At 41.7% G+C, this 108,236-nt stretch carries 93 protein-coding genes and 3 pseudogenes; 91 read left to right on the top strand and 5 right to left on the bottom strand.

The window, feature by feature from the left end; genetic code table 11:
* Nucleotides 1-44 precede the first annotated feature (44 nt).
* From PGQ38_RS07715 to PGQ38_RS07685, 7 genes are all read left to right on the top strand, one after another.
* Complete coding sequence (locus tag PGQ38_RS07715; RefSeq protein ID WP_204454107.1) at nt 45-569, top strand: flavodoxin family protein; 525 nt, start codon at nt 45-47, stop codon at nt 567-569.
* Nucleotides 570-838: 269 nt separating this feature from the next.
* Entirely contained in the window at nt 839-973 is a 135-nt protein-coding gene (locus tag PGQ38_RS07710) for a hypothetical protein (protein WP_270431191.1), read from the top strand.
* A 47-nt stretch (nt 974-1,020) separates the two neighbouring features.
* Entirely contained in the window at nt 1,021-1,272 is a 252-nt protein-coding gene (locus PGQ38_RS07705; protein ID WP_204454108.1) for a 4Fe-4S binding protein, read from the top strand.
* A 380-nt stretch (nt 1,273-1,652) separates the two neighbouring features.
* The gene (locus PGQ38_RS07700; RefSeq protein WP_204454109.1) at nt 1,653-1,946 is read left to right on the top strand and encodes a type II toxin-antitoxin system RelB/DinJ family antitoxin; all 294 of its coding nucleotides are present in this window, start codon (nt 1,653-1,655) and stop codon (nt 1,944-1,946) included.
* On the top strand, nt 1,936-2,250 hold the full coding sequence (locus tag PGQ38_RS07695) for a type II toxin-antitoxin system RelE/ParE family toxin (protein ID WP_195379372.1): 315 nt from the start codon (nt 1,936-1,938) through the stop codon (nt 2,248-2,250). Before PGQ38_RS07700 ends, PGQ38_RS07695 begins: the two co-directional genes overlap by 11 nt.
* A gap of 859 nt (nt 2,251-3,109) precedes the next feature.
* Nucleotides 3,110-3,325, top strand: a complete 216-nt coding sequence (locus tag PGQ38_RS07690) for a hypothetical protein (protein WP_118577954.1) — start codon at nt 3,110-3,112, stop codon at nt 3,323-3,325.
* A gap of 21 nt (nt 3,326-3,346) precedes the next feature.
* Entirely contained in the window at nt 3,347-3,763 is a 417-nt protein-coding gene (locus PGQ38_RS07685) for a hypothetical protein (protein ID WP_118568242.1), read from the top strand.
* 52 nt (nt 3,764-3,815) lie between these two features.
* On the opposite strand, the gene PGQ38_RS07680 is transcribed toward PGQ38_RS07685, so the two are convergent.
* Nucleotides 3,816-4,331 (bottom strand): helix-turn-helix domain-containing protein, encoded by a 516-nt coding sequence (locus PGQ38_RS07680; RefSeq protein WP_204454110.1) that lies wholly within the window; start codon nt 4,329-4,331, stop codon nt 3,816-3,818.
* Nucleotides 4,332-4,711: 380 nt separating this feature from the next.
* Between PGQ38_RS07680 and PGQ38_RS07675 the strand changes: the two genes are divergently transcribed.
* The 42 genes and pseudogenes from PGQ38_RS07675 (at nt 4,712) to PGQ38_RS07480 (ending at nt 45,404) form a co-directional block, all read left to right on the top strand.
* Nucleotides 4,712-4,963 carry a hypothetical protein gene (locus tag PGQ38_RS07675; protein ID WP_204454111.1) on the top strand — a complete coding sequence of 84 codons (252 nt, stop codon included), beginning with the start codon at nt 4,712-4,714 and terminating at the stop codon, nt 4,961-4,963.
* 293 nt (nt 4,964-5,256) lie between these two features.
* Nucleotides 5,257-5,472 (top strand): hypothetical protein, encoded by a 216-nt coding sequence (locus PGQ38_RS07670; protein WP_118577842.1) that lies wholly within the window; start codon nt 5,257-5,259, stop codon nt 5,470-5,472.
* Between the two features lie 20 nt (nt 5,473-5,492).
* Nucleotides 5,493-5,903, top strand: a complete 411-nt coding sequence (locus PGQ38_RS07665; RefSeq protein ID WP_117990283.1) for a peptide deformylase — start codon at nt 5,493-5,495, stop codon at nt 5,901-5,903.
* A 67-nt stretch (nt 5,904-5,970) separates the two neighbouring features.
* The gene (locus tag PGQ38_RS07660; protein ID WP_118577843.1) at nt 5,971-6,312 is read left to right on the top strand and encodes an arsenate reductase family protein; all 342 of its coding nucleotides are present in this window, start codon (nt 5,971-5,973) and stop codon (nt 6,310-6,312) included.
* A gap of 262 nt (nt 6,313-6,574) precedes the next feature.
* Nucleotides 6,575-6,679, top strand: a complete 105-nt coding sequence (locus PGQ38_RS19815; protein ID WP_334292562.1) for an SDR family oxidoreductase — start codon at nt 6,575-6,577, stop codon at nt 6,677-6,679.
* 169 nt (nt 6,680-6,848) lie between these two features.
* On the top strand, nt 6,849-8,102 hold the full coding sequence (locus PGQ38_RS07650; protein WP_195699311.1) for an ATP-binding protein: 1,254 nt from the start codon (nt 6,849-6,851) through the stop codon (nt 8,100-8,102).
* A 135-nt stretch (nt 8,103-8,237) separates the two neighbouring features.
* Nucleotides 8,238-8,507, top strand: a complete 270-nt coding sequence (locus PGQ38_RS07645) for an ArsR/SmtB family transcription factor (protein ID WP_204454112.1) — start codon at nt 8,238-8,240, stop codon at nt 8,505-8,507.
* Nucleotides 8,508-8,572: 65 nt separating this feature from the next.
* On the top strand, nt 8,573-9,442 hold the full coding sequence (locus PGQ38_RS07640) for an AraC family transcriptional regulator (RefSeq protein ID WP_204454113.1): 870 nt from the start codon (nt 8,573-8,575) through the stop codon (nt 9,440-9,442).
* An 89-nt stretch (nt 9,443-9,531) separates the two neighbouring features.
* A complete protein-coding gene (locus tag PGQ38_RS07635) occupies nt 9,532-11,307 on the top strand; it encodes a Y-family DNA polymerase (protein WP_204454115.1) in 1,776 nt (591 codons plus the stop codon).
* A gap of 15 nt (nt 11,308-11,322) precedes the next feature.
* Entirely contained in the window at nt 11,323-11,736 is a 414-nt protein-coding gene (locus PGQ38_RS07630; protein ID WP_204454116.1) for a hypothetical protein, read from the top strand.
* Nucleotides 11,737-11,828: 92 nt separating this feature from the next.
* Nucleotides 11,829-11,933, top strand: a pseudogene (locus PGQ38_RS20535) (ATP-binding protein); the annotation flags it as partial.
* 15 nt (nt 11,934-11,948) lie between these two features.
* Nucleotides 11,949-12,092 carry a GNAT family protein gene (locus PGQ38_RS07625; RefSeq protein WP_187565373.1) on the top strand — a complete coding sequence of 48 codons (144 nt, stop codon included), beginning with the start codon at nt 11,949-11,951 and terminating at the stop codon, nt 12,090-12,092.
* Nucleotides 12,025-12,315, top strand: a complete 291-nt coding sequence (locus tag PGQ38_RS07620) for an SDR family oxidoreductase (protein WP_330674438.1) — start codon at nt 12,025-12,027, stop codon at nt 12,313-12,315. Before PGQ38_RS07625 ends, PGQ38_RS07620 begins: the two co-directional genes overlap by 68 nt.
* A gap of 404 nt (nt 12,316-12,719) precedes the next feature.
* Nucleotides 12,720-12,932: pseudogene (locus PGQ38_RS07615) on the top strand (recombinase family protein); the annotation flags it as partial.
* A complete protein-coding gene (locus tag PGQ38_RS20530; protein WP_347088823.1) occupies nt 12,909-13,040 on the top strand; it encodes a helix-turn-helix domain-containing protein in 132 nt (43 codons plus the stop codon). The pseudogene PGQ38_RS07615 and the gene PGQ38_RS20530, both read left to right, overlap by 24 nt.
* Nucleotides 13,041-13,265: 225 nt before the next feature.
* Nucleotides 13,266-13,973 carry a FadR/GntR family transcriptional regulator gene (locus PGQ38_RS07610; RefSeq protein ID WP_118577956.1) on the top strand — a complete coding sequence of 236 codons (708 nt, stop codon included), beginning with the start codon at nt 13,266-13,268 and terminating at the stop codon, nt 13,971-13,973.
* A 134-nt stretch (nt 13,974-14,107) separates the two neighbouring features.
* Nucleotides 14,108-15,238, top strand: a complete 1,131-nt coding sequence (locus PGQ38_RS07605; RefSeq protein WP_118577848.1) for an Ldh family oxidoreductase — start codon at nt 14,108-14,110, stop codon at nt 15,236-15,238.
* Nucleotides 15,239-15,328: 90 nt separating this feature from the next.
* Nucleotides 15,329-16,504, top strand: a complete 1,176-nt coding sequence (locus tag PGQ38_RS07600; RefSeq protein WP_118577849.1) for an NAD(P)-dependent malic enzyme — start codon at nt 15,329-15,331, stop codon at nt 16,502-16,504.
* Nucleotides 16,505-16,800: 296 nt separating this feature from the next.
* A complete protein-coding gene (locus PGQ38_RS07595) occupies nt 16,801-17,733 on the top strand; it encodes an AEC family transporter (protein ID WP_270431182.1) in 933 nt (310 codons plus the stop codon).
* 704 nt (nt 17,734-18,437) lie between these two features.
* Nucleotides 18,438-19,514 (top strand): M42 family metallopeptidase, encoded by a 1,077-nt coding sequence (locus PGQ38_RS07590; RefSeq protein WP_148463113.1) that lies wholly within the window; start codon nt 18,438-18,440, stop codon nt 19,512-19,514.
* Nucleotides 19,515-19,876: 362 nt separating this feature from the next.
* A complete protein-coding gene (locus PGQ38_RS07585; RefSeq protein WP_187565370.1) occupies nt 19,877-20,050 on the top strand; it encodes a hypothetical protein in 174 nt (57 codons plus the stop codon).
* A 36-nt stretch (nt 20,051-20,086) separates the two neighbouring features.
* Nucleotides 20,087-22,147, top strand: a complete 2,061-nt coding sequence (locus tag PGQ38_RS07580) for a sensor histidine kinase (RefSeq protein ID WP_270431179.1) — start codon at nt 20,087-20,089, stop codon at nt 22,145-22,147.
* A 300-nt stretch (nt 22,148-22,447) separates the two neighbouring features.
* Entirely contained in the window at nt 22,448-23,770 is a 1,323-nt protein-coding gene (locus PGQ38_RS07575) for an MATE family efflux transporter (protein ID WP_226854195.1), read from the top strand.
* Nucleotides 23,771-23,886: 116 nt separating this feature from the next.
* The gene (locus tag PGQ38_RS07570; protein ID WP_195699296.1) at nt 23,887-24,573 is read left to right on the top strand and encodes an MBL fold metallo-hydrolase; all 687 of its coding nucleotides are present in this window, start codon (nt 23,887-23,889) and stop codon (nt 24,571-24,573) included.
* Nucleotides 24,570-24,926 (top strand): VOC family protein, encoded by a 357-nt coding sequence (locus tag PGQ38_RS07565; protein WP_226854193.1) that lies wholly within the window; start codon nt 24,570-24,572, stop codon nt 24,924-24,926. Before PGQ38_RS07570 ends, PGQ38_RS07565 begins: the two co-directional genes overlap by 4 nt.
* A gap of 55 nt (nt 24,927-24,981) precedes the next feature.
* A complete protein-coding gene (locus PGQ38_RS07560; protein WP_270431174.1) occupies nt 24,982-25,440 on the top strand; it encodes an Lrp/AsnC family transcriptional regulator in 459 nt (152 codons plus the stop codon).
* A 582-nt stretch (nt 25,441-26,022) separates the two neighbouring features.
* Nucleotides 26,023-27,012, top strand: coding sequence for a LacI family DNA-binding transcriptional regulator (locus PGQ38_RS07555; RefSeq protein ID WP_118577957.1), 990 nt, complete (start codon nt 26,023-26,025; stop codon nt 27,010-27,012).
* 256 nt (nt 27,013-27,268) lie between these two features.
* Nucleotides 27,269-28,519, top strand: coding sequence for an ABC transporter substrate-binding protein (locus tag PGQ38_RS07550; protein ID WP_118577859.1), 1,251 nt, complete (start codon nt 27,269-27,271; stop codon nt 28,517-28,519).
* Nucleotides 28,520-28,593: 74 nt separating this feature from the next.
* On the top strand, nt 28,594-29,499 hold the full coding sequence (locus tag PGQ38_RS07545; RefSeq protein ID WP_270431171.1) for a carbohydrate ABC transporter permease: 906 nt from the start codon (nt 28,594-28,596) through the stop codon (nt 29,497-29,499).
* Nucleotides 29,492-30,376 carry a carbohydrate ABC transporter permease gene (locus tag PGQ38_RS07540; RefSeq protein ID WP_118577862.1) on the top strand — a complete coding sequence of 295 codons (885 nt, stop codon included), beginning with the start codon at nt 29,492-29,494 and terminating at the stop codon, nt 30,374-30,376. Before PGQ38_RS07545 ends, PGQ38_RS07540 begins: the two co-directional genes overlap by 8 nt.
* 27 nt (nt 30,377-30,403) lie before the next feature.
* Nucleotides 30,404-32,875 (top strand): GH116 family glycosyl hydrolase, encoded by a 2,472-nt coding sequence (locus PGQ38_RS07535; protein ID WP_118577863.1) that lies wholly within the window; start codon nt 30,404-30,406, stop codon nt 32,873-32,875.
* Nucleotides 32,876-32,877: 2 nt separating this feature from the next.
* Nucleotides 32,878-34,347: a glycoside hydrolase family 32 protein gene (locus PGQ38_RS07530; RefSeq protein WP_118577864.1), complete on the top strand. Its 1,470-nt coding sequence runs from the start codon at nt 32,878-32,880 to the stop codon at nt 34,345-34,347.
* Nucleotides 34,348-34,415: 68 nt separating this feature from the next.
* Nucleotides 34,416-35,039, top strand: coding sequence for a sugar O-acetyltransferase (locus tag PGQ38_RS07525; RefSeq protein ID WP_118577865.1), 624 nt, complete (start codon nt 34,416-34,418; stop codon nt 35,037-35,039).
* Between the two features lie 116 nt (nt 35,040-35,155).
* The gene (locus tag PGQ38_RS07520; protein WP_270413167.1) at nt 35,156-35,566 is read left to right on the top strand and encodes an MATE family efflux transporter; all 411 of its coding nucleotides are present in this window, start codon (nt 35,156-35,158) and stop codon (nt 35,564-35,566) included.
* Between the two features lie 754 nt (nt 35,567-36,320).
* Nucleotides 36,321-36,656 carry a response regulator gene (locus tag PGQ38_RS07515; RefSeq protein ID WP_270413169.1) on the top strand — a complete coding sequence of 112 codons (336 nt, stop codon included), beginning with the start codon at nt 36,321-36,323 and terminating at the stop codon, nt 36,654-36,656.
* Nucleotides 36,657-37,162: 506 nt separating this feature from the next.
* Nucleotides 37,163-38,473: an ABC transporter substrate-binding protein gene (locus PGQ38_RS07510; RefSeq protein ID WP_118577868.1), complete on the top strand. Its 1,311-nt coding sequence runs from the start codon at nt 37,163-37,165 to the stop codon at nt 38,471-38,473.
* 64 nt (nt 38,474-38,537) lie between these two features.
* Complete coding sequence (locus PGQ38_RS07505; RefSeq protein WP_118577869.1) at nt 38,538-39,434, top strand: carbohydrate ABC transporter permease; 897 nt, start codon at nt 38,538-38,540, stop codon at nt 39,432-39,434.
* 3 nt (nt 39,435-39,437) lie between these two features.
* Nucleotides 39,438-40,232, top strand: a complete 795-nt coding sequence (locus PGQ38_RS07500; protein ID WP_118577870.1) for a carbohydrate ABC transporter permease — start codon at nt 39,438-39,440, stop codon at nt 40,230-40,232.
* Nucleotides 40,233-40,252: 20 nt separating this feature from the next.
* Nucleotides 40,253-42,136: a sensor histidine kinase gene (locus PGQ38_RS07495; RefSeq protein ID WP_118577871.1), complete on the top strand. Its 1,884-nt coding sequence runs from the start codon at nt 40,253-40,255 to the stop codon at nt 42,134-42,136.
* Nucleotides 42,129-42,854, top strand: coding sequence for a response regulator transcription factor (locus PGQ38_RS07490; RefSeq protein ID WP_195408853.1), 726 nt, complete (start codon nt 42,129-42,131; stop codon nt 42,852-42,854). The genes PGQ38_RS07495 and PGQ38_RS07490 overlap by 8 nt, the downstream gene beginning before the upstream one ends.
* Nucleotides 42,855-42,874: 20 nt before the next feature.
* Nucleotides 42,875-44,464, top strand: coding sequence for an ADP-ribosylglycohydrolase family protein (locus tag PGQ38_RS07485; RefSeq protein ID WP_270431168.1), 1,590 nt, complete (start codon nt 42,875-42,877; stop codon nt 44,462-44,464).
* On the top strand, nt 44,448-45,404 hold the full coding sequence (locus PGQ38_RS07480; RefSeq protein ID WP_270431166.1) for a BadF/BadG/BcrA/BcrD ATPase family protein: 957 nt from the start codon (nt 44,448-44,450) through the stop codon (nt 45,402-45,404). Before PGQ38_RS07485 ends, PGQ38_RS07480 begins: the two co-directional genes overlap by 17 nt.
* 132 nt (nt 45,405-45,536) lie before the next feature.
* Here the strand turns inward: PGQ38_RS07480 and PGQ38_RS07475 are convergent, their stop codons facing one another.
* The gene (locus tag PGQ38_RS07475) at nt 45,537-46,595 is read right to left on the bottom strand and encodes a LacI family DNA-binding transcriptional regulator (protein ID WP_270431163.1); all 1,059 of its coding nucleotides are present in this window, start codon (nt 46,593-46,595) and stop codon (nt 45,537-45,539) included.
* A gap of 245 nt (nt 46,596-46,840) precedes the next feature.
* Here PGQ38_RS07475 and PGQ38_RS07470 point away from each other — a divergent pair, with 245 nt between their 5' ends.
* The 6 genes and pseudogenes from PGQ38_RS07470 to PGQ38_RS20525 all read left to right on the top strand — a co-directional run.
* Nucleotides 46,841-48,106, top strand: a complete 1,266-nt coding sequence (locus tag PGQ38_RS07470; RefSeq protein WP_270431160.1) for an ABC transporter substrate-binding protein — start codon at nt 46,841-46,843, stop codon at nt 48,104-48,106.
* Between the two features lie 204 nt (nt 48,107-48,310).
* On the top strand, nt 48,311-49,204 hold the full coding sequence (locus PGQ38_RS07465; protein ID WP_270431159.1) for a carbohydrate ABC transporter permease: 894 nt from the start codon (nt 48,311-48,313) through the stop codon (nt 49,202-49,204).
* Complete coding sequence (locus PGQ38_RS07460) at nt 49,201-50,037, top strand: carbohydrate ABC transporter permease (protein ID WP_270431157.1); 837 nt, start codon at nt 49,201-49,203, stop codon at nt 50,035-50,037. Before PGQ38_RS07465 ends, PGQ38_RS07460 begins: the two co-directional genes overlap by 4 nt.
* Nucleotides 50,038-50,054: 17 nt before the next feature.
* Nucleotides 50,055-51,512 carry a glycoside hydrolase family protein gene (locus PGQ38_RS07455; protein ID WP_270431155.1) on the top strand — a complete coding sequence of 486 codons (1,458 nt, stop codon included), beginning with the start codon at nt 50,055-50,057 and terminating at the stop codon, nt 51,510-51,512.
* A 24-nt stretch (nt 51,513-51,536) separates the two neighbouring features.
* A complete protein-coding gene (locus tag PGQ38_RS07450; RefSeq protein ID WP_270431152.1) occupies nt 51,537-52,637 on the top strand; it encodes a glycoside hydrolase family 172 protein in 1,101 nt (366 codons plus the stop codon).
* A gap of 103 nt (nt 52,638-52,740) precedes the next feature.
* A pseudogene (locus PGQ38_RS20525) lies at nt 52,741-52,803 on the top strand (DUF6783 domain-containing protein); the annotation flags it as partial.
* A 138-nt stretch (nt 52,804-52,941) separates the two neighbouring features.
* On the opposite strand, the gene PGQ38_RS07445 reads toward PGQ38_RS20525, so the two are convergent.
* Complete coding sequence (locus tag PGQ38_RS07445) at nt 52,942-54,666, bottom strand: bifunctional diguanylate cyclase/phosphohydrolase (RefSeq protein ID WP_270431149.1); 1,725 nt, start codon at nt 54,664-54,666, stop codon at nt 52,942-52,944.
* A gap of 39 nt (nt 54,667-54,705) precedes the next feature.
* Entirely contained in the window at nt 54,706-55,773 is a 1,068-nt protein-coding gene (locus tag PGQ38_RS07440) for a phosphohydrolase (RefSeq protein WP_270431147.1), read from the bottom strand.
* A gap of 261 nt (nt 55,774-56,034) precedes the next feature.
* On the opposite strand from PGQ38_RS07440, the gene PGQ38_RS07435 reads away from it, so the two are divergent.
* From PGQ38_RS07435 to PGQ38_RS20520, 8 genes are all read left to right on the top strand, one after another.
* A complete protein-coding gene (locus PGQ38_RS07435) occupies nt 56,035-56,550 on the top strand; it encodes a cysteine hydrolase family protein (protein WP_148461342.1) in 516 nt (171 codons plus the stop codon).
* Nucleotides 56,551-56,827: 277 nt separating this feature from the next.
* The gene (locus PGQ38_RS07430; RefSeq protein ID WP_148461343.1) at nt 56,828-57,514 is read left to right on the top strand and encodes a response regulator transcription factor; all 687 of its coding nucleotides are present in this window, start codon (nt 56,828-56,830) and stop codon (nt 57,512-57,514) included.
* The gene (locus PGQ38_RS07425) at nt 57,504-58,790 is read left to right on the top strand and encodes a sensor histidine kinase (RefSeq protein WP_270412899.1); all 1,287 of its coding nucleotides are present in this window, start codon (nt 57,504-57,506) and stop codon (nt 58,788-58,790) included. Before PGQ38_RS07430 ends, PGQ38_RS07425 begins: the two co-directional genes overlap by 11 nt.
* Entirely contained in the window at nt 58,787-60,862 is a 2,076-nt protein-coding gene (locus PGQ38_RS07420; protein ID WP_270431144.1) for an aryl-sulfate sulfotransferase, read from the top strand. Before PGQ38_RS07425 ends, PGQ38_RS07420 begins: the two co-directional genes overlap by 4 nt.
* Before the next feature lie 251 nt (nt 60,863-61,113).
* Nucleotides 61,114-61,902 (top strand): DUF4352 domain-containing protein, encoded by a 789-nt coding sequence (locus PGQ38_RS07415; protein ID WP_204454136.1) that lies wholly within the window; start codon nt 61,114-61,116, stop codon nt 61,900-61,902.
* A 110-nt stretch (nt 61,903-62,012) separates the two neighbouring features.
* Complete coding sequence (locus tag PGQ38_RS07410) at nt 62,013-64,091, top strand: aryl-sulfate sulfotransferase (RefSeq protein WP_270412904.1); 2,079 nt, start codon at nt 62,013-62,015, stop codon at nt 64,089-64,091.
* Nucleotides 64,092-64,196: 105 nt separating this feature from the next.
* Nucleotides 64,197-66,272: an aryl-sulfate sulfotransferase gene (locus tag PGQ38_RS07405; protein ID WP_270412906.1), complete on the top strand. Its 2,076-nt coding sequence runs from the start codon at nt 64,197-64,199 to the stop codon at nt 66,270-66,272.
* 64 nt (nt 66,273-66,336) lie between these two features.
* Nucleotides 66,337-66,414: a DUF6783 domain-containing protein gene (locus tag PGQ38_RS20520; protein WP_416386664.1), complete on the top strand. Its 78-nt coding sequence runs from the start codon at nt 66,337-66,339 to the stop codon at nt 66,412-66,414.
* Between the two features lie 44 nt (nt 66,415-66,458).
* Here PGQ38_RS20520 and PGQ38_RS07400 read toward each other — a convergent pair whose 3' ends face one another.
* Nucleotides 66,459-67,364, bottom strand: a complete 906-nt coding sequence (locus PGQ38_RS07400; RefSeq protein ID WP_270412908.1) for an AraC family transcriptional regulator — start codon at nt 67,362-67,364, stop codon at nt 66,459-66,461.
* Nucleotides 67,365-67,718: 354 nt separating this feature from the next.
* Here PGQ38_RS07400 and PGQ38_RS07395 point away from each other — a divergent pair, with 354 nt between their 5' ends.
* The 28 genes from PGQ38_RS07395 to tnpA all read left to right on the top strand — a co-directional run bounded on the left by PGQ38_RS07395 (nt 67,719) and on the right by tnpA (nt 108,104).
* Nucleotides 67,719-68,642, top strand: coding sequence for a dihydrodipicolinate synthase family protein (locus tag PGQ38_RS07395; protein ID WP_118577896.1), 924 nt, complete (start codon nt 67,719-67,721; stop codon nt 68,640-68,642).
* A 139-nt stretch (nt 68,643-68,781) separates the two neighbouring features.
* Nucleotides 68,782-69,831, top strand: coding sequence for a sialic acid TRAP transporter substrate-binding protein SiaP (locus PGQ38_RS07390; RefSeq protein WP_204454140.1), 1,050 nt, complete (start codon nt 68,782-68,784; stop codon nt 69,829-69,831).
* A 234-nt stretch (nt 69,832-70,065) separates the two neighbouring features.
* Nucleotides 70,066-70,560: a TRAP transporter small permease gene (locus PGQ38_RS07385; protein ID WP_204454142.1), complete on the top strand. Its 495-nt coding sequence runs from the start codon at nt 70,066-70,068 to the stop codon at nt 70,558-70,560.
* The gene (locus PGQ38_RS07380) at nt 70,557-71,843 is read left to right on the top strand and encodes a TRAP transporter large permease (protein WP_148461351.1); all 1,287 of its coding nucleotides are present in this window, start codon (nt 70,557-70,559) and stop codon (nt 71,841-71,843) included. Before PGQ38_RS07385 ends, PGQ38_RS07380 begins: the two co-directional genes overlap by 4 nt.
* 357 nt (nt 71,844-72,200) lie before the next feature.
* On the top strand, nt 72,201-75,806 hold the full coding sequence (locus tag PGQ38_RS07375) for a glycosyl hydrolase (RefSeq protein ID WP_270431142.1): 3,606 nt from the start codon (nt 72,201-72,203) through the stop codon (nt 75,804-75,806).
* Between the two features lie 21 nt (nt 75,807-75,827).
* The gene (locus tag PGQ38_RS07370; RefSeq protein ID WP_204454144.1) at nt 75,828-76,286 is read left to right on the top strand and encodes a NanQ anomerase/TabA/YiaL family protein; all 459 of its coding nucleotides are present in this window, start codon (nt 75,828-75,830) and stop codon (nt 76,284-76,286) included.
* Between the two features lie 74 nt (nt 76,287-76,360).
* On the top strand, nt 76,361-76,447 hold the full coding sequence (locus PGQ38_RS20515) for a DUF6783 domain-containing protein (protein ID WP_368356822.1): 87 nt from the start codon (nt 76,361-76,363) through the stop codon (nt 76,445-76,447).
* Entirely contained in the window at nt 76,444-76,995 is a 552-nt protein-coding gene (locus tag PGQ38_RS07365; RefSeq protein ID WP_204454145.1) for an ECF-type riboflavin transporter substrate-binding protein, read from the top strand. Before PGQ38_RS20515 ends, PGQ38_RS07365 begins: the two co-directional genes overlap by 4 nt.
* 290 nt (nt 76,996-77,285) lie before the next feature.
* A complete protein-coding gene (locus PGQ38_RS07360) occupies nt 77,286-79,010 on the top strand; it encodes an ABC transporter ATP-binding protein (RefSeq protein WP_204454147.1) in 1,725 nt (574 codons plus the stop codon).
* Complete coding sequence (locus tag PGQ38_RS07355; RefSeq protein ID WP_173718008.1) at nt 79,000-79,830, top strand: energy-coupling factor transporter transmembrane component T family protein; 831 nt, start codon at nt 79,000-79,002, stop codon at nt 79,828-79,830. Before PGQ38_RS07360 ends, PGQ38_RS07355 begins: the two co-directional genes overlap by 11 nt.
* Before the next feature lie 325 nt (nt 79,831-80,155).
* Nucleotides 80,156-80,380 (top strand): hypothetical protein, encoded by a 225-nt coding sequence (locus tag PGQ38_RS07350; RefSeq protein WP_148461356.1) that lies wholly within the window; start codon nt 80,156-80,158, stop codon nt 80,378-80,380.
* A 293-nt stretch (nt 80,381-80,673) separates the two neighbouring features.
* Complete coding sequence (locus tag PGQ38_RS07345) at nt 80,674-81,897, top strand: M28 family metallopeptidase (RefSeq protein WP_173716770.1); 1,224 nt, start codon at nt 80,674-80,676, stop codon at nt 81,895-81,897.
* Between the two features lie 12 nt (nt 81,898-81,909).
* Complete coding sequence (locus PGQ38_RS07340) at nt 81,910-82,446, top strand: hypothetical protein (RefSeq protein WP_118577906.1); 537 nt, start codon at nt 81,910-81,912, stop codon at nt 82,444-82,446.
* 104 nt (nt 82,447-82,550) lie between these two features.
* Nucleotides 82,551-83,291, top strand: coding sequence for a LytR/AlgR family response regulator transcription factor (locus PGQ38_RS07335; RefSeq protein ID WP_187565354.1), 741 nt, complete (start codon nt 82,551-82,553; stop codon nt 83,289-83,291).
* A 201-nt stretch (nt 83,292-83,492) separates the two neighbouring features.
* Nucleotides 83,493-83,714 (top strand): hypothetical protein, encoded by a 222-nt coding sequence (locus tag PGQ38_RS07330; RefSeq protein ID WP_187565353.1) that lies wholly within the window; start codon nt 83,493-83,495, stop codon nt 83,712-83,714.
* A 445-nt stretch (nt 83,715-84,159) separates the two neighbouring features.
* Complete coding sequence (gene cysK, locus PGQ38_RS07325) at nt 84,160-85,089, top strand: cysteine synthase A (protein WP_187565352.1); 930 nt, start codon at nt 84,160-84,162, stop codon at nt 85,087-85,089.
* A gap of 479 nt (nt 85,090-85,568) precedes the next feature.
* The gene (locus tag PGQ38_RS07320) at nt 85,569-88,109 is read left to right on the top strand and encodes a leucine-rich repeat protein (protein ID WP_204454149.1); all 2,541 of its coding nucleotides are present in this window, start codon (nt 85,569-85,571) and stop codon (nt 88,107-88,109) included.
* A 105-nt stretch (nt 88,110-88,214) separates the two neighbouring features.
* Nucleotides 88,215-91,103 (top strand): tetratricopeptide repeat protein, encoded by a 2,889-nt coding sequence (locus tag PGQ38_RS07315; protein ID WP_204454150.1) that lies wholly within the window; start codon nt 88,215-88,217, stop codon nt 91,101-91,103.
* A 286-nt stretch (nt 91,104-91,389) separates the two neighbouring features.
* Complete coding sequence (larE, locus tag PGQ38_RS07310; protein ID WP_195408836.1) at nt 91,390-92,214, top strand: ATP-dependent sacrificial sulfur transferase LarE; 825 nt, start codon at nt 91,390-91,392, stop codon at nt 92,212-92,214.
* Nucleotides 92,215-92,460: 246 nt separating this feature from the next.
* Nucleotides 92,461-94,356, top strand: coding sequence for a leucine-rich repeat domain-containing protein (locus PGQ38_RS07305; protein ID WP_204454152.1), 1,896 nt, complete (start codon nt 92,461-92,463; stop codon nt 94,354-94,356).
* 320 nt (nt 94,357-94,676) lie between these two features.
* Nucleotides 94,677-96,134 carry an ABC transporter substrate-binding protein gene (locus PGQ38_RS07300; RefSeq protein WP_204454154.1) on the top strand — a complete coding sequence of 486 codons (1,458 nt, stop codon included), beginning with the start codon at nt 94,677-94,679 and terminating at the stop codon, nt 96,132-96,134.
* Between the two features lie 58 nt (nt 96,135-96,192).
* Entirely contained in the window at nt 96,193-100,086 is a 3,894-nt protein-coding gene (locus PGQ38_RS07295; protein WP_195699273.1) for an ATP-binding protein, read from the top strand.
* A gap of 117 nt (nt 100,087-100,203) precedes the next feature.
* Nucleotides 100,204-102,639 carry a glycoside hydrolase family 3 C-terminal domain-containing protein gene (locus PGQ38_RS07290; RefSeq protein ID WP_204454156.1) on the top strand — a complete coding sequence of 812 codons (2,436 nt, stop codon included), beginning with the start codon at nt 100,204-100,206 and terminating at the stop codon, nt 102,637-102,639.
* Between the two features lie 13 nt (nt 102,640-102,652).
* Complete coding sequence (locus tag PGQ38_RS07285) at nt 102,653-103,156, top strand: GtrA family protein (RefSeq protein WP_204454157.1); 504 nt, start codon at nt 102,653-102,655, stop codon at nt 103,154-103,156.
* 249 nt (nt 103,157-103,405) lie between these two features.
* Nucleotides 103,406-104,800 carry a S1C family serine protease gene (locus tag PGQ38_RS07280; RefSeq protein ID WP_270431139.1) on the top strand — a complete coding sequence of 465 codons (1,395 nt, stop codon included), beginning with the start codon at nt 103,406-103,408 and terminating at the stop codon, nt 104,798-104,800.
* Nucleotides 104,801-105,218: 418 nt separating this feature from the next.
* On the top strand, nt 105,219-105,413 hold the full coding sequence (locus PGQ38_RS07275; RefSeq protein WP_270431137.1) for a hypothetical protein: 195 nt from the start codon (nt 105,219-105,221) through the stop codon (nt 105,411-105,413).
* A 706-nt stretch (nt 105,414-106,119) separates the two neighbouring features.
* Nucleotides 106,120-107,652 carry a group II intron reverse transcriptase/maturase gene (gene ltrA / locus PGQ38_RS07270; RefSeq protein WP_204454160.1) on the top strand — a complete coding sequence of 511 codons (1,533 nt, stop codon included), beginning with the start codon at nt 106,120-106,122 and terminating at the stop codon, nt 107,650-107,652.
* Nucleotides 107,653-107,717: 65 nt separating this feature from the next.
* Entirely contained in the window at nt 107,718-108,104 is a 387-nt protein-coding gene (gene tnpA / locus PGQ38_RS07265; protein ID WP_204454177.1) for an IS200/IS605 family transposase, read from the top strand.
* The last annotated feature ends 132 nt before the right edge of the window (nt 108,105-108,236 follow it).

Here is a 108,236-nt window from a genome sequence, read left to right as displayed (position 1 = left end):
ATCGCGCAGCGATTTTGTTCAATCGGAAGTTGGAGGATACACGCATGAAAATTGTAATCATTAATGGAAGTGCCAGAAAAGGAAACACGCTGACAGCAATCAATGCATTTATAAAAGGAGCATCAGAAAAGAATGAAATTGAAATCATTGAACCTGACAAACTCAACATTGCACCATGCAAGGGATGTGGTGTCTGTCAATGCTCTAAGGGATGCATCGATAAGGATGATACAAATCCTATAATTGATAAAATTGCTGCTGCAGATATGATTCTTTTTGCTACACCAGTTTATTGGTGGGGAATGTCAGCACAATTGAAACTTATCATTGATAAGTGCTACTGCCGTGGATTGCAGTTAAAAAATAAAAAAGTTGGCACGATTGTTGTAGGCGGTTCTCCCGTAGACAGTATCCAGTATGAGCTGATTGATAAGCAGTTTGACTGTATGGCAAAATATCTTTCATGGGATATGCTTTTCAAAAAATCATATTACGCAACAGCCAGAGATGAACTTGAAAAAAACAAGGACTCCATGAACGAACTTGAGGGGATTGGAAAAAATTTATAAAGCACGTTCCAAATTCTAATTGTTTTGTAAGAGGGAATATCAGAGAGGCAATGTAAAAGCCACTGGCGGAAGTGCAGATGGCGATGGCAAAGTATTCCCTGAAGGATATCGCCGATTATATCGATAAAAAGATACATTTTTAGGAATGTGTTTATTATACGCATGCCTGTAACTAAAAACTTATGGGAATTATAGAGAATAAAGGACGATTAAAAATGTTAGATAAAATGGAGGTATACTATTTCAGTCCCACGGGAGGAACGAAAAAAGTGAGTAGTATTTTTGCGGATGCGATGGAAAAAGAAGTAATCTGGCATGATCTGGGAAGTAAGGAACCTATGATGGAGAAGATGAGAAAGAAATCCATAAATTTGCAGAAACTGTCAAGAATAGCACTGCTGTAGAGAATGTTCAGGTTCCAGGAAATCGCCCATACAAACCAGAGATGAATATGCCGGTTGCATCAATTTCCCTACCATCCTGTACGAAGTGTGGAAAATGCGTAACTGTCTGTCCGACAAACGCTATTTCAGTTGCAGATGGAGCAGTGATTACGGATATAGAGAAATGTATTCTTTGCATGGCATGCACCCATATCTGTACGGAACAGGCGAGAATTCGTCCGCTTCCATTACAGCAGAAAACGGAACAGATGCTTGGTGCCTTAAAGGGTGTCAGAAACAAAAATGAAGTGTTCTTATAAGGAGAAGTAGCATACCTAAAGACAGCAGTATATGTTATCTGCGTATGAATGATAAGATCATTGCGGTTATTGGTTATAAGGAAACTTCTAGTTTGTTTAATTGGATAAATCGGAATTGTGCGCCCAGACAAGCTCTCCGGCAATCAGGACACAGACAGGTGGTTATCCTGGCATCCCAATCATTGGACGTCAGGAACTGAATGAGTACAGAAAGAAAAAGTTGTGCCGATTGTATTTTTATTGTACCTACCTCAATTGTAATCTAAGATTCCATATCTACTATCTTAGATAAGTGCAAAGAAATAAGTGAAATATCAATACAATTGTATTGAATTAGTAATGAAATAGCATTATAATGAAGAAAAAAGGAGGTATCTAAAATGGCAAGTACAATTCAGATCAGGGTAGACGATGATTTGAAAAATAAATCAGATCAGCTTTTTAAAGATCTTGGAACTGACACGACATCAGCAATAAGGATGTTTTTAACGCAGGCGGTTGCATATAATGGATTTCCATTTGAAATAAAACGAACTGTGCATAATCCTTATACATCTATGAAAGAAGAAGAGATGCTTCAAAGACTGGAACAATCCAGAGAATCTTCAAAAAGGGGAAATTACCGAAATGCAGATGATGTGATTTCAGATATAAGAGGAAAATATGGATTATAAAATAGTTGTAACAGCTGAAGCACAAGAAGACTTGAATCAGTTTATACAGTATCTGCTTTTCGCTAAGAAAAATAAGCAAGCAGCGAAAAATGTGCTTGATGATTTTGAGTATACTATTAAAAAGTTAAAGTATGTAGCGAGTAGTTTGAAAGTATGCGACAATCCACGTTTACAGAGTCTGGGATATCGTCGAATAAATTTTCAACAGCACAGATATTTTATGTTATATAGAATAGAAAATGATGTTGTATATGTGGATGATATTTTCCATGAGTTACAAGATTATGAAAACAAAATGATATAAATGGAATATTGGCAATAAAAAGATCATTTACCGTAAAACCGTAGATGGTCTTTTTTTATAACAAAAGAAAAATCAATAGTATTTGTAAGGCGTCAGTGGAGTCATTTCACTGGCGTTTTTATTTTTTTTATCTATTTTCATTTCTCCCTAAACTTTCCCAAACTTTTTTGTATTTAGAAGTTGAGAAGGCTACAGATCAAAAATTTGAATCAAAAAGCCGGATCAGCACTTTGAAAATTAAATGAGCTTGCCAGTCCGCCGGAGTCCTGCCAGATAGGATTCCGGATAAGTCCAAGGACAATCGGTCCGAGGATGAACAGAAATAGAGGTTTGCATTGCTGATAAGCAGTTCATCTGAATAAAGAAAATAAAATGATCACAATCAATAAAGCAATTAATAACGCCGATACAGGATTTTTATAATCCTATACCGGCGTTTTGATGGTTACAAGAGAATGTATTTTACGCTTATTTTCCAAATGTATTGCTGGATTTTTCAGTTCATCATTTTCCAATATGACTTTAATCAATTCATCTTCAGGAACAATTCATGCAGAGGAATATAAAGACAGAATTCTCAAATTTCGAGAAATATAAAGATGCAATTCCTCATGGTGGATGTGTATTATGAAAAAGAAATTTGTTATAGTGACAATATCAACAAAAAAGCAGAATATAAATGGGGTGATCAGATGGAAGTGGCACAGAGAATTCGATTAATCCGGATAATAGAAAAGATGGAGAAAAATTCGGCATTCAGTAATAAGCTTGGTATAAAGAACGCATCTGAATATTCAGCAGAAAAAGAACAGAAAAAATGAAAGACACATATCAAAATGAGTTTCAGAAGGAGAAAAAAATGTTATCGTTATTATTTACAATTTGTATAATTTGGTTTGTCGGAAAATTTTTTGTTTTTGGGTTAAGAGCATCCTGGGGAATTATGAAACTACTTTGCACAGTTATTTTCTTCCCGGTGATATTGATTGGCATGGTTGTAGGTGGACTGATGTACATTGCTTTTCCATTATTGATTGTCGGTGGCATTATAGCTTTGGTGACGTCACATTCATAATGGATCAGGAGGAGAAAACGAATGGGATATGATATTGAAAAAGAAAAGAGAGAAGCAATTGAAGCTGGGCGCAGAGCTTTGAACAGTCTTCAGGCAGCAAAAGAAAATTTAAACAGTGCAAAGAACTGGGGCCTGGTAGATATGTTTGGCGGCGGCTTTTTCACTACGATGTTAAAACATTCTAAAATGGATCAGGCCAAACGGAATATGGAACAGGCAAAGTATGATCTTCGTAATTTCAGTAGAGAATTAAATGATGTAAATATGGTATGTAATTTGAATATCGATACTGGAGATTTTCTTTCTTTTGCGGATTATTTTTTTGATGGATTTGTTGTGGACTGGGTGGTCCAGGATCGAATCAATAATGCAAAAAGACAGGTAGAAGAAGCAATTCGAAGAACAGAAAGTATCGTCAATCAATTACAGCGTATGTAAAGGAAAAGGCAATGAGTCAGAAATGGTTCATTGCCTTTTTGGGCGTTATGGGTTATTTTAATTTATCTTTTTCGGCATTTAAGAGATCGAGATTAAGCCCCTGTTCTCCGGCTGTCTTATCTACCCAAAGATTCAAAGAGTCTATGGCTAAAGAAATTTCATCAAGTTTTTTACTGATATAAGCAAAATCTTTCATTTCATCATCGCTGATCTTACCGTCACGGGCAATCTGGATCAGACGACCGGTAAGAGGATTGATTTCATTCAGACTGGCAATTGTCTCCAAAATGATATTTGACAGATCGGTCACTTCTACTTCTGGAACATAACGATGGCCGATTTCGCATTTGTGAGAGCAATAATAATTGCAAAGATCTGGTCTTTTATAGGCATCTGCCATCTGGAGGATATCATAAGGCGTAGGTTCTTGTGTTTCATATTCAAATTTTTCAATTTTTGAATCAGATACAGCATCCATTTTTTCACTGGCCTCTGCTCTTGTAAGTCCTGCCGCTTCTCGGTAAAGCTGGTAAATTGTTTTGTTTTCCCTGGTGGATTGTTTACCCATGAGAATTTCCTCCCCGTATATCGCCAAACATGCAGAGCATCTATGTTCCAGGATGCATGCTGAGCGTGTATTTCTTATATGAATTTTATTATACATAAATTATGAACTAACAACAAGTAATAGACTTTGTAAAATTATCATTTTAGGGTTTATATCAAAGAATGCTCAAGGAAGTTTAGCCGGTTGGTTGTCGGGATTTTTGTACAGCCATTTATTGTAAGATGATAACATCAAAAAAGAAGAAAAATCCAAGGAGGACTGGCAAATGAAAGGTTATGACACAAGCAACGGATATATGGGATATGTAGAAGGCAAATACATTTTATTTGCCAGTGAGCAAGAGTATTTCGAGTTTATGGAAGATTAAGGGAGGAAAAATTATGTTTGGATTTGATAAGATGTTTGATTTTAACAGAGACGGGAAATTGGATAGTTGGGAACGTGCTGCACAGTTTCAGTTCATGGACGAAATGATGAAGGATGATGAAAAAAGTATCTTTGATGACGACGATGAGATCGCTACTTTTGCGGATGCAGGGCTGGATTATGATGAATTGGAATTTATGGATCCGGATGAAAGAAGAGAAGTTTTGGAAGATGCAGGACTGGATCCGGATGAGTTTGATTTTTGAAACTGAATGATATAGTTTAGAATAGCTGAGGCTGATTAGAGTCTCGGCTATTTGCTTTGGCTGATGGGAAGAAACAAGGAAAGCAACAAAATACGGAAAGTTATTTATGACAATTTATTACATGTAAGGTATAATAATGAACAAGAGGTTTAAATTGTACCTCTTGTCTATTTTATATGGATTTTATAACGATGGCAATGTAAGGATGGCTGTAACGGAAGATGAAGTGGTGGAAAGTCGGAAAAGGTATGTAGAATACTGATTCTTAATATTATCTCAAGAGGAATTAAAGTATGATGTATACAGTAAAACGAATCGATGAAGACCTGGATTTTGGTTGTGAAGAACGACTGGATGATGCACCAGTCATGGCACTAGTGACTCTTGTGGATTCTTCTGGAAAAGAAGTGACAGTAAAAGCAGAGGATGCCAAGCTCTATGAGCGTAATATCAATGAAGGAGACAAAGTTTGTCTCGATGTAAATAATAAATTGGAAAAAGCAGAATGAAAGCTACAGGGAGAAAGTAAATGGTAAAGCAAATTGTAAGAGACGTTTTCTTTTTAGGCCAACCATCCGAACCGGCCACGAAAGCAGATATCCAAGTTGGAAAAGACCTGCAGGATACGCTGCAGGCGAACCGGGAGCGTTGTGTGGGTATGGCGGCAAACATGATTGGTGTAAAGAAGAATATCATCATTGTAAATATGGGCTTCATAGATGTTGTGATGTTCAATCCGGTGATCGTTTCAAAACGTGACATGTATGAGACAGAAGAAGGCTGTTTATCCTTAGATGGTGTTCGTAAGACGACCCGGTACCAGGAAATAGAAGTAGAGTATTATGATTTCAACTGGAAAAAACAGCGGCAGAAGCTGTCCGGATGGACGGCTCAGATCTGCCAGCATGAAATTGATCATTTGTCTGGAAAGATAATATAACTGAATGCGGACCTGGAATGTCCGCTTTACAAAATGATACATATGGCGATGGACAAGGAGGATTAATTTGAATATACAGATTTTTGGAACAAAGAAGTGTAATGATACAAAGAAAGCAGAACGTTTCTTTAAAGAACGTGGGATTAAGTTTCAGTTTATTGATATGAAAGAAAAGGGCATGAGTAAGGGCGAATTTAATTCGGTTGCCCAGGCAAATGGTGGACTGGAAAATATGATCAACTGGGAGGGCAAGGATAAGGATCTGCTTGCGCTCATTAAGTACATTGCAGAGGAAGATAAACTTGAGAAGGTACTGGAAAACCCGCAGGTGATTAGAACACCGGTGGTTCGTAATGGAAAACAATCCACTCTTGGATATCAGCCGGATATCTGGAAAGCGTGGAAGTAAGAAATCGGAGGATAGGCAGCTAATGGAAGAATGTAGATTTCATATTGGTGATGTAGTCCAGCATTTTAAACGGGAAAATGTAAATTTGGAAACAGCAGAGTATTTGTATCGGTTACGGCACCATTTTATCTGGCAAAACTATTTCAGCCATATTTCTCTGAAGGAGCTGCCATTGTTAATATTTCATCTTCCCGTGACCGTATGAGTCAGCCGCAAACAGAAAGTTACACTGCAGCAGCCGGTTCATCGTGTCGGAAATCCTATGGATATTGCCAATATGGTATTGTTCCTTTGCTCTGAAAAAGCAGGCTTTATCACAGGTGAAAACATTTGTATTGACGGTGGTATGACAAAACAAATGATTTAGTAGTCGATTTTGACACTGCAATCAAAAAAATGAAAAGATATTTATCTTATATTACATAAAAATGTGCGGATACACATAAGATGGGAATAGATATTGAAGCTCAGATTGTTCTATGATAGAATATTATTACTAAAAAGTGTGCAAAAGCACGGAATTGAGGTATATAATGATAGAAATTAAAAGAGATGCTTATCTACAGCAGTTGACCATGCGAAAAGATAATGGAATGATAAAGGTGATTACCGGTATTCGTAGATGCGGCAAATCTTTTTTGCTGTTTAATATTTTCAAGAGATATTTACAGGAGAATGGTGTTGCTGCCGATCATATTATTGAGATTGCCTTGGATGGTATTGAGAATGAGGAATTAAGAGATCCCAAGGTGTGCTTTAAGTACATCAAAGATGCCATGAAGGATGATGATAAGTATTATCTTCTTCTGGATGAAGTACAGTTCATGCCACGATTTGAGGAAGTGCTGAATAGCCTGCTCCGCATGAGCAACATTGATGTGTATGTCACCGGAAGCAATTCTAAGTTCTTGTCCAGCGACATTGTGACCGAGTTTCGTGGCAGAGGTGATGAGATCAGAATCTATCCCCTCTCTTTTGCAGAGTTTTATTCTGTCTATAAAGGTGATTACGACGATGCATGGGATGACTACATGACCTATGGCGGATTGCCGCAGGTCGTAGGTTTACAGAGCGAACGACAGAAGGCAGATTACCTGAAAAATATCTTTGCAAATGTTTATCTGAAGGACGTAATTGAAAGAAACAAGATCCAAAATGTGGATGAAATTGGCATTCTGGTTGATGTGCTTGCATCTGCAATCGGTGCACCGACCAACCCTTCAAAGATTGCTAATACCTTTGCCAGTGAGCGTCAGATGAGTTATACAAACAAAACGATTTCCAATCATATCGACTATTTGGCAGATGCGTTTTTGATTTCTAAAGCAAGCCGATACGATATTAAGGGCAGAAAGTATATCGGTGCAAATATGAAATACTACTTTACCGATCTGGGTCTGAGAAATGCCCGTTTGAATTTCAGGCAACAGGAGCCTACTCATATCATGGAGAACATTGTTTATAACGAGCTACTGATTCGTGGCTACAATGTTGATGTGGGTGTTGTGCAGATCTTTGATAAAGATAAAGAGGGCAAGCGTGTACGTAAGCAGCTGGAAGTTGATTTTGTAGTTAACCAAGGCAATCAGAGATACTACATCCAGGTTGCTTATGACATGACTTCAGAAGAAAAGCAGACTCAGGAGTTCAATTCTCTGCGTAATATCCCGGACTCTTTCAAGAAGGTTGTTATTGTAAATGGCAGCAAAAAGCCTTGGAGAAATGATGAGGGATTTGTCATCATGGGAATGAAGTATTTCCTTTTGGACGCAGATAGTTTAGAGTTTTGACATTGGATATAGATAAATTAAATCGGAAGTCATGGAGATAGTTTTATTATGATTTTGTGCTTTTCAGGACATTGACAAGCATCTATGCGTATGGTAATTTGATGTATAGATGATTATCTATGTGAGGCGGCGAAAATGGAAGCAAAGGATATGATACTAATATGTAAAGCATTATCAGATACAAATAGACTGGAGATTGTTCAGATGCTGTCAGACGGAGAAAAATGCGGATGTAAGATTCTGGATAAATTCAATATCACGCAGCCTACTTTATCACATCACATGAAAATATTGGTTGACTGTGGGATTGTAAATGACCGTAAGGAAGGCAAGTGGCATTATTATTCTCTGAACAAAAAAGTAATAAGAGCGGCAAGTTCATTTGTTGAAGCTTTGGGAAGGTAGGAAATGAAAGAAGAATGCAAAAGGCAGAATACCGTTATTATGAAATTTCTTAGGATCTTCCTGTTATGGCATTAAGTGGTAAAAAATGGGAAATTATTTATGGGACAGATAATATGCACTTTCATAATTGTTTGGAGATAGGATATTGCCATTATGGAAATGGAACCATATGTGTCGCAGAAAAAGAATTGCTATATCATGCCGGTACGATAACATTTATTCCAAAAAACACACCACATCGGACATGTCCTACACCGGAGGAGCGTGGAAAAAAACAAAAATGGGAATATTTATTTGTGGATGTGGAAGAAATTTTAAAAAGAGGTTTTGTAAATGTTCCAGAAAAATATATTTATGTTGAACAGAATCTATCGAAGAAAATAAGTGTTTTGGAGAATGCTGGAAGTACGAAGGCTGCGGCACTTATGCAGATGATAATAGAAGAAATACAGCTGAGACAAGCAAATTATAGATATACTGTTTCAACGCTTGCGTTTAATCTTGTGCTGTTTTTTGATCGTTTAGATAATGAAAACATAAAGTTTCAGAATAATTCCCGGGAAACTTCAGATTATACACGTAAAATTATAAGTTATATAGAATTACATTATATGGAGGACATCGGGGGAAAGGATTTTGCAAGGGCATGTAATCTGAGTGAGACACATATGCGGAGGATCTTTATAGAGTCTGCTAATATTACACCATCAGAATATCTAAATCTGGTTCGGATTAAGAAGGCCTGTGAAATGCTCGCAAAAGAAAAATGTTCCATAGAAAAAGTGTCTAATTCTGTAGGATACCCGGTGATATCTACATTTATGCGTAATTTTAAGAAAATAACGGGAATTTCACCAAATGCATGGCGGAGAAAAGCGTTGGAGAATCCGGAAAATGTGGCAGCCTACCAAGTATCAGTGTTTAAGGGGTGGTAAAATATATAGGGTGCCACCAGGAACAGTAAAAAAACAGTTGCCAAAAGGACAAACAGTCACAATCCCTGTATTTTCAGCTAGGTTTTACCATGTATGAGGAAGAAGAAAACCGCTGGCGGTGTTCCTTCCGATCTGATGGAAAATGGATTAATGTAAATGAACTTTTGCAGGCATTTTGCGGAGGTGGACATGCTGCGGCAGCAGGCGTGCGTAAGCGTACAAATGACGTAGATAAATTCAGGCAGGAAATACTTGAGCGGATTGTTATGATGAGAAAGATTTCCGGTCAGAATAAAGAATTAGAAACGAAACACAGGAGAACCAGGAGGTGTAGAATGATGGAAAAGGAAAGAACCTATATCGCAATCGATCTTAAGTCATTCTATGCGTCTGTGGAATGTAAAGAACGAAATAGGGATCCTTTGACGACCAATCTTGTGGTTGCGGATAAAAGCAGAACAGAAAAAACCATCTGTCTTGCGGTATCTCCAGCTTTAAAGTATTATGGGATCCCCGGAAGGGCTCGTTTATTTGAGGTTGTTCAAAAAGTAAAAGAAGCCAACAGTGCCCGCAGGTGGAAAGCACCGAACAGGACATTTACAGGTTCTTCTGATGACAGTGCAGAATTAAATAGTAATCCTGCACTGGAGATTGATTATATTGTTGCGCCTCCCCGGATGGCTCTCTATCTGGAATACAGCACCAGAATTTACAGTATTTATCTGAAATATATTGCGCCGGAAGATATTTTCCCGTATTCGATTGACGAAGTATTTATTGATGTAACGGATTATCTGCATACTTATAATATGACACCAAGAGAACTTGCAATGGCCATGATACAGGATGTGCTGAAAACGACAGGTATAACGGCAACTGCAGGAATCGGAACGAATATGTATTTGTGCAAGATTGCGATGGATATTGTGGCGAAGCATATTAAAGCAGATAAAGATGGTGTACGAATTGCGGAATTGGATGAAATGTCATACCGAAGGAAACTCTGGAGTCACAGACCACTTACGGATTTCTGGAGAGTAGGGAAGGGATATGCAAAGAAGCTGGAAGAATATGGGCTTTATACAATGGGCGATATTGCCAGGTGTTCCATTGGTAAAGAGAATGAATTATACAACGAAGATCTGTTATATAAGCTGTTTGGCGTTAATGCAGAGCTGCTGATCGACCATGCCTGGGGGTATGAACCCTGTACCATGGAAATGGTTAAGGCCTACAAACCGGAAATGAACAGTGTTTGCGCCGGACAAGTACTTCATTGTCCTTATGATTTTGAAAAAGCAAAACTGGTCGTAAAAGAGATGACGGATCAGATGGTTTTGGATTTGGTGGATAAGAAGCTTGTAACGGACCAGATCGTGTTGACAGTTGGTTATGATATTGAGAATCTGAACAATGCCGACAGGAGAAAGCAGTATCATGGAGAGGTTACGATCGACCGTTATGGAAGAAAAATCCCGAAGCACGCACATGGAACGACTAATCTGAAACGGCAGACTTCCTCAACCAAGATGATAACTGATGCAGTAATAGAGCTATATGACAGGATCGTTGACAGAAACCTGCTTGTCAGAAGAATCAATATCACAGCAAACAGGCTTGTGGATGAAAGTTCTGTAAAGAAAGAAGAAGCGTATGAGCAGCTGGATCTTTTTACGGATTATGAGGCGCAAAGAAAAAAGCAGGAAGAGGAAGAAGCTGTGCTGGGTCGCGAAAAACGTATGCAGGAAGCAATGCTCAGTATCAAAAAGAAATTTGGAAAAAACGCTTTACTGAAGGGGATGAATCTTCAGGAAGGTGCAACCGCCAGGGACAGAAATGAACAGATTGGCGGTCATAAGGCGTAAAGGAGTTGAAAGAGGATGAAAAATAATTTTTATGACGATATCATCAATTTACCGCATCCGGTCTCTAAGAATCATCCGCAAATGCCACTTCAGGATCGAGCAGCGCAATTTGCTCCTTTTGCAGCTTTGACCGGACATGATGCTGCGATAAAGGAAACGGCAAGATTAACCGATGAACGATTGGAACTGAGTGAGGAAGCGATTGCTCAATTGAACGAAAAAATTAATATAATCAGAAATAATATCGGTATAGAACAGAAGGTATCGATAACTTATTTTATTCCCGATGCAAAAAAAGCCGGCGGATCCTATGTTACGTACTCTGGTATTGTAAAAAAGGTAGACGAATATGAGCATACCTTAATCATGACGGATCAAACGGTCATTCCAATCGAACAGATAAGTGATATTAAATGTGAAGAGTGGTAAATTTGAGAAAAGATACAAAGAAGTTAGAATGTTTTTAAGGAAAAGCTGGAGGTGATGTGCCATGGCTTCATTTGATCAGAAGCTCCGTACGTTATCCGAAAATGATGATTGCCCGAACTAAACATCCAAAATATAGCTATGAAGGAGTCGAGATTCACGATATAACTGATTGGTTGTTACGGAGAAATCAAAGCTGATGGAGGATAATCGTTATGATCAGAAAGATGCAGAACCCAGATATTAATAGAGTTGCTGACATATGGTTAAAGACAAATTTAAAAGCACATGATTTTATTCCTGAGCAATATTGGACAAGTACGAGTCAATTCAATCTCTCCGGGATGGATAGATACTGACTTTATCGAATATACAGGAGCAGATGCAGTGCAGCAGCCGGTTCATCGTGTCGGAAATCCTATGGATACTGCCAATATGGTACTGTTTCTTTGCTCTGAAAAAGCAGGCTTTATCACAGGTGAAAATATCTGTATTGACGGTGGCATGACAAAACAAATGATTTACCATGGTGATTGTGGTTGGATGCTTGATATGTCGCTTGATATGAAGAGTAAAAAATAGAATAGGAAGGAAAATGTACGAAAAGGAATACTGATGATTTTGTGAGGATCCCTTTTTTTAACGGCGACCACTTATGATCCTGGAATGTATATTCTGGTACTTTCAGTAATCTGTACTTTCCTAGAGCTTTGAAAACGAAATCTAATATTTTCAAAACTTCAATAAATAAACACAATTATCAATACAATACTCTTCATAAAAAATAAAATAGGATATTTTAATGGGAGATGAGCAGAATGATGGACAACTAGGGCTTTCTGTGAACTTTGTTCACAACAATACCTCGCGGAACGTTACCAGTGAACAGTAGCTATTAAGAACAGAGGCTTCATGACAGGATGTTAAAATTATGGTATTTTATAAGATATTAGAGTAGAATATTATTGAAAGTTGATGCCTTGAGTAAATATTATTCTGATGAGCAACTTAACCAGGTAATAAATGTAAAACCTAAAAACCGCATTACAATTGGATATTGTCGCATTTCCAATCATAAACAAAAAGATGATCTGGAACGGCAGATTGATAATGTTAGAATATATCTTCAGGCAAAAGGACAGCCATTTGAGATAATAAGTGATATCGGTTCCGGGATTAATTACAAGGAAAACAAGCTTCAGTATGCTGGTGCATCAAGATTTGCTTATAACTGGGTTTTGGCCAGCGAAAAAGAGAACTATGAAAAAGGTGGCAGATTCATTTCAGATCCAGAACTCAGAAAGTAAAGAAATTAGAAAAACAGAAACGCAGATTACAGCGTAGTCTCTCTCGTTCTTACGAGAAAAATAAGAAAGGGGTAAGTTACTGTAAAACAAATAATGTAATCAAAAAGGAAAAACTTTTATTAAAACGAAATAACAGATTAACAAACATCCGTAAAAATTATTTGAAGAAGGAATGAAACATAGAGGTTTATGACTTTTTATAAGTTTTCAGTAACGGAATGGATTATGTTTAGAGAAATTGGGGATGAGCGGGCTTTCGATGGGATTTTAAATCAGATTATAGAGAACATTCAGAATGGCAGTCTTAAAGCGGGAGCTGCCCTTCCGGCGGAGCGGACAATGGCGGAGACCATGGGAGTGTCCAGACCGGCAGTCAGAGAAGTTTTGAGAGCACTGGAACTGCTGGGAATAGTCAAGCCGGTGCCGGGAGGCGGGAATTATATTACGGAGGATCTGGATACCTGGCTGATCGGCCCCTTATCCATACTTTTTAAATTAAATAATGGATATCTGCGCCAGAATCAGCAGTTTCGTGCGGCACTGGAAAGAGAATCAGCAATTCTTGCAGCGAGGAAGTGCACACCGCTGAACGCAGCAGAATTATGGATGATTCTTGCACGGCTGGACGCCGCAGAAGATGAAAAGATACGGGGTAAACTGGATCGCGAACTTCACCAGAAGATTGCAAAGATCGCAGATAACCCGATGATTTACAGTGTCCTTGCGGCAGCGGATCAGCTTACGGAGAATATTGTTTCCGGGACGAGAGACTACATTATGAAAAAGAATAATTCTGCCAGAGAGGTTGATGACCAGCATCATCGGCTTGTTGAGGCAATCATCAACGGAGATGCAGAACAGGCGGAACGATGTATGTCCGAACATATGGATACGATTGAACGTTATATGGAAGAAATGCAAAAAAAATCCTAAGAAATTTTGGGCATTTTTACAGAGTTAATTGATATGACCTCTATTGTGTTTTGGTAATACCAGTGATATAATTAAAATGCAAATTGGTAATACCAATAAATAAAACTGGCAATACCAGAAAGAGGTGCGAAACAATGGGATATGTGAAATGGTCATATGAGACACTGAATCATTTTTGCGGAGACGTATTCAAGGCGTTTGGATTTACAGAGGAAGAAAGCAATCAGATCAAGGATGTGCTTCTTACGGCTGACCTTTATGGAATAGAAAGTCATGGTATGCAGAGAATGGTGCGTTATCATAAGGGAATCGAAAAGGGAACCATCCATCCGCAGGCAAAGCCTGAAGTTGTATTTGAAACACCGATATCTGCAGTGATTGATGGTCATAATGGAATGGGACAGCTTATTTCCGTTTACGCAATGAAAAAAGCCATCGAAAAAGCCAAAAAAACCGGAGTTGGAATCGTAACCGTCCGTGAGTCCAATCATTTTGGTATTGCCGGATATTATGCAAAGATGGCGTGCGATGAAGGACTTCTGGGAATGGCTTGCACTAATTCAGAGGCTATTATGGTTCCTACGTTTGGCAAAAAAGCCATGCTTGGATCAAACCCAATCGCAGTAGCTATGCCGGCAGACCCGTATCCGTTTTTCTTTGACTGTTCTACTACAGTAGTTACAAGAGGAAAACTAGAAATGTACAACAAAATGGAGAAACCGCTTCCTAATGGATGGGCGTTGGACAAAGATGGTCATGCAAGCACAGACGCACCGGATGTCCTTGCCAATATTGTTGCAAAGAAGGGCGGCGGAATCATGCCCCTTGGTGGAAATGAAGAGGTTACAGGAAGCCACAAGGGATATGGATATGGTATGTTATGTGAACTGTTCAGTTCCATTCTTTCCATGGGTGTTACTTCGGATCATTGCTGCACATTCCCGGATAAAACTGGAATCTGTCATGGATTCATGGCAATCGATCCGGCTGCATTTGGTGATCCTCAGGCAATCCGCAGACATTTTTCAGAATACCTGGAAGCTTTGAGAGAAAGTCCGAAGGCAGAAGGCAAAGAACGCATTTATACACATGGTGAAAAAGAAGTTTTGGCAGAAAAAGAAAGAAGAGAACATGGATTACCTGTAAACGATAATACGATGGTCGAACTTGCTAATCTGTGTGGATATCTCAAACTTGACTTTGATAAATATTTTGACGGATATGAGCTTCCAAAAGATAGCAAATTCTTTACAGGAAATTATTAATAGATTAGAAGGCAACTGTTTACAGTAACAATAGAGGCAGCCGAATCATACGGTTTCACATAATTTAAGATACCAGGGAGGACAATAGAAATGGATTATGCAAAAGAATCTTTAAGACTGCATGGAGAATGGAAAGGTAAGATTGAAGTTGTAACAAGAGTACCTGTAGAAAATAAGGATGATCTGTCACTTGCTTATACACCTGGAGTTGCACAGCCTTGTCTGGAAATCCAGAAGGATGTAAACAAATCTTACGAACTCACAAGAAGATGGAACATGTGTCTGGTAGTTACAGACGGTTCTGCTGTTCTTGGACTTGGAAACATTGGACCAGAAGCCGGAATGCCGGTTATGGAAGGTAAATGTGTCCTTTTCAAGGCATTTGGTGATGTAGATGCATTTCCACTCTGCATTAAAAGCAACGATGTGGACGAAATTGTAAATACAATCTATATGATCTCCGGTTCCTTTGGTGGAGTAAACCTGGAAGATATTTCCGCACCGAGATGTTTCGAAATTGAAAAGAAACTGAAAGAAAAATGTGATATTCCGATCTTCCATGATGACCAGCATGGTACTGCGATCATCACACTGGCAGGTCTTACCAATGCACTTAAAGTTGTTGGCAAGAAGAAAGAGGATGTCCATGTTGTAATGAACGGAGCAGGAGCAGCAGCAATCTCTATCGCTCGTCTGCTTCTCACAGCCGGATTTAAGAACATCACACTCTGTGACAGAAAGGGTGCGATCTATGAGGGACGTCCGGAAGGAATGAATCCAGTCAAAGATGAAATGAGCAAGGTGACCAATCTGGATAAGAAAGCAGGTTCTCTGGCAGATATGCTGGTCGGCGCAGATGTATTTATCGGTGTTTCCGCACCTGGTGCCGTTACAACAGAGATGGTTAAGACCATGAATAAGGATGCAATTGTTTTTGCATGTGCAAACCCGACTCCGGAGATTTTCCCGGATGACGCAAAGGCTGGCGGAGCAAAAGTTGTTTCCACAGGAAGAAGTGATTTCCCGAACCAGATCAACAACGTACTTGCTTTTCCAGGAATCTTTCGTGGCGCATTTGATGTGAGAGCAAAAGAGATCAATGATGAAATGAAGCTGGCAGCGTCTGAAGCACTTGCAAATCTGATCGCAGATGAGGAACTTTCTCCGGAATATATCATTCCGAAGGCATTCGATAAGAGAGTAGGACCGGCGGTAGCCAAAGCAGTTGCGGAGGCAGCAAAGAGAACCGGCGTAGCCCGTATTTAAAAAATACAATTTAATAAGATAGACAATTTTCCCCGGCATAACTTATTATAGGGATAGCAAGGACGTGTGACAACAATAGATTTTACTTCAAGGAAACGTCCGCAGTATGCCGGGGATTTTCTTATAATTTTTTACGAATGAGTAGAGATTTATAGCTGGAAATAAGAAACCAACTATGGAAGGGAGAACTGTGGTATAAACAGCTTCCGTCACAGACAGCGTAGGAGACCTGCAAGTAGCTGGACAAAGCATGCTATAATTAAAAATAACAGACATCAGAAAAGAAGGGACAAAATATGCAAATCAGTTTATTACTAATGGAAGAGATTGCAAAGCTTTTTGCAATCATGCTTATGGGATATGCGGTTGTAAAAGCCGGCCTTATGAAGTCATCAGAGAGTAAAAGCATATCTGTAGTCATGGTTTATCTGGTTATTCCATGCGTAATTATCGACGCATTTCAGGTGGACTATACGCCAGATGTAAAAAAAGGACTGCTCCTGGCATGTGCGGCAGCAGTTCTGGTACATGTTTTATTTCTGATACTTACCACAATATTAAAACAAGTATTACAGCTGGATACGATTGAGCGTGCAACTGTTATTTATTCAAATGCCGGGATACTGGTAATTCCGCTGGTACAGGATTTGCTTGGAAAGGAGTATGTTATTTACTCCAGTGCTTATATTACGGTACAGCTGGTTTTGATCTGGACACATTGCAAAAATATGATTTGCGAAGAAGATAGATTAGAGTGGAAAAAAGTATTTCTGAACGTAAATATTATTTCAATCATAGTAGGAGTGATATTGTTTATCTGCAGAATCCAGATGCTTTCGGGAGTGCAGGATGTCATGGATATGATGAATAATATGATTGGTCCGATTGGTATGCTGCTTGCCGGAATGGTTATTGCGGACGTACCTCTTAAGATTGTATTTACTAAAAAAAGAAACTATCTTTCAACAGTATTGCGATTGATTGTTTATCCAATATTTGTACTGATTCTAATGAAACTGATTCATACATTTGCAGGAATAAATGATTCCAAACAGATTCTCCTGACTGTATATATTGCATCCATAACACCTGCTTGTGCAACTGTGACATCCATGGCGCAACTATATGATAAAGATGCGGCATATGCGAGCTCATTGTATGTACTTACGACACTGCTGTCAATTGTGACCATGCCAGTGATGGTGGGAATGTATGAGATGTTTGTGTGAGAGAATAGAAAGATTGAAGAAATGACACTGACTTCGGTTGGTGTCTTTTATTTTCATGGTCCAGTCATGTCCAGACTGATCGAATACTTTGTGAAGATCACGTTCCAGATGTTAAAGGCATTCTACATTGCAGAATACAAATCCATCATGATAATTGATAGAGGAGAAAAAAGATATGGATCCGAGTATGCATGTTCATGCTGCCATTTCTGATTGTATATTTGGGGATAAAAGATGGACTGAGCCTAAAAAGCACATTATTTTATTTCCGAACAATATTGGACAAGTAATTATGAATTAGTGAAAGAAATGATGTCACAAGCGGAAATCCAATAAATGTCGTGTCAAGTCTATAGTATCTGACACAATAGGTTATAAAAAATCTGTAATAATGAGATAATTACAATCAATAACGCCGATACGGGATTATAATAAATCCTACTTGGCGTTATTGATTTTTGCATAGCATTCTTTGCTCTATAAGAAGTTCACGAAATTTACCACATCGAGTTGGATTTGTTGACAATCATATTGGTCTGGAATATACTTGGTTTATCAAGCGAGGCTCGAAAAAATCTTTATTGTCAGAAAAAAGTCAATCCAAAAGGGGAACTGGAGATTATTGACAGTTAAATATAACATATAAAATCATATAAGTAGATGTTGAGCTCAAGAAGCTAAAACTTTCATAAAGAGGTGTCAGAATGGATAAAAAAACAACGTTGGAAATGATTGCAGCAATTTCAAATGCAAACGGTACATCAGGCTTCGAAGATGAAGTGGTTGCTGCAATTCGTCCTTATGCAGAAGGACTCGGAGAAATTACAGAAGATCGCATGCGCAACCTATATATCCGCCGTAAAGAAAATAACGGCAAACGTCCGGTTGTTCAGCTTGATGCACATAGTGATGAGGTTGGCTTTATGGTGCAGGCTATCTGCCCGAACGGAACTCTCCGTATCATTCAGATCGGAGGTTGGGTGAACCACAATATTCCCGCTCATAAAGTCCTGGTTCGCAACCGATTCGGAGAATATATTCCAGGTATTACTGCCAGTAAGCCTCCGCATTTCATGACAGAGCAGGAGCGTAAAGCACCTCTGGATATGAAAGATATCACGGTAGATGTTGGCGCTGTTTCTAAAGAAGAGGCGGTTGAAAAGTTCGGCATTCGTATCGGTGAACCGGTAGTGCCAGATGTGACATTTACATATTCAGAAACCACAGATCTGATGGTGGGCAAGAGCTTTGACTGTCGTTTGGGATGTGCGGCAATTCTTAAGACCATGCATACTCTGGCTGGTCAGGATTTGAATGTGGATATTGTTGGCGCTTGTGCAGCACAGGAAGAAGTTGGTGTACGTGGTGCCACTGTGACAGCACAGGTAATTAAGCCGGATATCGCAATTGTTTTTGAAGGCTGCCCGGCAGATGATACGTGCGTTGAGCAGTATATGGTTCAGACTGCTATTAAGCGTGGCCCGATGCTTCGTCACATTGATTCACGCATGATTACCAATCCACGTTACCAGAGATATGCGCTTGATCTGGCAGAAAAGCTTGGCATCCCGGTTCAGGATGCAGTTCGCAGTGCTGGTTCAACCAATGGTGCAGTTATACATCTGACTGAAAAAGCAGTTCCGGTCATTGTTATTGGTGTTCCGGTTCGCTATGCGCACACACATTACGGGATTTCAGCTTATGCTGATTTTGATAATGCGGTTAAGTTGGCATGCGAAATTCTTAAAAGACTTGACGAAGAGCAGATTATGAGTTTTTAAAAAAATATAATGATGTGCTGAAAGCGACAGGTATAACGGCAACTGCCGGAAAAGGATATGCAAAGAAGCGCATCACAGCTATTTGAACTTTTATGTGACAAACGTAACTGTCTGTGATATTATGAAAGTGATATAAGCGGAAATGACTTTTGCAGAAACGAAAGTATCTTCAAATTTTATTTAAAAATATACTTATTCTAAATAAGAAAGAAGTCATATAGATACGGAACGGTATGAGTACAAAGAACATTACCAGTGAACAGTAATGTAGGAGAACAGTTCGAACATATGTATCGGCTGTTCTCCTTTTGTTTTCAGGCATTAATGGGGGAATATTTTCTATATAAGTGTTGGGGGATTTTATGGAAAAGTTTAAGGCAAATGATAATAAGAATGAAGAACATGAGATTAACTACAGACAATTTAACAAAAAGCTGGAACTTCTGAATCAGATTCTGTCTTTGATATCAGACATCAATCAGGCATCGGATGAGAAAGTGATAGATACCATTCGATTTTATTGCACAGCCCGCTGAAAAACAGTTGGAAGAAAACATAATGAGGAAAATTCAATGAAAATAAATGGTACAGCTGCTAAACATATTAAGAAATATTGCTATATTGTTGGCCTTCTCTCTTTCCTGCTTGCATTTTTTGTGTGTAGCCAGATGATCCGATATCAGGAAAAAGAAAAAAAAGCAGTGGGAACTTATATGGCAGAAAGCACGATAAGGAGAGTCAAGGAAAAGCTGGACAATTATATAACGATTTCTGATCTTCTGGGAAATTATATCATTGATGGATCGGATATGGATGAAAACACTTTTTCAGAACTGGCAGAAAAGATTCCCAATGAGGATGGTGTGGTAAAGGCGTTTGAGCTGGCACCGGAAGGGATCATAACCGAAATCTATCCTATGCAGGGAAATTCAGAGGCTCTTGGACTGGATGTACTGGGGGAACATGAACGGAAAAAGGATGCAGCTCTGGCTAAGGAAACCGGGGAGTATACACTTGGTGGCCCCTATCAGTTAAAGCAGGGAGGAACCGGAGCATTACTTTTTAAACCGGTTTATCGAAACGATGATTCCGGAGAGAGTAGTTTCTGGGGATTTGTACTCCAGGTAGTTGACTGGGATCGTTTCATGAGTGACATAAATCTGCAATCCTTAAGTGAGGCGGATTTCAGCTATAAGATCTGGTCTTATGACAGAAGCAGTGGAGATAAGGTTATTTTTGCCCAGAGTCAGGAGGATATGCCGGAAGACAGCCTGACGATAGAATGTGAGATCCCGAATAACACATGGTATTTTGATATTGTGCCTTCGAATGGGTGGATCCCGGTTTCATACTGGCTCCTCGCTATTGCCGCTTCTTATATATTTTCATTATTGGTCGCTACAATTTATTATCAGATATCCAGCAAAAAGCACAGAGAAAAACAATATGCTGCTGATCTTAAAAAAGCGGCGGAGCTGGCGAAAAGTGCAAATGAAGCAAAAACGCGATTTCTGTTTAATATGAGCCATGATATACGGACGCCGATGAATGCGATTATAGGTTTTTCCGGATTACTGGAAAAGAATCTTCAGAACGAGGAAAAAGCAAAGGAATATCTGGGAAAAATCTGTTCTTCCGGAAATTTGCTGATGACGATTATTAACCAGATCCTGGAGATAGCCCGTATTGAAAGCGGTACTATAGCGCTGCAGTTGAAAGATGAGGATATAAACGCAGTGTTTCATACGGTAAACACAGTATTTGAGGAAGATATAAGGAAGAAGAACCTGCAGTATTCGGCAGATTTGGATGTATATCATACGTTTATCTTTTGTGACAGAGTGAAGCTTCAGGAGATAATGCTGAATATTATCAGCAATGCAATAAAGTATACATCCGATGGGCATGCGGTCCATGTAAAGATATATGAGAAAGATTCAGAGAATCCCCGGAAAGCCCGGTTTATTTTTACTTGTGAAGATACAGGCATTGGCATGAGTGAGGAATATCTTCCACATATCTTTGAAGAATTTTCCAGAGAACATACAACTACAGAGAACAAGGTCGCTGGTACAGGACTGGGCCTTCCTATTGTAAAATCCATGATTGAGCTGATGGGCGGAAGCATCCAGGTAGAAAGCACGCAAGGTGTCGGGACAAAATTCACGGTAGATATTTCTTTTGATATGGCATCAGAAGCGGATGTATATAGGGATCAGATATCTGAACAGCCAGATGTATTAGAAAAGCTGGAAGGAAAACGTATTCTTCTTGCAGAGGATAATGATCTGAATGCAGAGATCGCGATAGAACTGCTTGCAGAACAAAAGATCATTACAGACCGTGCGGAAGATGGAGCAGAGTGTCTGGATAAGCTGGAGAAAGCAGATTCCGGATATTATGATATGATTCTTATGGACATTCAGATGCCGGTGATGGATGGATATGATGCTGCAGCCAGGATACGCAGAATGAAAGATGAGAAGAAAGCCTCCATCCCCATTATTGCAATGACAGCAAACGCCTTCGCAGAGGACAGACAGAAGGCGATATCCATGGGAATGAATGATCATGTGGCAAAACCAATTGATATGAATGTACTTTTACCGGTGATAGCAAAATATATAAGGTGAAATATCGGTGTTACTGTTCACTGGTAACGTTCCGCGAGGTGTTTTTTGTGAACAAGGTTCACAGAAAACCCGAGAATCTCAGCGCGAAATCATGGGAATGCATGATTTCTGTGCATCGCGAAGTGAGTTACTGGTCACGGAGTGACCAGTAACTCAGAGTAAACGGCGACTTGACTTATTAGTTGCAACCACATATAATTGCTTCGGAACGTAACTTAAAACTTACATTTCGAATAAACAAATAAATTCTTATGAAGGGAAGAATAAATGAAATTATGAAACCTGTGGAGGCATATGATAATGTCAAAAGATGAATATTTAATCACAGATGCGCCGCTTAAAGCGCTGACGGTTTTTGCAGTGCCGATGATTCTCGGCAGCTTTTTTCAGCAAATATACAATATGGCTGACTCCATTATCGTCGGTCAGTTTGTGGGTTCCTCTGCACTTGCAGCTGTCGGTGCCTGTGCAGCGCTGACCAATGTTTTCATTTGTGTGGCACTGGGTGCCGGTGTGGGTGCCGGTGTGCTCGTGAGCCGTTATTTCGGTGCCAGGGAGTATGGAAAAATGAAAACCATCGTGTCAACGTCTTTGCTTAGCTTTTTAATTCTAAGCATAGTCCTTGGTATTTTTGGCTTTTGCTTTTCCCATTGGATGATGAGCACGTTACAAACCCCTGCCGATATACTGGACGATGCAGTGCTGTATTTGCGGGTCTATTTCGTGGGTTTTCCTTTTTTGTTTATGTACAACATTCTTTCAACGATGTTTACTTCCATAGGCGAATCAAAAATTCCACTGGGACTCCTGATATTTTCGTCAGTCTTAAATATTTTTATGGATCTCTGGATGGTGGCTGGTCTTGATCTCGGCGTGTTCGGTGCGGCGCTTGCAACTTTGATTGCACAAGGCATTTCCGCCGTGTTTTCGCTTTTGATTTTCTTTCACCGGATGCGGCGATATAAAAGTCCCTTTGACTGGTTTGACAGGCAGGAGTTATATTCCATGTTTCAAATTGCTGTACCTTCGGTTCTTCAGCAGTCTACAGTGTCTATTGGTATGATGATCGTGCAGGCAGTTGTAAATCCCTTCGGCACACAGGCACTTGCGGGATATGCGGCGACGATGCGTGTCGAGAATGTTTTTTCCCTGATTTTTGTATCTATCGGCAATGCAGTTTCGCCATATGTTTCACAGAATCTCGGCGCAAACAAACCCCAGCGTATCCAAAAAGGCTACCAGGCTGCATTGGTGCTGGATGTGTGCTTTGCAGCACTTGCTTTCATCGTTATTGAAACGCTGCATACGCAAATTTCCTCGCTGTTTCTTGGTAAGGACGGAACCGCTCTGGCATATCAGGTATCCGGGGATTATATGAGATGGCTTGGTTATTTCTTCATTTTTATGGGAATCAAAATGGCAACCGATGGAGTCCTTCGTGGTCTGGGAATCATGCGCCCGTTCCTCATTGCAAATATGGTGAATTTGGCGATTCGCCTGTCTGTTGCTTTGATTTTTGCACCGCGTTTTGGCATTGAATTCGTCTGGCTTGCTGTACCAGCAGGTTGGTTTGCGAACTTTTTAATATCCTATGTGGCGCTCAGAAGATCATCAAGTCTATAGTATCTGGCTGTATTTTGCAGAAAGCTTTTTTTAAACATGCTATAAGAAAATGTTTTTCATTTGACGTGTTGCTTCAGAAATAGCTGAAAGAGAACGCGGGAAATGAAGGAGGTATCATGAAAGTTACTTACATTAACCACAGTGGGTTTTTAATTGAGACCAGAGACTGCTACTATATTTTTGATTATTATAAGGGTGAACTATCGAACCTTGACAAGGAAAAAGAAGTAATCGTTTTTTGCAGTCATTTCCACCAGGATCATTTTAACCCACAAATCTTTGGGATTCTTGAAGATATGGGGATGACTTATCAGGCAGTCCTGGCGAATGATATACGAAAAAGGAATCATTTATCGGATCTGAAGATCACATATGTTTATCATGATCAGACTTATAATCTGGATAATGGCACTGAAGTTGATACTTTGCTGTCTAACGATAGTGGTGTCGCATTCATTGTCAAAACAAAGGAAGGCACCATTTATCATGCCGGCGACTTAAACGACTGGTACTGGGATGGTGAGCTGAAAGCTGACAACCAGAGGCTTACTTCTGCATATCGTGCAGAGATCAGGAAAATTAAGGGTATGCATTTTGATGCTGCATTTGTTCCCTTAGATCCGAGGCAGGGAGATCACTATGCCGACGGGATCCTGTATTTCCTTAAAAATGTAGATTGCAATGTCATTTTTCCAATGCATTACTGGAATGATGCCAGTGTAATTAAGCGGTTCATTACTGAATATCCGCAATATAAGTCACGCATTAAAAACACAGAATGTACAAAAGGAGAAGAAGTATGAAATTTAAGATGATTCACGAAAACTATAATGTGTCAGACCTGGACCGATCTATTAAATTTTACAATGAGGCCCTTGATCTGCACGAGGTAAGAAGAAAGACTACCGATAATTTTATCATCGTGTATCTGAGCAACGATGTAAGTGATTTTGAGCTGGAACTTACCTGGCTTAAGGATCATCCACAGCCATATAATCTGGGTGAATGCGAATTCCACCTGGCATTCCAAGCGGAGGATTACGAGGCTGCGCACAAGAAGCACAAAGAGATGGGCTGCATTTGCTTCGAAAATGAAGCAATGGGAATTTATTTCATCGTAGATCCAGATGGTTACTGGCTTGAGATTGTGCCGTAAAGCTGGTTGGGAAATCGAATAAAGCTGACGTATATTATTTTGCAGGAGGGCACTTATGTACCTGGATAATTTAGATGAACTGGATCAGAAGATTATCCAGTTACTTATAGAAAATGCACGTATCTCCTACTCAGATATCGGTGAAGAAACCGGCATTTCCAGAGTGGCAGTAAAAGCCCGGATTCAGGCTATGGAGAAAAAGGGGATAATTGAAGAATATACAACAATAATAAATCCGCAAAAAATCAGTGGGGCTGTATCCAGTTATTTTGAAATTGAAATAAAACCAGGGCATTTGGCACAGGTGACGGATATTTTATACAAAGACGATACAGTCACACAGATTTACCGTGTCACAGGAAGAGACAAATTGCATGTACATGCTGTTGCTTCATCAAGTGATGAAATGGAGCACTTCCTGCACAACGTCATTGATACACTGCCCGGCATTATCAGCTGTAGCTGCAATACGATCTTATCACGGATTAAAGATATTAAAGGGTTACGGCTGTAGAGGTCAAAATTGAGGTGACGCATTAAGGCTTATTTTGAGAAGAAAGACTGGTATAAGAAACATTACCAGGAGTATCTGGAACTGGCGGAAGCGGTTAATAAATTAAGTTGAAAATAAAAATTGCTATAAAATTTTGAAAAAACCTCAGAAAATGCAGGTTGGTATTCAGGAAAGGTGAGTACTGCCTGTATTTTTTGTTCCTTTAAGAGTGATATCGTCGGTAGATGGTCTGCCCATTTAAAAACAAGAATAGTGTGAAAGAATGATCGTATTATTGTTTTAATGTTTAATCAGAAAATTAATTAAGAAATGTCTGATGTGGAGAGCGTGAAGTTGCGTATTTTATTCGAAGATTGTGAAGGAATAGTTTGGAAATTAGTAATTACAAAAGAAACAAATTGTACAAAATGGCATATAAAGAACGCTTGACAAATAAGTGTTTGTGAAAAATGTATAAAAAGAATTGTAAAATAGAATATCAAATGATATACTATTGACACAATAAAAAACAGGATTGGGATGGAACGTTACAATGAGGCTGCGAAGAAACCCTGTTACAATATGTATGAAGGAGGCGATTATTTGGCTAGTATAAAAGAAGTAGCACAGAAGGCTGGAGTTGGTGTTGGTACGGTATCGAGGGTTTTAAATTCTACAGGGTATGTATCGGATGAGACACGAATTAAAGTAGAGACCGCAATGAAAGAATTAAATTATATTCCAAATGAACTTGCAAGAAATTTGTTAAGTAAGAAAAGTGGAATTGTCGCAATTATTATTCCCAAAATATCACATCCGTTTTTTGCAGAGGTAGTTTTATATGCTGAAGCAGAACTAATGAAAAAGGGATATAAGACAATGATCTGTAGTACCTACAGTGAGCAGAACTACGAAAAAGAATACATTAATATGTTGAACAGACATATTGTGGATGGGATCATAGCAGGAAGCCATATGCTGGATTTTGAGGAATATCAAGGTGTGCAGGGACCCATTGTTGCGTTGGATCGTTTTTTGGGTGAAAATATTCCTGTTGTTTCAACAAATCATAAAATTGGCGGAAAATTGGCGGCAGAGGAATTGGTTAGAAATAATTGTCGTTGTGTGTTACAGATTCAAGGCGCTCGAGTAGTTGATTCTCCGTCACATGAAAGGCATTATGAGTTTGAGCGATACATGAAAAAACGTGGTGTGACTGTTTATTCCCATGAAATGGACTGGAATGATTTTGATTATGGACAGTATGATGTAATGGCAGATATGCTTATGGATAAGTATCCGGATATTGATGGGATTTTTGCAGTGGATATGGTAGCAATTGCATGTATAAGACAGCTATTAAAACGCAAGAAAAAAGTTCCAAGAGATGTAAAGGTAGTAGCTTATGATGGAACTTATGTAGCGAAAGTTGGAGTTATGAACCTGACTGTTGTACAGCAGCCTATTGAGGAGCTGGCAAAACGTGCAGTTAATATTTTGCTTAATATGATACAGGGGAAAAAGTATCATAATAAAAAAGTGTTTTATGAGCCTACGTTACTTCTGGGAGATACGACAGATGATAAAGAATAAAACGTGGAAGAAAGTGTTACAATTTATCCTAATTGAATTTGTGCAAAATAAATAAAAAACATAAAAATGGAACGGATTCCATATAAAACTATTGACAAAAATAAGAGCAGAGTATATACTCGTAACCATAAAGGATGAGCGCACATCTAGGTAACTCGTATCAAATAATGTATTGGAGCTAAGGATTTCTGAAAGGAAATTCTTTTTAAAACACAAATGTGGAAACCTTTCCACGTTAAGGTATGGAGGTTTTAGAATGAGAAAAATGATGAAAAAAGCGATTGCATTAAGTCTTATAGCAACAATGTCTATGTCCGCAGCTACTATTGTTCATGCAGAAGATGAAGTGACTCTTAGAGTATTAAACTGGGGAAATACTGATGAGGAAAAGATTGCAAATGATGCCATTGCTCGTTTTAATGAGGAAAATCCAAATGTAAAGGTGGAACAGACTTGTGTACCGGTTGAGTCATGGTCAGACTTTATTCAGAAATGGATTACCATGTGTACTTCAGGAGAAGCTCCGGATGTAATCAGCCTTGGTCTGGAAGCTGTTAATATGGCTGTAAGTAATGATTTACTGGTACCACTTGATGACATTATTACAGATGATGAAGAACTTACGGCTAAGAAAGATCAGTATGCACCATCTTTACTTGAAGGTTTTACTGTAAATGATTCTCTGTATGGTCTCCCGAACGGAACTCAGACAATGGTAGTTTATTATAATAAGCATATGTTTGATGATGCTGGTTTAGAGTATCCACAGGATGGATGGACATGGGATCAGTTCAGAGAAACTGCTGAGAAGCTTACCAAGGATGGTGTTTACGGATTTTGTTTCCCATGCACTTATTTCCAGCTTACACCGTGGTGGTCAACTAACAATGCAGCATTAGTTGGTGAGGATGGCGAGACACCTACTGTTAACAGTGAAGGTATTGTGGAAGCAGTAGATTTCTTAAATGGTATGTATAAAGATGGTATTTGTCCAGAACCAATCAGCTCAGACGGATACTCCATGTTTGCAAATAATCAGGTTGCTATGGTTGGTGCTGGTCGTTGGGTATTAAATACCTGGCAGGATGCAGGATTAACAAATGATGATTTTGATTGCGTTCAGTGGCCGGTAAAAGAGAAAGACGGTTCTGTATATGGAGGATCTGCATGGTGCATTGGTTCCACAACAGAGCATCAGGATCTTGCAATTGAGCTGTTAAAAGAAATGGTATCTGATGAAACATTAACAGCTGTTGCAGCAGGTGGCCAGCAGGTACCGCCAACAGAAGCATTGGCAACATCTACAGATATTATGGGAACATGCCCTGATAATATTATGGGAATCTGGAAAGCAGTTACAATTGCAGATCCAATTGCGGCTCCAAGTTATTTCGGAGATCTTGAGCAGACTTTCTTACGTGAGTTGGAGGAGGTGTTCTCTGGAGCGAAAGAACCTCAGGCAGCAATGGATGAAGCGCAGGCTCAGATTGAGAGCGCAATTCAGTAAAAGATATGGCCAGGAGGGATTTATCCTCCTGGCATACTGTAAGACCGTTTTATCCGTAAAGGAGGAAAAAATCGGTGAATAAGAAGAAAAACAGACATAAATGGGATAAAAAAGAGTTAAAAGCAGCGTATCTTTTTACACTTCCATCATTTATTGGCTTTATGTGCTTTGTACTCATTCCAATTATATGGGTAATTGTAATTTCGTTTCACAAATACAACGTGTTTACAGGTGCCAGTACTTTTGTAGGGATGGAAAATTATAAAAAAATATTTACAGATTTCAGATCTTTAACTGCTCTGAAAAATACTTTATGGTACACCATATGTTGTTCATTGGGAAATACAGCAATAGGACTTATTTTGGCTGTGCTGGTTGATAATATTCTGCCAAAAAAAATAACGGTATTTTTTAGATCTATTTATTTCTTTCCATCATTAGTGGCACTAACGTTTGTGGCAATTATCTGGCAAGCCTTTTTTCAGACGGACGCAGGGGTTATCAACTATTATCTGGGACAACTTGGAATCGCTAAAATTGGATGGTTGAATGATCAGGCTTATTCTAAACTGTCTGTTTTGATTCTGGATACCTGGAAAAACTCTGGCATGTCAATGCTTTTGATATTAGCAGGACTACAGAATGTAGACCAGGGACTTTTGGAGGCTGCCAGCATTGATGGCGCGAATGTAGTACAGCGCTTTTTTAAGATAATTATTCCAGTAGCATCACCACAGATATTTTTTGTTCTTGTTATGAATGTAACAGGCGCACTGAGAATATATGAATCTATTTATGTATTGACGAACGGAGGACCGGGAGATTCATCAAGAAGCTTGGTTATGTTGATTGCTGAAAAGGGATTTACATCGTTTGATTATGGAACAGCGTCGGCACTATCAATTATGCTTCTGATTCTTATTGGTATTGTAACGGTATTTCAATTTGTAGGAAGCAGGTGGTGGGTGCATTATGAATAAGAAAATACATTTATTTGGGAAAACAATAAAAGTAAGCCATATCCTGCTGACTATTATCATGTTTGGTATAGCATTTTTGATGATTGCACCATTTCTTTGGGTGCTTTCAGCATCATTCAGAACATATAGTGAAGCAATTTCATTACCACCTAAATGGCTGCCTCCATTTTTTACAGAAATGAGATTAGGATATTTTAAAAAATTATTTTCAAATACTATTCCGTTTTTTGTATTTATGAAGAACAGCTTAAAAATAAGTGTGATTATTACACTTGGCATGAGTCTGCATGGTGCTATTGCAGGATATGCATATGCAAAGTTTGATTTTCCAGGAAAAAATATTATGTTTGCATTGCTGATGGTTGCAATGATGGTTCCAGTTCAGGTTACGATTGTAGCACTGTACAAGATCATGACGATGCTAGGAGTGATTAACACATCCTGGGCAGTTACGCTTCCATCAATTTTCGGTGCAAGTTGTCCCGGTCTGGCAGGTGCATTTGGAGTCTTTATGATGAGACAGTTCTTTATGGGAGTTCCTAAAGAATTGAATGAAGCAGCTGCAATTGATGGCGCAGGACCAATCAGAACATTTATTTCAATTATGCTGCCAATGGCGAAATCAACATTGGCATCGTTAGCAATTATTGTGTTTACATATTCTTGGAACGATTATTTTACAACATTTATTATGATCAATGATACGGAGAAACTTACACTTCCAGTCGGAATTTTGTCAATAAAACAGCCGTTCTCAACAGGAGACAATGTAGTATTTGCAGCAGTAGTTCTTGCTATTCTGCCAGTTCTTATTGTATTTCTGATTGGACAGAAATGGATTGTCAAGAGTATGACCCATGTAGGAGTGAAAGGATAATAAATAATATAACAGGAGGCTAATGACATGAACAAAGATTTATTACATTCCAAGGTTGAGCTGTTTGAAACAGGCGGAGAGATTTCTTATCAGGGAGATGCAAACGTGGCAAAATTCCTTCTTGGTGGAATCGGAACAGGAAACATTGCAGTAGGTGCAAGAGGACAGTTATTAGATTGGGAAATTTTTAACTGGCCTGGAAAGGGACAGTTTGTACCATTCTCTTTCTTTGCAATTCGTACAAAGGAAGAGGGAGAAGAACCTGTAAGCAGAATTCTTGAATCAAAAATCAAACCCCCATTTTATAAATCCCATGGATTTCTGAATGGCGAGTTAGCAGGAATTCCAAGATTTGAAAAATCCAAAATGGTTGGAAAGCAGCCATTTGTTTATGTAGATTTGGAAGACAGTAAAGTTCCGGTAAAGGTTCGTATGGAAGCGTATACACCTTTTATTCCGCTGGATGCAGACAATTCTGGTATTCCAACAGCAATTATAAAATATAAAGTGTCTAACCCGACAAACAAACCTATTGATGTGTCTGTTGTTGGTACAATGGCGAATGTAGTTGGCTTTGATGGATATGATGTTTTCAATAATGTTAAACTGGTAGATCAGGTTGAAAATGAATATCGTGAAGAAGCTGGATTAAAAGGCTGGTATTATAAAGCAAAAAATCTTACAGAGAAAGATATGAAATTTGGTTCCATGTCAATTGCAACTACAAATGAAAGTGGAATCAGCAGAAAGAAATGGCTTCATGGTCAGTGGACAGATAACGCACAGGATTTCTGGGATGATTTTGTTGAAGATGGAAAATTAACAGAAGAAGAGGAAATTGAAGCAAAAGGATGTGACCTTCTTGCTCATTATGACTTCAGTTTCTTAAATCTGAAGGAGAGAATCAGTTCTATCTGTTGTTCTGAAACAATCAAGCCAAACGAGGAAAAAGAATTTGAATTTTTAATTTCCTGGTATTTCCCGAATCGTCCTAAGGGCTGGATTGAGTATGATGCTGATTTAGAGCGCTACAGAAATGGTGGTTATGACATTATCCGTAACTATTATGCTACTTTATTTAAGGATGCATGGGATGTAAGTAAATATGTAGTAGACAAGAAAGACTATCTTGAAGGAAAATCAAAAGATTTTGAGAATGCATTATTTAACACATCACTTCCTGCATATGTTATTGATGCAGTTGCCTCAAATATTATGTCAATGAAGAGCCATTGCTGCTTCCGTATTGAAAATGGCAATTTCCTTGGATGGGAAGGTATTCGCGATTACGTTGGATGCGGACAGGGAAATGTTAACCATGTATGGAACTATGCAACTGCTGTTGCAAATCTGTTCCCAGAACTTGAAATTACAATGCGTAATGTAGAGTTTAACGTAGAACTGGATGATGATGGATGCATGCCTTTCCGTGCAAGAAAATGTCTGGGAGAAAGCAGATGGGATATGATTCCAGCCTGCGATGGAGAATTTGGTTCTATTCTCAGAATTTACAGAGAGTGGAAATACACTGGTGATGATGAATTCCTTAAAGGCATCTGGGACAATATGATGAAAGCGCTGGAATTCTCTATTAAAGAGTGGGACACAGATGGAGACGGTGTTCTGGATGGAAAAATGCATGTCACATATGACATTGAGTTCTATGGTCCAAATACAATGACAAACACCATTTATCTGGGTGCCATCAAGGGTGTTGTAGAAATGGCAGAACATCTTGGTAAACAGGATATTGCAGATAAATATCGTGCTTTGTATGAAAAGGCTTCTGTATTAGTTGACGAGAAGTTGTTTAACGGTGAATATTATATTCAGGAACTTGAAGACGTAGACGCATATCGCTATCAGTATGGTATTGGTTGTCTTACAGATCAGCTCCTTGGTCAGTTCATGGCTCAGGCAGCAGGACTTGGCTATGTGCTTCCAAAGGCTCATGTAAAGAAGGCTTTGCAGTCTATTTATAAATATAATTTCAAGGAATGCATGGATGATGTTCCTAATGTACAGAGAACATATGCGTTGAATGACGAGGCAGGACTGGTTCTCTGCTCATGGCCGAAAGGTGGAAGACCGAGATTCCCATTTGCATATTGCGATGAGGTATGGACTGGAGTTGAATATCAGGTTGCTGTAACTATGATTAAAGAAGGTATGATTGAAGAGGCTTTTACAATTATCAAGGCTATCAGAGATCGTTATGACGGTTATAAGAGATGCCCATGGAGTGAGACAGAAGCAGGTCATCATTATATCAGACCAATGTCCAGTTATTCCCTGATTCCAACACTGGCAGGCTATAGCTGTGATATGGTAAATAAGACAATGTCATTTGCACCTGTAATTAATGAAAAGGATTATACAACATTCTGGATCAATGGAAAAGGCTGGGGAACTTATCATCAGACAATTGACGATAAGGGAGAAGTCAAGAAAGAAGTAACCGTATTATATGGAAATATTGATGATGTAAAGGTAGAATAATTATGGAGCAGGCTCTTGAAAGAGCCCTTAAAAGATCAGAAACTGAAGGGAAATGGCGGCAAAGATATCATTTTACGCCGCCGGTTTCCTGGATGAATGATCCCAATGGGCTAGTATATTATAAAGGACTTTATCATCTTTTTTACCAGTATAATCCTAAGAGCTGCAAATGGGATTCGATGCATTGGGGACATGCTGTCAGTGAGGATATGATTCACTGGAAGGATATGCCGGTTGCATTAAAGCCGGATCAAGAGTATGACTGCCATCCAGAAGGTGGCTGCTTCTCTGGAAGCGCTGTAGAGAAAGATGGTGTCTTATTCCTTTTTTACACGGCAACAACGCAAATTGACGGAGTTGTACATCAGACACAGTGCATTGCAACGTCGAAGGACGGCATGACTTTTGAAAAATACCCAAATAATCCAGTGATCAAAGAACCACCGCAGGGATTTTCCAATGATTTTCGTGATCCGAAGGTGTTTAAACACAATGGAAAATGGTATATGGTTGTTGGTGGCTGCATAGGAAGCGCTACTTTTGATGGAGATGGCCGTATTTGCCTGTATGAATCGGATGATCTTTATAATTGGAAGTACAAGGGAAATGTGCTGGAGTCCAATGGTAAACTGGGAACTATGATGGAATGTCCGGATATGTTTGAACTGAATGGAAAATGGGTAGTTACATGTTCCCCTATGAATCATCCTGATTATAATAAATCTCTTTATTGTGTAGGAACAATGGATTTTGAAAATTGTATTTACACAATTGAAAAAATGGGTAATATGGATGTGGGATTTGATTATTATGCTCCACAGTCATTTACAGACAAAGAAGGAAACAGAGTGTTGATTGCATGGCAGAATGGATGGCTGTGGATGCCCTGGTGTATAGACTGGGGTCCAACCAGTCTGGAAAATTGGAGAGGCTGTCTGAGTGTACCGCGTAAAGTACAATTGGATAGTGAAAACAACTTGTGTATGTATCCGGTAAAGGAAGTTGAATCTCTGATTTCGCAGACTGTTACCTATACAGACATGGAAATTGGTGAAAAAGCAATCAAGTTATATGATGATCCAAACAGAAGTAATCGTATAATTTTGAAATTAGATATTACTAAGATTGAATCAAGAAATCTGGAGATTTGTGTCCTTGGAAAAGAATCCAGTTATACGGCAATTCAGATTGATTTTCTGTCTAAGATTATTACTCTGGATAAGAGCTACGGAGACCACTATGAAGGTGGCAGAATGAACTGTCCATTTGAGCTGCATGATAATTATCTGGAACTTTGCATTTTGGTTGATCACAGCAGTGTTGAGGTGTATGTAAATCATGGAGAAAAGTGCATTACAACAAACGTGTATCCGGAAGAAAACCAAACAGAGTGCTGGATCCGCACACCGTATAAAAAAGCAGTAGTGGATTATGTGCAGATAGATTTTCTTACTTCATCATGGGAAGTGTAAGAAGTCTGTAAAGTTATAAGGTACTGGCTGCTTGTTTCATTCGAATAAAATATGTGGGGAATCAAAAAATGGACAACGTTTACAGAAGAGATCATGAAATGCCGTACATTGCCGATGACGCAGTTACATCACAGCAGAAAGAAACCAAAAAAGCCATCAGGGAGTATAATGAGACAATGCCTTTTGAATTGGAAAAAGGTATGGAATGTCTGGAACGTGCAGGAATCAAACATAAGGAAAATGTATATTTTGAGCCGCCGTTTTACTGCGAATACGGAAACCATATTGAAGTTGGGGAGAATTTTTATGCCAATACTCACTGTGTAATGCTGGATGTGGGAAAAATTACTATCGGAAACAACGTATTGTTTGGACCAAATGTAGGTATTTACACAGCTGGACATCCTATTCATCCGGAGAGTCGGAATTCAGCATTTGAGTATGGAATTTCTATCGCCATCGGGGATAATGTGTGGATTGGCGGAAGCTGCTGTGTCCTTCCAGGAGTAAAGATTGGAAACAACGTTGTGATTGGTGCGGGAAGCGTGGTTACAAAGGATATTCCAGACAACGTATGTGCCGCTGGAAATCCTTGCCGCGTGATTCGTGAGATTACTGATGCGGACAGGCCATATTATTTTAAAGACTGTAAATTCGATGAGGAAGCATGGACAAAAATAAATGAGAAATAAAAGAGCTCCGGTATTTACCAGAAAGCTTATAAGTCTGGTAATGCCCATAGCATTCCAACAGTTTATGCTAGCCCTTGTCAGTGCGTCTGATGCTTGGCGTAATTTCTTAGGATTCACTGTCAGCGGTATCTCTGGCAGGACAGGTTACTTTTATTCACAGCCTGCTTCTAGAAGCTATGACTATTGGTCTTTCTCTTATAGCTGTCCAGTACTGGGACAAGGGAGATATTCTGGCAGTAGAGAGGATATTCGCCTTTGTGACGAAAGTTACAACTGTGATATCACTAATCTTTACCTTATCTGCACTGCTGCTTTCGGGAATGCTGATGAGAATTTTTACAAATGACCTGGTCTTGATCTGGAGAGGTTCCCTGTATCTTAGGGTGATTGCTGCATTTGTACTGAAACTTCCGGTGCTTGCAGTTTACTTTATCATCAGTCTGGATGAAATTGTAAAGATCCCGGTTGTGTACCTAAATTATAAGAAATATAGATGGGGGAAAGATCTGACAGTCAAAAGTGAATAAATGTATAAACAGCAGAGCGGTATATTCTGAGATTACAGGTAATATACAGCTCTGTTGTTTTATATGAAAATAAATTTCCAGGAGCGTCCTGTATACTTTAAAGAGTAAAAGGAATTGACCAAAAAGAATACCTCAAGTAAATTTAGATTATTACTGACCGGGCAGTTAGTAAAAATCTAAAGTACAAGAGGTATCTTAAATGAATGTTAAAGCAAATAAGACAAAAAAGCAAGCAAATGTAGAAAATCAGGCAGTGAAACTCATTATATAAGGGCAATCGACATCCGAGGAAGGGAATTAAGCAGAAAAGCATTTGAATTCAGTGACATGGCAGAGGGCTTTGAAGCAGCTAAAGCATGAATGCTGGAGCTTGCAGTACAGAATAGAAAAAGCCAGATTGTCCTGGGGCTTGAAACGACTGGCCACTACTGGTTTACACTGGCTACATGGCTGATCACAGCTGGAATCTTCCTACCCTACCATGGTTTTTTCAATATTATTTACAGAAAAAGTCGTTGGCTTTAGAAGCTGGCGGCTTTTTTGCGTAAATAGTGCAAAACCTTTCCTCTTTCTTGTTCTGAAAATAAATTCATGCTATGATAAAAATTAAAAAAGGGCTGAACATAGACAAAAAGGTTCCTTTCTCCAAATTTTGCATAACCGTAATGGAAAGTAGGAGACGTTCAAACGGACCTGTGAAGGTTGTTTTTTTGCGGGAAAATAAGGAGAATATAGAGTATGTATATTGCAATTGATGGAAGTGGAACGAAGACAGAATATTAGCTTCTGGATCGCAACAGAACTATTAGCGGAAGAAGGATGTATTGTTGAGACTGCAAATGATGGAGTTGCATGTGTTGATATGATTGAAAAGGCAGACGCTGATTATTACAAGATGATTCTTATGGATATTCAGATGCCGGTTATGAATGGTCTGGATGTAGCAGCTATCCGAAATCTGGATCGAAAAGACGCAGAGTTTGTTCCGATCATTGCCATGTCTGCAAATGCTTTTGCAGAAGATATTATCAACTGTAAGCTGGCAGGAATGAATATGCATCTGTCGAAGCTCCTGGATGAAACAAAATGATCACTGCGCTGAAGTAGTGTTTGGCAGATAACAAAATCATAAAACTGCGGGATGATTTATAGAATAAAAGGAAAGCCGTCCAGGTTTTTGTGAACATATACACAAAGCCTGGACGGCTTTTTTTTACAGTGAACACAGATTGAACGCAGATAAGCATTCCTCCGCTTCAAGTGCGCGGAGTACTAAGTGGCGAGTGAGGGGAAATCATTCTTCAATGATATCTCTGAAGGAGGTAGCCAGTACACGGGGGGAGTGCATTTTCTTTTGCTTTCTCAAGAGAAATATTCAGAAATTCCTGTAAATTCATAAAATGATTTGTGCTCTTTGCGGGATCATACCATGTGTATGCTTTGCAGAGGTTCCTCAATGGATCTGGTCAAAATATATAGGAAACTAATTTTTTGACACATTTTCATAATAAAAATGACTATCGAAACAACGGTGGAAATGATAAATTATAGTCAAATAAAACAACCGTGATTCTTAAATGAAAGGAGAATTAAAACATGAAAAAGAAAATGGTATGCATCTTAATGGCAGGCGTTATGGCCTCACTTGTACCGGCACAGATGGTCTTCGCAGAGGGCGACAGCGGAGAGAAAACAGTTGTAAAATTCCAGACCTGGAACCCTGGAGATGAGGAATATACACATGCAATGCTGGAGAAATTCGAAGAGGAGCATCCGGACATTCAGATTGATTATACTTTTATGCCGTATACAGATCATGTAGAGAAGCTGAAAGTTGATCTTTCAGCAGGAGATGCAGCAGATGTTTATGGAGTTCAGACCGGAGCAATGTATAAAGAATTCCGTGACTTTGAAGAAGATCTCACTCCATATCTGGTAAAAGAATATGGTGATGACTGGGCTTCCAATTATAACGAATACGCAATGTCTCTCCTTAAAGGCGATGACGGCGAGTATTATGCAGTTCCTCTGGGACTTAGCTATGCAGGATATGTATGGGCAAACATGAAATACTTTGATAAATATGGCCTGGAGCTTCCAACTAATTATGATGAACTGAAAGAGGTTTGCAAGACATTCCGTGACAATGGAGAATATCCTCTGGTGATCGGGGCGAAAGATTCCTGGATCAACATTGATACCTGGATGAATATTGCGGCCGATATTAATACTGAGAAGCTGTATTCCGCAATTGAAGGCGAGACTCCATTTACAGATGAAGATCTTGTTCAGTCCTTCCAGATCTGGCAGAACTGTTTCACAGACGGTGTTTTCCAGGATGGAGCACTTGGAGTTGGAATGTACACAGATTCCACAGATATGTATCAGAAAGAGGGATCTGTTCCAATGATCCTGAATGGTTCCTGGTCACTTGGTGCTTATATGGACAGTGATGAGCAGAGCCAGGAGGTTTACAATGGCGAGGGCGCGAACCATAAAATTTTCCTGATGGACTGGAATAACGATGGCAAGATCGCTCCGGTTGAAGAAGCTGTTGACGTATCCCTTGCAATTAATAATCAGTCCAAGGTAAAAGATGCAGCATGGACATTTGTTGACTGGATGATTCATGAAGGCGCAGATACTCTTGTAAACGGACAGTTACAGTACATGCCGGCACGTAACGACATGGAGCTTAATGTAGAAGGTCTGAACGAGAATGGTACTGAAAATCTTGAATACTGTGTAGAGCAGGGTAAAAATAATGTAGGCGGATACAGAGAAATGGCTTATGCAGAGCTGAAAGAGACAATCAGCAATGAGCTTACAGAACTTGCTCTGGGAGATGTTACACCAGAAGAGGCAGCAGACACGATTGAAGCAGCTTCCCAGGCACAGGAAAGGTAAATTTTATTAAGTATAATAAGGCTGCCCTCACTTTGGGCAGCCTTTTATAAAAAGGAGGAAAATTATGGCTTCAGCTAGAAGAAGGAAGGATTGCTTTACCAGCTTCCTGTTCGTACTTCCCCTTTTGACACTGTTCCTTGTGTTTTTCGCTTATCCCATAATTTATAATATTGTGATCAGTTTTTATGACTGGAACGGAATCAGTGTGGAAAAAGTTTTCGTAGGTTTCGCAAACTACAAAAAACTCTGGGCAGATTCCGTAATGCAGAAAACATTTCGAAACTTTGTCATTATTGCAATATCTACTACAGTTATTCAGTCAGCACTTGGACTTATGCTGGCATCCTTTTTTATCAGAAAAATAAAACTTTCCGGATTATATAAGATTCTTTTTTATCTACCTGCAATCTGTACCTCCACAATTGTTGGTACTGTTTTTTCGAAAATTTTCGAAACAAACCGTGGTTACCTGAATGTGATCCTGCGGGCACTTCATCTGGATTTCCTTTGTCAGCAGTGGCTTGCAACGCCAAAAACTGCACTTGCCTGTCTTTTGTTTGTAAATATCTGGCAGTGGACCGGTTACAGCATGCTGATGTACTACACAAATATGCTGAATATTCCCCAGGATCTTTATGAGTCAGCAACCATCGACGGAGCAGGAAGCTTTAAACAGTTTATCTACATAACCTTTCCGCTTCTTCGCGGTACTCATATTACCCTGATCATTCTGGATATTCTGGGTGCTCTGAAGTTTTTCGATCTTTCTTATGTATTGACAGATGGCGGTCCGGCTCATGCTACTGAGACCTTTTCCACATATATATACACGAAATCCTTTAGCACCTTTCAGCAGGGACAGGCATCTACCATTGTTGTATATATGTTCCTGATCGCCATGGTGCTGACGGTTATTCAGCTGAAGATTTATTACAAAAAAGACAAGAAGGAGATGAGCTAGCTGATGAAAAATTCATTACCATATAAAATCATCACTCAGGTTATCTGTGTGGTTCTGCTGGTCATCCTGGTCTTTCCACTGTATCTGATGCTGGAAAAATCACTGGCTGTAAGTGGCTTTGGAAACTACGCAAAGGTGTTTGAATATTTCAACTTGATTCCAAATGTTATTACCAGTATCATTGTGGTAGGAGGAACGCTTATTGTTGTCTCAATTGTAGTTTCCATGGCAGCATACGCATTTTCCAAACTGGAATTTCCACATAAGCAGGCTGTTTATTATCTGATTCTTACAGGTATGATGATTCCTACATCTGCATTAATCTTTCCGCTTTATCAGATCGTAAGGGGACTTCATCTGAACAATACCGGATGGTCATTGGTATTTCCATATGCCACAGCAAGTGCCTGCTTTAATCTTATGGTTCTGACCAACTACTACAATGCATTGCCGGATGAACTGATCGATGCAGCGAAAATCGATGGTGCAAATAAGTGGACTACATTTATACAGATCATGCTTCCAATTGCAAAACCAGGTCTTGTTTTTGTACTGATCCAGACCTTTTTATCTGCATGGAATGAACTTCAGATGGCGATCATTTTCATTAATGATACTTCGAAACAGCCGCTTTCTGTTGTGCCGCTTCGGTTTGCACAGACAACTTCCAGTTCCGGCTTTACTATTAATAACCTGTTTGCAGCGTGTATTATCTGTCTTTTGCCGATTGCGGTTTTCTATATCTTTGCATCCCGGCAGCTGATGGCAGGACTTACTGCAGGAGCTGTGAAGGGTTAAGCTAAAGGACGGCCTGTTTTATGAAAAAAAATTCTTCGCACAAAACGCTTAGTATTGTGAAACGTATCAGCATTACGAATATTGGAATCTTTATCATTGCCTGTATCTTAAGTATTGTGGCAACTTTAAAGCTGAATGTGGAGTACCATATTGACCGGGATGCACAGATGATGAAGGTCTATATTTCCAATACCCTAAGTTCGATTGATAATACTCTGAAAGATATGGGAAGGGTTTCGCTGATCGCGTTTTCCGATCAGATGGTGCAGGATATTCTGAAAGGTACTGATTATTCTTTTGATGAGAAAATGGAGAACGAAGAGTATCTTACAAAACTCTATTCTTCTATGATTTCAATCAGGGATGATGTGCGGGGAATTTATATTTTTAATAATGAGGATATGGTGTTTTACAGTGATACCTGGAATCCATTTTTGGGATTTGACTGGAATGTAGAATCTTTTTTTCAGGATGTAAAGATAAATTCTGACCTTTCTACAAATATTTCGGGATGCCATATGTATGTGGGTACGCTGCCTGAGGGATTTAAGTACACACAGACTTATACAAAGAACATTTTCCAGGAGAATAATATTTATCTGGTCCGTCCCATCCGCAGTTTTTCCCCCTTTGAGGTAATCGGTTATATTGCACTGCGAACCCCTATCCTTACTTTGCAGAAAATATGCAGCAATTATCTGGAGGATAATATTTCCTATATTGTTGCTGACGAAAATAACAATATTGCATGCAGTTCCAATGAGAGGATCATCAGCCAAAATCTGAAGGATGTCTATCCAGAGCTACTGGATCATATGAATGGCGCAAAAGGATCTTTTAGTCTGACATTAAATCAGGAAAAATATCTCTGTGCGTATCAGCGTTCCGATTACAGCAACATGCTTCTGATCACTCTGAAAACATATGAATCCATTTATGATGAATTAAATATTCTGGTGATAACCTGTATTATAATCACTGCGATAAGTGCACTTGTTGTATTGTTCTGTGTATATGGTTTTACCAGGAAAAATCTGAAAAGACTTACGGATTTTTCCCTTGATATCCAGAATTTCCAGCCAGGAGATCTTACCAGGCAGTATGATGTGGGGTATATGGATGAGGTTGGCGTATTGAAGGATTCCTTTAACAAAATGATCCGCCGTCTCAATGATCTGGTTATTTCGGAATATCAGGCAAGGGATCAGCTTCAGAAGGCTGAAATTTCCGAACAGAAAATGGCTATGCTGTATCTGAAACAGCAGATCAATCCTCATTTTCTTTACAACACGCTGGATATGATCCGGTTGAAGGCGGCGATCAATAAGGATACGGAAGTATCACAGATGCTGATGAAGCTGGTCAGTTTTTACCGCTTGAGCACCAAGGTGCATGATTCTATGGTGACGGTCAGAAAAGAAGTGGATATGCTGGATGCGTATATGAGTCTGATGTGTTATCGGTACCCTGAGATCAGGTATCACTCGGATATTATGCCGGAAGCAATGGATATGGAAATTCCCAATTTTATTTTGCAGCCATTGCTGGAAAACAGTCTGATGCATGGTTTGAAGGACAGACGGTATCAGGGCTCGGTTACGCTGAGAATCTGTGTAAATGAACAGGATAACAGCGAATTGGATATCTGGCTTTCTGATGATGGAATTGGAATTCCGGATGACAAAATGGAAGAATTAAATGCGTATAATGCAAAAGACAGTGAAGCTCTTTACCGGGTGCAGACCCAAAGTCAGGGAGACCGCACACATCTGGGCGTGATCAATGTGATCAGCAGACTGAAGCTTTATTATCAGGAAAATGCAGAGGTCATTTATACGCGAAATAAAACCGGAGGAACTACTGTAAAAATAAAAATTAAGACAGCGAGTGAAAGACATGAATAATTGCAGAGTACTTTTAGCGGATGACGAGGCTGCTATTCTGGAAGGCTATAAATTGCTTTTTGATTGGGAAAAATATCAGTGTGAGATTGCAGGGACGGCTATGGATGGTCAGGAGGCTGTGGAGAAAGCGCGTGAACTGAAGCCGGATATTGTGATCATGGATATCAATCTTCCAAAGCTGAACGGTCTGGAGGCAATTCGCGCTATTCAGGATACGGCTCCGGGGGATCATCCGATTTATATGATCGTGGTTACCGGATATGATGAGTTTTCCTATTGTCAGGAGGCTTTAAGGCTCCGTGTCTCGGACTTTCTTCTGAAACCTATTGATTTCGATGCTTTTGGAGAAGTGATAGAGGGTGTTGTGAAAAAGGTAATGGAGAATCCTAACCGTCAGGTGGTTCTGTCAGATACCCTGAAAAAGATTGTGGACTATGTAAATGAAAATCTTTCTGATGAAGATATGCGGCTTACATTGCTTGCAGAAAATATGAATATGAATCCGAATTACATCAGCCAGTTGTTTAAAAAAGAGCTGGGATGTGGATATCATGCCTACCTGAACCAGGTTCGTGTGGAAAAGGCGAAAAAATATCTGAGACAGACCAACGAACCGATTACTGTTGTAGCAGAATTAGTGGGGTTCAGTGATTATCGTATTTTTACGAAAATATTTAAGGGGATTGTGGGAGTTACTCCCTCGCAGTTCCGAAAATAAAATATATGGGAGGTAAGATTATGGTTTTAAAATTAAACGAGTTCCGTGACAAACTGGCTGGATGCTGGGCAGGAAAAAATGTAGGCGGTGTTCTTGGTGCACCTTTTGAGTGTAAGAGAATGGTTCCTGATGTGGATTTCTATATCCAGGATCTTTCCATGGGACCACCTGCAAATGATGATCTGGATCTTCAGATCGTATGGCTGGCAGCTGTGGAGCGCTATGGAAGAAACGTGAATGCCTCCATTCTTGGCGATTACTGGCTTTCCTATGTGATCCCAAACTGGGTTGAGTACGGAACCGGAAAAGCAAATCTGAAAGCCGGAATTGTTCCGCCTATGTGTGGTGATGTGGACAATACTTATAAGAACAGTAATGGCTGCTGGATCCGTTCTGAACTTTGGGCGTGTCTGGCACCGGGACATCCGGAAATTGCAACCAGATATGCATTTGAGGATGCAATTGTCGATCATGCAAACGAGGGAATGTATGGTGAAATTTTCACAGCTGCGCTTCAGAGTGCTGCGTTTGCAGAAAGTGACCGTGAGAAACTGATTGATATCGGACTTTCCTATATTCCGGAGGACTGCGCTGTTGCAAGAGCAATCCGTAAAACCGTAGAATGCTATCATAATGGCATTGATTATCTGGAAGCAAGAAAAATTGTACACAATACTGCGCCGGGAACCTTTGGTATCCAGGAATACAAGCTGAGTGAGATTCCAAAGGAAAACAATGAGGGAATGGAGATTGGAGAGCCTGGCTTTGATGCACCAGAAAACGTTGCCTTTGTAGTACTTGGTCTTCTCTACGGAGAAGGTGATTTCGGAAAGAGTCTTATTATCGCCAATAACTGTGGTGAAGATACAGACTGTACCTGCGCAACTCTTGGCGCGCTTCTGGGTATTATTTATGGTGCTTCCGGACTTCCGGAGAAATGGACAAAACCACTTGATGACAAAATTGTAACCATGTGTATTGATAAAACAAGTCATGGAATCTGGGTTCCAGATACGGCGACAGAATTGGCAGAGCGTATTCTTCGTGTAGTTCCGGGCTTCCTGGGACAGGATCTCTGCGATGCTTTTGCAGAGGGCGGAATGACTATTGAATGCCTGGAAAAAGAGGCTCTGTTCTGCAATAAGACAACAGATTATCTGCCATTGATCAATGGAAACGGAAAATCAGAGGAATTGCCGATCCGTGATTTGTGCGCTCTTTCTTCCTATGTGGCAAGATATCAGTTCCCGGCATTCAGTGTTATGGTGGATTATGAGGATTCTGTTTTCTTTACACCAGGCGAGAACAGAAAGTTTAAGATTAAGGTTGTAAATTCTAATACCATGAGAGAGCAGCAGTGGGTAAAAATCAAGCTGTATCTTCCAGAAGGAGTTATTGCTGTGGGTGCATCTACAGCAGAGCTGCCATTGAATAACCTGTATCTTTCCTGTGCAGAAAAAGAATTTGAAATCAATACAGAGGGCTTTAGTGACAGCCGGCTGGAGCTGATCGTGGATGTTTCCCTTACAGGAAGACATTCAAACGGACCTGTGAAGGTTGTTTTTTTGCGGGAAAATAAGGAGAATATAGAGTATGTATATTGCAATTGACGGAGGTGGAACGAAGACGGAATATCTGCTTCTGGATAAGCATTTCCAGGTAGTGGATCACTACCTGGGCGGTTGTCTGAACCATGATCTTCTGGGAAATGGGTGGGCAGATGTTTCGTTGGCTTTAAAAGCTTCCATAGATGTTTTGCTGGAGCGTAATGGTCTGACTGTTTCGGATATTGAGGCAGCAGCGGCTGGTATTTCCGGGCTGGATACTGCCAGGGATCAGCAGCAGGCTGATGCGTGTTTCTCTTTAGCTGGCATTTCCCGTTTTCTTGCAATTAATGATGGCTATCTCCCCATTGCAGCCGAGAACCCGGCTGCGTGGGGAGTTTCTCTTAATTGCGGAACGGGAATGTGCTGTGCGGCAATTGATCCTTCAGGTAACCGGATCAAACTGGCCGGAATGGATGAATGGTCAGGGGACGCAGGGGGCGGAAACTGGATTGTGATGCAAATGTATCGCAAGGTTTACGAAAACCTGATTTTAAAGGATGTTAGTACACCGTTTGTAATGGAATATATGAAAGTGATGAATCTTGGCAGTAAGGTCGATTTTATAAATTCATGGTCAGATTTGAAAGACGGGGAGAATACAGAATGTAAGGTTCTGCATCGTAAGATCATCCGGCTTTTTTTTGAACTTCTCGAGCGCTCTAATCCAGAGGTGCAGGCTCTTGCAGATCAGATGATAAAGTGCGCGGCCTACACCATCGATGCTGCAGTTCGGGAGCTTCATTTTTCCGGTGAGAAAATTCCGGTATATCTTTCAGGCTCTATTTTGACCAAGGCTGCTTCCGCGGGGTATCTGTCGATGTTGAAGGAAGCTCTTTCCTGTATTGGCCAGGGGAAACTGGAGGTGCATATGTGCACGAAAAGACCTGTGGAGGGGGCAGTGCAGTTATTGAAGGGGCGTAATAGTGGGGGAGTAAGGCGCTGAATAACTGCGTTTGCGTAATCCTCCTGTGTAATATGTTGTTATCTGAATGTTTTTGGGAAGCCAATAGCGGACATACACTACTCAGGAAGATTACGCAAATTTGATGGGGCATTGTTTTTTGCATAAAGGATTTTACCGCTCAAAATTCCCTGTAGTTCGATTTTTCTTTATTTTCGAATTCATAGTAATGATCATGTTTGGAAGCTGTGGATTTTTGATTTTGTGACTAAGAATTTCAGCTGCCATTATTCCCATTTCTTCGCTGGGCGCAATAATTGTGGTAAGCTCAGGATATAAAGATGAAATTGTGGGAGTTCCGTCATAACCACAAACCATAACCTCATCAGGAACTTTAATATTCAAGCGTTCCAGACAGGTTAATGCCTTCATTGCCAGTATATCATTTGCACACACCAGAAGGCTGGGAACCTCAAGTGTTTTAAACTTGTTTTGAATCCACATATCGTTTTGAAAATTTTTTATATTTGAAATTATTGAATGCTCTTTATAAGAATTCAGAAAACCATACGTCTGAGCAACATTTAAAAAACCTTTAAAACGGTCATAAAAGCTAAGACAATAGTCAGGATCGCCCAAAAAACCGATAGATTTTGGTTTACAATCTTCAATTACAGACGAGTAAAGTTTTACAGAAGCTGTATAGTTGTCTGCTACAAGAATGTCCGCAGGCAGATCTCCTTGAGTAAATGTACTGTAAATATCAGAAAAAAGTATGGGTTTATCGAGGGTACATAAAAATTCACAATAGTTACGATCAAATATTTCCAGAGCAAGTATGGCATCGGTGTTTTGAATATGAAAACTTGCGGGCAGTGTCTGTCTGGAAAGCTCATAGTCCGTTATTAGATGAAGTGAAAGTGAGTATCCAATTTTTCCTAATGCTTGTTCAAGAGACATCATGAAGTAGGAGGCCATATGAAAACTGTCAGGAATCATGTGGAGGAATAAAGCAATACTTTTGTTAATGCTAACAACAGATTCAGAAGCTGGGCTTTCGGGTAAAGTATCAGACTGAAATGTTTTATAATTTAGTAATTTAGCACGGTTAAGAACAATTTCTTTTGTTTTGGGTGAAACATCTGCGGAATCATTAAGCGCTCTTGATACAGTAACTCTTGAAAAACCTAATGAGTCAGCAATATCCTGTATTGTTGTTTTTTTCGTATTCATGTTATATCTCCTAAATTCCCTCTGTATTTTATAAACTTAGTATAACCTATAATGTTAAAAATGTAAACATAAAATGAGAAAAAGTTAAAAATGTATTATTCTATTACGTACTTTTTGCTATAAAAACATATATAAATTATATATAATTTACGAATATGAAAAAAATGGTAAAAAATGATTGAACATAAATGATAAAAATGTTAATATCAATGTATCAAAAACGTGAATCTAAAGGAGGATACAACATGAAGAAAAAATTTTTATCATTTTTGGTAGCAGGTTGCCTGGTCGGAACAACGGCAATGCCGGGAGCTGTTATGGCAGAAACAGAAGATCTTTCAGGTACTAAGATTACATTTTTAAATACCAAAACAGAAATCCAGGATTACCTGGAAGATATGGGAAAAGCATTTGAGGATGAAACTGGTATTGAGATTGAGTTTTATACTAATACAGAAGAAAATCATATTACTGAGAAGTATGCTGCTGGTGAGCCATATACAATTATGATGATGGACTATCCGGATGTGGCAGATTATCAGGAATATCTCTATGATCTTAGCAATGAAAAATGGGTAGCAGATGGTGGTGAAAAGTATGGTCTTACATTAGACGATAAAGTGTATGGATTTCCATTTGTAATTGAAGCGATGGGATTAATCTATAATGCAGATGCTATTGAAAATATAACAGGTGAAAAATTTGACTGGAAAAATTATAGTGATCTCGAGTCCTTTAAGGGCTTGCTGGACAAGCTGGTTGAAGGTGGAATGGAGAGCCCGATTGCATTGAACCAGGATGACTGGTCTCTTGCAAGTCATGTATTTGGTCAGGCTTATTGTGCTAGAGAGGATGGCAGTGAAGCAGCATCGCTGGCATTTGTAGATAGCTTGAAAAATGGAGAGGCAGATCTTGCAAACGATGAAGATTTTAATGCAATAATGGATCTTATAGACGTATATATGGAGTATAACATTAATAAAGATGATCCGCTTTCTGCTACATATGATATGAATGATGAGTATTTAAAAGATGGAACAGTTGCGTTCTGGCCAAATGGAAGCTGGGCAACTGATGTAAGCGAGATTACAGATAATGTTGGAATCATGCCATATCCCATGGATACAAAGAACGATGTTAATTCCCACAATCTGGTTAGTGGCGCAACAAAAATGCTGACTGTTGATGCAGCATACTCCACGGAGGAAGAGCAGAAAGCAGCTCTTAAATTCCTTGATTGGCTTGTTTATAGTGATTATGGACAGAACTTCCTTGTAAATACCTGCTCTTTGATTTCTGCATTTTCGAACAATACACAGGAACCAGAAGCTGCACTTAGTGCATCTGTATCAGAATTTGTGAAAAATGGACAGTCTGTTTATTGGTATCAGGCAATGCCAAGCGATCATAATACAGAAGTTGGAGCTATTTTACAGAAGTATATTTCAGGTGCGATTGACCGTGCAGAACTTATATCTGAGGTAACTGAGTATTGGAAAAAATGTAAATAATTTTATATCAGATAAAATCAGTGTATCACTGAAGGGGGTCTGAAGAAAGTGTTCAAATGGGGGATTGTGTTTATCTGATATAGTACTGGAGATTATAACAGATTTATGCAGTACCCCTAAAGTAATGTAAGCAAATTGTATTGCGGTAGAATATATCGGCAGTTTTAATATTAAGTTTGGATGAATAACAGCAGGGAGAAAAGCATGAGTATATCCAAGAAAAATAAAGAAAAAGCAAAAAATTTAGGTACTTTCTTTTTGTTTGCAGGTCCGTCACTTTTCTTTTTTTGTATGGCCATTTTAGTCCCTTTAATGTTTGGAATTTATTTAACATTTACAGATTGGAATGGAATTTCTAAAGAAAAAAATATTATTGGGTTACAGAATTATGTAACGGCATTTCAAGATGGAAGCTTCTGGCAGTCACTTTTGTTGACAATGATTTTTACGATGATTTCAGTATTATTGGTTAATTATGTTGCATTTTTGTTAGCAAGACTTGTGACCAGCGGGGTGCGTTTTCAAAATTTTTACAGAGCATCATTTTTTACACCAAATCTTATTGGGGGAGTAGTGCTGGGATATATATGGCAGTTTATATTTGGAAGAGTCCTTGTGGCTTTCGGAAAATCAATGGGAATTGGATTCCTTTCAAAATCCTGGCTTTCGAGTACGAATCTGGCTGTTGCAGCATTAATTCTGGTAACTATATGGCAATATTCAGGATATATGATGCTGATTTATATAGCTGGCTTGATGAATATTCCAAAAGAATTAATAGAAGCAGGAAAAATTGATGGATGTGATGACAAAAAGTGTAGAAAATATATTGTTATGCCTTTGATGACTTCTTCTTTTATTATTTGCATTTTTCTAACAATCACAAGATGCTTTATGACCTATGATTTGAACTTTTCTTTGACAGAAGGCAATCCGTTTGGTTCTACAGTTATGGCTTCAATGTATGTATACAGGAAAGCTTTTTCAGAGAAAAATTATGGATTGGGTCAGACAGAAGCAATTATTTTGTTTGTGGTCTGTGCAATTGTTTCAATGCTGCAGATTTATGTGACAAAAAGAAAGGAAGTGGAAGCATGAAAAAGAAATTTGTACATAATTCCCAATATATATTGTTAAGTATATTATTAGTGGTATATATTTTTCCTTTCTTTTTAGTACTTATTAATTCATTCAAAAGCAAAAGAGATGTAATTAAAAATCCATTGTCCATTATAGGAACTGAAGGTTTTCAACCTGGGAACTATATTTTGGCAATGAAAAGAATGAATTTTGGAAGCGTATTTATGAATTCATTGATAATTACAGTGGTAAGCGTCTTATTAATTACTGTTTTGTCAAGTATGACTGCATATTTTTTTGCAAGGTGTAAATGGAAAATCAATAAATTATTTTTTTCGATGATGATCTTGTCTATGGTAATACCATTTCAGGTTTTGATGATACCGATTGTGTCAGTATATGGTTCGGTACTACATGTCCTTAACAGTAAGATTACGTTGATATGTCTGCATGTAGGATTTGGAGTAAGTATGGGAACCTTTATGTTCCATGGTGCGATTATAAGCTCTATACCAATGGAACTGGAAGAAGCTGCTAAAATTGATGGGGCATCAAGATTAAAAATCTATGGTTCGGTTATTTTGCCACTTTTAAAACCTACGGTTGTAACTTTAGTAATTATTGATTCATTGGCGATTTGGAATGATTATCTTTTACCAAGTCTTGTTTTGGTAAAAAAAGAATTATATACGCTTCCGATTGCTGCACAGTCTTTTCATGGAGACTTTTCATCAGATTATGGTCTGATGATGGCAGGAATGGTATTATCAATTATTCCTATTTTAATTTTGTATTTTGCATTACAAAAACATATTATTGAGGGCGTTGTAGCTGGTGCAGTTAAGGGCTGATAATAGGAGAAAAATTTATGAATGGATGCAGCTATATTTTTTATACACCGGAATATCAATATGAAGGAATGCCACATGGAGAAATGTGTGGAGATTTAATGCCTTTTTATGAGAACGGTGTCTATACATTTTTATATTTATATAAATATTGTATTTATGCAGTGGAAACAAAAGATTTTGTACACTATGATAATTTTCGAATTGTTCTACAAAACGGAACTCCATTAGAACAGGACTGGCATGCGGCTACAGGAAGTGTTTGTAAATGCCAGGGGCTGTACTATTTTTATTATACCGGATTTTGTGAAGGAAACCGAGGAGAAAAGGGCAAATACGAGCAGGGAATTCTTAGAGCTGTAAGTAAGGATTTGCTTACGTGGGAAAAAGATAAGACATTTGCTTTTTATCCTGACGAAGAACATTTTGCAGGAAGACATTGGAGAGATCCACATGTATTTTGGAATGAAACGGAAAAAAAATATATGATGCTGATTACCGCATGTGAAAAAGATGGAGATAAAAATCGAAGTGGGTGTACTGCAGTATATGTATCGGATGATATTCTTAACTGGGAGTATTATGATACAATTTGCTCCCCACGTATATATCCTACAATGGAATGTCAGGACTGCTTTGAGCTAAATGGAAAATGGTATCTTACATATTCTTCTTATGAAAAACAGTGGGAGACAAAATATAAAATTGCAGACTCCTTTCATGGTCCCTGGATAACGCCTATGTGGGATGACAAATTTGATGGAAGAGATTTTTACGCTGCAAAAACTGTATCGGATGGAAAAAGTCGTTATCTGGTAGGATGGCAGTCTATTAGAAAAGACTGCAAAAATGATGGTCAATATGTATGGGGCGGAAATGTAATTGTTCATGAACTGATCCAAAGAGAAAATGGAGAGCTTGGAGTAAAACTACCAGATACAATCCGTCAGGAATTTAAAATTCCGTTAACACATAATATAGTTCCTAAATGTGGAAAATGGGATATTGGAAGAGTAATAAATGGAAAGGCACAGGACGGATTTGGCCATATTGAAATCTCACCAATGAAAAATGTTTGTATGATAAAAGCTGTGCTAAGATGGACAAAAGAAACTCAGGCAGTGGGAATTATGTTTCATATAGATGGAGCCAGGATGGAACAGTGGTGTCAGCTTCGGCTGGAAATCAGCCATAATAAAATTGTTTTTGAGAGGTCTGGAAAAACAGAAAAAGATCAGTTTTTTGATGAGGAAAGACCAATTCATTTCAGAATGGAACAGTATGCTGAAATTACGTTATTAACTTCAAATGACATTGTGGTTGTTTACGTGGATGATGTGGCTTTGTGCGGTAGGTGCTATGCTTATACAGCAGGACATACTGGTGTTTTTGTGGAATATGGGGAAGTTCAGATTGATGAATTTGAAGTCTTTGAGGGAAAAGAACAAAATAGGATAGTAAAAAATAGCGCAGAGTGAGAATGTTGCAGATAGGAGCAAATGATGAATATATTTCAAGATATTTTACCATATGGCGTATTTGGAAAATCGAGAGCAATTAATGCAGAAAATCCCACAGGCGAAAAGGGAAAAGGAGGAATGGCTTCCAGTAATCTTGGAAAGGGAAGAAAGGGAAGTCCATGTCTTAAAAACGTAGAACCTGGAAGTACTACTGTGCTTGCGGATATTTCAGGATGTGGAGTAATTAATCACATTTGGATTACTGTGGATAATAAAACAACTGATGGAGACTGTTTTGTACTGAGGGATCTTATTTTGCGCATGTTTTGGGACGATGCCAAAAATCCGGCAGTAGAAGTACCACTGGGTGATTTTTTTTGCTGTGGATTCGGAAAAGAATGTTATATTAATTCCTACCCAATAGTAGTTGCACCATCAAGAGGATTAAATTCTTATTTTTCAATGCCATTTAGGAAAAAAGCCAGAATTGAGCTGGTTAGTCAACATAAAAATGTAATTCCTGCGTTTTTCTATCAGATTGATTACTGCCTTTATGATACATTGCCAGATACCATGTTATACTTTTTCGCAAAATGGAACAGAGAATCTGTAACTGTTAAAAAGAAAGATTATACGATTTTGGATAATGTATATGGAAAGGGAATTTATGTAGGAACCTATCTGGCACTACAGACCTTGGAAAGATATTGGTGGGGAGAAGGAGAAGTAAAATTTTATTTGGACGGAGATGAGGAATATCCTACCATCTGTGGAACTGGAATGGAAGATTACGTGGGAGGATCCTGGAGCTTTGCAAAAGAGAACCAGGAAAAAATGACAGAGCAGACGTATTCGACTCCATTTCTGGGATATCCTTATTATTCTAATCATGATGATTTAACAGTTCATCCGTATCATAATGATGATTGTCCACCAATGCGGGGAATGTATAGATTTCATATTCCGGATCCGATTTATTTCCAGCAGAATATTAAAGTGACGGTTCAGCAAATTGGAATGTCTCATAATGGGTTATTTGAACGTCAGGATGATGTTTCAAGTGTAGCTTACTGGTATCAGGAAGACAAGGAGATGTCAAAATATTGTCCATTGCCATCGAAGGAAGAAAGATGGCCGAGGTAAAATGTAATAAGATGTCTGTATAGCTGTAAAGGAACGAAAAATTGTATATTATTATTTGGGAAAAGGGGCTGGAGCATTCCAGTCCCTTTGAAGCTATGAGCTTATTTTTGGTATATTTTGCTCAAATTCGGTTGCCGTAGTCCACTACAACGCTCTCATCCGGGCAAATTTCCCACAAATTGTAACGCACATCTTGCAAAAGCTTTTTTCTATAGTCACAGCCTTAAAAACAGAATACATATCGCTTGGATTATATATCTTGTCTGCAAGCATTTTTTCCTGTTCTTTACAACATCAATCGTTTCTATTTGTCATCATTTTCCTTCATCTCTGTCATAGTCAGATACTCGTAGCCTGGTTGGAAGCTGTGGCTTTTGGAGTGTTTGTAGTATTGTATGAAAATACGATCCATGATGTTTGGAATCTGGGTTTCGATTGGCTCAAACAGAATGATCAGGTACTGCATGGCACTATAACGGGTGCAGACATCAACACGGCGGATAGTCTGGCGGATGGATTGTTCCATCTGGGAAAGTGCCTGCTCAATTTCCTCAATGTGAGGAAGAGTGTCAGCGGCAGTTTCCATGGTAACCATTACCAGGTAGCAGCGGCAGCTGCTTCGTATGATCAGCTGGTTCATGTATTCATACTGCCTGGAAAAATCCCGGTAGTTAAGATCCAGGGCACCTGCGTAGCTTCCGCTTTGGCGGAGGGAATCTGCAATCTGGCGAAGATCTCTTGCAATGCTTGCAGAGCCAGGAGCCTGGTAGTTAATCTGCTGATAGAAGGAAAACTGGTTTTTCCCATTCTGCTTCACAAAATACAGAGCCTTATCTGCCTTGGCGTAGCAGTCTGCGAAGGTGTCGCCGATGGTACACAGGCAAAGACCGGCAGAAAGGGAAGCATAGCGGATTTCTGTATCTGCCTGTGCAATGGCGTGGAACTGTTTAAACAGTTGCGTCATGGTGTCTGAAACATATTCTGCAGTTACATCCGGAAGAAAAAGAAGAAATTCATCTCCACCCAGACGACAGGCGAGTCCGTCAATTGTATAACGGGAAAGCAGATTGCCGAGATTTTTCAGAGCCCGGTCGCCTGCTTTATGCCCATGAATATCATTGATTTTTTTCAGATTATCCATATCCAGAAAAACAAGGCAGCCGCTGTGCTCTTTCATAAATTCGGCGATCAGTTGTTCTCCAAGGGCTCGCATAGGAAGCCCGGTGAGCAGATCATAATGCTTGGTTTCTTCCTGGTTCTTTATGGTGGTAACCACATCAGAAATAAATTTGCTGATGGTATTGTCAATTTCAGGCTGTGCTGCAGTCTCTGTTTCTGGTGAAAGCTGGTTATCCAGAATTAGGCGGTTTTCGTCTATCAATTTCAAAAATACATCTGTAATTTCCGGGTCAAACTGCTTTCCGCGGTTCTTACTGATTTCCTCCCGGATCATTTCCGGAGGAAGTGCATTTCGGTAAATTCTGCGGGAATTCATGGCATCATAGCTGTCTGCCATTGCGGTGATGCGTGCATGAATGGGAATTTCGACACCGGAAAGCCCGTCTGGATATCCATTTCCATCATACCGTTCGTGATGATTTCTGGCCACTTCAACAATATGAGGGACAAAGGTAATATCCTTCAGTATTTCTGCACCGATGACGGTATGTTTTTTTATCAGATTATACTCGTCATCTGTAAGTCTGGAGGGCTTGTTTAAGATCAGATCCGGAATACCAATTTTTCCAATATCATGAAGGTAAGCGGCATGCTTTAACTGCTGGATTTCCTCTGAAGACCATCCAAGCTCGGCGGCAATAAGTGCGGCATATTCTGCCACCCGGTAGGAATGTCCGCGGGTGTATTCGTCTTTAGCCTCGATGGTGGTGGACAAAGTCTGCATCATTTGCAGGGAATGGTTCTCTGTCTGCTTCTGTTTGTGTTCCAGCTCCAGCTGCTGGCGCGCATTCTCTATATGCTGAATGCTTCGGAGAGTCCGGACAATGTTGACAAACAGCAGAATGAGCATTCCAATGCCGATAAAAAGACCGGACAGGGATGTGACAAATTATACAGAGACACATTCAGCAGCAACGCAAAGCAAAACGAGCAAATGAGCCAGGAGCAGAAGATGGTTTGAGGCTTTTTTTCTGTGGCGGATGTAGAGGCAGAGATGGATAAACACCATCAGGAATGTACCTATCAGTATGATCTGCCCCAGGGGGAGGGTTTCAATGTAGTCTGCAATATTTGCTATGGCCAGAATAGAGCAGACTGTAAAATCCAGCAGGGAGATTCCGATTACAATATGATAAAGTCTGCGGTGAAGCCCATTCTGTATATTGTCTGCATAAAGCAGAAGGGGAATCGGTCCAAGAAGAATCATAACGAAGCATAAGGAAGCCAGGGCAGATGAGTTTGGGATCAGCAGCTGGCGGATCTTGGACTCACCCAGCATCCAGGTTGCTCCCATTATCATACACCAGCCAAGATATTCCATGTCAAAGCTTGTGTGGTACACAAAACCAAGGGTAAGGCTGAAAAGGATGGTAGTCAGTCCTGAAAACAGGGTAAAAAATGCGATGTAAGTGGCCAGTCCGTAATGGCTGAAGATCAACTGCCAGATGTCCGCTTTATCTCCGCAAAAAATCTGGTTCACAACACCGGAATAGTTGGAGGTGTAGGTGGTCAGTTCAATGCGGAGCTCCTTTCCGGCATCTTCATGGGAGGTGGAGCAGAAAATGAAACGGCTGGCGGAATTTTTCCCAATCAGACGGGTTTTACTGGTGCTGTACTGTTCTCTTAAGGTGCCGTTTATGTATATGTTTACGTCCTGCAGGGAGGAACGAATCGCTATAGATGAGGCATCAAAATCTGACGGAAGGGTAGATGTGATGACCATGGTTTCGCCTGCGGGAACATCATAGGAACCGGGAACTGTGATTTCTTCAGTGGTGCCGTCAGATTTTTCCCAGGTAAAGGTTCCGGGATAGAGGAGGGACGGAGAGTTTCCGCTGACAGTTCTTTCATCAGCACCGAAAAACTGCATGAAAATGAACCATCCAAGAATGGCGAGCATCAGAAAATAGAAAATGTATCTTGGTCCCTGGCGGGCAGGGGATTTCTCCTTGGTCATGGTAATTCTCCTTGTATGTGAGCGGTGTTAAATTTTTATGGTTGTTAATTGTATTATACTATATGCGAAGAGATTCATCAAAACATTATTATCCGCAATGTTTGGAAAATTTTTAAAATCTTTCAGAAATCTGACCGTTTCGGTATACGAAATTCCAATAAAGTGGTATAGTTAATTTAAATAAGTTTTACAAAAATATGTGGTGTTTGGGATGAATTAAGAAAAATTCTGTCAAAAAACATGTGAAGTACGGGGGAAAATATGGATATTTTAGTTGTGATCGATATGCAGAATGATTTTATTGACGGAGCGCTTGGTACACCGGAGGCGGAAGCCATTGTGCCTAATGTGGTGGACAGAGTGAAGAATTTCAATGGTCTTGTGCTGGCGACCAGGGATACTCACAGTGGGGATTATCTGCAGACCCAGGAGGGCAGAATGCTTCCTGTAGAGCACTGCATCCGCGGCACCTACGGCTGGGAGATCCGGGAGGAGATCGCAGAGCTTCTGGAGTCCGGACCCATTGACAAGCCAACCTTTGGCAGCGAAACCCTGGGAAAAGTTCTGAAAGAATTTAATAAATCAGAGACCATTGACAGTATTACACTGGTAGGGCTTTGCACAGATATCTGTGTGATTTCCAATGCCATGCTGCTGAAAGCATTTTTGCCGGAGGTACCGATCATGGTAGACTCTCTTTGCTGCGCCGGAGTGACGCCGGAGAGCCATGAGCGGGCGCTGGAAGCGATGAAAGCCTGCCAGATAGAGGTTCTTTAGGAGTCATGAGAAAACGGATTTTGGAAGTGGTTGCTTAAAAAAATGCCGCAAAGTCACGGGAAATGGTGATTTTGTGGTATTTTTATTTTTCTGCGCCGAAAGAAAACTTATTTTCTCATATTTCCATCAAAATCACATGATACTATATTAAAGTAAATTGTGGCTTCTGTCTGATAGGAAACCGCAACGATTTACAGAGCATTGAAGCCTGTTTGAAATACAGAAAGCCTTTTTCAAACACGTTCTAGCGACAGGCTTTAAGAGAGAGGAAAGAGCCGTGAAAAAAATAGAGATTCTTGTTGTAGAGGATGAACCGAAATTAGCACAGACGATTTCTGACTTTCTGAGGATTCAGAACTATGAAGTAGAGACAGCACTGACCGGGAACAAAGCCCTGGAATATTTTTGCCAGAATAAGCAGAAGGTGGATCTGATCCTTCTGGATCTTATGCTGCCGGATATTTCCGGATATACCGTATTGAAAGAGATCAGGAAAATATCGGAGGTTCCGGTTATTATTTTGTCTGCAAGGTCGGCAGTGGCAGACCAGATGAGCGGATTTGAGAAAGGTGCGGATGATTATATCACCAAGCCCTTTACTCTGGCACTTGTGAAAATGCACATTGAGGCGGTGCTGAAGCGTGCCGGGAAGCTGCGGACTATGGTGGAATACAACGATCTGCAGGCAGATGTAAATGCACAGCTTTTATTTTACAAAGAGCAGCATATCCCCACCACCAGGAAGGAATTTGATCTGATGGTTTACTTCATGGAGCATCCGGGAATTGTTCTGCCAAGAGATACCATACTGAATGCGGTGTGGGAATACGATTATACAGGTGATGTGCGGACCATTGATACTCTGGTGAAGCAGCTGCGGAAAAAAATGGGAGAAGGCTGCAATTATATCCGGACTGTTTACGGCGTGGGCTACATCTTCGGGGAGGACATTCATGAAAATTAAAAAAAATTTCTGGAGAGCTGGGAAAGCTCTGTGGATTCAGATTATTGCCTTTGCGGTGGCAGTCATGCTGTATAGCGTGTGCTGTTATCCCATATATACTTCATCAAAGGCCAGAATCATGCGTCAGCTGTATGAAGATATCCATGACATGGATCTTGAGGAGCTTAGCGAGGACGACGAAGAAACACTTGGTGATTATCAGAAAGAAAAATTTGAGACTATAATTGCGAATGAAAATTATGAGCAGATTTATACGTCCAGATCATCTCTGAAAACTATGCAGTCCCGTAAGTACATAGAAAACAAAATTGCCCAGTACACAGAAGAAGGAACCCTGGAACAGCGTCGCATGGAATCCCGGCATATTCTGATGTTTCGTGGGAAGATTATACAGGATGGACATACATTCTATGTTTACCTGCGGAAAGATGTTCAGTCAGTTCTGGAAGTGATTGAGGGAACCAGATTATATCTGGCGGTTGTTTTGCTTCTGATGGTGGGATTAAGCTATTTCCTGGAAAAAATGAGTAAAGCAAGTACCGAGAAAAAAGCAAAGCAGTCTGACTATCAGCTTCTGGAAAGCCAGAGAGAATTTGTGGCGAATATTTCCCATGAATTAAAAACACCTCTTGCAGTAGTGTCCAGCCAGGTGGAAATGCTGGAAATCGCAGGAGATAAGATTGATCGTTCCTACTATTATTCTTCCATTCACGAGGAGCTGGACAAAATGTCCAGAATGGTAGGAGAACTCCTTGATTTTTCCATGTTGGACAATCAGATGAGTTCTATGGAAATGAGCCGTGTAAATGTATCAGAAATGATAGAATATCTGCTTCTTCGATATGATGCTATGTTCCGCAAAAACGAGATCAAAGTGGAACAGGAAATCGAAAAGAACTGTTTCGCATACGGAAACCGCATGTATCTGGAAAGAGCAGTAAACAATTATCTGATGAATGCGTTTCAGCACACAGAGCAGGGAAAGCGGATCCGGATTACTCTGAAGAAAGAGAAAAAGCAGATACGTATGGAAGTCTACAACGATGGAGAGCAGATTAAAGAAGAGCAGATGGAGCATATCTGGGACAGCTTTTACACAACTTCCCAGAAGAAGAAACCAGTCACATCTGAGAATGAAGTACGTAACATTGGTCTTGGACTTTTTGTGGTCCGAAAGATCGTGGATAAACATAAAGGAAGCTGCGGAGCTAAAAATATGGAGAACGGAGTGCTGTTCTGGCTTCAGCTTCCGGAAATCAGGGATTTGGGAAAATGAGAAAGTGGAATAAAAAAACAAAAATTGCAGTATTTATTATATTTTTAATTTTAGCTGTGCTGTTTGCCGCTCTATGCTGGAAAAAGCGCCGTGGAATCTATAATACATATATGAAGCTTACTGGTCAGGAGATTCCTTATTCTGTCCAGGAAAAAAGAAGGAAAAAATATGGATATTATGACCAGGAATTGAATGCTTCCATGAATCTGGAAAATCCGGTTTACATAACTGAGAATGACGGTTCTGCAAATGAGATCGAAACAGATATTCCAAAAGAAGCCACACGTATAGCATCCTCTTATGAAATCGATCAGCAGCTGCAGACAGAGCTGGAGAATGGATACAGCTGGGAGGAGCCTATGGTGATCCAGAATCCTTATCAGGTTTCTCCATTGACAGCGGTGATTATTTTCGACACAAAAGAAGAGTGTGCGGTACGTTTTACGGTCAAGGGAAAAACGGAAGCCGCAGATATCAGCGGAGAAGTGGAATCTGCTGTTTCACACAGAATACCGGTGATCGGTCTTTACCCGGCAATGGAAAATACAGTTGTTCTGGAGCTTCTGGATAAATCAGGCAAGGTTACAGATTCCCAGGAAATCACTATTACAACGGATGAACTTCCGGATAAACTGGATGATGCTGTGAAACCGGTGAAAACAAGCGGTGAATCTGCATTTGAACTGACTATGGTATATGGACAGCGGACAACCTTCCCATTTGCTTATGACTGTATGGGAGATATCCGTTGGTACATGAGCGGAGAATTTACTTCTGGAATTTATATGCTGTCAAATAGCAGGATGATAGTTGCCTCCAATGAAGCTTTTATGCCATCCCAGGCCAAACCGCAGACAACCAATCTCTATGAGATGGATTATCTGGGACGCGCCTACACCATGTACTATGTGGCGGGTGGAAATCACCATGAAGTAATCGAAAAAGAGCCGGATGGAAATCTTCTGGTCCTGACCAGTTCCCTGGAAGGACACATTGAGGACAAAATCCAGGAAATTGACAGACAGACCGGTGAAGTTGTAAATGAATTGATAATGGAAGACATTTTTGGAGGGAAATATGAGGACCGGGTTGACTGGACTCATTTAAACACCGTGTCTTATCAGCCGGAGACAGATACCATTGTGATCAGTCCGCGAAATCTGGAATCTGTGGTCAAATTGAACTGGACGACAAAGGAAATCCAGTGGATTCTCTGCGATCCGAAATTCTGGGAGGGTACAGAATATGAGAAATATGTGCTTCAGCCGGAAGGGGATTTTGTTTATCAGTTCCAGCAGCATACTGCCTACCAGCTGGAAACAGATCTGGATGGAGATGACCAGACAATAGAAGTCAGTATGTTTGATAATCATTATGTAAAAGTACGAAAGTCCGATGTATTGCAATACTTTGATGGTGAAAAAGAATCTTATCTGTTGGTTTATGCTGTAAATGAAGCAGAAAAGACAGTAAAGCAGATTAAAAAGATTCCTACTGTATGGTCTACCATTACTTCTTCTGCTATTTATGATGCTGACAGTAATCATATTTTCGGCATGTGCGGTCATGTGAAGGATTCTGAAGATAAACGAAGAGGAATGAACTATGAGTTTGACTATGATACAGAAGAGCTGATCAATCAGTTCAGCATCAAAAGCTATTATTATCGCGCATCAGAGATGAAAATTGACTGGAATGATCTGGCAGCAGTCATGGAAATAAAAGACAACTATATTATGGGAGAATTATATCAGCCTGTAAAAGCGACCTGGTTCTTCTGGCAGAAGAAGCCGGAACAGGTACTGGATGACGGCGAGATTACATTGCATCTTACCGGACAGGTGCTTTATGCAGGCGCTTATGATCACCAGATTTCCCAGATTATTTTTCATGGAAAGAAAAATACTTATGTGTATGACACTACAGACATCCGTCTTCATACGAAATCTTACCTGAAGTTCTATGAGAACATTCCGGTACCGCTGCAGGGAATGGAAGCGGATGATTATGAGATTTATGTTGTATATCAGAACGAATTTTATGATTTGGAACAAAATATAAAAATTAAGTGATTTAATGCTGCTGTTCACTGGTAACATTCTGCGAAGCGTGTTGCTGTGAATGGTGGAAATAGTAAAACTTTAAATTTTTACAGGCAATATTAAGAAAGTGTTTCTGCTTTATTGCGGAACTATGTTATAATAGTTGATAACACGACCAGAGCGTGTTTGAAAAATGATTCCGGCACATTCGGCAGAATATTTATTTCAAACATGCTCCAGGTAAATGAAGTTATACCAGAAAAATAAAGGGAGTAAAAAAAATGAAGAAAAAAGTTTTATTACAGGTAATGGGAGCCGTTCTGGTGGCTGGTTTAATGGCTGGTTGTGGTGGCACAAATGATACAAAGACGGAAGAGAATACCAAGACAGAAGCTGCCGCAGACAATGCTGATGCCAAGGAAGAGACTGACAGCACGGAAGCAGAAGATACAAGTGAAGATTCTGCAAGTACTGATTCCGCTGAAGAAGACAGTGCAGAGGCAGATGACACAGCTGCAGAAGCAGAGAGTACAGGTGAGGATTCGGCAAGTAGTGATTCAACAGAAGCAGACAGTGCAGAGGTGGCCGACAGCAAGGAGACAGAAGCAGCAGGAAGTTCTGCTGGTACAGCAGCCCAGACTGCAAACAGTGATTCATACGGCGAGGTTGTTTCTGCAGCAGGATGGAATATTACAGTAGAAGATGTGGAGATCAATTCCTCTCTTGAGAATGTAAGCGTAGAACTTGGCTATACAGGTGTGGAGACAAGCGACTACAAGAAAGAGGCTGACGCAGGCAAGACTTTCTGTATGATTAAGCTGAAGATCGAGAAAGACGGCAGCAAGGAGACTTTGGACTGGGCGAATCTGAAGCTGACTGACAGTGAAGGAAATGAATACAGCAGAATGGATGATGAATTCATTTCAGAGCTTGGTATGACACGTATGGCAGGAACCACTTTGAATTTCGGTTCCAACGAGGGCTGGATCGCATTTGAGATTGACGAGAATGCAGAAGGTCTGGAGCTTAGCTATCCATTTGAGGCAGAGGAATATCACTGCGCATTATAAGGATGATAAAAAATGCAGACAATCCGTCTGCTGCCATGACGGTGGTATGAAAATGCGGATTTTGTATTAGATCGTGTTTGAGAAATCATAAAATTGCACAGGAGGCTGGCATGAAGAATAAAAGATATCGGGAACTGGCTGCAATACTTGTAATGATGACAATGACAGCGGGTTCTATTACTACAGTTGCAGCAGAAACAGAAACTACAGCAGAGACAGAAACAGATGAGCCGGAAACAGAAACTGCCGAGGATGCAGAGAATGCAGATTCCGAGGCAGCAGAAACAGCAGATACCCAGTCCCAGGCGACAGCCTTGGAAGTAACTGACCGGTTTGCACAGCAGACTGCTGTTGATGAAGCACTTCTTCAGGAGGCATCAAACGGCTACAGTCTTGATGAGGCTCTGATTGTAGTCAATCCATATGGAATGTCCCCTTTAAGTGCAGTTGCCGTTTTTTCCACAGAGGAAGCCTGCGGCGGAACTGTTACTGTGAAAGGGAAATCCGCAGAGAACGATGTGACGGGAACTTTTGAGGAGGCAACGGAGCATATCGTCCCGATTTATGGTCTTTACAACAATGATACCACAGAGGTTGTAATCACTCTGGATGATGGAACTTCTGCTACCTTTGAAGTAACAACTGAAGATATAGGTGTTGATTACGGTACAATCCAGACAGAGATGAAAAGTGAGGCAAGTTACGATTATTCGAACCTGACTTTTGTCTGCTCCACTATGGGAACCCTGTATGGAGTAGATGCGGCCGGAGATATCAGATTCTTTACCAATATTGGCGGAACTCTCGGAGTTCACCAGCTGGAGAACGGGCATCTTCTCATGCCTGCATCCTATGTGCTGAAGAGCAGCTACTATAAAGAAGGAATGATCGAAGTCGACCTTCTGGGAAAAATTTACCGCGAATACATGATTCCTGGTGGCCAGCATCACGATTTCGTGGAGCTTCCGGATGGCAATCTCCTGGTGGCTTCTGACAGCCCGGACTTAAGCACAGTTGAGGACTACGTGGTAGAAATTGACCGCGAGACCGGTGATGTTGTATGGGAGCTTGACATGAAAGATCTCATCAGCCAGGAAGATGGACAGTCTGCTTCTATGGATTCAGACGGAAGTGAAGAAGCTGACTGGTTCCATAATAATGGTCTTGCCTATGATGTAGAGAATGATCTGGTTCTTCTTTCTGCAAGACACAAAGATGCCATTGTAGCAGTAAATAAAGAGGACAAATCCCTGGCATGGATCCTTGGAGATCCTACAGGCTGGGATGGTGTGGATCCGTCTTACTTCTTTACTCCGGAAGGAGAAGATTTCGAATGGTTCTATGCACAGCATAATGTTTCCATTCTGGATAATGGAGATATTGCTCTTTTTGACAATGGTACTGCCAAGGTAAAACGTGTGGATGGCGATAACCGTGTAAGTGGTGATAACGTATATTCCCGTGCGGTTGTTTATCAGATTGATACAGAGAACATGACCGTTTTCCAGGTAACTGAGTATGGTAAAGAGCGAGGCGCCGACTGGTATTCGGACTGGATTTCCGGTGTGGTTTCCCTGGATGGAACACAGGATCATCTGTGGATCACAGCTGGCTCCCACCTGCATAGCGATGAAGAAAACCGCAGTGATTATTACCCGAAAGATATGTTTGTACAGGGACTGACCAAGACCACACATATCGATCAGGTAGATAATGGAGAGCTGAGCTTTGAACTGACGATCTCCGGTGACACTTATAATGCGCTGACCTATCGTTCTTTCCGCATGCCCCTTTATACAGAAGGAAAATATGATCCATCCGCAGTTCCGGAGGTGCTTGGTTCTCTTGGAGAGACAAGTTATGAGGAAAGCAGTATTGATGTGAGCACCGCAGAGGCTTTGCCAGATGGCTGGAATTTCCTGCTGGATGGAAGCAAGATCAGTGTGAACGGAAGCTTCCAGACCCAGACCGCAGCAGCAGATCTGCAGGCTGGAAAGATGATCCTGATAAGCGGTGAGTCCCAGAGAGCTTATCAGCTGACACAGACTCCTTCTGAAGGAGATGACGGAACAAATGTTACAGTTAAGGGCTGGACGGCAGTTGACGGGCTGGAAGGTCAGAAATGGGATATTTACCTGGAACTGGACGGTGTTCTTTATAATACGGGATATATGTACAGTCAGGCATAAGTATATAATTTGTCAAAATGGGTTCAAGAGCCTTGAACCCATTTTGACGTTACAGGCTTTGCAGCCTGTACGGACATAACGACAAAAATTTGAGGAGCTTACAGTATGAAAAAATGGAGCAAAAAGAAAAAAATCACCATTCTGCTTCTGTTTCTGGTGCTGCTTGCATTGTTTGCAGGCCTTTGCTGGAAAAAGCGGCGGGGAATTTATAATACTTACATGAAACTTACCAATCAGGAAATTCCCTATTCTGTAAAAGAAAAACGGAAGAAAAAATATGGCTATTACGGTCAGAAGCTGAATGTTACCATGGATGTGGATGACACGATTTCCATTCAGGAAAACGATGATTCCGCGAATGATATCCAGACAGAAATCCCTCAGACGAAAACATTGGTGGCAACCTCCTATGAGATTGACCAACAGCTGCAGGCAGAGCAGGAAAATGGATATACATGGGATGATCCCATGGTTATTCTCAACCCATATCAGATTTCCCCATTAACTGCAGTAGTACTTTTTGACACAGAAGAAGAGTATGGAGTGCGCTTTACTGTGAAAGGAAAAACTGCAGCAGCAGACATCAGCGGAGAGATAGATGCGGCCAGTTCACACAGAGTGCCCATTATTGGTCTTTATCCGGGAGAGGATAATACAGTAGTACTGGAACTTCTGGATGATTCTGGCAGAGTGAAGGATTCCCAGGAGATCACCATTATAACAGAAGCTTTGCCGGAATCTCTTACGGATGTGATCGAACCTGTGGAGACCAGTGGGGAATCTGCATATGATCTGACCATGGTTTACGGACAGAGCACTCATCTTCCTTTTGCATATGACTGCATGGGAGATATTCGTTGGTATATGAACAAAGAGACCGGAAACTATGGCCTTTATATGCTTTCCAACTGCAGAATGATCTGGCAGGATACTGCCGGATATGTTCCGAACCTGGAGAAGCCCCAGTCTACCAATCTTTATGAGCTGGATTATCTGGGAAGAGCTTACAACATGTATTATCTTTCCGGGGGCAGTCATCATGAGGTAATTGAGAAGGAGCCAGGCGGAAATCTTCTGGTGCTTACAAGCTCCATGCAGAGCCACTGTGAAGATAAAGTTGAGGAAATCGACCGGCAGACAGGTGCGGTGGTAAATGAACTGAAACTTCAGGATATTATTAAATGTAAATACGAGAATCTGGTTGACTGGGCTCATATTAATACGGTTTCCTATCAGCCGGAGACAGATACCGTTCTGCTCAGTGTCCGCAATCTGGAATCTGTGATCAAAGTAAACTGGACAACCAAGGAAATCCAGTGGATTCTTTGCGATCCAAGATTCTGGGAAGGCACAGACTATGAAAAATATGTGCTGAAAGCAGATGGCGATTTCATTTATCAGTTCCAGCAGCATACAGCATATCAGATTGATACAGATCTGGATGGCGATAACCAGACTATAGAAATCACCATGTTTGATAACCATTTCCTGTGGAGAAGGAAGAAAGACATCGACTATTATGACAAGACAGAGGAATCCTACCTGCTGGTATATTCTGTAAATGAGGCAGAAGGTACTGTGAAGCAGATTAAGAAGATTCCTACGGTATGGTCCAAGATTACATCCGCAGCGATTTATGAGGCTGACAGCAATCATTTCTTCGGAATGTGCGGTCATGTGGCAAATGCAGAAAACGGCTGGAAGGGAATGACCTACGAGTTTGACTACGATACAGAGAAGGTCCTGAATCAGTATTGTCTTAAGAAAACCTTTTACCGTGCAGAGGAAATGCGGATTGATTACAACGATCTTGCAAGTCCTATGGAGCTGGATGAGAATTATATCAAAGGAGAATTGTGGCAGCCGGTGAAGACCTGGAAATGGCTGTGGAACAAGAAACCGGATCAGGTGCTTCCGGCAGATACCCTGACATATAACATCACTGGAAAAGTGCTCTATATAGGGACCTATGATCATCAGATTTCCCAGATCATTTTTAAAGGGGCGAAGAATACCTATGTTTATGATACAACAGAGGTTCGTCTGCATATGGAAACATTTCTGGATTTCTATGAAAATATCCCGGTGCCTCTTCAGGGAATGAATGCAGATAATTATGAAATCTACGTCATGTATCAGGACGGATTTTATGATACACAGCAGACCTTTGCAATCAATTAAACAGGTGATATTGCAAAGCCAGAATAGTAAGGGTATTGAGCCCGGATTCAGCTGCTGCAGCTGAATCCGGGAAAAATATACAGCAAAGCAGGGCGCGCAGATTGTGGGAATGATTTTCAAACACGCTCTGGACGCGGAATAAAAAAATGCTGCAAAATCATTTTTGCAATGATTTTGCAGCATTTTCTATGACTGGGAAAAACTTTTGCGGTATGCCGCCGGGCTGTAGCTCAGGGTTTTTTTGAAAACAGAGCAGAAGTAATTGCTGGAAGAAAAGCCCAGCTGGTAAGCAATATCTGTAATGGAATCATTTGTAGTCTTCAGAAGCATCTGTGCCCGATCCATTTTCTGGAGGGTAATGTATTCAGCAGGAGTAATTCCCAGTTCTTCTTTAAATTTGGCTTTAAAACGGGATAGAGAATAGTTGGATGCCTGGGCAAGCTCCTGAAGTGTAATGGGGTTTTCAATATTCTGTTCAATGTATTTCAGCGCATGTCCGATGTCACTGTTCAGCTGTTCATTGATCTCTTCCTGGGCTGGAACTGCAGTCAGGTAGTTCAGACTGGCAAGTACACAGGTCAGATACTGGACACCGGCAATGGAGTCGCCTTCTGTTCCGTAAGAAATCAGGTTAAAAGCAGTGCGCAGCATGGAAATCTGGGAACTGCCTACATGGTACAGGTGCTGATCCATATTCAGAAGCCGATGGCACAAAATATTGCTGTAATGCTGGTTCAGACCAAGGAAATTATCGTGCTCCTTCAGATCCAGCTGCATTGCAAAAAATTCGCAGCGGTTCTGGGCAATATGTCCTGTAGTATGAAGCTCATAAGGTCTGGTGATAAAAAGGTTATTTCCGGTAGCACAGTAGCTGGTGCGAACGCCGCCTTTCATAACGTAAGTCTTGCGCTGGCCTTTCACCATGAAATGAAGCTCGATGATATCAGAGTGATAATGCAGAGGAACCGGAACGCCAGGTGCCATAGGTGTAAAATGAGAAAGATTTCTAAGCCCCGGGATCTTATGTTTATCTGCTGTTAATATTTTTTTATGTTCGTTCCATATGTAATCGTCAAATATTTCCTGTTCCATTCAAGTCGCCTCTTCTTATGTCCGTGAATTATTGTGTTGCAGTCTGTTTTACTACTGTTCACTGGTAACGTTCCGCGAAGTGTGTTACTGTGAACGAAGTGAACCGTAACTCTGTTTTGTTTACCGCACTATGCTGTGCTGCTTTGTATTCTTTTTCGTACAAAGTTATAAAATAGTACTAAATATTTTGCTGAAAGCAATTTTAAATTATTTATATTATACTATAGTCACAGTTGAAAAGCAATTGCGCGGTTGCAGTGGATAGTAAATGTTGTTGTTCATTCCGTTCATAAAAACACATCGCGGAACGTTACCGGTGAACAGCAACAAGTAAACATCAAGAGGGAGAAGAGCATGAAAAAAACAATTGCAGGCGGCGTATGGCCGGTTATGATCACACCTTTTACAGAGGACAACAGGATCGACTATGATGCAGTCCTTCGAATCATTGAGTGGTATGACAAGAACGGTGTTGACGGAATCTTCGCAGTATGCCAGTCCAGTGAAATGTTTGAGCTGAGCCCACAGGAGAGAGTGGAGCTTGCAAAATTTATTATCAATAATACACCAAAGCACATGGGAGTAATTGCTTCCGGACATTGCGCTGAGAAGGTAGAGGATCAGATCCGCGAAGCTCAGACTGTAATCGATGCCGGTGTAGATGCATATGTTTTCATTTCCAATCAGTTTGCAAAAGAGAACGAGAGCGAAGATGTAGCTAAGAAAAATATTGAATATCTTCTGGATCACATTGATGGAGATATGTTCGGTGTTTATGAGTGCCCGGCACCATACAAGAGACTTCTTTCACCAGAGCTTCTCAAATGGTGTGCAGAGACTGAGAAATTTGCATTCCTGAAAGACACCTGCTGTGATCTTGATCAGCTGGAAGCAAAATGCAAAGCAGTTGAGGGCACCGGATTAAAGATCTTCAATGCAAATGCAGCAACACTTCTTCGCAGCATGGAAATGGGATGTGCAGGATACTCAGGAGTTATGGCAAACTTCCATCCGGATCTTTATGTATGGCTTTGCAAGAACTATAAAGAGCAGCCGGAGAAAGCACAGGAGCTTATGAACTTCCTTGGCGCTGCTTCCATGGTTGAGTGCCAGGTATATCCGGTAAACAGCAAATACCATATGAATCTGGTAGGTGTGCCGATGACACTTCAGTCAAGAAGACAGGATTATAAGCTTCTTACAGGAAGCAAGAAATTAGAGATCGAAGAGTTCTGTGCGATCACAGAGACCTTCCGCAAGAGCTTTTTTGGAAAGTAATCAGAGATAACTGCCGGAACGGTGGGGACCGTGAGGCCGGCTGAAAGGTATTTCTTAAGATTTGTAATTGGGGTTACAAATATACGTGAAAAAAAGGAAACAAAAACACATAGTGTGTAAAAATCAGGAGGATGAGAGAATGAAAAAAAGATTAATGGCAGCAGTATTATCAACAGCTATGGCAGCAACAATGCTGTTAACAGGAAGCATCAGTGTACAGGCAGCAGATGCTGCAGCAGCAAATGACCCGGCAGTAGAGCTGATCTTTACATCAGTATCTGTAAGCGGTGACTCCCATACAGAGGCTATGTATGAGTTTGCAGATAAAGTAGAGGAATTATCCGGTGGTTCCGTAACATGTAAATGCTACGACAACGGTTCTCTGTTCTCTTCCGAGAACGAGTTCGATGCTCTTCTTAACGGAGATGCAGATCTGGCATATATTTCCTTCCCGACAATTGCAACACAGATTCCGTCCTACAGCATGTTTGCTTCCGGATATCTGTTCAGCTCCTATGAGCATATGACAAGCGTTCTCAACGGTGACATCGGACTTAACAAGATCCGTCCACAGATTGAAGAGACACTGAACATCAAACCTCTTTCCAGCTTCTATCTTGGAAGCCGTGTAATCAACACAAGAGAGAAAGAAATCAACTGCTACGATGACATGAACGGATTACTTCTCCGTATGCCGAACTCCGAAGCATGGCTGTTCCTTGGTGAGGCACTTGGTGCAAACCCGACACCACTTTCCTTCAGTGAGCTGTATACTGCACTTCAGACTGGCGCTGTAGATGCACAGGATAACCCGCTTCCAAGTATCGAGAGTGCAAAATTCTATGAAGTAACAAAATACATCGCAATCACAAACCACGTTGTTGACTCCATCATGCCATGTATCAACGGTGACACATGGAACAGCATGACAGAGGCTCAGCAGGAAGCTGTTACTGAGGCTATGGAATATGCAAGAGATGTAAACGATACAGCAAGACTTGACAGAGAAGCTGAGCTGATCAAATTCTTTGAGGAGCAGGGACTTACTGTTACATATCCTGACATCAACGAGTTTAAAGAAAAAGTTCAGGCTAAGTACATGGAAAACGAAGATATGATCAAAGACTGGGATATGGATCTTTACAACGAAATCCAGGCTATGGCTGATACAACAACCGCAGAAGAGTAAACTGAATTGTCGTGACAACAGGCAAGACATAGTGATCAGCTATGAATTGACAGCAAAACTTGAGACATCTGTCTGACTTATAGCAAAGAAAAGTCCCAGGCTGTGTGTACGGCCTGGGCTTTTTAACAAAGAACAGATTTTTTGCCTGTCTGCACAGGTGAAACCTTTTGCAGTAGTGTCTGCAAAAGGGAACAAACCGATGGCAGAAAAGTGAATCTGAGAGGAGAGGAAACTGTGGATAATTTCAAAAAGATCGGGAAAAAGATCGTCGATTTCCTTGGCGTTTTTATCCCAAACATTACGTTTTTGGTAATTTTCCTTACCTTTATGGTAACGATTGTATCCAGATATTTTTTCAAAACCCCTGTAACATGGAGTTATGAGGTATCTGTTCTGGGTTACATGTGGACCATGTTCTTCGGCGTTGGTAAGGCAATGGAAGCTGATGAACACGTAGTATTTGGTCTGGTTTACGATGCTGTAAAACCTCGTACCCAGTTTATTTTTAAAGTAGTTTACAATACATTTCTTTTAATCCTGCTGGTAACCTGTTTTGTACCGTGTTTCCAGTCCTTGGTTGGAAAGAAAATGGTAACAGGAGTTCTGAAGCTTCCATATACAGTTGTTTTTGCACCATTTATGTATATGCTGGCTGAGATCATCGTCAGAACCTGTATCAATATCAGAAATGCATTTAAAGAATACAAGGAAGGAGGAAAAGAATCATGAGTATGCCGATTATTATGCTGTTTGTGGTTATGGCGATCTGCTTCATAATCCGTATGCCTGTTTCTTTTTCCATGCTTGCAGCTTCTATTACATATTTTCTGCTTGCAGCTCCGGACAAACTGGGCCAGGTATTTACCGTTATCACTGGTAACATGTTTGCAAACTATACCATGCTTGCAGCGCCGCTGTTTATTTTCATGGCAAATGTGCTGAATGAAGGTGAGGTAACAGACAAGCTGTTCTCTTTCTGTAATGGTCTTCTTGGAAGATTAAAAGGTGGTACAGCACAGGTTAACGTATTTATTTCCCTTATTTTCTCAGGTATGACCGGTTCTGCTATCGCAGATGCTTCCGGTATTGGTCTGATGGAGATCGACCAGATGAAAAAAGAGGGCTACGACGCAGAGTTTAGCTGTGCCATCACAGCCGCTTCTGCAACGGTAGGACCAATTTTCCCGCCAAGTATTCCGATGGTTATTTACGCTATGTTATCCGGTGCTTCCATTGGTAAGCTGTTTATGGGAGGTATGGTTCCTGGCGTTTTACTTGCCATTCTTCTTATGATCTATGTTGCGTTTATTTCTCATAAGAGAAATTATCCGGCAGGTGTGGTTATGAGCAAGAGAGAGTTCCTGAAAGCTACATTGCAGGCTCTTCCGGCACTGTTTACAGTTGTTATTCTTCTTGGTGGAATTTATTCCGGTATCTGTACTCCTACAGAGGCTGGTGCTGTTGCTTCTGCATACGCACTGATCATTTCTGCACTGATTTACAAAACACTGGGATGGAAAAAGCTTTGGGGTATCATCAAGAAATCCGCTGCCAACACAGCTACACTGGCTCTTCTTTGCGGAACTTCCATGCTGTTCTCTTACATCATCTCTCTGGAGCAGGTTCCGAGAGTTGTTGCAAGCCTGGTTATGGGAATCACAGATAACAAGTACATTTTCCTGTTTATCGTAAACATCGTATTCCTGCTTCTTGGCTGTGTACTTGATGTAAGTACGATCCAGCTGGTATTTGTACCAATGGTTCTTCCACTGGTACAGGCTATGGGCATTGACCTTGTTCATTTCGGCGTTGTGATCTGCCTGAACATGATGATCGGTCTTTCCACACCGCCATTTGGTATGCTGTTGTTTATTGTTTCGGGACTTGGAAAAACGAAGATCAAGGGTGTCATACGGGAGATTTTGCCGATGGTGCTTATTATGATCGGGCTGTTGTTCCTGGTTACTTATGTACCGGATATTATTATGTTTATACCTAACAACTTCATGTAAAATATGAACTTGGGTAGTATGAAAGGGACTGTTTTGCAGTCCCTTTTGTTGTATCATTGGCTGCACGGACGCATTTTCGCAGCTGATATTCCACGCGGGGCGGTGCAACACTGCGGCGAGCTAACTGCTAACTACGACTAAATCGTTCAGGGGAGCCTTCACGATTAAGTCTTCGTAAGCAGTGGATCTCGCCTCCGTTAAGGGCGCACCTGGAAATGCCCCGCTTAGGAATATCAGTTGCGAAAACGCTGTGTATTGGTAACGAATGGATACAATAAAAGCGACGGTGCTGGTGATGATGGAATAGGGAATTTAGAACAATAATGTAATGTGGGACTATAAGAGGAGGACATAAGGATGGGCACATTGGATAAGGTAAAGGGATTGGTTGAGAATCCGCCGAAGGAGTATAGGAGTGCTCCTTTCTGGGGGTGGAATGACAGGCTTCAGAAGGAGAATCTGGGAGAGCAGATAGAGGGATTTAAGAAGGCGGGGATGGGGGGATTTTTTATTCATTCCCGTGAAGGGCTGGAGACGGAGTATCTTTCCACAGAGTGGATGGAGGATGTGAAGTTCTGTGTGGATAAAGCCCAAGAAAATGATCTGGAGCTGTGGATATATGATGAGGATAAATGGCCGTCGGGGGCTGCGGGAGGTATGGTCAGCAAGGTAAATCCAGCGGAGTTTACGGCCAGGGCGCTGACGATGGAGTGCGGGAAAGCCGGGGAGCTGGCGGTACCGGCGAAGCTAAGTACCGAGGAAGAAAGGATAGTTACCGGGGACTCGGATTCGTTAATGTGCGGCGGGAATCGAAGCGTGGACGAAAATTTCATGTCTGGCAGGAACGGCGGTGAAGATTTAGCAGTGGAAGAAACTATGGAGACAGAGTTTCTTCAGGGTGTTTATGTGATTCAGACGGCGGCGGACGGCAGATTTATTAAGAGGATGAAAGAATATCTGACTTATGAGGAAGCTGCTGGAGCTTGCGGTGTTGATGAAGAGATTCTGCTTCTGCGCCAGGAGATTTCTGGTAAGAGTGAGTGGTACAACGGCTTGATGCCGCCAGATAATCTGAATCCGGAGAGCGTGAAGACATTTTTGAAGTTGACCCATGAGCATTATGAGGAAGTGTTTGGCGGAAGTTTTCCAAAAGAGGTGAAAGGATTTTTCACAGATGAACCAAACTGCTGTGATTTCTTCAGCGTTTTCCATGAAGGCAGACCGTGGATTCCGTGGAGTATTGGATTTACAGAGTATTTTATTGAAAAGAGAGGATATGATCCGCAGGAGAAGCTGCCTTACCTGTTTTTCGATGGGGAAGGGGCGGAGAAGATTCGTCATGATTATTGGAAGACAGTGGCGCAGCGTTTCGAAGAAAGTTATATGAAACAGGTTTATGAGTGGTGTGATAAACGGGGACTTCGTACTACGGGACATATTTTATATGAGAACGACCTGGGTTATCAGACTCGTGTGTGCGGTGCGGCGATGCCTCAGCTTCGTTATCTGCATAATCCTGGAATTGATCTTCTTGGCGCACAGACGGATGAGTATCTGACTGTGAAACAGTGTGCAAGCGTGGCACATCAGTATGAACGTTCCATGACCATCAGTGAGGCTTACGGCTGCACTGGCTGGGAGCTGGATTTTTCTACTCAGAAATGGCTGGGAGACTGGCAGTTCGCGCTTGGAATTACGAGACGTTGTCAGCATCTTGCCCTGTATTCCATTACTGGCTGCAGGAAGAGGGACTATCCGCCGGTTTTCAACTATCAGAATACCTGGTGGGATGACAATGATAAGATGGAGAATTATTTTGGTCGTCTGGCGTTGTGTCTTTCTCAGGGTGAGCCGGTGCGGAAGGTACTGATGATCCATCCGATTTCCAGCATCTGGACCGAGTGCCGCAGTGACCGAGCGGAGGATTTCAATCATCTGGAAATGAATATGGGATGGCTGGATGAGCATATTACTTCTTTAAATCGAAAAGGTGAGTATTATAACCGGATCGCAAAAGCGCTGACTGCAGGGCATGTGGATTTTGATTTTGGAGATGAGATCCTGTTGGAGCAGGACGGCAAGGTTGAGGATGGAATGTTTGTGGCAGGAAAGTGCAGCTATCAGGTGGTTGTGGTTCCGGGAGTGAGCAATCTGTTTGCAAACACGGTGAAGCTGTTGAAGGAATTTCTTGCAGCTGGTGGAATGGTGATCTGGCTGAAGCCGTATCCGGTGATGATTGAAGGAGAACGGATTGGTAGTAAGCAGATCTGCGTTGCTAAGAGATGGGATAAAAAAATAGATAGTGAAGATGTAAATGAAGAGAAATCTGACAGCAGGAAAGTGTGTGGAAAATATGGTGATATCCGGGATGTTTTAGATGAGGAAGCATTTGTTCATACGGTTGAGCATGAATGGGAGCTGACGGAAGCTGTGGCGAAATGCACCGGAAAAGATTTTACTGTGCGAAATGCCAGCGGCGCAGAGGATGGTGAGATTCTTTCCATGCTGAGAAAGACAGAAGATGGACATATTCTTTTCCTGACAAATCACGATCGGAACAATGCACATCAGGTTTATATAAAACTTGACTGCGGGAACGCTGTGGAAGAGCTTGACCCGCTGACCGGAGAAGTTTGTGAGGTGGAAACTGTTGCGGATGGAGAGGGCGTTTGCTTTACCAGGACATTCGAGACGGGGATGAGCCGAATTTATTTTGTGAAGAAAATAATAGGGGCTGGACAGATTATTAAAGAGATAAATAGTGTTGAAGACAAATGTGGAATTGAGGAAGATACTACCGTTGTGGACTTGGCGGCTGTTTCTGATGGCGTAAATGCGGTGCATGAAATGACAGTGAGCAAAGCTGCCACATTCCCATACAGACATCCGCATTACACAGATCCCGTATTAGCTACATTCGGTCCGGACGCGAAATTAAGAAGAACTATGGAGAATGTGCTGACGATAGATAAATGTACTTATGAGCTGGGGGTTGCTTCAGCAAATAAAATTTGTGACGGAAATGCTATGGTGGAAGATAAAGATCTTGACGCAATTGTAGAGCAGGTATCAGAATTCAGACATGGCAGCGAACTGTCAGAAGCAGGAAGCGTCTGTGAGTCCGCAGAGATGGAAATCTGGCAGGCGCAGAAGGAAATTCGTGAGAAATTGCGCATGCAGCAGGTTTACTATAACGGTGCACCTCAGCGATATACCTGGGTGGATCAGCCACATCCGGCAGATGGAACACCATTTACCATGCATTTCCGGTTTAATGTTGCAGAAGACATTTCCAGTGAATGCAGTTTTGTAATTGAGAAGCCTTATGGTCTGGAAGTTTACTTCGATGGCGTGAAATGTGCGCAGACCGGCAAATGGTTTATTGACAAAGACATGCGTTGCTTCGGACTTCCTGCTTTGAGTAAGGGGGTGCATCGGATTACCATAAAAGGCAGTTACGACCAAAAGCGGGAACTGGAAGATGTATTCGTAATTGGAAATTTCGCCGTAGATATGTCTGGCAATATTTCCAGGGAAAAAGAAATTCTGCATACTGGTGATTGGAGCATGCAAGGTTATGTAAACTATCCTGGCGGTATGATTTACCAGTACAAGGTGCCACAGTTGATTTCCGATAAGCAGGTTCTTCTTCATTTGGGTGAGTGGAGAGGTACCCTTCTGAAAGTCAGAGTAAATGGTAAGGAAGCTGGTTTTCATTTCGAAAAGAAGAACTGTGTCACAGATGTAACTGGTCTTTTCGAAAAAGAAGAGAATACTCTGGAAATTGAAGTTTCAGGAAGTCCAAGAAACATGTTCGGCCCATTCCACCAGTCCTACACCGGCTGCAGCCGAATCAGCTGGGCTGATTTCCGCACCGAGGGAATGTTCCATACGGATGGGAAGGTGCTGAAGCCTTATGGTATGATGGGGCAGAGTTATATTTGTGAGTATGAAGAGCAGTAAAAAATAACAGGAGGATTTATCATGATTGCAGATTACGCAGACAAACTGAATACATATGAGGAATTTAAAGATTACGCTGACATGGTTCAGCAGTTTATCAAAAAACAGAAAGAGGAGAACCTTCCAGAAGGCAGATACGACCTAAAAAACGGCATTTTTGCCTTGGTTCAGAAATATACCACGAAGTTCCTGGATGGTGCACAGATGGAATCCCATAAGAAATACTGCGACCTTCAGTACATTGTAGAAGGCACTGAGAAAATTTACTGGGCATCTCTTCGCAAGCTTACCGTAGAGGATGACCGCACCCCGGAAGCTGACATTATTTTCTATAAAAGTGGTCCGGAGCAGGGATACACTCTTCTGGAGGCTGGCATGTTTGGTTTCTACGCTCCTGAAGACGGTCATATGCCCTGCATCGCCGTAACAGAAGCCCAGCCCGCAACGAAAATTGTGTTTAAGATTCCGGTGAAAGGCTGAAATACTGTGGATTCAGATTGACAAGCTCTTAATAAAGCGTATACTATAGCGTGTTAGAGCCTGCTTGAAAAAACATTCCCGCAAATTGTGACGCACATCTTGCAGAAAGCCTTTATCAAACACGCTCTAGTAAGACACATAGTAGGAGGAAAGAGCTATGAAAAACAACAATAATATCAAAACCGTAGTTGCCATCGGTATCGGTGCAGCACTGTTCTTTGTGCTGGGACGCTTTGTGGCGATCCCTAGTCCGGTTCCGAACACAAACATCAGTCTTCAGTACGCAGTACTTGGACTTCTTGCAGCAATGTATGGCCCGGTTGCAGGCGGACTCATTGGTTTCATCGGACATACACTGATCGACCTGTCCTGGGGTGGAAGCCCATGGTGGAGCTGGGTTATCACATCTGCATTTGTAGGTGTTGTGATCGGTCTGTTCGCCAAGAAGCTTCAGGTTCAGGAAGGCGATTTCGGAAAAAGCAAAGTTGCCGTTTTCACAGTTGCAAACGTGATCGCACATGTTGTAGGATGGGTAGTTGTTGCACCTGTACTTGACATTGTAATCTATGCTGAACCGGCAAACAAAGTATTTGCACAGGGTGCATTCGCCGCTGTTTCAAACACCATCACAGGTGTTGTAGTCGGCGGTCTTCTGATCCTGGCTTATACAAAAACAATTGCAAAGAAAGGCTCCCTGGATCAGGAATAAGTTGAAAGGGAAATTTGTAAAAGACCTTGCTATGGGGAAACTTGTGGCAGGGTCTTTTTTGATGCATAATTTTATTGGATCCAAAAAGTAAATTTCGCAAGATTTATGCAAAATAAGATAAACTTTGGTAAGAAATTTTATTGTGGATTTAAGAAATTCGTGTTATCCTTTTGAGATGGTGTAAGGTGTACACTTATAGAGATGCAAATTGTTAAGTGGTTCTGAAGCAGTCACATTGTTTTCAAATTGACGATGGATTTGCTTCAGGATATTTGATTTTGAGGTATTATATGACTGAGAAAAAATCTCCTATAATTTCTTTTAAGAATTTTTCTTTCCAGTACCGGGCACAGAAAAAGCCTACGCTGAAGGAAATTAATCTGGATATTTATCCTGGCGAGCGGGTGTTGATCGCAGGTCCTTCCGGCTGTGGAAAAAGTACTCTGGCAGGCTGTATCAATGGCCTGAATCCTTTTTCCAATCCAGGAGAATGCAGTGGGGAACTTATTGTGGATGGTGTGGATGCGCCGAAGAGCAGCATTTTCCAGCTCTCTGCACATGTAGGCACAGTGCTGCAGGATCCAGATGGCCAGTTTATCGGGCTGACGGTAGGTGAAGATATTGCCTTTGCATTGGAGAACAGCTGCATGCCGCAGGATGAAATGCATGAGATCACCCGTCACGCGGCAGAGCTGGTCGGAATTCAGGATCATCTGGATTACGCGCCCCACGAGCTTTCCGGGGGACAGAAGCAGCGCGTCAGCCTGGCGGGCGTAATGGTGGATCAGGTGAAAATTTTGTTGTTCGACGAGCCATTGGCCAATCTGGATCCGGCTACCGGCAAGCAGACTATTGAGCTGATCGACGAGATTCAGGAAAAAACAGATACTACGGTGGTGATCATTGAACACCGTCTGGAGGATGTCTTGTGGCGAGATGTGGATCGTATTGTTCTTATGGGCGATGGAAAAATTCTGGCAGATCTTCACCCGGACGAGCTTTTGTCTACCAGACTTCTGGAAGAAAATGGAATCCGGGAGCCCCTTTATCTTACTGCGCTGCGTTATGCAGGCGTGGAACTGGTTCCGGCGAAGAAACCGGCACATGTTGATTCTGTTGTGATAAATGAGGCAGACCGGAAGAAAATGACAGACTGGTTCTGGTCTCGTCCGGCAGCAGAGGCTGAGAAGGAACATGAGCCGCTGCTTGAAGTAAGAAATCTTACCTTTGGTTATGAGAGAGGCAGGCAGACTTTACGTGATGTTTCTCTCACAATCCACAAGGGTGAAATGGTCAGCATTGTGGGGAAAAACGGTGCCGGAAAATCTACTTTTTCCAAACTGGTCTGCGGCTTTGAAATACCGGATCAGGGTGAAATCCTTTTCCAGGGAAGGGATCTTCTGCAGGAAAATATCCGCCACAGAGCCAAACATATTGGTTATGTGATGCAGAATCCAAACCAGATGATTTCCAAGACTATGATTTTCGATGAGGTGGCACTTGGCCTTCGTAATATGGGAAAAAGCGAGGAAGAGATCCGGGAAAAAGTGGAGGAAACTTTGACGGTCTGTGGACTTTTCCCATTTCGGAACTGGCCGGTTTCAGCGCTTAGCTTCGGGCAGAAGAAGCGTGTGACCATTGCCAGTGTACTGGTGCAGGATCCGGAACTGATCATTCTGGATGAGCCGACTGCGGGACAGGATTTTCACCATTATACAGAGATCATGGAATTTCTTCGGGGACTGAATGAAAAAGGAGTAACGGTTGTGATGATCACCCATGATATGCATCTGATGCTGGAGTATACGCCGCGGGCGCTGGTCTTTGCTGACGGTAGGCTGATCGCGGACAGAAGCGCGGCAGCAGTTCTTTGTGATCCACAGCTGATCCGTCAGGCGGCACTGAAGGAGACCAGTCTTTTTACCCTGGCGAACCAGCTGGGAATCAGTCCGGCTGAAGAGTTTGTGCAGCGTTTTATTGAGGAGGACAGGGAGGTGCGAAGCCATGGCCGCTAAGACAGTGTTGAATTATCTGCCAAGGGAAAGTGTGATACACAAGCTGACAGGTACCACCAAACTGGCGTTTTTCCTGCTTTTTACTTTTGCAAGTATGATCACTTATAATACGTGGGTACTGCTTGGGCTGTTTGCGGTGAGCCTGGCGGCGTTTAAGCTGAGTAAGATTAAGTTCCGCGAAGTGCGGTTTATGATGATTTTTATGCTGGTATTTCTGGTGTTGAATAATTTGTTTATTTTTCTGTTTGACCCAAATCAGGGAACCACATTGTACGGAACCAGACATGTGCTTTGCCACCTGTTCTGGCGGTATGATCTGACCGCAGAGCAGCTGTTTTATATGGTGAATATTTCTCTGAAATATTTTGTTGCGCTGCCGGTTGCAATCTTGTTTATTTCTGCAACGAACCCAAGTGAGTTTGCCGCCAGCCTGAACAGTATTGGAATTTCCTACAAAGTGGGTTATTCTGTGGCGATTGCGCTTCGTTATATTCCTGATATTCAGCGTGACTATCACAGCATCAGCCAGGCCCAGCAGGCAAGGGGCGTAGAGCTTGGAAAAAACGAGCACTTTTTTGCCCGGCTGAAGAATTCGGTGAATATTCTTCTGCCGCTGATCCTGACCAGCCTGAATCGGATTGATACCATTTCCAATGCCATGGAGCTGCGTGGATTTGGGAAGGATAAGAAGAGAACATGGTATATGAAGAGACCTTTTGAGAAAAGGGACTTCGTGGCAATTGGAGTTGGGGTGGTACTGCTGGTAGTCAGCATGACGGTGACGATACGGTGGGGGAGATTTTATAATCCGTTTGTGTGAGGGAATTGAATAATATGAAAGATATGAGATGGCTGTGCGAGGGGGCTCGCATGGCTATTTCTTTTAAAGTAAATTAAGGAGTGTACATATTATATTTGGTTATTTGTGGGGGGAGACAGATATAAAAAGAAGCATGGCTGTCAAGAAGGAGATTGGATGCAATCTTTAAACGCACTATTAGTAAAACATTGGAAAAGGCATTCTATGGTCAATCATATGAAGTGAAAATTTTATGGTCCCTTCTTGTATTCTGAATTTGTGCGTGTTACTATGAACTTGTAGATATTTTTTGATCTGTGAAGCGTTTCCTGCGTAAGGAGGAAAAATGAGCAGAAAGCCACAGAACAAAAGAAAAAGAGACACTGCTTACCATCCGGAGCTGCATACAAGAGATGTGAACAGCCGTGAGATTTTCAAAAACGATACACTTGCCAGCCAGTTTTTGAGAAATTATACGAATATTCCATTGTTTGCGAATGTTCAGCCTGAAGATATCAAGGATGTATCCAGCAAATCAACTCTATTTACAGCAATGCGCCGGAAGCGATAAAAGAAATTTATAAGAATATTTTATGGACTTTACTAATAAAGATGAATGTGCCCGTGGACGAGGCAAGAGAGATGATGGGCGAGATTGGAGGTCGTGGAATGGGTTATCTGTTTGAAAAAAGAGCAAATGTAACCGAAAACTAAATTTAAGTAAGGGAAACAAATCACGATGAAAGGTATTAATACGTAAAATGTTATAAACTTAAGTGAAATTTATAAAAACAAACCTCCGGTTCTCAGGGACACTCTGAGAGCCGGAGATTTTATCTTCAATTTACAAAGGAGAAAACCATCATGAATTTATCCAATATTTTCGAATCCACCGATTTCGTCCACGCCAGTGGCACGAAGGAGGAACTGCAGGTTGCTGAATTTCTGAAAGCGCAGTGCGAGGCGCTGGGAGTGCCAGCGAGGCTGGAGGCTTTTCGGGTTGCTATGGGAGAGATTGAATCTGCGCATTTGTTTGCAGATGGGAAGGAAATCACCTGTAAGGCGTTTAACTGCTGTGGCAGCGGCAGCGTAGAGGGAGAGCTTTATTATATGCCGGGAACGGATCCTGTTTCCATAGCAGGTGCAAAAGATAAAATTGTACTGATGGACACTCAGGGAGTTGGATTTTTTGTTTACCAGGATCTGATAAAAGCAGGAGCAAAGGGAATTATTTTCCAGTACGGAAATATGTATTATCCAAATACAGATATTGACCAGCGCGATCTGCGCGAAGCCGTTGTAGGGGAAGAACGGAAAGTTCTTTGCGCCATGATCCATTCCAGCCAGGCAGTAGAACTGGTGAAAAATAAGGTGAAGAACATTCGTCTGGAGGTTTCCCAGAAAGAGTACGACGGAGAGTCCCACAATGTAATTGCAGAGCTTCCTGGCAGACGGGACGAGTTTATTGTGCTTAGTGCCCATTACGATTCCACTTCTTTATCCCACGGCGCTTATGACAACATGAGTGGCTGCGCAGGTTTGCTTGGAATTATGGAACAGCTGAAGGGAAAAGAACTGAACTATAGTCTTCGTTTCGTATTCTGCGGAAGTGAGGAGAGAGGGCTTCTGGGCTCTAAAGCATATGTGAAGGAGCATAAAGAGGAACTGGACAAAATAGTGCTGAACATTAATCTGGATATGATTGGAACTTATATGGGTAAATTTATCTCCTGTGTTTCCGCAGAGGACAAGCTGGCACATTATATATCTTATATGGCAGCAGAAATCGGTTTTCCAATTGAGGCAAAGACCGGAGTGTATTCCAGTGATTCTACACCTTTTGCAGACAGCGGAATTCCAGCACTCTCTTTTGCCAGAATTGCCAGCTCCAATGTGGCACCAATTCATTGCCGCTATGATGTGAAGGAGGTTATGTCCATGGAGCAGCTACAGGGGGATATTGATTTTCTGGTGAAGTTTACAGAACGTTTTGCAAATGCAGCAGTGTGTCCGGTTGCAAGGGAGATTCCGGAGAAAATCAAGAAAGAACTGGATGAGTATCTTGCAAGAAAAAGAAAAGAGCAGTAGGGGAGGCATCCTATGAGTTACATAACCACATACACAAGAAACCATTTCAATCCGGTTCATCCGGAGGCGGAGAAGATCGATATTCAGGATATTGCACATGCGTTGTCGCTGACCTGTAGGGGAAATGGACATGTAAGTTCTTTCTGGTCTGTTGGGGAGCATTGTATTTGCTGTGCGAAGGAGGCTCTTGGGCGAGGGTATTCCAATCGTCAGGCGCTGGCTTGTCTTTTGCATGATGCCAGCGAGTGCTATATGTCAGATGTGCCCCGTCCGCTGAAGCAGGAGATGCCCAGATACCGTGAGGTGGAAGAGCAGCTGCTTCAGGTGATTTATAAGAAATTTCTGGGAAGCAGTCTGACTGATGAAGAAGCGCAACGTCTGAAAGAAATCGATGATGATCTTCTCTGGTATGATTTAGAGGTTCTTCTGGAAGAGAAACAACCGGGGGATGCACCGAAGCTGCACTTTGAGCTGGATTATACAGTGCGGCCGTTTGTTGAAGTAGAGCAGGAATATCTGGAAATGTTTCAAAAACTGAGCGAATCATAAAAGACAGATTTTTACCCGGAGAATGCGGCATTTATTATGCAGAAATATGAGGGATGGCAGATTCAGAAACAGACCTCAGACAGATTCTATGGGAGGAACAACACATGAACCAGGAGATAAGAATAGCGGTTTGTGATGACCTTGCGGAAGACAGGGAGAATATCACCCGGCTGCTTTCGGAATACACAGACAAAAATAACCTATATGTGAAAATAGAAGAATTTTCTTCCGGGGAGGCATTTTTATCCTCAGATACATCCGTTTATTCACTGGTTTTTATGGATATTTTTATGAGTGGGATGAACGGTATGGAGACGGCGAAGAAGCTGATTTCAAGAAACAGCCGGGTGCAGATCGTGTTCGGGAGCACCAGTACGGAGTTTGCAGCAGAGGCCTTTGATATTGAGGCGCTTCATTACATGGTGAAGCCAGTGAGAAAAGAGAAGCTGTTTCACATTCTGGATCGCTTTTTTGACAGTGTCTACTCCTTGCGGACTGTGAACGTGAAAGTGGGACGGCTGGAGGAGAGCATTTACATTTCCGATATTCTGTATGCAGAAGCAGATGGAAAACGAGCGAAAATTCACACGAAAAAGGGCGTGATAGATGCTTCCATGTCTATGGCAGATCTGGAAAAGGTTCTGCCAGCCAATGAGTTTTGCCGCCCGATCCGGTGGGCGCTGGTTTCCATGAGGGAAATCGTGGCTATGCCTACGGATATTCTGAAGCTGTCGGATAAGACAGAAATCCCCATTAGTCGTCTTAAGCGAAAGGAAATCCAGGATGCTTTTGCAAATTATAGCTGGCGAAGTACGAGACGGCGCATGCGGGGCGGAATCCTGTAAAAGAATTTGCAGACTACGTATAATTATAAAAGGAAAAAACTTTATAGCGTGTTTGAAAAAAGGTTTTCTGTAAAATATACGTTATAATCTGCAGGCGAAACTTGAAGCGAAATATTGAGAGAACGTTTCGGACATGTTATGATGTGGAAAATATGAAAAATCTTTAGAAAACAATTTTTTGAAAGCGGAGGACATCATACTATGGGAAAAATTATTAATTTATCATCCGTACTGGAAAAAGAAGAGAAATTACAGCAGGTTGTAGATTACATGGAGGAACTGAAAGACCAGTTTTCAGATTTGATCCAGGAGTATGAGGATGATGGCGCAGATGTAAGGAAAGTCGATACACTGACTGAGGCTCTGGACGCGCTGGAAGATGCATATGAGATGGTCTGTGAAGTTGCTGAGGAAGAGGAGTGATAATTTATTAAAAATAAGGTACATTCAGCTAAAAACACGAAACAACACAACGTGTTAATTAGTACTGGGTGTACTTTTCTTGTATATTGTGGAGATTTTGTAGTGTATAGAAATCGTACAAGCGTCGCTACGCGACGGCTCTAATGTTACTGTGAACTTTGTTCACAAAAAACACCTCGCGGAATGTTACCAGTGAACAGTAACGCTCCAATCTATTTTCTTATATAAAATCCCAAAAACCTATTGACATAGTGGGTTAATAGTGGTAATATCCATTTAACGAATAAATAACCCAGTAAATCAATACGGAATATCGACAATTATTGCCGAAGAAGCAAGCTGGCAGTTACTGGGGGCAGATACAGACATAACAGGCGGGCCGCCATACGGCGACATCACCTCGAATAAATGTAAAGCGGCCGCAGGCGCCGGGAAAGGAATGGATATGGCATACTATAAGGGAACACTTGGATTAATCGGAAACACCCCACTTGTAGAGGTTACTAATATTGAGAAGGAGCTTGGACTGGAAGCTACTGTTCTTGTGAAGCTGGAATACTTTAACCCGGCAGGAAGCGTTAAGGACAGAATTGCCAAGGCTATGATCGAGGATGCAGAGCAGAAGGGAATCCTGAAGGAAGGTTCCGTAATCATTGAGCCAACTTCTGGAAATACCGGAATCGGTCTGGCATCTATCGCAGCAGCTAAGGGATACAGAATCATCCTCACCATGCCAGAGACCATGAGTGTTGAGCGTCGCAACATTCTGAAAGCATACGGCGCAGAGCTTGTTCTTACCGATGGAACCAAGGGAATGAAAGGTGCCATTGCCAGGGCCAACGAACTGGCAGAGGAGATTCCAAACAGCTTCATCCCAGGACAGTTTGTGAACCCGGCGAACCCGGCAGTGCATAAGGCTACCACAGGTCCGGAGATCTGGAAGGACACTGAGGGAAAGGTTGATATCTTCATCGCAGGTGTTGGTACAGGCGGAACCCTTACTGGAACAGGCGAATATCTGAAAGAGCAGAACCCGAATGTGAAAATTGTAGCACTTGAGCCTTCTACCTCCCCGGTATTATCTGAGGGAAAAGCAGGTCCGCATAAGATCCAGGGAATCGGTGCCGGATTTGTTCCGGATGTTCTGAATACCAATGTTTATGATGAGATTTATAAAGCAGAGGCTGATGAGGCATTTGCCACAGCGAAGCTTCTTGCACACAAAGAAGGAATCCTGGTTGGAATCTCTTCCGGAGCTGCGTTAAAAGCCGCAATCGACTATGCAAAGAAGCCTGAGAATAAGGGCAAAGTGATCGTAGCACTTCTTCCGGATACTGGTGACAGATACTATTCTACACCACTGTTTACCGAGTAATAGAGTCTATGGCTGGCTGCGTTCCGTGAAGAGCTTTTGGGCAGCGGAGTGGACAGTAATGCTTTTGTAAAATCTATGAACAATAAATAAGGAAGTGGCGTGATGCCAGTGAGGGCTGTCGTGTCTGATATGCGAAAGATGCATGTTGGAAGTGGCAGTCCTTTTTTTATTTCAGATTTAAACTTTGCAGAAAGCCTTTTTCAGACATGCTCTAAAATGTGTTTGAAAATTCATTCCATCAATCTGTGTACCCAAAGATTCATGACCATAATTTTCCATAGGTTTTTATATGCATAAAAAAAGCAATCTTGTGCATAAAAACCGTAACCTTCCTTAACATTATTGTTTCAAAAATTTCAATATGATATTCTTTTTATGAGAAAAAAGAGTGAATTTTCCTGATGAATTTTGCAGAAAACAGAGGATGCTGTGTTACCGTTTACAGGGAAATGACTGAAACAATGAGGGAGGAAGAAAGAGTGAAAAAACAAATTTCAAGATGTATCAAAATGCTGTTTCTGGGCATTATCATGTGCCTTGGCATGGCGCTGAGTGTACATGCAGACTCCGGTCAGTTCTTTAACTTTGAACCGGAAAAGTGGGATAAGGAAGGATTTTCCTGGACAGACAGTAAGGGACAGATCTGGAATGCCTATGAATATGGAACAAAGGGAGAGGCATTTATTAGTTCTGTAGACAAAGCGACTTCTATGGAATTGCAGTTTCCAAGTGTTGTATATAAAAATGGTGTGGCAAAGAAAGTAATTGGAGTAGGTTACTGCGATCCAGACAAAACTAATCCGTACGAGGCATATTATAGCTTCACTTATGGCGGGAAAAGCAGTGACTATATGTTATATAAGGTGATTCTTCCTGACAGTGTATGCTGTGTACTGAGAGATGCGTTTTATAATCATAGGGGAATAGCGGCAATTCAGCTTCCACAGAACCCTACATTATCCATTGGATACAGAGCTTTTGCTGGTTGTACAAATCTTCAGATCGTATATTTTAATGCAGCAGTGGGAAGTGCTCAGCCTGTAAAAATAGACGAATGGGCATTCCTGGGTTGTGATAAACTGGAAGAAATAACACTTCCACCAACGGGAGCATACAATGAAATTGATGGGGAGGCTTTTAAAGGCTGTGTTAATCTGAAAAGAATTTACAACGCCCCTTCCTATCTGGATATGGGAGACGAGCAATCTGTGGAGGAGGTTTCCTTTGCGGAAGGTCTTACCTATATAAATGGAATTGATACAACTGAGTGGACAAAATGGGATGAAGAGGGAGAACCTACAGAGGGACATATGGTAAATATTAAAACTCTGAAAAAAGTAACACTTCCATCTACTCTGAAAGAAATTGGCTCTGAGACATTCACAGATAATAAAAACCTTACAACCATAAATCTTCCAGATGGTCTGACAAGAATCGGAAGTTATGCATTCAAGGGATGTACCGCCCTTACCGGATTTACTTCTCTTCCGGCAAGTGTAAGCGGAGGCATTGAAGACGCTGCATTTATGGGCTGCAAGAACCTTCATCTTGAAAATGTATATATCCATGGAACAGACAGCCTACATTATCAGTTCGCTGACAGTGGTATCGTAAGCATCCGTGTTGGTTCTGATGTGAAATCCATCTGGGACGGCTCCTTTAAGGGTTGTACAGATCTGCAGTCCATTACGGTAGATGCAGGAAACTCCATCTTTTTCTCAAAAGATGGTATTCTTTATGACAAAGTTTACAAAACCTACGGTGGAGAGGTTATAGGCAATAATATTTGTTGCTATCCTGCAGGAAAAAGCTGGGCAGGAAGCTATACACTTCCGTCAGATGTGGTTCTGTTAAGCGGATTTGCCTTTGATTCCTGTAAATTTACAGAAATCCATATTCCGGCCCGGGTACTGGATCTGGATCGTGCAAGCCTGGCTTCCCTTGGGGATCATTCAAACTATTATGCCTTTGATTCCATCAAAGACAGCTGTAAATTATATGTTGTAAGAAATTCCTATGTTGATAATTATTTTAATGACCGTTATACTTTCTATTATGAGGATGGCGATGTGCTTCCGATTACCTATGATCTGGATGGTGGAACGAATAATAGCTCCAATCCATCCACTTTTGTAGGAGGAAACAGTATCAGTCTGAGCAATCCTACCCGTGAAGGCTATACCTTTGACTATTGGATGGATTGGTATGAGGATAAGATAGAGAATCCTTATACACCAACAGGGTCTGAATTAGTAAATGGTGTTAAATTTTATGCACACTGGACTAAGAACCCGGAACCGACCAAGGCCCCAGAGCCAACCAAGGCTCCGAACCCGACCAAAGCCCCGGAACCGACTAAGGCCCCGAACCCGACCAAAGCCCCAGAGCCAACCAAAGCACCAAATCCATCTAATGGCAACCAGAATACCGTAATTCCGTCCAAGCTTCCGAAGGTTACCGGAACCAAGGCCACCAATGTGCTTACCGATGGCGCCAAGATTTCCTGGAAGCGGATTGCAAGTGCAACCGGATATCAGATCACAATTTCCACTGACAAGAAATTTAAGAAGAATGTAAAGAATTACATTGTCGAGGAAAATAAAAACAATGAACTGATCTACGGTTTGAAATCTGGAAAGACCTATTATGTAAAAGTAAGAGCAATCGCACAGGGCGGCGGCAAGAAGGTTACTGGAAAGTATAGCAAGGCTGTTAAGTTTACAACCTATGTTGTGCCGAAGGTAAAGAAGATCAGTGTAAAGAATAACAAGAAGGGCACGATCACTATTACGGCGTCCAAGGTAAAAGGTGCTGTCGGATATGCGTTTGTGGTTACCGCAGATTCCAATCTTTATGATATTGTGGACATTAAGGAATCCAAAAAGAATACGGTAACTGTGAAGAACCTGACGAAGGGACATACCTATTATATACGTGCATGTGCATATAAGCTGAACAAGCAGAAACAGAAGGTGTTTGGCGTGTACACAAAGAAAGCTAAGATTACAATCAAAAAATAAGAAATCAGTTGTTGTATTTAGTTACCTGTAAAAAGTGCTGCTGGTCAGGTGACCAGCAGACAGTAATAAAAAAGGAACTGTGTTTACAACCGGAGAGAACGTGACATGAAAAAAGATGAGCAGGCAAATGTGTTGCTTTCGCTGAAAAACTTATATCGGTTGTTTACCGTGAAAGATTATCCGGTCTATTCTACCGGAATTCTAGGAGAAAAAAGTAAAAAGGGTCTGACCCTGGTCAAATTCTGGGACGAATGTCTTCTCTATGAGTGGAAAAGTACGAAACACGGAAAAATGATTTTTCGAAAGAGCGGAAGCCAGAACCGGTATCACTCGGAATTCTGCAACCGTAAGGAAAGCTTTCCCCTGTATGAGGTTTATATGCAGGAGATACTGGACGGTCTGAATACGGAGACATTTGGCAGTCAGGTACTGATTTTTGAAAAATTCCTGAAAGAGAAAAATTATAACCATTCTGTGTTTGTACAGAAGCTGAGAAAATTTCTGGGCATGGTCATGGAGTCAGATCCATGGCTGTCCCAAGAGTGTGGGGAAAAGCTGATCTTCTGGATCGATTACATAGAGAAAAAACAGAAGGATTTTTCCCAGTCCTTTGGGGATGCCTGGCTGTTTACCCTGCTTAGTCTGCACGCGATGGCGGGGCCGGAAATATCCGGGGCAAAAATGAAACTGGTAAGAAACCGTGAAGACTTAAAGCCGGAATATATCTGGAGCTGTATTTATCAGGAATCCGGGGAAACCAGGCAGAGCTTTCTCACCCTGCGAAACTGTGAATTGTTCCGGAAATCTGTGAAAGCCAGCCATTTCTTTGGCAGAGAAGAAGAGTTATATGACTTGAAAGAGATGTTCTTCAATTCCGGAAAGTATCTGATTTCCGGAATTGGAGGAATTGGAAAAACAGAACTCATGCGTCAGCTTGTGAGCTGGATGGAGCAGGAAGAAGTAAAGTGCCGGATCGCAGCTGTTCAGTATGAGGAGAATCTGGCGGCCAGCTTTTCCAGAAGTTTTCTGAATCTTACTGGTGAGAGCGTGGAAGAAAGATTTCACGAAAGTATCTATCATCTGTCAGAAGAGCATCAGGAAAAAACAGTGCTTTTTCTGGATAATATGAACCATACGGAAGAGGAAGATCCTTACCTGTCAGAACTGAAAGATCTGCCGTGCACCATATTTGTTACTTCACGTCAGAAACATCTGGATGGGTTTACTACATTTGGCATAAAGGCACCGCAAAAGAGTGCCTTAAGTTTGATTTTTCGTGACAATTACAACAAAATACTTTCCAGAGAGGAAAAAGACCGGCTGAGTCGTTTGCTGGAAAAAGAGATTTTTCAGCATCCTCTGACATTGAAGCTTCTTGGAAAAGCGGGGACCTACTATTTTGATAATTGGGATTATCTGGAAGAAGAGCTGCAGAATAACTGGAATGATGTTGCAGAAGAGTTCGGACTCATTGATATGTACCGTGGGCTGTACAAACTGGCTGATATTGGAGAAACCGGAAGCCAGCTGGCAAGGATGTTCGCGCTTCTGCCGTATCAGGAAATTGACCGGAATTTTACTGTGATGTTTTTCCAGGGATTTTTGAAGAAAAACGAAACTCTGGGAGAGGCGCTTGGCAGACTGGTGAAATTCGGCTGGCTGGAAGATACGGGAAATGGTTACCGTATGCATCCTGTAATTGCAGAGAGTCTGTGTACAAAGGATTTTTCAGAAGCTGAGTTTCAGCCATTCTGGGAACGGGCACAGAAGTGCTTTTTCCCGAAACAGGCATCGAAAGACGAGGATCCTCGTATGGAGGAAATTGCGTGGCTTGTCTTCCAGGGAATTTCCAGAGTACAGGGAGCGGTCAGTGACCAGCTTGTGGCACTGGCGGCAGAGGCTGCCCGATATCTGGAGCTGCCGGTTCCTATGTGCGGGAAAATCCGGAAACTGGAAAAAAGATGTGCACAGATTTCCAATGAGACGAAGTTTATGGTAGCGTGTCTGACAGAGACAAAACCTGAACAAAACGAAGAATATATAGAACTCTTCCGCGAACAGCTGAAAAAGAGAACGCTATCATCGGAATGGATGTTGTTTGCTATAAGTGATTTTTGCAATAGGCTGGAGCAAAGCAGTAATTATGAGTGTTACCGGGAGATCTGTGATTTAATTTTTCAACAGAAGGATAATATTGATTATAAAATTGGATATGCGCTTTTGCAGACGAATATGCAGATGTTGAAGCTTAATGTGAAAAAGGTTGAAATGTGGGTAGAACGTGGAATCCTCATGTGTGTACAATGGGGGCATAGCCAGAGAATACTGGATTTTCTTTATCAAAAAGCAGAATGTCATATGTTTCTTCAGGAAAAAGAAAAGCTGGCAGATTGTCTGGAAAAAATAGAGCAGATACGACAGATACAAAGAAAGCGTCAGGTTGAGAGTGAGTTTGTAATATGGCAGCTTCGTGGTCAGCTTGCAGCTATGGATCAGAATATGGAAGAAGCCGCCTATTGTATGGAACAAGCAACGGACAGGTGCAAAATGTACTGTGGTGAGAAAAATCAGATGTATTCTGCCATGTCAGAGGAACTGGCACGAATGTACAATGCCGCCGGACGAAGGGAAGAGTCGTTGGCATGTCATCTTGCGGTTCGCAATCAGCTGCTTAAGAATGGCTATCGTGAGGGTTCTATGCTTCTGATGGTGGACAACAATATGAGTGTAGTCTACCTGGACCTGGGAAGACCGGAAGAAGCGATCCCATATCTGACAGAGGCGCTGGAGCTTACGAAGGAAAATGGACTTGTAGGTTCGGCAGTTGCAGAGCCTACCTGGAATCTGGCACGCGTTTACCGTGCACTTGGAGATGAGGAAAAAGAAGATATATATCTGAAAGCCGCCGTGGAAGGCTTCCGGGAATGCTACCCGCCGGAACATCCCAAGCGGATCGCAGCTGAACAGAGACTGAAAGAACGCCAGGGGGAATGAACCTGGCGTTTAAATTAAGAATGATGAAAAGAAGTTGATATCATTAGTTGATGTTGACTTCTTTTTTGTATATAGCGCTTAAAGATTTATGTTTTGTGACTTATTAAAAGTATCAAAATAAACAAGGAACCTATTGACACTATAGGGAGACTTCTTAGAACCACTATGAGAGCTGCAAATGATAATTTAATCGTTGAAAGAAGAGAATCATAATTAATCCCATTGACATACTAGGATAATTCGTAGTAACATAAATAGCAACATATCGCCGCGGGAGGATAATCATATGAGCGAAATCACTGCAACCAAAGAGCAGCAGAATAAATACGAAGCTTTAAAAGAATACTTACGCAGTCTGGGAAGTGTGGCTGTGGCTTTTTCAAGTGGGGTGGACTCCACGTTTCTTTTGAAAACAGCACACGATGTGCTGGGGGATAAATGTATCGCGATTACTGCCATGTCCTGTTCTTTCCCGAAGAGAGAACTGGAAGAGGCGAAGACCTTCTGTGAGAAGGAAGGAATCCGCCACATTACAGTAGAGTCTGAAGAACTGGAAATTGAGGGCTTCTGCCAGAACCCGACTAACCGTTGCTATATCTGCAAGAAAGAATTATTTGAGAAAATCTGGGACATTGCCACAAAAGAGGGATTGAATGCAGTGGCAGAGGGTTCCAACATGGACGACAATGGTGATTACAGACCTGGTTTACAGGCTGTTGCAGAGCTGGGGGTGAAGAGCCCGCTGCGCCACAGCGAATTGTATAAAGCGGACATCCGTGCCCTGTCCAAAGATCTTGGCCTTCCCACCTGGGAGAAACAATCCTTCGCCTGTCTTTCTTCCCGTTTTGTATACGGTGAGACTATCACGAAGGAGAAACTTGGTATGGTAGACAAGGCAGAACAGCTTCTTCTGGATCTGGGATTTCATCAGCTTCGTGTGCGTATTCATGGTACATTGGCACGAATTGAAGTATTGCCAGATGAACTCCAGAAAGTCCTGGAGAACCGCAACCAGATCGTGAAAGCATTCAAAGAATACGGCTTCACATACGTGACCATGGATCTTCAGGGATACCGAATGGGAAGTATGAATGAGACATTGAAGAAATAGTTTTCGACTTATGAATTATCGTCTATACTATGCTGTTAGTTAATTGTTTTAAATGCTGTTTTGCTTTATCATTAAATCAATCGTCTGACAAATTTGGGGAGGGAGTATGCTGCGGGCTCATTTGCAGAATAGCAGGTTATCCATTTTGGGGAAGCGTTTAGTGTTATACAGCAGATATCAATGGAAAAATCTTTGCCTCTGGAGTGTGTTTGAAAGGACGAAAAAAAGAATAGCGAGGTAAAGCGTATGAGAAACAGACGACTGGCACTGGCTGCAGCATTGCTGCTGGCAATCACAAGTGCAGACGGAGCAGCACTGGCAGTAAGTGGAGCTGATTTTTCTTCTGAGGAAGTAGCGGAAGCAGTTTTTGACGAAGTGGAGAATGAGGGTCTGGACAATCAGGATGAGGTTCAGGAACAGGTTCAGACTCCGGAGATGGATCAGGTGGAGGATCAGTCATCCGAGGATTCATTCTCAGATGCGTCTGGCATGGAAGCAGCTGCAGAATGGCAGAATGAGGAAGCGGCAACAGCAGACGAAGCCCTGGTTTTTTCAGATGGAGAAGACACAGGAATTACCTACACCTTGTCAGATGATGGGAAACTGGTAATTTCCGGAACTGGAAGCATCGCAGATGATGCATTTGCTGGCAACACTAAAATAACAAGCGTGGTTATCTCTGAAGGAGTGACCGGCATTGGTTCCGGTGCATTTACCGGCTGCACCAATCTGACAAGTGTGACAATTCCAGAAGGCGTAACAACCATAGATGGTATGACATTTGGCAATTGTACCAGTCTGACAAGTGTAACCATTCCGGGAACGGTAACCTCAATAGAAGTTCAGGCATTCTGGAACTGCAGCAGTTTGACAAGCATAACTATTCCTGCAAGCGTAACGAGCATCGGAAGCGGTGTATTCCAGGGCTGTACCAGCTTGACAAGTGTAAAGCTTTCAGAGGGTCTGACCAGAATTGGAGATCAGACTTTTGGCAGATGTAATGCGTTAGAAACCATAGAAATCCCGGCAAGTTTGACATCTATAGGAAATGATGCGTTTAAAAACTGTGCCAAGCTGAGAAGTATCCGCTGCTATGCAAATAGCAGCACGTGGCAGCCCAGATACATTTGTGATTCAAATACAACCGTATATTACAGCTACAATCCGAACCATACTCATTCCTATAAGTCACATGTGATAAAAATGAGTGGCTGTACCTATTCAGGATCTGAAGAAGAAATCTGTGAATTTTGCGGTGATTACTATACGAAAGAAACACCGGCACTTGGTCATGACTGGAACCGTGGGGAAACAACAGAAGATGCTTCCTGTGAAAGTGACGGAGAAAAAACTTATACCTGCAGAAGATGTGGTGACAAAAAGAAAGAGACAATTCCAGCAACCGGACATAGCTGGGTAAGGTCATGGCATGAAGATGCAACCTGTACAGATGACGGAGTCGATGAATACACCTGCAGATATTGCGATACGGAAAAGAGAACTACAATAAAAGCAACCGGACATAAATTTTCTGCATGGGCAGTAACACAGGAAGCAACTGTGGATGAGGAAGAAGTCCAGACACGTACCTGCAGTGCATGCGGTGAGCAGGAAACAAAAATTACCCGGGACAGACTGCAGCCAACAATGAAATTGAATCAGTCCAGTATTGTGCTGAAGACCGGACAGAAGACGAAGTGTCTGAAAGTAACCGGGCTTGCAAAGGGAGATTTCATTTCCACCTGGAGTACGGATAACTGGAGTATTGCAGATGTATCTGTTAGTTCAGATGGAACCTGTAACATTACCGCCGGTAAAACTACAGGCAAAACCCGTATTCACATATACCTGAACAGCGGATATGAAAAGTCTGTTACCGTAAAAGTCCAGAAAACCGCTGTAAAAACCACAAAGATCAAAGGTGTGCCGAAAACACTGAAATTAAAGAAAAATCAGAAATATTCCCTGAAACCGGTTTTAAAACCAGTAACAAGCAAAGAAAAAATCACCTACAAATCCAGCTCCTCCAAGGTGGTAAAGGTAGATTCCAAGGGCAGAATTACTGCAAAGAAAAAAGGAACAGTCGTAATTACGGTGAAAGCAGGGAAGAAAACAGTTAAGTGTAAGGTGACTGTGAAATAACGTATATTTTGAAAGGACAGGAATGAAATATTTTCTGTCCTTTTTCATGAATATTTATTGATTCTTTTTCTCACATTTCCTATAATAAGCCTATGTGTTATAAATTTACCCATGTGACATGTAAAAACGCCGGAAAGGATATTGTATCCCGTAGAAGTCAGCGATGCATTTTACCTGTTGCAGGGGCTTTTTGTTTTGAAGATTTGGGATTTCAAACACGCTCTGGTCTGCCATGGCAGCAGGTCTTTGGACAGTGTTGCAGACAGAAGTATATATTGAGTTAAGCTGCGGTATCAGGTGCCGTGAGGGAGTAAAAGAGTATGAAGAAAAAATGTGTGGCAATGATGTTAATCGCAATAATGACCGCATCTTTAGCTGGCTGTGGAAGCAGCAAGGACGGAAGCGGTAAATCTGTAAAGCTGGATTCGGATCACCCGGTGTCCCTGACGATCTGGCATTATTACAACGGTGCCCAACAGGCAATGTTTGACACCCTTGTAAAGGAATTTAATGCCTCCGTTGGAAAAGAGGAGGGTATCTACGTGGAGAGCTACAGTCAGGGTTCCGTATCCGACCTTGAGGAAGCAGTCAACAGCTCTTTGGACGGAGAAGTAGGAGCAGAAGAACTGCCGGATATTTTTTCTTCCTATTCTGATACTGCTTACGCAGTACAGCAGCAGGATAAGCTGGCAGACCTTTCCGTGTATTTTACAGAAGATGAGCTGTCCAGGTATGTAGATTCCTACATCCAGGAGGGCTATTTTAACCAGGATGGCGCTTTATATCTTTTCCCAGTTGCCAAATCCACAGAGATCACCATGATCAATAAGACTGACTGGGAGCCTTTTGCAGAAGCCACTGGAACTACAGTGGAGGAACTTGCCACTACAGAAGGTATTGCAGAGGTTGCACAGCGCTACTATGAGTGGACGGATGAGCAGACCCCGGATGTGCCGGACGATGGAAAAGCATTCTACGGCAGAGACTCCATGTCCAACTATTTTATCATTGGCATGAAGCAGATGGGAAAGGAAATTTTCCAGGTGAAAGATGGAAAAATGACCTTAAACACAGACGAAGATCTGATCCGCCGCCTTTGGGATAATTACTATGTACCATATATGAAGGGCTATTTCGCATCTCTTGGAAAATTCCGTTCCGATGATGTGAAGACAGGAGATATTCTTGCATACACGGGCTCCACATCTTCTGCCGTATACGTCCCGGATACCGTGGAAATAGGGAATAAAAGCTATCCGATTGATTACATCGTATGTGATTCTCCGGTTATGGAGGGCGGCGAGAACATAAAAGTTCAGCAAGGTGCCGGAATGGCAGTGACCAAGTCTGATGAGGAACATGAGTATGCTGCAAGTGTATTCCTGAAATGGTTCACACAGAAGAACCAGAACCTGCGCTTTGTATGCGAATCCTCCTATATGCCGGTTCTGAAAGAAGCCAACAGCGTAGACGCACTGGATTCCGTTATTAAAGAGAATAATATAGAAGTCAACCAGAAGGTTTACGATTGTTTTACAACGGAAATGGAAGACTTTGATAAAACAAGTTTCTATACAATTGGAGCCTTTGACAATAGCTACAGTGCCCGTAAGATCCTGGATTATTCTCTGGCTGACAAGGCAAAGGCTGATAAAGATGCCATGGACGCTGCAATCGCAGACGGAGAAAGCCGGGAAGAGGCTCTTGCACAGTATCTGACAGATGAGAATTTCCAGAGCTGGTATACAGAATTCTGCCATAGCCTGGAGTGTATTTGAAAAAACATTCAAAGTGTTTTTTTAGACAGATTCTGGACATAAGGAGGTGCGGAGGACTGTGAAGAAAAAGAAATCTCTTTGGAACATATTTTTGATTCCTATACTGATCATTGTGTTTGTACAGGGTGCAGTCCCATTCCTGACATTGATTTTCAGCGGAATCCGCTCAAACATGGAGAATGCGGTTATCGGTCTGGACAGTCATACGGTGGAGAACCGTAAGGTGGTTCTGGAGAACGATATGATCGAGCAGTGGAGCAGCGTGTACAAGGAAAGTGACAGTCTGTCCTCTGCGCTGACAAAGGTATTGAGCAATCATCAGATGGATATGCAGGGCTTCATGGGCTCAGGGAAAGTTCAGGAGGAATATCTGGAAACGGTTTTTTATGATATGGTGGAGGTTTTGCAGTACAATTCCACTTCTGGAATTTTTCTGGTTCTGGGAAATGACGGTGATACAGATTCGGAAGGGGAATACAAAGGCTTCTGGGTGAGAGACTCAGATCCCCAGACCAAAACGGCTTCCCGCACGGACCTGCTGATGGAGCGTGGAAGTAAGGTACTGTCGCAGAATATGTCCATTTCACTGGATACTTCCTGGCATACAGATTTCCACTTCCAGGGCAATGGGAAAAGAGATGCCGATGACTTTTTTTACCAGCCATATATAACAGCAGAAAATTACGTTGATTCCCGCACCAGTATGAAAAATCTGGGCTATTGGTCGAAGCCGTTTATTCTGGAAGATTTCTATAAGGATAACCATAAGATGATCACATATTCGGCACCTCTTGTTTATGATAAAACCGTTTACGGTGTGCTTGGAATTGAAGTGGGAGTGAATGATCTGACCAAATTTTTTCAGGTAAAAGATCTGGATTCCGATCTGAATGCAGGATTTGCCCTTGTGGTAGACCATGGAAATGGAAATTATGAGGGAATTGCCGGTGAGGGTGCGCTGTATGATGCAGTTTCCCGGGACGGAAGTGACTTTGTTCTGGAGGAGCCGGTGCAGGAGAATTTGCGGCTGGTACAGGGGGCTGCCATTGGGAAACAGCAGATTTACGGACTTGTGAGCAATCTGGAGCTGTACAGCAGAAATGTGCCGTATGAAGATACGCAGTGGGCATTGTGCGGTTTTGTTACAGAGGATTCTGTGTATGGATTGATTTCCGATGTTTATGAGAGAATTCTGGGAGCGATTCTGGGAAGTGCCCTGATGGCGGTTATTCTGGTTTATTTTCTTGTCCAGTATGCGACGGAACCGGTTTACCATCTGGTGGAGAGTGTACGAGGCGGAGTGAAGGGAATTCACGGTTTTCAGGAGTCAGGTATTCAGGAGCTTGATGAGCTCCATAAAGTGATAGAGAATCTGACGGATACCCAGATGCAGACAGAGAATCAGCTTCTGGAGGAAAAGGAGCGCTATCGGATTGCGGTAGAAAGTTCCCAGGATGCCTTTTTTACCTACAAATGTAAGGAAAAACTGCTGGAAATAGTTAACAGTAAAGGCAATGACGGTGTATGGGACTGCGGAAAGCATCCGGAATTTCTTGATAATGACAGTATCCATCCGGCAGATAAGGCAAAGCTGGTGAACGCAGTAAAAAGCTCAGACGGCGTTCTGGATGTTGACTTTCGTCTGCAGCATGCCAATGGAGAATTTCAGTGGGTAAATCTATCCGGAAGCATTACTTTTGATGAGAATAAAGAGCGCAGCAGGGTCGTTGGCTGTATTCACAATGTGCATCAGCACAAGCTTCTGGAGCAGGCGCAGAAAAGAAAGCAGATTTATGACTCCATTACCTCTTTTTACCGCCTTGGAAGCGGACTGGAAGTTGTGGAAACACTGTGTCGGGATGACCCGGAAGGGGTACTGGTACTTCTGGAAATCCAGCAGTTTTCCAAAATCGATGAGCGCTATGGCCTGATCTTCGGAGATATTATTCTGGAGCAGTTTGCCGGTCTGCTGGCGAAGCGCTTCCAGGAGGACGGTTTAAACGGTGGTATTTATATCAGGGCTGGTGCAGACCAGATGCTGGTATGGCTGCCGGTATGTACGACCGGACCGATCGTGAGAAGTGTGCAGGGACTGGAAAAGGAGTTTGGGGCGCTTACAGATGAGAAGCATCTGTCCCTTTCCCTGAAATGTGGAATCGCAGTTACAGGCAGCAGAAATTCGCTGTCTGAGGCACTTGAACAGACGAAGACTGCTCTTACAGCTGCACGTCATGGAAAGCAGGAAATCATGTTCTATGAGGAGCTTTCAACGGTGGAAAAAGCCTGTGCGGTTGATGTGGCATTTGCGGAGGTGGCTTCTCTGGAACGTCTGAAGGAAATGACACTTTCCTCTATAGCTCTGAACCTGTTTGACAGAGATGGTGATACTTCTGTGGTTCTGGATATTCTGGCGTTGAAGCTGCAGGAGAAATACCATCTGACAGACATTGTGATCACCCATTTCAACGGGGAATATATGGTAAATAACCTGCTGTACTGCTGGAAAACCTGGGAGAAAAAGGATGGCTGGGACGGTATGGTCCACTGTTCTGAGAAGCAATACCAGCACTTTGTGGAGACACAGGAAATGCAGCAGCTTCTGACTTCCGGGGAAAGCATATGGAAAGAGCCGCTGATTCAGCCTTTTGCTTCAGGCAGAAACGATATTGTATTCCATATGACAGATAACGGACAGTATTCCGGAAGTATTGTATTCCGGGACATTGACCAGGATGTTCTGGAGAAAAAAGAAGAGTGTAAGTGTCTGGAAGAAATCAGCGCAATTATTCAAAACCGGTTGAATCTGGAGCGTCACGATCTTTCTGCCAAGGCGAAATCGGATTTCCTGGCCCGTATGTCTCATGAGATCCGTACTCCTATGAACGGTATTATAGGTATGACGGAGATCGCATTGAAAGATGGACAGACTGAGGAGCGGCGAATCGACTGTCTGAGAAAAATCGAGTACTCCTCGGAATATCTGCTTGGACTTATCAACGATATTCTGGATATGTCCAAGATTGAGAGCGGAAAGATGAGGCTGATCGAAGAAAAATGCAATCTCATGGAGATGATACAGGGACTTCGTCCTTTGCTGGAAGCGAAGCTGAACGAAAATAACATTCAGTATATAGCAGATATCCAGCTGAAAAACCATTGGTTTATGGCAGATTCCCTGCGGCTGAACCAGGTTCTGGTAAATCTTCTGGGAAATGCGCTGAAGTATTCCAGACCAGATGGACATGTGTGGCTGACCGTTCGCGAGACAGAAGAAGAGAAAGGCTTTTCCAATCTGTATTTTCAAGTCAGGGATGATGGAATTGGAATTGCACCTGAGAAACAGCAGCTTATTTTCCGGCAGTTTGAGCAGGCGGATAATTCTGAAAATGCAAGAAAACAGGGCACTGGTCTTGGTCTTGCCATCAGCAGAAGAATTGTGCGGATGATGGATTCCGATATTAAGTTGGAAAGTGAGCCTGGTAAGGGAAGCAGCTTCAGCTTTAACGTGAAGCTTCAGCCGGTAAGCGGAGAGAAGACTACGGTCACCAGCCAGCCGGAGGAGATCAGCTTCCCGGGAAAAAGAATCCTGGTGGTTGAGGATAATGAGCTGAATATGGAAATTATCTGTACGATTCTTGAAAATTACGGAATTAAAACCGAGCAGGCAGTTAACGGAAAAGAAGCTGTGCGGCGCATGGAAGAATCCGTTCCCGGATATTACGATATGATCTTTATGGATATTATGATGCCGGAAATGGACGGACTGGAAGCAACCCGGACCATCCGGAATCTGGATCGTGAGGATTGCAAAAAGATTCCGATTTACGCAATGAGCGCCAACGCTTTCGACGAGGATGTGAAACGTTCCCTGGCAAGCGGTATGAACGGACATCTTTCCAAGCCTGTGAATCTGCAGGTGCTGGAGAAAACGCTGCAGAAAGTGCTGGGATAAAAATAAATGGTTTTTTAATGCATCTTGTGCAATATATTGACAGTTTGTGATAACCCCGTCTTTTACAGACGGGGTTATGTTATATTTATGGCAATATAGAAGGGAGCGATCACAAGCATGAAATATCAGAATATCATAGATAACATGACCCTGAAGGAAAAAGCCGCATTCCTCAGCGGAAAAAGCGAGTGGCAGACAAGAGATTTCCCGCGTCTGGATATCCCGGCGATTTTCTGTTCAGACGGACCGAATGGTGTGCGTAAACAGGCTGGAGCAGGAGATCATCTGGGAATCAATCCAGCAGTACCGGCAACCTGTTTTCCTACAGCGGCAGCTATGGCAAACAGCTGGGATGAAGAGCTGGAGCAGAGGGTAGGCGTTGCCCTTGGTGAAGAATCCATGGAAGAAGACGTAAACGTTCTTCTTGGACCTGGACTGAACATTAAGAGAAATCCTCTCTGTGGACGTAACTTCGAGTATTTTTCCGAGGATCCTTATCTTTCCGGAAAAATGGCAGCTGCTTTTATCCGCGGTGTGCAGAGCACAGGAGCAGCAGCCTGCGCAAAGCATTTCGCTGTAAACAGCCAGGAGCTTCGCCGTATGGCAATGAACGCAGTGGTAGATGAGAGAACTCTCCGTGAGATTTACCTCACCGGTTTTGAGATTGCCATCAAAGAGGGTGGCGCGAAAACGGTTATGAGCAGCTACAACGAGGTAAACGGTGTTTACGCCAACGAAAACGAGCATCTGCTGAAAGACATTCTCCGTGACGAGTGGGGCTTCGAAGGCTCTGTTATCACTGACTGGGGTGCTTCTAACGACCATTCTCTCGGTGTAAAGAACGGTTCTACCCTGGAAATGCCGACTCCGGGACTTGATGCAGCAAGAGAGCTTCTTGCCAGCGTAGAAAGCGGCAAGATCAGCGAGAAGGACATTGACGAGCGCGTAGACGAGCTTCTTGATCTGGTACTTACCACCACCGAGAATGCAAAGCATTATAAAAAAGTGGCAGACAAGAAAGCCCTTCATGAGGAGCACCACAAGCTGGCACGTCTTGCCTGCGAGAACAGCGCAGTACTTCTGAAAAATGAGGACGGAATCCTTCCGGTTGGAGCGAAGGTTCAGGCAGCCGTAATCGGTGACTTTGCTTTTGATCCAAGATACCAGGGCGCAGGTTCTTCCATGGTAAACTCCACAAAAGTAGATTCCATCAAGGACATGCTGGAGACCAGCGGAATCTCTGTGACTGGAATTGTACGCGGTTATCAGCGCGATGGCAAGGAAGACGAAGCTATGAAAAAAGAGGCCGTAGATCTTGCCCGCCGTTCTGATGTGGTTCTGTTTTTCTTCGGATTGAACGAGAAAAGCGAGACAGAAGGTCTTGACCGCAAGCATCTCCGCATTCCGCAGAACCAGATCAACCTGATCCAGGAGCTGGCAAAAGCCAACGCAAACATGATTGGTATCATCAGTGCAGGTTCTGTTATTGAAATGCCATGGCACCATCATTTCAAAGCCCTGCTTCACACCGCTCTCATGGGTCAGGCAGGTGCAGGTGCAGTGCTTGATATTCTTTCCGGTAAAGTCAACCCATCCGGAAAGCTTGCTGAAACTTACATTAAGAAATATGAGGATACTCCTTCTTACAATTACTATCCGTCACAGGAGCGGAACTCTGAGTACAGAGAGGGAATTTACGTAGGATACCGCTACTTCGACACCGCAGGTGTGCCGGTAAACTATCCATTTGGATATGGTCTTTCCTACACTACATTTGAATATGACAATCTTCAGGTGAAGCCGGATGGGGCGACGTTTACCCTTCGCAACACCGGAAAGTATGATGGTGCAGAGATTGCCCAGCTTTATGTAGGACTTCCGGGAGCAAAAGTTTTCCGCCCAGTCAAGGAACTGAAAGGTTTTTCCAAGGTGTTCTTAAAGGCAGGCGAGGAGAAAACCGTTACCATTAAGTTCGACGACAAGACATTCCGTTACTGGAATATGAAGACAAATAAATGGGAAGTAGAAGGCGGCGTTTACAGCATTATGATCGGTGCAAGCTGTGCGGATATCCGTCTTCAGGATTCTCTTGCCATTATCGGAACCACTGAGGTAATGCCCTACTATACCAACCGCGTTTCTTCTTACGTGGGGGGGAAAATCCAGCAGGTCGGAAATGAGGAGTACGAGACGATCCTGGGACATTCCATCCCGGACGGAAGCTGGAGCGGCGAGCTTGGCATGAATGATGCCCTTTGCCAGATGTATTACGCGAAGAGCGGAATTGCCCGCTTCATCTGTAAGAAGCTGGGTGAAAAGCTGAAAAAGAGCGAGGCAGCGGGAATTCCGGATCTGAACACCTTGTTCCAGTACAACATGCCATTCCGTGCAATCGCCAAGATGACCGGCGGCATGGTTTCCATGGAAATGGTAGAGGGACTTCTGAAGGTTGTAAACGGCCATTTCAGCGGACTTGGAAAAGTAATCCGCGGATTTTTCAGAAACCAGAAGCTGAACAAGCAGTACGAGAAAGATCTGGAAGAGCAGAAATAGGAGGAGTATCATTATGGGAAAAATCAAACAGTTAATCGAAGATCACCCAAATATCTGGGAATTTATTAAATTTAACGTATTATCCAACTGCGCAACTATTACAAACTTCATTATCATGTGGCTGTGCACCGGCTTTATTTTCAAAAGCTTTGCAAATACACCATTTAAGTTTCTGGTGTTCAATTACGCAGATAATATCGAGTCCAATCTTGGTTTATGTGGATTTTTAAGCTTTTTGGTTGCAACTGCAGCAGCCCAGACCGTAAACTTCTTTGTACAGAAGAATCTGGTTTTCAAATCCAATGCAGCGTTTGAGAAGGCTGTACCGAAATACATTGTACTTGCAGTTGTGCTGGTGCTTGTATCTGCAGCACTTCCGGCTTACAGCCAGAGCTTTTTCGTTAACATCGGTATTTCCGAAGCACTTGCACCTACACTTGCAAATGTGGTGAACATTCTGGTTCAGGTAGTTCTCAGCTACCCGACCATGAAATTCTGGATCATGCCGAACAAATAAAAAATGGCGGTTATTTTTGCCGGATATAGTGACAGATAAAGAAATCCCCCGGTCTGGTGGCTTTGCGCTCCTGACCGGGGGATTTTGTCAGGAAGTAAGCATTGTAAAGAATCTTTATACGTGCTAAGATAAAAGGCGGAATTTAACAATTTAAACACATTTTTCCCACAAAGAGAACACAAATTGTCTCTATACTGTGAACTATCAAATGAAAAGAACATAAAGGAGTTTCTAAAGGAGGCTTTTATCATGAAGAATAGAAATGAAGAATTAAAGAGAAAACTTAAAAAGGCAGCAAGCATTAGTCTTTGTGCAGTACTGGCAGGTGGTCTTGCAGCAGGAACATATACAGGAGTTAACTATCTGACAGGCTATGAGCAGAGCGTACAGGCGGCAAGTGAAGACAAGGTTGAACTTCTGAAATCAGAGAAGAAATCCGATGATTCCAAGGATGACAGTAAAGATGAGAGTACAGCAAAGGGAAGCCTTGATGTATCCGATATCGTTGAAGAGACAATGCCAAGCATCGTTTCCATTACAACCAAATCTGTAGAAGAGGTTCAGAGCTATTATGGAATGTTTGGTCAGTATGGTGCTTATGCTCCAGAGCAGAGAGAGGTACAGGGAAGCGGTTCCGGTATTATCATCGGCAAGAATGATTCAGAGCTTCTGATTGCAACCAACTACCATGTAGTTGAAGGTGCAGAGACTTTATCTGTTGGCTTCTGTGACAGTACTGCATGTGAAGCTAAGGTAAAAGGTTACGACAGCGAGAAAGACCTTGCAGTTGTAGCAGTTTCCCTGGATGATATTGACAGCGACACAATGGATGCAATTACAGTTGCAACCATCGGTAATTCCGATGACCTGAAGGTTGGCGCACAGGTTGTTGCAATTGGTAACGCACTTGGTTATGGACAGTCCGTAACAACCGGTATTGTAAGTGCCAAGAACCGTCAGCTGAATTCTGATGATACAGTTGGTGATTATGACAGCGACAGCAATTCTGCTACAAACCTGATCCAGACAGATGCAGCAATCAACCCAGGCAACAGCGGTGGAGCTCTTCTGAACATGAACGGTGAGGTTGTTGGTATCAACTCTGCAAAGCTTGCTTCCACAGAGGTTGAGGGTATCGGTTATGCAATCGCAATTTCTGATGTAACAGATACTCTGGAGAGCCTGATGAATGAGGAGACCAGAGATAAAGTTGATAACCATGGTGTTCTGGGAATTACAGTTCAGAGTGTTGACAGTGAAGTAAGTGAAGCATACAGTGTTCCGGAAGGCGTTCTTGTAAGAGACGTAACAGAAGGCGGTGCAGCTGATAAGGCTGGTATCGAAGCAAAATCCATCATCACTAAATTTGCCGGTAAGACAGTTACAACCAAGGAACAGCTGGTTGATTTCCTTTCCTACTACGAGCCTGGCGAGGATGTAGAGCTTACCATTGAAGTTCCGGATGGAAAAGGTTATAAAGAAGAGACAGTAACTGTAACTCTTGGCGAGAATACAAATACACAGAGTACAGATTCCAAGGACAACGGTGATGGTCAGGGAAGCAGCCAGGATGATAATCTTCTGGAAGACTGGGAGAATAACGAAGGCGGCGCAGGCCTCCAGTACGGCGAAGGCTGGAATTAAACATCCGGGCGGATACGCTCTGGTGAGGCACATAGATTGCCGGAATGCTTTTTAGACACGCTCTAAGGCAGGATAAGCAGGACTGATTCAGCCGCGGAAATGTGAATAAATTAAATAATAGAATGAGAGAGGTTCATCTGTAAAAAAGGTGAGCCTCTTTTTTGGGGCAAAATTTCCTACAAAGCGGGGCGTGCCGATTGAGAAAATGATTTTTTAAACACACTCTGCTTTGAAATAGTTAGAAAACACATAGAAAACCAATGCCTTTCACTTAAGCATCATTTCAGTGGTTTTCTATCATAGAAAGCCACTGTTTTTATGCCTAAAAACTTTAAAAATATTACAAAAAACAGTTGACAAGTAAGCCAATATATGTTGCGCGAGCCTTGATTATAAACATATTTCAAGGAGGCTCGTTATGGCTGATTTTTTCTTATCTAATTTAAAATCCACACTCGACAACTGCATCACAGAACTCGATGAAATTCACTCCATGTTCTGCCGTAATCCGGAAAGTGATTTTACCAGGAACCGCAAACTTTCTTTCCGCCAGTATATTCAGTTTATGCTCCAGATGCAGAGTAAATCCGTTTCAAATGAAATTCTTGATTGAAACAATCTCAAACCCCCAGCAGAGCTGGGGAGACTCGTGGACGCAAGGGGCGATAAATGTAGTATCAAATTAAAAACCTCCGTTGTACAATGAATGTGGGTCTAGCAAACCACATAAAAGACAACGGAGGTATCCATGGATAATCAAAGTTTAGCACATAGTAGATATAATTGCACGTACCATATTGGTGCGACCTGCGGTCGTTGTTTGAAGTGCGCAAATGCGCTATCACCTCCATTCGTGATATTCCTACCACGAAATGCCTAGTAAGTGATGAAAGGTGTGAAGCAGTGGGACAACGCAGGTAAGTGGAAGCCACATCCGCCCAACTGCTAGGAATTGATGCACATGGCTAACATACGTGAACCATCGTAAGGGTCGTGATACGTGAAATGGTGAAAGTGGCTGATACACCATTACCAAAACGGTTAGAGGGCACGGACTTGGCGGTTTCGATATACGCTGAGTAGAATGGACATAGCACCTCCGGTCTAAAGATGGAGCCTAAATGCATTGTAACAATTCAGACAACGAAACTGGGAAACCCTCATGTGCTCCTTTACAGGTAGGTCAATCGTAAGAGAGATACAATGCGCAGGAGGAAAGGATGCCAGAAGAAGCGAATGCTGTTGTGTAATGCAACAGATAGGGATTCAAACTTTGTCCCACCTGAAAAGGAGCAGACGTCTGGTGCGTGTCTAATCACATGAAGGACTGGGAATTTATGAATGCACAAGGTTCAATGACGCAATCTGCGAGGACAATGCAGACATACAATAAGCCAAAATGGAAAGAAATTAATTGGAAACAGGCGGAACTGTATGTTAATAGACTACAAGTACGAATTGTGAAAGCAGTACAGGAAAATAAATGGAGACTCGTAAAGAGGCTTCAAAAACTGGTTACCAATTCATTCTATGCCAAAGCTCTTGCAATCAGGAGAGTAACAACGAACAAAGGGAAAAAAACACCGGGAATTGATGGTGTCATCTGGACAACGGATGAAGATAAAATCCAGGCACTCTGCAATCTCGAGACATGTTCGTATAAAGCAAAACCACTAAAAAGAGCCTACATTGAGAAATACGGAAAAAAGGAGAAACGTCCGCTCGGGATACCAACTATGAGTGACAGAGCCATGCAGGGATTGCAACTGCTGGCACTGGCTCCAATAGCGGAAACAACCGCAGACAGGGTCTCTTTTGGCTTCCGACAAAACAGGTGTGCGCAAGATGCCATGGAATATATGTTCAAGCTTTTATCAAGACGAACCTCACCGGAATGGATTTTGGAAGGTGACATTAAGGGATGTTTTGACAACATCAGCCATGAATGGATGATGAGAAATATTCCTGCTGATAAAAGGATAATGAAACAATTCTTGAAAAGTGGATATGTGAACAACAAGAGATGGTTTCCAACAACAGAGGGGAGTCCACAGGGAGGGCTGATAAGTCCAACGTATGCAAACTTAACACTGGATGGTCTGGAGACTATCCTGCTTAAAAGACACAGTACGAGTAGCACAGGACATTATAACCCGAACTATAACAAGCACAAAGTGCATCTATGCCGTTACGCTGATGATTTCATTGTGACATCAAATTGCAGGGAAATACTTATTGAAATTCAACAGATACTCATGGAGTTTATGAAAGAACGAGGATTAAAGCTATCAGAAGAAAAAACTGTAATCACTCACATAGAGGAGGGATTTGATTTTCTGGGATGGAACTTTAGAAAATTCAAGGGCAAACTTTTAATCCGGCCGTCGATTAAATCCAAAAAGAAAATCACGGATAAACTCAGCAAGACGGTAAAATACTACCACGAAGCAAAACAGGAACTCTTAATAGTGAAACTCAATCAAATAATAAAAGGCTGGGCAGAATACCATCACTGTGTCTGTGCAAAGAGCACATTTACACTCATTGACCATAGGCTTTGGGAAATGTTGTGGAAGTGGGCAAAGAGGAGGCACCCCAGGAAGCACAACAGGTGGGTTAAAAATAGGTACTGGCATCCGAGAAATGGAAGACAATGGTCGTTTAGGACTGATAAAGTAATTCTTTACCAAATGACGGATATGCCAATAGTACGAATGAAATCGCTGGATTTGAACAAAAACCCATATCTTGACAGAGACTATTTTGCAAAGAGAAAGGAAGAACATAGAATGAAGAGAAACACAGCATACCAGAAAAGTACTGCCGCACGTAGCGGATACTACGCGTTATAGATGCGTGAGCGGAATGCAGTGAAAGCTGCACGTTCCGTTCTTAGGGGAGGGACAGGCAGTAATGCCTGGCCCTTACCCGACTATTTATTCCAAAATACAGAAGAAAAGTGATGTTTGGAAAGTTACGAAAAGATGTAGGAGAGATATTAGGAAAAGTATGTAAAATAGAAGGAGTAACAATATTAAAAGCAGCAACCCTTCCAGAACATGTACATATGTATGTATCGATTCCGCCGAAGTTAAATGTGTCAAAAACAATAGGTCGAATCAAAGGAAAGAGTGCATTAATGATATTCGACAGACATCCAGAATATAGAGACAGAAATAATCGTCACTTTTGGGCAAGAGGATACTGTTGTGAAACGGTAGGTAACGTTAATGAAGAAACAATAAAACAATATATACAAGAACAATATGAAAGAGATCGCTTAGAAGGGGACTCGGAAAAGTAAAAAAGAGCCGCTTTTAAGCGGCCACCAGTAACTAAAGGAATGGTTTGTTAGACCGCCTTCAGGTGGAAATGCAATGTGCCCTGGAAGGGCAAACACAAACCACCAGCAGAGCTCAACATCATAAACTTAAGA

This window comes from Blautia faecis (assembly GCF_027662325.1).
Lineage (GTDB): Bacteria > Bacillota > Clostridia > Lachnospirales > Lachnospiraceae > Blautia_A > Blautia_A faecis.
This window is presented reverse-complemented; position numbering and strand designations above follow the sequence as displayed.

What these genes read in the sequence shown, in the direction of transcription:
- PGQ38_RS07335 (WP_187565354.1), top strand. Translation starts at nt 82,551, where the DNA reads ATGAACCAGGAGATAAGAATAGCGGTTTGTGATGACCTTGCGGAAGAC.
- PGQ38_RS07355 (WP_173718008.1), top strand. Translation starts at nt 79,000, where the DNA reads ATGGCCGCTAAGACAGTGTTGAATTATCTGCCAAGGGAAAGTGTGATA.
- PGQ38_RS07465 (WP_270431159.1), top strand. Translation starts at nt 48,311, where the DNA reads ATGAGTATATCCAAGAAAAATAAAGAAAAAGCAAAAAATTTAGGTACT.
- PGQ38_RS07635 (WP_204454115.1), top strand. Translation starts at nt 9,532, where the DNA reads ATGTATGAGGAAGAAGAAAACCGCTGGCGGTGTTCCTTCCGATCTGAT.
- PGQ38_RS07505 (WP_118577869.1), top strand. Translation starts at nt 38,538, where the DNA reads ATGGCTTCAGCTAGAAGAAGGAAGGATTGCTTTACCAGCTTCCTGTTC.
- PGQ38_RS07640 (WP_204454113.1), top strand. Translation starts at nt 8,573, where the DNA reads ATGGCATTAAGTGGTAAAAAATGGGAAATTATTTATGGGACAGATAAT.
- PGQ38_RS07490 (WP_195408853.1), top strand. Translation starts at nt 42,129, where the DNA reads ATGAATAATTGCAGAGTACTTTTAGCGGATGACGAGGCTGCTATTCTG.
- PGQ38_RS07290 (WP_204454156.1), top strand. Translation starts at nt 100,204, where the DNA reads ATGAAATATCAGAATATCATAGATAACATGACCCTGAAGGAAAAAGCC.
- PGQ38_RS19815 (WP_334292562.1), top strand. Translation starts at nt 6,575, where the DNA reads ATGGATATTGCCAATATGGTATTGTTCCTTTGCTCTGAAAAAGCAGGC.
- PGQ38_RS07625 (WP_187565373.1), top strand. Translation starts at nt 11,949, where the DNA reads ATGATCAGAAAGATGCAGAACCCAGATATTAATAGAGTTGCTGACATA.
- PGQ38_RS07680 (WP_204454110.1), bottom strand. Translation starts at nt 4,331, where the DNA reads ATGGGTAAACAATCCACCAGGGAAAACAAAACAATTTACCAGCTTTAC.
- PGQ38_RS07600 (WP_118577849.1), top strand. Translation starts at nt 15,329, where the DNA reads ATGGATTATGCAAAAGAATCTTTAAGACTGCATGGAGAATGGAAAGGT.
- PGQ38_RS07540 (WP_118577862.1), top strand. Translation starts at nt 29,492, where the DNA reads ATGAATAAGAAAATACATTTATTTGGGAAAACAATAAAAGTAAGCCAT.
- PGQ38_RS07380 (WP_148461351.1), top strand. Translation starts at nt 70,557, where the DNA reads ATGAGTATGCCGATTATTATGCTGTTTGTGGTTATGGCGATCTGCTTC.
- PGQ38_RS07690 (WP_118577954.1), top strand. Translation starts at nt 3,110, where the DNA reads ATGTTATCGTTATTATTTACAATTTGTATAATTTGGTTTGTCGGAAAA.
- PGQ38_RS07560 (WP_270431174.1), top strand. Translation starts at nt 24,982, where the DNA reads ATGTACCTGGATAATTTAGATGAACTGGATCAGAAGATTATCCAGTTA.
- PGQ38_RS07525 (WP_118577865.1), top strand. Translation starts at nt 34,416, where the DNA reads ATGGACAACGTTTACAGAAGAGATCATGAAATGCCGTACATTGCCGAT.
- PGQ38_RS07700 (WP_204454109.1), top strand. Translation starts at nt 1,653, where the DNA reads ATGGCAAGTACAATTCAGATCAGGGTAGACGATGATTTGAAAAATAAA.
- PGQ38_RS07645 (WP_204454112.1), top strand. Translation starts at nt 8,238, where the DNA reads ATGGAAGCAAAGGATATGATACTAATATGTAAAGCATTATCAGATACA.
- PGQ38_RS07300 (WP_204454154.1), top strand. Translation starts at nt 94,677, where the DNA reads ATGAAGAAAAAATGTGTGGCAATGATGTTAATCGCAATAATGACCGCA.
- PGQ38_RS07500 (WP_118577870.1), top strand. Translation starts at nt 39,438, where the DNA reads ATGAAAAATTCATTACCATATAAAATCATCACTCAGGTTATCTGTGTG.
- PGQ38_RS07585 (WP_187565370.1), top strand. Translation starts at nt 19,877, where the DNA reads ATGGAAAAGTTTAAGGCAAATGATAATAAGAATGAAGAACATGAGATT.
- PGQ38_RS07565 (WP_226854193.1), top strand. Translation starts at nt 24,570, where the DNA reads ATGAAATTTAAGATGATTCACGAAAACTATAATGTGTCAGACCTGGAC.
- PGQ38_RS07580 (WP_270431179.1), top strand. Translation starts at nt 20,087, where the DNA reads ATGAAAATAAATGGTACAGCTGCTAAACATATTAAGAAATATTGCTAT.
- PGQ38_RS07470 (WP_270431160.1), top strand. Translation starts at nt 46,841, where the DNA reads ATGAAGAAAAAATTTTTATCATTTTTGGTAGCAGGTTGCCTGGTCGGA.
- PGQ38_RS07630 (WP_204454116.1), top strand. Translation starts at nt 11,323, where the DNA reads ATGAAAAATAATTTTTATGACGATATCATCAATTTACCGCATCCGGTC.
- PGQ38_RS07370 (WP_204454144.1), top strand. Translation starts at nt 75,828, where the DNA reads ATGATTGCAGATTACGCAGACAAACTGAATACATATGAGGAATTTAAA.
- larE (WP_195408836.1), top strand. Translation starts at nt 91,390, where the DNA reads ATGAGCGAAATCACTGCAACCAAAGAGCAGCAGAATAAATACGAAGCT.
- PGQ38_RS07495 (WP_118577871.1), top strand. Translation starts at nt 40,253, where the DNA reads ATGAAAAAAAATTCTTCGCACAAAACGCTTAGTATTGTGAAACGTATC.
- PGQ38_RS07390 (WP_204454140.1), top strand. Translation starts at nt 68,782, where the DNA reads ATGAAAAAAAGATTAATGGCAGCAGTATTATCAACAGCTATGGCAGCA.
- PGQ38_RS07365 (WP_204454145.1), top strand. Translation starts at nt 76,444, where the DNA reads ATGAAAAACAACAATAATATCAAAACCGTAGTTGCCATCGGTATCGGT.
- PGQ38_RS07485 (WP_270431168.1), top strand. Translation starts at nt 42,875, where the DNA reads ATGGTTTTAAAATTAAACGAGTTCCGTGACAAACTGGCTGGATGCTGG.
- PGQ38_RS07375 (WP_270431142.1), top strand. Translation starts at nt 72,201, where the DNA reads ATGGGCACATTGGATAAGGTAAAGGGATTGGTTGAGAATCCGCCGAAG.
- PGQ38_RS07705 (WP_204454108.1), top strand. Translation starts at nt 1,021, where the DNA reads ATGCCGGTTGCATCAATTTCCCTACCATCCTGTACGAAGTGTGGAAAA.
- PGQ38_RS07435 (WP_148461342.1), top strand. Translation starts at nt 56,035, where the DNA reads ATGGATATTTTAGTTGTGATCGATATGCAGAATGATTTTATTGACGGA.
- PGQ38_RS07460 (WP_270431157.1), top strand. Translation starts at nt 49,201, where the DNA reads ATGAAAAAGAAATTTGTACATAATTCCCAATATATATTGTTAAGTATA.
- PGQ38_RS07280 (WP_270431139.1), top strand. Translation starts at nt 103,406, where the DNA reads ATGAAGAATAGAAATGAAGAATTAAAGAGAAAACTTAAAAAGGCAGCA.
- PGQ38_RS07610 (WP_118577956.1), top strand. Translation starts at nt 13,266, where the DNA reads ATGTTTAGAGAAATTGGGGATGAGCGGGCTTTCGATGGGATTTTAAAT.
- ltrA (WP_204454160.1), top strand. Translation starts at nt 106,120, where the DNA reads ATGAAGGACTGGGAATTTATGAATGCACAAGGTTCAATGACGCAATCT.
- PGQ38_RS07665 (WP_117990283.1), top strand. Translation starts at nt 5,493, where the DNA reads ATGGTAAAGCAAATTGTAAGAGACGTTTTCTTTTTAGGCCAACCATCC.
- PGQ38_RS07475 (WP_270431163.1), bottom strand. Translation starts at nt 46,595, where the DNA reads ATGAATACGAAAAAAACAACAATACAGGATATTGCTGACTCATTAGGT.
- PGQ38_RS07670 (WP_118577842.1), top strand. Translation starts at nt 5,257, where the DNA reads ATGATGTATACAGTAAAACGAATCGATGAAGACCTGGATTTTGGTTGT.
- PGQ38_RS07315 (WP_204454150.1), top strand. Translation starts at nt 88,215, where the DNA reads ATGAAAAAAGATGAGCAGGCAAATGTGTTGCTTTCGCTGAAAAACTTA.
- PGQ38_RS07415 (WP_204454136.1), top strand. Translation starts at nt 61,114, where the DNA reads ATGAAGAAAAAAGTTTTATTACAGGTAATGGGAGCCGTTCTGGTGGCT.
- PGQ38_RS07445 (WP_270431149.1), bottom strand. Translation starts at nt 54,666, where the DNA reads ATGCTCATTCTGCTGTTTGTCAACATTGTCCGGACTCTCCGAAGCATT.
- PGQ38_RS07605 (WP_118577848.1), top strand. Translation starts at nt 14,108, where the DNA reads ATGGGATATGTGAAATGGTCATATGAGACACTGAATCATTTTTGCGGA.
- PGQ38_RS07350 (WP_148461356.1), top strand. Translation starts at nt 80,156, where the DNA reads ATGAGCAGAAAGCCACAGAACAAAAGAAAAAGAGACACTGCTTACCAT.
- PGQ38_RS07590 (WP_148463113.1), top strand. Translation starts at nt 18,438, where the DNA reads ATGGATAAAAAAACAACGTTGGAAATGATTGCAGCAATTTCAAATGCA.
- PGQ38_RS07330 (WP_187565353.1), top strand. Translation starts at nt 83,493, where the DNA reads ATGGGAAAAATTATTAATTTATCATCCGTACTGGAAAAAGAAGAGAAA.
- PGQ38_RS07425 (WP_270412899.1), top strand. Translation starts at nt 57,504, where the DNA reads ATGAAAATTAAAAAAAATTTCTGGAGAGCTGGGAAAGCTCTGTGGATT.
- PGQ38_RS07420 (WP_270431144.1), top strand. Translation starts at nt 58,787, where the DNA reads ATGAGAAAGTGGAATAAAAAAACAAAAATTGCAGTATTTATTATATTT.
- PGQ38_RS07675 (WP_204454111.1), top strand. Translation starts at nt 4,712, where the DNA reads ATGTTTGGATTTGATAAGATGTTTGATTTTAACAGAGACGGGAAATTG.
- PGQ38_RS07285 (WP_204454157.1), top strand. Translation starts at nt 102,653, where the DNA reads ATGGGAAAAATCAAACAGTTAATCGAAGATCACCCAAATATCTGGGAA.
- PGQ38_RS07595 (WP_270431182.1), top strand. Translation starts at nt 16,801, where the DNA reads ATGCAAATCAGTTTATTACTAATGGAAGAGATTGCAAAGCTTTTTGCA.
- PGQ38_RS07715 (WP_204454107.1), top strand. Translation starts at nt 45, where the DNA reads ATGAAAATTGTAATCATTAATGGAAGTGCCAGAAAAGGAAACACGCTG.
- PGQ38_RS07305 (WP_204454152.1), top strand. Translation starts at nt 92,461, where the DNA reads ATGAGAAACAGACGACTGGCACTGGCTGCAGCATTGCTGCTGGCAATC.
- PGQ38_RS07685 (WP_118568242.1), top strand. Translation starts at nt 3,347, where the DNA reads ATGGGATATGATATTGAAAAAGAAAAGAGAGAAGCAATTGAAGCTGGG.
- PGQ38_RS07440 (WP_270431147.1), bottom strand. Translation starts at nt 55,773, where the DNA reads ATGACCAAGGAGAAATCCCCTGCCCGCCAGGGACCAAGATACATTTTC.
- PGQ38_RS07450 (WP_270431152.1), top strand. Translation starts at nt 51,537, where the DNA reads ATGAATATATTTCAAGATATTTTACCATATGGCGTATTTGGAAAATCG.
- PGQ38_RS07535 (WP_118577863.1), top strand. Translation starts at nt 30,404, where the DNA reads ATGAACAAAGATTTATTACATTCCAAGGTTGAGCTGTTTGAAACAGGC.
- PGQ38_RS07275 (WP_270431137.1), top strand. Translation starts at nt 105,219, where the DNA reads ATGGCTGATTTTTTCTTATCTAATTTAAAATCCACACTCGACAACTGC.
- PGQ38_RS07410 (WP_270412904.1), top strand. Translation starts at nt 62,013, where the DNA reads ATGAAGAATAAAAGATATCGGGAACTGGCTGCAATACTTGTAATGATG.
- cysK (WP_187565352.1), top strand. Translation starts at nt 84,160, where the DNA reads ATGGCATACTATAAGGGAACACTTGGATTAATCGGAAACACCCCACTT.
- PGQ38_RS07575 (WP_226854195.1), top strand. Translation starts at nt 22,448, where the DNA reads ATGTCAAAAGATGAATATTTAATCACAGATGCGCCGCTTAAAGCGCTG.
- PGQ38_RS07400 (WP_270412908.1), bottom strand. Translation starts at nt 67,364, where the DNA reads ATGGAACAGGAAATATTTGACGATTACATATGGAACGAACATAAAAAA.
- PGQ38_RS07550 (WP_118577859.1), top strand. Translation starts at nt 27,269, where the DNA reads ATGAGAAAAATGATGAAAAAAGCGATTGCATTAAGTCTTATAGCAACA.
- PGQ38_RS07340 (WP_118577906.1), top strand. Translation starts at nt 81,910, where the DNA reads ATGAGTTACATAACCACATACACAAGAAACCATTTCAATCCGGTTCAT.
- PGQ38_RS07455 (WP_270431155.1), top strand. Translation starts at nt 50,055, where the DNA reads ATGAATGGATGCAGCTATATTTTTTATACACCGGAATATCAATATGAA.
- PGQ38_RS07570 (WP_195699296.1), top strand. Translation starts at nt 23,887, where the DNA reads ATGAAAGTTACTTACATTAACCACAGTGGGTTTTTAATTGAGACCAGA.
- PGQ38_RS07395 (WP_118577896.1), top strand. Translation starts at nt 67,719, where the DNA reads ATGAAAAAAACAATTGCAGGCGGCGTATGGCCGGTTATGATCACACCT.
- PGQ38_RS07695 (WP_195379372.1), top strand. Translation starts at nt 1,936, where the DNA reads ATGGATTATAAAATAGTTGTAACAGCTGAAGCACAAGAAGACTTGAAT.
- PGQ38_RS07405 (WP_270412906.1), top strand. Translation starts at nt 64,197, where the DNA reads ATGAAAAAATGGAGCAAAAAGAAAAAAATCACCATTCTGCTTCTGTTT.
- PGQ38_RS07345 (WP_173716770.1), top strand. Translation starts at nt 80,674, where the DNA reads ATGAATTTATCCAATATTTTCGAATCCACCGATTTCGTCCACGCCAGT.
- PGQ38_RS07530 (WP_118577864.1), top strand. Translation starts at nt 32,878, where the DNA reads ATGGAGCAGGCTCTTGAAAGAGCCCTTAAAAGATCAGAAACTGAAGGG.
- PGQ38_RS07515 (WP_270413169.1), top strand. Translation starts at nt 36,321, where the DNA reads ATGGAAGTGGAACGAAGACAGAATATTAGCTTCTGGATCGCAACAGAA.
- PGQ38_RS07360 (WP_204454147.1), top strand. Translation starts at nt 77,286, where the DNA reads ATGACTGAGAAAAAATCTCCTATAATTTCTTTTAAGAATTTTTCTTTC.
- PGQ38_RS07510 (WP_118577868.1), top strand. Translation starts at nt 37,163, where the DNA reads ATGAAAAAGAAAATGGTATGCATCTTAATGGCAGGCGTTATGGCCTCA.
- PGQ38_RS07480 (WP_270431166.1), top strand. Translation starts at nt 44,448, where the DNA reads ATGTATATTGCAATTGACGGAGGTGGAACGAAGACGGAATATCTGCTT.